At 68.6% G+C, this 109,622-nt stretch carries 108 protein-coding genes and 2 pseudogenes (2 of these 110 only partly in view); 54 read left to right on the top strand and 56 right to left on the bottom strand.

Features of this window, described 5'->3' with window-relative positions:
* The 8 genes from hslU to dapF all read right to left on the bottom strand — a co-directional run.
* Positions 1-3, bottom strand: the 5' portion of a protein-coding gene (gene hslU, locus AC0KUR_RS17290; RefSeq protein ID WP_034190252.1) for an ATP-dependent protease ATPase subunit HslU. 1,341 nt of this gene lie to the left of the window's left edge; the window shows 3 of its 1,344 coding nt (coding positions 1-3); the start codon lies at positions 1-3; the stop codon falls past the left edge of the window.
* A gap of 10 nt (positions 4-13) precedes the next feature.
* Positions 14-550, bottom strand: a complete 537-nt coding sequence (gene hslV / locus AC0KUR_RS17285; protein ID WP_006477497.1) for an ATP-dependent protease subunit HslV — start codon at positions 548-550, stop codon at positions 14-16.
* 235 nt (positions 551-785) lie between these two features.
* Positions 786-1,202 (bottom strand): RNA polymerase-binding protein DksA, encoded by a 417-nt coding sequence (dksA, locus tag AC0KUR_RS17280; RefSeq protein WP_006477498.1) that lies wholly within the window; start codon positions 1,200-1,202, stop codon positions 786-788.
* A gap of 496 nt (positions 1,203-1,698) precedes the next feature.
* On the bottom strand, positions 1,699-2,772 hold the full coding sequence (locus tag AC0KUR_RS17275) for a CobW family GTP-binding protein (protein ID WP_473376215.1): 1,074 nt from the start codon (positions 2,770-2,772) through the stop codon (positions 1,699-1,701).
* A 197-nt stretch (positions 2,773-2,969) separates the two neighbouring features.
* On the bottom strand, positions 2,970-4,184 hold the full coding sequence (locus tag AC0KUR_RS17270; RefSeq protein ID WP_049035196.1) for a class I SAM-dependent rRNA methyltransferase: 1,215 nt from the start codon (positions 4,182-4,184) through the stop codon (positions 2,970-2,972).
* Positions 4,185-4,260: 76 nt separating this feature from the next.
* On the bottom strand, positions 4,261-5,181 hold the full coding sequence (gene xerC / locus AC0KUR_RS17265) for a tyrosine recombinase XerC (RefSeq protein WP_034190254.1): 921 nt from the start codon (positions 5,179-5,181) through the stop codon (positions 4,261-4,263).
* A 13-nt stretch (positions 5,182-5,194) separates the two neighbouring features.
* Entirely contained in the window at positions 5,195-5,920 is a 726-nt protein-coding gene (locus AC0KUR_RS17260) for a DUF484 family protein (RefSeq protein WP_034190255.1), read from the bottom strand.
* Between the two features lie 37 nt (positions 5,921-5,957).
* A complete protein-coding gene (gene dapF, locus AC0KUR_RS17255; protein ID WP_034190256.1) occupies positions 5,958-6,827 on the bottom strand; it encodes a diaminopimelate epimerase in 870 nt (289 codons plus the stop codon).
* A gap of 265 nt (positions 6,828-7,092) precedes the next feature.
* Here dapF and AC0KUR_RS17250 point away from each other — a divergent pair, with 265 nt between their 5' ends.
* On the top strand, positions 7,093-7,254 hold the full coding sequence (locus tag AC0KUR_RS17250; RefSeq protein ID WP_473376214.1) for a hypothetical protein: 162 nt from the start codon (positions 7,093-7,095) through the stop codon (positions 7,252-7,254).
* Positions 7,255-7,267: 13 nt separating this feature from the next.
* Positions 7,268-7,568, top strand: a pseudogene (locus AC0KUR_RS17245) (HigA family addiction module antitoxin).
* A gap of 30 nt (positions 7,569-7,598) precedes the next feature.
* Here the strand turns inward: AC0KUR_RS17245 and lpxL are convergent.
* The gene (gene lpxL / locus AC0KUR_RS17240) at positions 7,599-8,483 is read right to left on the bottom strand and encodes a lauroyl acyltransferase LpxL (RefSeq protein ID WP_034190258.1); all 885 of its coding nucleotides are present in this window, start codon (positions 8,481-8,483) and stop codon (positions 7,599-7,601) included.
* 265 nt (positions 8,484-8,748) lie between these two features.
* Here lpxL and metK point away from each other — a divergent pair, with 265 nt between their 5' ends.
* Entirely contained in the window at positions 8,749-9,936 is a 1,188-nt protein-coding gene (gene metK / locus AC0KUR_RS17235) for a methionine adenosyltransferase (protein ID WP_011546455.1), read from the top strand.
* Between the two features lie 113 nt (positions 9,937-10,049).
* Here the strand turns inward: metK and AC0KUR_RS17230 are convergent, their stop codons facing one another.
* Positions 10,050-10,391 (bottom strand): hypothetical protein, encoded by a 342-nt coding sequence (locus AC0KUR_RS17230; protein ID WP_034190259.1) that lies wholly within the window; start codon positions 10,389-10,391, stop codon positions 10,050-10,052.
* Positions 10,392-10,743: 352 nt separating this feature from the next.
* Between AC0KUR_RS17230 and AC0KUR_RS17225 the strand changes: the two genes are divergently transcribed.
* Entirely contained in the window at positions 10,744-11,517 is a 774-nt protein-coding gene (locus AC0KUR_RS17225) for a phytanoyl-CoA dioxygenase family protein (protein ID WP_049028738.1), read from the top strand.
* Positions 11,518-11,668: 151 nt separating this feature from the next.
* Here the strand turns inward: AC0KUR_RS17225 and AC0KUR_RS17220 are convergent, their stop codons facing one another.
* Complete coding sequence (locus AC0KUR_RS17220; RefSeq protein WP_034190261.1) at positions 11,669-11,875, bottom strand: DUF3185 family protein; 207 nt, start codon at positions 11,873-11,875, stop codon at positions 11,669-11,671.
* A gap of 191 nt (positions 11,876-12,066) precedes the next feature.
* Here AC0KUR_RS17220 and mgrA point away from each other — a divergent pair, with 191 nt between their 5' ends.
* A complete protein-coding gene (gene mgrA, locus AC0KUR_RS17215) occupies positions 12,067-13,110 on the top strand; it encodes an L-glyceraldehyde 3-phosphate reductase (protein ID WP_034190262.1) in 1,044 nt (347 codons plus the stop codon).
* Between the two features lie 112 nt (positions 13,111-13,222).
* On the opposite strand, the gene AC0KUR_RS17210 is transcribed toward mgrA, so the two are convergent.
* Both AC0KUR_RS17210 and AC0KUR_RS17205 read right to left on the bottom strand, forming a co-directional pair.
* A complete protein-coding gene (locus AC0KUR_RS17210; protein ID WP_011353526.1) occupies positions 13,223-13,408 on the bottom strand; it encodes a hypothetical protein in 186 nt (61 codons plus the stop codon).
* A gap of 305 nt (positions 13,409-13,713) precedes the next feature.
* Positions 13,714-14,601: a DMT family transporter gene (locus tag AC0KUR_RS17205; RefSeq protein WP_034190263.1), complete on the bottom strand. Its 888-nt coding sequence runs from the start codon at positions 14,599-14,601 to the stop codon at positions 13,714-13,716.
* A gap of 655 nt (positions 14,602-15,256) precedes the next feature.
* Here AC0KUR_RS17205 and AC0KUR_RS17200 point away from each other — a divergent pair.
* Both AC0KUR_RS17200 and AC0KUR_RS17195 read left to right on the top strand, forming a co-directional pair.
* Positions 15,257-15,469, top strand: a complete 213-nt coding sequence (locus AC0KUR_RS17200) for a hypothetical protein (RefSeq protein ID WP_006477514.1) — start codon at positions 15,257-15,259, stop codon at positions 15,467-15,469.
* A 56-nt stretch (positions 15,470-15,525) separates the two neighbouring features.
* On the top strand, positions 15,526-16,542 hold the full coding sequence (locus AC0KUR_RS17195) for a serine/threonine protein kinase (RefSeq protein ID WP_473376213.1): 1,017 nt from the start codon (positions 15,526-15,528) through the stop codon (positions 16,540-16,542).
* Positions 16,543-16,623: 81 nt separating this feature from the next.
* On the opposite strand, the gene AC0KUR_RS17190 is transcribed toward AC0KUR_RS17195, so the two are convergent.
* Complete coding sequence (locus tag AC0KUR_RS17190) at positions 16,624-18,066, bottom strand: coniferyl aldehyde dehydrogenase (RefSeq protein WP_473376212.1); 1,443 nt, start codon at positions 18,064-18,066, stop codon at positions 16,624-16,626.
* A 722-nt stretch (positions 18,067-18,788) separates the two neighbouring features.
* Between AC0KUR_RS17190 and AC0KUR_RS17185 the strand changes: the two genes are divergently transcribed.
* Positions 18,789-20,429, top strand: a complete 1,641-nt coding sequence (locus AC0KUR_RS17185; protein WP_473376211.1) for a GMC family oxidoreductase — start codon at positions 18,789-18,791, stop codon at positions 20,427-20,429.
* Between the two features lie 29 nt (positions 20,430-20,458).
* Here the strand turns inward: AC0KUR_RS17185 and AC0KUR_RS17180 are convergent, their stop codons facing one another.
* From AC0KUR_RS17180 to fliF, 6 genes are read right to left on the bottom strand one after another with little or no spacing between them, the layout of a single operon-like run.
* Complete coding sequence (locus tag AC0KUR_RS17180; RefSeq protein ID WP_473376210.1) at positions 20,459-21,829, bottom strand: flagellar hook-length control protein FliK; 1,371 nt, start codon at positions 21,827-21,829, stop codon at positions 20,459-20,461.
* Positions 21,830-21,860: 31 nt separating this feature from the next.
* Complete coding sequence (gene fliJ / locus AC0KUR_RS17175; protein ID WP_034190269.1) at positions 21,861-22,319, bottom strand: flagellar export protein FliJ; 459 nt, start codon at positions 22,317-22,319, stop codon at positions 21,861-21,863.
* Positions 22,320-22,324: 5 nt separating this feature from the next.
* A complete protein-coding gene (gene fliI, locus AC0KUR_RS17170; protein ID WP_473376225.1) occupies positions 22,325-23,830 on the bottom strand; it encodes a flagellar protein export ATPase FliI in 1,506 nt (501 codons plus the stop codon).
* A gap of 32 nt (positions 23,831-23,862) precedes the next feature.
* A complete protein-coding gene (gene fliH, locus AC0KUR_RS17165) occupies positions 23,863-24,546 on the bottom strand; it encodes a flagellar assembly protein FliH (protein WP_034190271.1) in 684 nt (227 codons plus the stop codon).
* Positions 24,539-25,534, bottom strand: a complete 996-nt coding sequence (gene fliG / locus AC0KUR_RS17160; protein ID WP_049029801.1) for a flagellar motor switch protein FliG — start codon at positions 25,532-25,534, stop codon at positions 24,539-24,541. The genes fliH and fliG overlap by 8 nt, the downstream gene beginning before the upstream one ends.
* Positions 25,524-27,287 (bottom strand): flagellar basal-body MS-ring/collar protein FliF, encoded by a 1,764-nt coding sequence (gene fliF, locus AC0KUR_RS17155; protein WP_124609225.1) that lies wholly within the window; start codon positions 27,285-27,287, stop codon positions 25,524-25,526. The genes fliG and fliF overlap by 11 nt, the downstream gene beginning before the upstream one ends.
* Before the next feature lie 248 nt (positions 27,288-27,535).
* Between fliF and fliE the strand changes: the two genes are divergently transcribed.
* The 6 genes from fliE (at position 27,536) to AC0KUR_RS17125 (ending at position 31,592) form a co-directional block, all read left to right on the top strand.
* On the top strand, positions 27,536-27,880 hold the full coding sequence (gene fliE / locus AC0KUR_RS17150) for a flagellar hook-basal body complex protein FliE (protein ID WP_034190274.1): 345 nt from the start codon (positions 27,536-27,538) through the stop codon (positions 27,878-27,880).
* A gap of 160 nt (positions 27,881-28,040) precedes the next feature.
* Positions 28,041-28,475: a flagellar export chaperone FliS gene (gene fliS / locus AC0KUR_RS17145; RefSeq protein ID WP_034190275.1), complete on the top strand. Its 435-nt coding sequence runs from the start codon at positions 28,041-28,043 to the stop codon at positions 28,473-28,475.
* The gene (locus AC0KUR_RS17140; protein ID WP_006486993.1) at positions 28,472-28,804 is read left to right on the top strand and encodes a flagellar protein FliT; all 333 of its coding nucleotides are present in this window, start codon (positions 28,472-28,474) and stop codon (positions 28,802-28,804) included. The genes fliS and AC0KUR_RS17140 overlap by 4 nt, the downstream gene beginning before the upstream one ends.
* A gap of 101 nt (positions 28,805-28,905) precedes the next feature.
* Complete coding sequence (gene fliK / locus AC0KUR_RS17135) at positions 28,906-30,273, top strand: flagellar hook-length control protein FliK (protein WP_473376209.1); 1,368 nt, start codon at positions 28,906-28,908, stop codon at positions 30,271-30,273.
* Entirely contained in the window at positions 30,270-30,587 is a 318-nt protein-coding gene (locus AC0KUR_RS17130) for an EscU/YscU/HrcU family type III secretion system export apparatus switch protein (protein ID WP_200086571.1), read from the top strand. The genes fliK and AC0KUR_RS17130 overlap by 4 nt, the downstream gene beginning before the upstream one ends.
* Before the next feature lie 270 nt (positions 30,588-30,857).
* Positions 30,858-31,592: a PepSY-associated TM helix domain-containing protein gene (locus AC0KUR_RS17125; RefSeq protein ID WP_034190278.1), complete on the top strand. Its 735-nt coding sequence runs from the start codon at positions 30,858-30,860 to the stop codon at positions 31,590-31,592.
* Positions 31,593-31,647: 55 nt separating this feature from the next.
* On the opposite strand, the gene AC0KUR_RS17120 is transcribed toward AC0KUR_RS17125, so the two are convergent.
* From AC0KUR_RS17120 to AC0KUR_RS17080, 9 genes are all read right to left on the bottom strand, one after another.
* Complete coding sequence (locus tag AC0KUR_RS17120; protein WP_059561519.1) at positions 31,648-32,673, bottom strand: XdhC family protein; 1,026 nt, start codon at positions 32,671-32,673, stop codon at positions 31,648-31,650.
* 264 nt (positions 32,674-32,937) lie between these two features.
* Complete coding sequence (locus tag AC0KUR_RS17115) at positions 32,938-34,344, bottom strand: amino acid permease (protein WP_059561522.1); 1,407 nt, start codon at positions 34,342-34,344, stop codon at positions 32,938-32,940.
* A gap of 245 nt (positions 34,345-34,589) precedes the next feature.
* Entirely contained in the window at positions 34,590-35,246 is a 657-nt protein-coding gene (rqpR, locus tag AC0KUR_RS17110) for a response regulator transcription factor RqpR (RefSeq protein ID WP_049036699.1), read from the bottom strand.
* A 7-nt stretch (positions 35,247-35,253) separates the two neighbouring features.
* On the bottom strand, positions 35,254-36,069 hold the full coding sequence (rqpS, locus tag AC0KUR_RS17105) for a quorum system sensor histidine kinase RqpS (RefSeq protein ID WP_473376208.1): 816 nt from the start codon (positions 36,067-36,069) through the stop codon (positions 35,254-35,256).
* A 415-nt stretch (positions 36,070-36,484) separates the two neighbouring features.
* Positions 36,485-37,255, bottom strand: coding sequence for a ferredoxin--NADP reductase (locus AC0KUR_RS17100; RefSeq protein WP_034190283.1), 771 nt, complete (start codon positions 37,253-37,255; stop codon positions 36,485-36,487).
* A gap of 227 nt (positions 37,256-37,482) precedes the next feature.
* Positions 37,483-38,130, bottom strand: a complete 648-nt coding sequence (locus AC0KUR_RS17095) for a LysE family translocator (RefSeq protein WP_473376207.1) — start codon at positions 38,128-38,130, stop codon at positions 37,483-37,485.
* Between the two features lie 97 nt (positions 38,131-38,227).
* The gene (locus tag AC0KUR_RS17090) at positions 38,228-39,043 is read right to left on the bottom strand and encodes an endonuclease/exonuclease/phosphatase family protein (protein WP_034190285.1); all 816 of its coding nucleotides are present in this window, start codon (positions 39,041-39,043) and stop codon (positions 38,228-38,230) included.
* 5 nt (positions 39,044-39,048) lie between these two features.
* Positions 39,049-39,537 (bottom strand): hypothetical protein, encoded by a 489-nt coding sequence (locus AC0KUR_RS17085; protein ID WP_059561530.1) that lies wholly within the window; start codon positions 39,535-39,537, stop codon positions 39,049-39,051.
* Positions 39,538-39,683: 146 nt separating this feature from the next.
* Complete coding sequence (locus tag AC0KUR_RS17080) at positions 39,684-40,403, bottom strand: nitroreductase (RefSeq protein ID WP_473376206.1); 720 nt, start codon at positions 40,401-40,403, stop codon at positions 39,684-39,686.
* Positions 40,404-40,632: 229 nt separating this feature from the next.
* Here AC0KUR_RS17080 and AC0KUR_RS17075 point away from each other — a divergent pair, with 229 nt between their 5' ends.
* The 11 genes from AC0KUR_RS17075 (at position 40,633) to AC0KUR_RS17025 (ending at position 51,982) form a co-directional block, all read left to right on the top strand.
* Positions 40,633-41,613, top strand: coding sequence for an AAA family ATPase (locus AC0KUR_RS17075; RefSeq protein ID WP_034190287.1), 981 nt, complete (start codon positions 40,633-40,635; stop codon positions 41,611-41,613).
* 168 nt (positions 41,614-41,781) lie between these two features.
* Complete coding sequence (locus AC0KUR_RS17070; RefSeq protein WP_034190288.1) at positions 41,782-42,891, top strand: NAD(P)/FAD-dependent oxidoreductase; 1,110 nt, start codon at positions 41,782-41,784, stop codon at positions 42,889-42,891.
* A gap of 137 nt (positions 42,892-43,028) precedes the next feature.
* Positions 43,029-43,340 (top strand): high-potential iron-sulfur protein, encoded by a 312-nt coding sequence (locus AC0KUR_RS17065; protein ID WP_021163765.1) that lies wholly within the window; start codon positions 43,029-43,031, stop codon positions 43,338-43,340.
* Between the two features lie 191 nt (positions 43,341-43,531).
* On the top strand, positions 43,532-44,839 hold the full coding sequence (locus tag AC0KUR_RS17060; protein WP_034190289.1) for an MFS transporter: 1,308 nt from the start codon (positions 43,532-43,534) through the stop codon (positions 44,837-44,839).
* A gap of 69 nt (positions 44,840-44,908) precedes the next feature.
* Entirely contained in the window at positions 44,909-45,097 is a 189-nt protein-coding gene (locus AC0KUR_RS17055) for a hypothetical protein (RefSeq protein ID WP_124670510.1), read from the top strand.
* A gap of 67 nt (positions 45,098-45,164) precedes the next feature.
* Positions 45,165-46,793: an ABC transporter substrate-binding protein gene (locus tag AC0KUR_RS17050; protein ID WP_034190290.1), complete on the top strand. Its 1,629-nt coding sequence runs from the start codon at positions 45,165-45,167 to the stop codon at positions 46,791-46,793.
* A 110-nt stretch (positions 46,794-46,903) separates the two neighbouring features.
* Positions 46,904-47,914 (top strand): ABC transporter permease subunit, encoded by a 1,011-nt coding sequence (locus AC0KUR_RS17045; protein WP_034190291.1) that lies wholly within the window; start codon positions 46,904-46,906, stop codon positions 47,912-47,914.
* Between the two features lie 4 nt (positions 47,915-47,918).
* Complete coding sequence (locus AC0KUR_RS17040) at positions 47,919-48,836, top strand: ABC transporter permease subunit (RefSeq protein ID WP_034190292.1); 918 nt, start codon at positions 47,919-47,921, stop codon at positions 48,834-48,836.
* Positions 48,837-48,838: 2 nt separating this feature from the next.
* On the top strand, positions 48,839-49,834 hold the full coding sequence (locus tag AC0KUR_RS17035; protein WP_175029089.1) for an ABC transporter ATP-binding protein: 996 nt from the start codon (positions 48,839-48,841) through the stop codon (positions 49,832-49,834).
* Positions 49,831-50,844 carry a peptide ABC transporter ATP-binding protein gene (locus AC0KUR_RS17030; protein WP_034190294.1) on the top strand — a complete coding sequence of 338 codons (1,014 nt, stop codon included), beginning with the start codon at positions 49,831-49,833 and terminating at the stop codon, positions 50,842-50,844. Before AC0KUR_RS17035 ends, AC0KUR_RS17030 begins: the two co-directional genes overlap by 4 nt.
* Entirely contained in the window at positions 50,837-51,982 is a 1,146-nt protein-coding gene (locus tag AC0KUR_RS17025) for a TraB/GumN family protein (RefSeq protein WP_034190295.1), read from the top strand. The genes AC0KUR_RS17030 and AC0KUR_RS17025 overlap by 8 nt, the downstream gene beginning before the upstream one ends.
* A gap of 545 nt (positions 51,983-52,527) precedes the next feature.
* On the opposite strand, the gene pxpA is transcribed toward AC0KUR_RS17025, so the two are convergent.
* From pxpA to pxpB, 3 genes are read right to left on the bottom strand one after another with little or no spacing between them, the layout of a single operon-like run.
* Positions 52,528-53,292 carry a 5-oxoprolinase subunit PxpA gene (gene pxpA, locus AC0KUR_RS17020; protein ID WP_034190296.1) on the bottom strand — a complete coding sequence of 255 codons (765 nt, stop codon included), beginning with the start codon at positions 53,290-53,292 and terminating at the stop codon, positions 52,528-52,530.
* Between the two features lie 56 nt (positions 53,293-53,348).
* On the bottom strand, positions 53,349-54,416 hold the full coding sequence (locus AC0KUR_RS17015; protein WP_069707089.1) for a 5-oxoprolinase subunit C family protein: 1,068 nt from the start codon (positions 54,414-54,416) through the stop codon (positions 53,349-53,351).
* Positions 54,413-55,069 (bottom strand): 5-oxoprolinase subunit PxpB, encoded by a 657-nt coding sequence (pxpB, locus tag AC0KUR_RS17010; protein WP_059561538.1) that lies wholly within the window; start codon positions 55,067-55,069, stop codon positions 54,413-54,415. The genes AC0KUR_RS17015 and pxpB overlap by 4 nt, the downstream gene beginning before the upstream one ends.
* A 148-nt stretch (positions 55,070-55,217) precedes the next feature.
* Here pxpB and AC0KUR_RS17005 point away from each other — a divergent pair, with 148 nt between their 5' ends.
* Positions 55,218-55,730, top strand: coding sequence for a winged helix DNA-binding protein (locus tag AC0KUR_RS17005; protein ID WP_034190299.1), 513 nt, complete (start codon positions 55,218-55,220; stop codon positions 55,728-55,730).
* A 74-nt stretch (positions 55,731-55,804) separates the two neighbouring features.
* On the opposite strand, the gene AC0KUR_RS17000 is transcribed toward AC0KUR_RS17005, so the two are convergent.
* Positions 55,805-56,413, bottom strand: coding sequence for a 5-formyltetrahydrofolate cyclo-ligase (locus tag AC0KUR_RS17000; RefSeq protein WP_473376205.1), 609 nt, complete (start codon positions 56,411-56,413; stop codon positions 55,805-55,807).
* A gap of 8 nt (positions 56,414-56,421) precedes the next feature.
* Between AC0KUR_RS17000 and AC0KUR_RS16995 the strand changes: the two genes are divergently transcribed.
* From AC0KUR_RS16995 to AC0KUR_RS16980, 4 genes are all read left to right on the top strand, one after another.
* Entirely contained in the window at positions 56,422-58,374 is a 1,953-nt protein-coding gene (locus AC0KUR_RS16995; protein WP_034190300.1) for a lytic transglycosylase domain-containing protein, read from the top strand.
* A gap of 57 nt (positions 58,375-58,431) precedes the next feature.
* Positions 58,432-59,391, top strand: coding sequence for a complex I NDUFA9 subunit family protein (locus AC0KUR_RS16990; protein WP_034190301.1), 960 nt, complete (start codon positions 58,432-58,434; stop codon positions 59,389-59,391).
* A gap of 67 nt (positions 59,392-59,458) precedes the next feature.
* Positions 59,459-60,106: a glutathione S-transferase family protein gene (locus AC0KUR_RS16985; protein ID WP_034190302.1), complete on the top strand. Its 648-nt coding sequence runs from the start codon at positions 59,459-59,461 to the stop codon at positions 60,104-60,106.
* On the top strand, positions 60,103-61,344 hold the full coding sequence (locus AC0KUR_RS16980; RefSeq protein ID WP_034190303.1) for a multifunctional CCA addition/repair protein: 1,242 nt from the start codon (positions 60,103-60,105) through the stop codon (positions 61,342-61,344). Before AC0KUR_RS16985 ends, AC0KUR_RS16980 begins: the two co-directional genes overlap by 4 nt.
* Before the next feature lie 34 nt (positions 61,345-61,378).
* Here AC0KUR_RS16980 and AC0KUR_RS16975 read toward each other — a convergent pair whose 3' ends face one another.
* Complete coding sequence (locus tag AC0KUR_RS16975; RefSeq protein WP_049034916.1) at positions 61,379-62,140, bottom strand: helix-turn-helix domain-containing protein; 762 nt, start codon at positions 62,138-62,140, stop codon at positions 61,379-61,381.
* 414 nt (positions 62,141-62,554) lie between these two features.
* On the opposite strand from AC0KUR_RS16975, the gene AC0KUR_RS16970 reads away from it, so the two are divergent.
* Positions 62,555-64,405, top strand: a complete 1,851-nt coding sequence (locus tag AC0KUR_RS16970; protein ID WP_059561587.1) for a M24 family metallopeptidase — start codon at positions 62,555-62,557, stop codon at positions 64,403-64,405.
* 19 nt (positions 64,406-64,424) lie between these two features.
* Here AC0KUR_RS16970 and AC0KUR_RS16965 read toward each other — a convergent pair whose 3' ends face one another.
* The 4 genes from AC0KUR_RS16965 to flgA form a co-directional block, all read right to left on the bottom strand.
* Complete coding sequence (locus AC0KUR_RS16965) at positions 64,425-65,780, bottom strand: SGNH/GDSL hydrolase family protein (protein WP_124670515.1); 1,356 nt, start codon at positions 65,778-65,780, stop codon at positions 64,425-64,427.
* A gap of 154 nt (positions 65,781-65,934) precedes the next feature.
* Positions 65,935-66,375: a flagella synthesis protein FlgN gene (locus AC0KUR_RS16960; protein ID WP_034190345.1), complete on the bottom strand. Its 441-nt coding sequence runs from the start codon at positions 66,373-66,375 to the stop codon at positions 65,935-65,937.
* A gap of 73 nt (positions 66,376-66,448) precedes the next feature.
* Positions 66,449-66,778, bottom strand: a complete 330-nt coding sequence (gene flgM, locus AC0KUR_RS16955; RefSeq protein WP_473376204.1) for a flagellar biosynthesis anti-sigma factor FlgM — start codon at positions 66,776-66,778, stop codon at positions 66,449-66,451.
* A 118-nt stretch (positions 66,779-66,896) separates the two neighbouring features.
* Positions 66,897-68,111: a flagellar basal body P-ring formation chaperone FlgA gene (gene flgA, locus AC0KUR_RS16950; RefSeq protein WP_473376203.1), complete on the bottom strand. Its 1,215-nt coding sequence runs from the start codon at positions 68,109-68,111 to the stop codon at positions 66,897-66,899.
* Between the two features lie 204 nt (positions 68,112-68,315).
* Between flgA and flgB the strand changes: the two genes are divergently transcribed.
* The 13 genes from flgB to AC0KUR_RS16885 all read left to right on the top strand — a co-directional run bounded on the left by flgB (position 68,316) and on the right by AC0KUR_RS16885 (position 81,837).
* Positions 68,316-68,804 (top strand): flagellar basal body rod protein FlgB, encoded by a 489-nt coding sequence (gene flgB / locus AC0KUR_RS16945; protein ID WP_473376202.1) that lies wholly within the window; start codon positions 68,316-68,318, stop codon positions 68,802-68,804.
* Between the two features lie 37 nt (positions 68,805-68,841).
* Entirely contained in the window at positions 68,842-69,267 is a 426-nt protein-coding gene (flgC, locus tag AC0KUR_RS16940; RefSeq protein WP_034190310.1) for a flagellar basal body rod protein FlgC, read from the top strand.
* Between the two features lie 46 nt (positions 69,268-69,313).
* Positions 69,314-70,063 (top strand): flagellar hook assembly protein FlgD, encoded by a 750-nt coding sequence (locus AC0KUR_RS16935; protein ID WP_473376201.1) that lies wholly within the window; start codon positions 69,314-69,316, stop codon positions 70,061-70,063.
* A 27-nt stretch (positions 70,064-70,090) separates the two neighbouring features.
* The gene (gene flgE / locus AC0KUR_RS16930; protein ID WP_034190312.1) at positions 70,091-71,335 is read left to right on the top strand and encodes a flagellar hook protein FlgE; all 1,245 of its coding nucleotides are present in this window, start codon (positions 70,091-70,093) and stop codon (positions 71,333-71,335) included.
* Positions 71,336-71,354: 19 nt separating this feature from the next.
* Complete coding sequence (flgF, locus tag AC0KUR_RS16925; protein ID WP_034190313.1) at positions 71,355-72,113, top strand: flagellar basal-body rod protein FlgF; 759 nt, start codon at positions 71,355-71,357, stop codon at positions 72,111-72,113.
* A 34-nt stretch (positions 72,114-72,147) separates the two neighbouring features.
* Positions 72,148-72,936 (top strand): flagellar basal-body rod protein FlgG, encoded by a 789-nt coding sequence (gene flgG / locus AC0KUR_RS16920; RefSeq protein WP_006477564.1) that lies wholly within the window; start codon positions 72,148-72,150, stop codon positions 72,934-72,936.
* A gap of 21 nt (positions 72,937-72,957) precedes the next feature.
* Complete coding sequence (gene flgH / locus AC0KUR_RS16915; protein ID WP_034190314.1) at positions 72,958-73,647, top strand: flagellar basal body L-ring protein FlgH; 690 nt, start codon at positions 72,958-72,960, stop codon at positions 73,645-73,647.
* Positions 73,648-73,652: 5 nt separating this feature from the next.
* Complete coding sequence (locus tag AC0KUR_RS16910) at positions 73,653-74,837, top strand: flagellar basal body P-ring protein FlgI (RefSeq protein WP_034190346.1); 1,185 nt, start codon at positions 73,653-73,655, stop codon at positions 74,835-74,837.
* Positions 74,838-75,827, top strand: a complete 990-nt coding sequence (gene flgJ, locus AC0KUR_RS16905) for a flagellar assembly peptidoglycan hydrolase FlgJ (protein ID WP_034190315.1) — start codon at positions 74,838-74,840, stop codon at positions 75,825-75,827.
* A 244-nt stretch (positions 75,828-76,071) separates the two neighbouring features.
* Positions 76,072-76,827 carry a flagellar brake protein gene (locus AC0KUR_RS16900; RefSeq protein WP_034190316.1) on the top strand — a complete coding sequence of 252 codons (756 nt, stop codon included), beginning with the start codon at positions 76,072-76,074 and terminating at the stop codon, positions 76,825-76,827.
* A gap of 195 nt (positions 76,828-77,022) precedes the next feature.
* Entirely contained in the window at positions 77,023-79,005 is a 1,983-nt protein-coding gene (flgK, locus tag AC0KUR_RS16895; protein ID WP_473376200.1) for a flagellar hook-associated protein FlgK, read from the top strand.
* 22 nt (positions 79,006-79,027) lie between these two features.
* Positions 79,028-80,269 carry a flagellar hook-associated protein FlgL gene (gene flgL / locus AC0KUR_RS16890; RefSeq protein ID WP_034190318.1) on the top strand — a complete coding sequence of 414 codons (1,242 nt, stop codon included), beginning with the start codon at positions 79,028-79,030 and terminating at the stop codon, positions 80,267-80,269.
* Positions 80,270-80,529: 260 nt separating this feature from the next.
* Positions 80,530-81,837 carry a solute carrier family 23 protein gene (locus AC0KUR_RS16885; RefSeq protein ID WP_049031340.1) on the top strand — a complete coding sequence of 436 codons (1,308 nt, stop codon included), beginning with the start codon at positions 80,530-80,532 and terminating at the stop codon, positions 81,835-81,837.
* Positions 81,838-81,876: 39 nt separating this feature from the next.
* Here the strand turns inward: AC0KUR_RS16885 and AC0KUR_RS16880 are convergent, their stop codons facing one another.
* Positions 81,877-82,761 (bottom strand): transcriptional regulator GcvA, encoded by an 885-nt coding sequence (locus tag AC0KUR_RS16880; RefSeq protein WP_034190320.1) that lies wholly within the window; start codon positions 82,759-82,761, stop codon positions 81,877-81,879.
* A 96-nt stretch (positions 82,762-82,857) separates the two neighbouring features.
* On the opposite strand from AC0KUR_RS16880, the gene AC0KUR_RS16875 reads away from it, so the two are divergent.
* Both AC0KUR_RS16875 and AC0KUR_RS16870 read left to right on the top strand, forming a co-directional pair.
* Positions 82,858-83,514 (top strand): chromate transporter, encoded by a 657-nt coding sequence (locus AC0KUR_RS16875; RefSeq protein ID WP_124670516.1) that lies wholly within the window; start codon positions 82,858-82,860, stop codon positions 83,512-83,514.
* The gene (locus tag AC0KUR_RS16870; protein WP_034190322.1) at positions 83,511-84,038 is read left to right on the top strand and encodes a chromate transporter; all 528 of its coding nucleotides are present in this window, start codon (positions 83,511-83,513) and stop codon (positions 84,036-84,038) included. The genes AC0KUR_RS16875 and AC0KUR_RS16870 overlap by 4 nt, the downstream gene beginning before the upstream one ends.
* A 19-nt stretch (positions 84,039-84,057) precedes the next feature.
* On the opposite strand, the gene AC0KUR_RS16865 is transcribed toward AC0KUR_RS16870, so the two are convergent.
* On the bottom strand, positions 84,058-84,396 hold the full coding sequence (locus AC0KUR_RS16865; protein ID WP_343727667.1) for a hypothetical protein: 339 nt from the start codon (positions 84,394-84,396) through the stop codon (positions 84,058-84,060).
* A gap of 299 nt (positions 84,397-84,695) precedes the next feature.
* Here AC0KUR_RS16865 and AC0KUR_RS16860 point away from each other — a divergent pair, with 299 nt between their 5' ends.
* The 4 genes from AC0KUR_RS16860 to gor all read left to right on the top strand — a co-directional run bounded on the left by AC0KUR_RS16860 (position 84,696) and on the right by gor (position 89,027).
* A complete protein-coding gene (locus tag AC0KUR_RS16860) occupies positions 84,696-85,394 on the top strand; it encodes a YoaK family protein (RefSeq protein WP_059561563.1) in 699 nt (232 codons plus the stop codon).
* Between the two features lie 315 nt (positions 85,395-85,709).
* Entirely contained in the window at positions 85,710-86,831 is a 1,122-nt protein-coding gene (locus AC0KUR_RS16855; RefSeq protein WP_034190325.1) for a porin, read from the top strand.
* A gap of 374 nt (positions 86,832-87,205) precedes the next feature.
* Positions 87,206-87,430, top strand: a complete 225-nt coding sequence (locus tag AC0KUR_RS16850; RefSeq protein WP_027788932.1) for a hypothetical protein — start codon at positions 87,206-87,208, stop codon at positions 87,428-87,430.
* Positions 87,431-87,671: 241 nt separating this feature from the next.
* On the top strand, positions 87,672-89,027 hold the full coding sequence (gene gor, locus AC0KUR_RS16845) for a glutathione-disulfide reductase (RefSeq protein ID WP_473376199.1): 1,356 nt from the start codon (positions 87,672-87,674) through the stop codon (positions 89,025-89,027).
* 81 nt (positions 89,028-89,108) lie between these two features.
* Here the strand turns inward: gor and AC0KUR_RS16840 are convergent, their stop codons facing one another.
* The 11 genes from AC0KUR_RS16840 to AC0KUR_RS16790 form a co-directional block, all read right to left on the bottom strand.
* Positions 89,109-90,410 carry an NAD(P)/FAD-dependent oxidoreductase gene (locus AC0KUR_RS16840; protein WP_473376198.1) on the bottom strand — a complete coding sequence of 434 codons (1,302 nt, stop codon included), beginning with the start codon at positions 90,408-90,410 and terminating at the stop codon, positions 89,109-89,111.
* Between the two features lie 25 nt (positions 90,411-90,435).
* The gene (locus tag AC0KUR_RS16835) at positions 90,436-91,740 is read right to left on the bottom strand and encodes an NAD(P)/FAD-dependent oxidoreductase (protein ID WP_473376197.1); all 1,305 of its coding nucleotides are present in this window, start codon (positions 91,738-91,740) and stop codon (positions 90,436-90,438) included.
* Between the two features lie 99 nt (positions 91,741-91,839).
* Positions 91,840-93,432, bottom strand: a complete 1,593-nt coding sequence (locus AC0KUR_RS16830; RefSeq protein WP_034190329.1) for a DUF3138 family protein — start codon at positions 93,430-93,432, stop codon at positions 91,840-91,842.
* A gap of 113 nt (positions 93,433-93,545) precedes the next feature.
* On the bottom strand, positions 93,546-94,385 hold the full coding sequence (locus tag AC0KUR_RS16825; RefSeq protein WP_034190330.1) for an ABC transporter permease subunit: 840 nt from the start codon (positions 94,383-94,385) through the stop codon (positions 93,546-93,548).
* Complete coding sequence (locus AC0KUR_RS16820; protein ID WP_034190331.1) at positions 94,382-95,368, bottom strand: ABC transporter permease subunit; 987 nt, start codon at positions 95,366-95,368, stop codon at positions 94,382-94,384. Before AC0KUR_RS16820 ends, AC0KUR_RS16825 begins: the two co-directional genes overlap by 4 nt.
* 10 nt (positions 95,369-95,378) lie before the next feature.
* Entirely contained in the window at positions 95,379-96,533 is a 1,155-nt protein-coding gene (locus AC0KUR_RS16815; RefSeq protein WP_034190332.1) for an ABC transporter ATP-binding protein, read from the bottom strand.
* A 188-nt stretch (positions 96,534-96,721) separates the two neighbouring features.
* Positions 96,722-97,837 (bottom strand): polyamine ABC transporter substrate-binding protein, encoded by a 1,116-nt coding sequence (locus AC0KUR_RS16810; protein ID WP_034190333.1) that lies wholly within the window; start codon positions 97,835-97,837, stop codon positions 96,722-96,724.
* A gap of 61 nt (positions 97,838-97,898) precedes the next feature.
* On the bottom strand, positions 97,899-99,332 hold the full coding sequence (locus tag AC0KUR_RS16805; RefSeq protein WP_069245719.1) for an aspartate aminotransferase family protein: 1,434 nt from the start codon (positions 99,330-99,332) through the stop codon (positions 97,899-97,901).
* Between the two features lie 37 nt (positions 99,333-99,369).
* Complete coding sequence (locus tag AC0KUR_RS16800) at positions 99,370-100,707, bottom strand: glutamine synthetase family protein (protein WP_034189111.1); 1,338 nt, start codon at positions 100,705-100,707, stop codon at positions 99,370-99,372.
* 30 nt (positions 100,708-100,737) lie between these two features.
* Positions 100,738-101,523, bottom strand: coding sequence for a gamma-glutamyl-gamma-aminobutyrate hydrolase family protein (locus AC0KUR_RS16795; protein WP_034189112.1), 786 nt, complete (start codon positions 101,521-101,523; stop codon positions 100,738-100,740).
* Positions 101,524-101,806: 283 nt separating this feature from the next.
* A complete protein-coding gene (locus AC0KUR_RS16790; protein WP_072437498.1) occupies positions 101,807-102,031 on the bottom strand; it encodes a hypothetical protein in 225 nt (74 codons plus the stop codon).
* Positions 102,032-102,444: 413 nt separating this feature from the next.
* Here AC0KUR_RS16790 and AC0KUR_RS16785 point away from each other — a divergent pair, with 413 nt between their 5' ends.
* Positions 102,445-102,996 carry a cupin domain-containing protein gene (locus AC0KUR_RS16785; protein ID WP_034189292.1) on the top strand — a complete coding sequence of 184 codons (552 nt, stop codon included), beginning with the start codon at positions 102,445-102,447 and terminating at the stop codon, positions 102,994-102,996.
* Between the two features lie 83 nt (positions 102,997-103,079).
* A pseudogene (locus AC0KUR_RS16780) lies at positions 103,080-104,571 on the top strand (aldehyde dehydrogenase).
* A gap of 60 nt (positions 104,572-104,631) precedes the next feature.
* Here the strand turns inward: AC0KUR_RS16780 and AC0KUR_RS16775 are convergent.
* Positions 104,632-104,832 carry a heavy-metal-associated domain-containing protein gene (locus tag AC0KUR_RS16775; protein ID WP_011353438.1) on the bottom strand — a complete coding sequence of 67 codons (201 nt, stop codon included), beginning with the start codon at positions 104,830-104,832 and terminating at the stop codon, positions 104,632-104,634.
* A gap of 334 nt (positions 104,833-105,166) precedes the next feature.
* Here AC0KUR_RS16775 and AC0KUR_RS16770 point away from each other — a divergent pair, with 334 nt between their 5' ends.
* Positions 105,167-105,499: a cupredoxin domain-containing protein gene (locus AC0KUR_RS16770; protein ID WP_011353437.1), complete on the top strand. Its 333-nt coding sequence runs from the start codon at positions 105,167-105,169 to the stop codon at positions 105,497-105,499.
* A gap of 12 nt (positions 105,500-105,511) precedes the next feature.
* Positions 105,512-106,348, top strand: coding sequence for an FTR1 family iron permease (locus AC0KUR_RS16765; RefSeq protein WP_124609006.1), 837 nt, complete (start codon positions 105,512-105,514; stop codon positions 106,346-106,348).
* A gap of 106 nt (positions 106,349-106,454) precedes the next feature.
* Here AC0KUR_RS16765 and AC0KUR_RS16760 read toward each other — a convergent pair whose 3' ends face one another.
* The 4 genes from AC0KUR_RS16760 to glmU form a co-directional block, all read right to left on the bottom strand.
* Complete coding sequence (locus AC0KUR_RS16760; RefSeq protein WP_034189115.1) at positions 106,455-106,673, bottom strand: hypothetical protein; 219 nt, start codon at positions 106,671-106,673, stop codon at positions 106,455-106,457.
* The gene (locus AC0KUR_RS16755) at positions 106,673-107,125 is read right to left on the bottom strand and encodes a hypothetical protein (RefSeq protein WP_034189116.1); all 453 of its coding nucleotides are present in this window, start codon (positions 107,123-107,125) and stop codon (positions 106,673-106,675) included. Before AC0KUR_RS16755 ends, AC0KUR_RS16760 begins: the two co-directional genes overlap by 1 nt.
* 91 nt (positions 107,126-107,216) lie before the next feature.
* Positions 107,217-109,034: a glutamine--fructose-6-phosphate transaminase (isomerizing) gene (gene glmS / locus AC0KUR_RS16750; protein WP_473376196.1), complete on the bottom strand. Its 1,818-nt coding sequence runs from the start codon at positions 109,032-109,034 to the stop codon at positions 107,217-107,219.
* Between the two features lie 54 nt (positions 109,035-109,088).
* Positions 109,089-109,622, bottom strand: partial view of a bifunctional UDP-N-acetylglucosamine diphosphorylase/glucosamine-1-phosphate N-acetyltransferase GlmU gene (gene glmU, locus AC0KUR_RS16745; RefSeq protein WP_124609004.1) — the end only. 828 nt of this gene lie beyond the right edge of the window; 534 of the gene's 1,362 nt are visible here — the last part of the coding sequence; its start codon lies off the right edge, out of view; its stop codon occupies positions 109,089-109,091.

Genomic DNA, 109,622 nt, shown 5'->3' with positions numbered 1-109,622 from the left:
CATGGTGCGGTCCTTACTCGATCGTTTCGATGATGCGGTTGTGGTTCGTGTAGATGCACATGTCGCCGGCGATCCCGAGCGACTTCTCGACGATCTCGCGCGGCGACAGCTCGGTGTTCTCGACGAGCGCACGGGCCGCGGCCTGCGCGTAGGCACCGCCCGAGCCGATCGCGCAGATGCCGCCTTCGGGGTCGAGCACGTCGCCGTTGCCGGTGATCACGAGCGTGGTGGTGGCGTCTGCCGTGATCAGCATCGCCTCGAGGCGGCGCAGCATCCGGTCGGTGCGCCAGTCCTTCGCGAGTTCGACGGCCGCACGGGTCAGGTTGCCCTGGTGCTTCTCGAGCTTCGCCTCGAAGCGGTCGAGCAGCGAGAACGCATCGGCGGTGCCGCCCGCGAATCCGACCAGAACCTGGTTGTTGTAGATCCGCCGCACTTTCCGCGCGCCACCCTTCATGACGATGTTGCCGAGGGTTACCTGGCCGTCGCCGCCGAGCGCGACCTTGTCGCCGCGCCGGACCGAAACGATGGTCGTGCCGTGAAATTGCTCCATCTGCGTTCCTTGAGAAAAACGGGGAAGAGTCGGGCGGCGCGACGCGCCGCCGCGTGAATCCGCAGTGCGCCGGGGAGCGGCCCGGCGCGCGTCCGTTTCATTTTAGGGCGGGCACCGGGATATCAAGAGGCGGGGGGCAAATCGGCACACCGGGAAGCGGTGCCGGAAAAACAAAAAGCGCGCGGCAGGCCGCGCGCTTTCGGGAAGCAGCGTGTCTGAGCGGAACGCCGCTCGATCAGTCGCCGAACAGCTTCTGGCGCAACTCGCGGCGCTCCTGCGCCTCGAGCGACAGCGTGGCGGTCGGACGGGCGAGCAGCCGCGGAATGCCGATCGGCTCGCCGGTCTCCTCGCACCAGCCGTAATCGCCGGAATCGATGCGGGCGAGCGACTGCTGAACCTTCTTGAGGAGCTTGCGTTCGCGATCGCGCGTACGCAGCTCGAGCGCGTGCTCTTCCTCGATCGTCGCGCGATCGGCGGGATCGGGGACGATCACCGTTTCGCGCAGGTTCTCGGTCGTCTGGCCTGCATTCTTGAGGATGTCCGCCTGCAACTGTTCGAGCCGATTTTTGAAGAAGGCGAGCTGATCCTCATTCATGTAATCCTTGTCGCTCATCTTCAGGATTTCGGCTTCGGTCAAGAGTTTCTTCGTCATCTGCTTGCTTCTTCAATGTGCGGCAAATCAAGAGATATTGCCTGCACTTTGGGATTACCCGCAACCGCGTTTGCATTCATTTGCGATTTGCCGCCGCGGGGCCGAAAGCCTCTGGAAAACCGGTTCTCAAATACCAGGATAGGCCTGGCGCGGAGTTGCGCGCGCTGCGAACCGGTGTGCTGCGCGGCACATCGCATCGGCCGCGGCCGGGAGGCGGATTGGCGATCCGGCGCGGTTGCGATGCCCGGAAAACTGGTTCAGCAAGAACCGGGCCTGTTTGTTGCCGTACTCCAGCGGGCACGTATTGTAACTGAATCGCAAGCGGGCGCCGTATCGGGTCGATCCCCGTCGGCTGCGCCAATATCTAGAAAATATAACGCGCAAATCGCGAAAAAGCGATGACGGCGAAACCCTGCCCGGAAAGTGCGCCGCGCGGGCGCCTCGGCCACCGGGAAAGGCGGCCGGGCGACACCGTGCGCGGCGGTGCCCGCGCGCGTCAGGCGAGGCAGGCGTCGAGGCCGTCGGTGATCAGGTCCTGCGGCAGGTCGACGCCGATGAACACCATCTTGTTGGTCTTCTTCTCGACCGGCAGCCACTTCGCGGCGAGGTCGCTGCCCATCATCTGGTGCACGCCCTGGAACACGACCTTGCGGTCGACGCCCTTCATGTACAGCACGCCCTTGTAGCGCAGCATCCGCTCGCCGTAGATCTGCAGGATGCCGCCGAGGAAGTCTTCCAGCTTGTTCGGATCGAACGGGCGGTCGTTGCGGTACACGAACGACTTGATCTTGTCGTCGTGGTGCGCGTGGTGGTGATGGTGGTGGCCGTGATCGTGCGCGCATTGGCCGTGATCGTGATCGCAACCGGCGTGATCGTGCTCATGGTCGTGATCGTGGTGGTGATGCGCGTGGTCGTCTTCGGCGAGGAAGTCGGGGTCGATCTCGAGTTTCGCGTTCAGGTTGAAGCCGCGCAGGTCGAAGATCTCCTTGATGTCGGCTTCGCCGAAATTCACGACCTTGATCGCGGCCTTCGGGTTCATGTGCATCAGGCGGTGCTTGAGGCCGGCGACGGTCTGATCGTCGACGAGGTCCGACTTCGTGATGAACAGGCGGTCGGCGAAACCGACCTGGCGCTGCACCACTTCGTGCTCGTCGAGCTGCGCGTTCGCGTGCTTCGCGTCGACGAGCGTGATGACCGCGTCGAGCAGGAAGTCGTCGGCGATTTCGCTGTCGATGAAGAAGGTTTGCGCGACGGGGCCCGGGTTCGCGAGGCCGGTCGTCTCGATCACGATGCGGTCGAAGTCGAGCTTGCCTTCGCGCTTCTTCGCGGCGAGATCACCGAGCGCGCGGGCGAGGTCGCCGCGGATCGTGCAGCAGATGCAGCCGTTGCTCATCTGGATGATCTGCTCGTTCGAATCCTGCACGAGGATTTCGTTGTCGATGTTCTCTTCGCCGAATTCGTTCTCGATCACGGCGATCTTCATGCCGTGCTGTTCGTTCAGGATGCGCTTGAGCAGGGTCGTCTTGCCGCTGCCGAGGAAGCCGGTGAGGATGGTGACGGGAGTGGCCATGTCGGTCGCCTGTGGTTCGTGAATCGGGGTCAAAACCAGGATGTGCGTCGCGCCCTCGCGCTGCGAGCCGGGGCGCACAACCATCCATTGAAACATACCTGTCAAGCCCGCGCCCGTCGTCCGAACGACAGGGGCGAGCGCTGGTCCGCCAGGCGCGGAGGGCCGGCGGACGCGGGTGTGCGTCTAGATCGGGGCGATCAGACGATTTGCAACAGCAGGCCCTTCAGATATTCGCCTTCCGGGAACGCGGCGAGCAGCGGGTGGTCGACGCCCGCGCCGAGCCGCTTCAGGATGCGCGCGTCGACCTTCGCGTCGGCGGCCGCGCCCGCGACGATCTTCTGGAACAGGTCCATGTCGATCGCGCCCGAGCACGAGTACGTGAACAGCAGGCCGCCCGGACGCAGCAGCTTGAAGCCGCTCAGGTTGATGTCCTTGTACGCGCGCGCCGCGCGATCGACGCTGTCGCGGGTCGGCGCGAACTTCGGCGGATCGAGCACGATCAGGTCGAAACGCTCGCCTTCGTCGACGAGGCGGCGCAACGTCTTGAACGCGTCGGCGTCGAGCCAGGTCGCGCGTTCGGCGTCGAAGCCGTTGGCGACGACGTTCTGCTGCGCGAGCGCGAGCGCATCGCCCGACGAGTCGATCGACACGACGCGCGTCGCGCCGCCCTTGAGCGCCGCGAGCGAGAACCCGCCGGTGTAGCAGAAGCAGTTCAGCACGTCGCGGCCGGCCGCGTACTGCGCGACGAGCGCGCGGTTGTCGCGCTGGTCGACGTAGAAGCCCGTCTTGTGGCCGTTCGGCACGTCGACGTGATAGCGCACGCCGTTTTCGTTCGAGATCAGCGTCGCGGGCGGCGCATCGCCGGCCAGCACGCCGGTCGTCTGCTCGAGCCCTTCCTTGTCGCGGATCGACACGTCCGAGCGCTCGTACACGTTCGGGCAACCCGTCGCGCCGGTGAGCGCCGCGACGATCGCGTCCTTCCACGCTTCGACGCCGGCCGCCATGAACTGGCAGACGAGCTGGCCGCGCGGCGCGGCGCCGGCTTCGGCGGTGTCCGCGACGTAGTAGTCGACGATCAGCCCCGGCAGCCCGTCGGCCTCGCCGAACACGAGCCGCACCGCGCCGGTGCCCGACACCATCGTCGTGCGGTGCGCGACCGCGCGCTGCACGCGGCGCTTGAAGAAGGCGTGGTCGATCGGCTCGTGCTCGTCGAAGCTCCACACGCGCACGCGGATCTGCGACTGCGGGCTGTACGCGCCGCGCGCGAGGAAGCGGCCGTCGTGCGCGCGCACGAGCACGGTCGCGCCGGGCGCGGGCTTGCCGTCGACGCGGTCGATCGCATTCGCATAGATCCACGGATGGCGGCGCAGCAGCGATTTTTCCTTGGACGGCTTGAGGGTGACGGTTTGCATGATGAGATCGAAATGGGCCGCGACGGAAGCCGACCGTTATCGGTCGCCGTGCGCGGCGGGTAGCACGGGAAGGGCGTCAGTCGCGCTTCTTCGCGCGCGGATGCGCGCTGTCGTAAATCTTCGCGAGATGCTGGAAGTCGAGCGACGTATAGACCTGCGTCGCGGCGACGCTCGCGTGGCCGAGCAGTTCCTGCACCGCGCGCAGGTCGCCGCTCGACTGCAGCACGTGCGTCGCGAACGAGTGGCGCAGCACGTGCGGATGGACGTTGGCGGGGATGCCTGCGGCGAGCGCCGCGCGCTTCACGCGCTCGCGCACGACGCCCGGCGACATCCGGTTGCCGCGCACGGACACGAACAGCGGGTGCGGGTCGTGCCTGACGAATTCGCCGCGCACCGCGAGCCACGCGTTCAGCGCGTCGATCGCCTTGCGGCCGACCGGCACCTTGCGTTCCTTGTTGCCCTTGCCGCGCACGGTGACTTCGGCTTCGGCGAGATCGAGCCATCCCGTCGAACGATAGCCGTCGGCCTGTGTATACATCACGTCGAGCCCGATCAGTTCGGCGAGGCGCAGCCCCGACGAATAGAACAGCTCGAGGATCGCGTGATCGCGGATGCCTTCGGTCGTGCCGGCGAGCGGCGCGTCCATCAGCGCGGACGCGTCGTCGACCGACAGCGCCTTCGGCAAGGTCTTCGGGCGTTTCGGCGCGCGTACCGCGGCAACCGGATTCGCGGGCATCTCGACGCGCTGCGCGAGCCAGCGGTAGAACGCGCGCCAGGCGGACAGCCGGTGCGAGATCGACCGCGCGGACAGCCCGCCCGCATGCGCGCGCGCGACCGCGCCGCGCATGTCGGCGGCCGTCAGCGCGTCGAGCGGCCGGCCGGCCGCGAGCTTCTTCAGTTCGTCGAGTTCGTGCGTGTACGCGCGCAGCGTGTGTTCCGACAGCTGCCTGACGTGTTTCAGGTTCGACAGGTAGGCGGCGATCGGGTCGTCGGTCATCGCGGGCGGCGGATCAGTGCGGCAGCAGGCGCGTGAGCGCGGCGCTCGCGAGCGTCGCGATCTGCGCGAGGAAGTCGGTGGCCATCCCGTCGTGGAAGCGGCGCGGATCGGGCGAGCCGAGCACGAGCAGGCCGAACGCGGGCGCATCGGTGCCGGCGAGCGGCGTGCGCAGCGCGAGCAGCGCGACCGAGGTGGCCGCGCCGTCACCGGCCGGCGCGGCTTCGGCGCCTTCCGCTGCATGCGCGGCCGGCGCGGCGACCGCGGGCGCGAGCCACTGCGCCGCTTCGAAGCCCGTGTTCGCGCCGCAGTACGGCGTCGACAGCCCGTTCGTGAACAGGCGCACTTCCTCGCCGACCTGGCGGGCGAAGTCGGCCTGCGCGTAGGTGTCGGCGACGTCCCACACGCGCAGCGCCGTCTGCGGCACGTCGAACACGTCGGCGATGCCGTCGGCGATCGTGCGCGGCAGCGCGTACGGATCGCGTTCCGCGATCACGCGCGCGGTCCAGCGGCTGAACTTCGCGGACAGGCTGTCGTTCTCGTGGCCGTAGCGCACGAGTTCGGCCAGCCGGCGCTCAAGATGCTTGTTCTTGTCGCGCAGCATCTCCATCTGCCGCTCCTGCAGCGAGATCGCGGCCTTGCCGTGCGGGTTCGCGAGACGGATCGTCGCGAGCAGTTCGGCGTGCTGCGCGAAGAATTCGGGATTGGCGAGCAGGTAGTCGGCGACTTCGCGATCGTTCATGTGGCTGGCGCGTTCAGTTATCAAGGACGTTGCAGGGTCAGGCGTTCAGGTCGATTTCGCCTTCGAACACGGTCGCGGCGGGGCCGGCCATCATCAGCGCGGCGGCTTCGTCGCGCGCGCCGTCCCAGCCGATCGTCAGCGTGCCGCCGTGCGTGTGCACGGTCACGGGCGAATCGAGCAGGCCGCGCCGGATGCCGGCCGCGACCGCCGCGCATGCGCCGGTGCCGCACGCGAGCGTCTCGCCCGCGCCGCGTTCGTACACGCGCAGCTTCACTTCGTTGCGCGACACGATCTGCATGAAGCCGGCGTTCACGCGCTGCGGGAAACGGGCATGGCGTTCGATCAGCGGGCCTTCTTCCAGCACCGGATACGCGTCGGTATCGTCGACGACCTGCACCGCGTGCGGATTGCCCATCGACACCGTCGAGATCCAGCGCGTCGCACCGCCGACGTCGAGCGGCCACAGCGTGTCGCGGCCTTCGCGGCGGCCGTCGAGGCCCGCTGCATCGAACGGCACCTGCGCCGGCGCGAACACGGGCGCACCCATGTCGACGACGACTTCGCCGTTGTCCTGCAGCGTCAGCGTGATCAGGCCCTTCATGACCTGCACGCGCACGCTGCGCTTGTCGGTCAGGCCGCGGTCGCTGACGAACTTCACGAAGCAGCGCGCGCCGTTGCCGCAGTGTTCGACTTCGCCGCCGTCGCAATTGAAGATCCGGTACTTGAAATCCGCGCCGTCGACGGTCGGTTTCTCGACCAGCAGCAACTGGTCGGCGCCGATGCCGAAATGACGGTTGGCGAGTGCGCGCACCTGCGCGTCGGTGAGCGGCGGCAACGCGCGCGAATAGCCGTCGAGCACGACGAAGTCGTTGCCCGCGCCGTGCATCTTGGTGAACGAGAGTTTCACTGGGTCCGGAATTCCATGACGAACAAGGCGGTCGGCACGGCATGAACGGCCGGCGGCCGGGCCGGGCGGTGTCGTTCGTCGTGCAGATCTCAACCGCAAATGATACATGCAGCCGACTGGGGCGTCCCGCGCGGGGGCGGCGCTTCGCGTCGCGCCGGCGGGCGGTATCGGTCGATCGGTCGACTGGTCGACTGGTCGGGCAGGTGACGGGCAGGCAAATTGTCGGGATACGGCGGGCGCCGTCGCGGCGAAAGCGGCGCTGGCGATGCGTGCCCGCCGCGCGGCGAAGGTACGGCGCGATCAGGACGCGCGTTTTCGTACCGGTCAAATCGGATATTCCGCGGTCAGCGTCAACGGCAGCTGGCGGCTGACGTTCCGGTTCGAAGGCGCCGATGCCGTGCTGGTCAACGACCAGAACCATCACTGAGGTGATTCAAGCCATGACCCGCATCTTCAATCCGCCCCATCCGGGCGAAACGCTGCGTGACGACGTGCTGCCGGCGCTGGGCCTGAGCGTCACCGAGGCCGCGTCGCAGCTGGGTGTGACGCGAGCCGCACTGTCGCGCATCCTGCACGGCCATGCGGGCATCTCGCCGAGCCACGCTGCGTCTCGAAGCGTGGCTCGGTGAGGACGGCGAGGGGCGGGCCGATCTGTGGCTCGCGCAGCAGTCGGCCTACGATCCGTGGCGGGCGCGCGCGAAGGGCGCGCCGAAGGTGGCGAGAGCGCAGGCGCGCACGTGACGGCGCGCCCGCGGGTTTCGCGCGGCAAGGTCAGTACAGGCTCGGCTCGCCGGGCGGGCGCGTCTTGAAGCGCTTGTGGACCCAGTAATACTGCTCCGGCATCAGCGGGATCTGCTCCTCGAGGAATGCGTTCATCCGCCGCGCGTCGAGATCGTCGTCGCCGGTCGGGTAGTGATCCCACGGCTTGAATACCTTCAGACGGTAGCCCTTGTAGTTCGGCAGCACCTCGCCGATGAACGGCACGACCTGCGCGCGGCCCGTCTTCGCGAGCCGGCCGACGGCCGTCAGCGTGCAGGCCGGCACGCCGAAGAACGGCACGAACGTCGAGTTGCGCAGCCCGTAGTCCATGTCGGCGCCGAGCATCACGGGCTTGCGGTCGCGCAGCCAGCGCAGCACGACGCGCGCGCTGTCCGCGCGGCCGACCATCTCGGCGTCGAAGCGCCCGCGCGCCTTCTTCGCCGCTTCCTCGAGCACCGCATTCGAGAACGGCTGGTACAGCGACCCGCAGCGGCGGTGCAGCGAACGATTCAGCCAGATCGAACCGGCCTCGATGCCGACGAAGTGCAGGCCGAGGAACAGCGTCGGCGGCAGGTCGGGATCGTCGAGATCGACCGCGCTGTCGACCTGGATCAGCTTCGCGAGCTTTTTCTCCGAGCCGAACCACTGCACGCTGCGCTCGACGTAGCTGCGGATCGCATGGCGGAAATGCTGGCCCGCCACTTCCTCGCGCCGCGCGTCGCTCCAGTCCGGGAAGCAGAGTTTCAGATTGGTGTGTACGATGCGCTTTCGCCGGCTGGGGATCTGGTACAGCAGCCAGCCGAGACCATCGCCGAACCGTGCGGTCAGGCCGTACGGCAGCAGGGCGAGCAGTTTCAGCAAGCCGATGGCGAGGTGCGTGGCTAGACGACCTAGCATGCGAAACCTCCGAGGGACCGGCTGGCCGGCATGTCGAGAACAGGGTGGTAAGACAGCGGAAGATGCAGCACGGGCGGCGCTCTGTGACAATTCAGGAAAGCCGCTATAATACGGGCTTCGCCGAGTTAACTGACAACTTGCGGGGCGAAGCCGGCTGGTGCCACACGCACTGCCCGGTCCTGGTAATCCGCTAAAGCGTCGCCGCTTCAGGCCCAACGAAGCTGGCTACGTGAAACCAACCGTAACCACACAGGAGCCTGAAAAAGTGGCAAACGATTATCTCTTCACGTCCGAATCCGTCTCCGAAGGCCATCCGGACAAAGTCGCGGACCAGATCTCGGACGCGATTCTCGACGCCATCCTCGAGCAGGACAAATATTCCCGCGTAGCGGCCGAAACGCTGTGCAACACGGGTCTCGTCGTTCTGGCCGGTGAAATCACCACGACGGCCAACATCGACTACATCCAGATCGCGCGCGACACCATCAAGCGCATCGGCTACGACAACACCGACTACGGCATCGACTACAAGGGTTGCGCGGTGCTCGTCGCGTACGACAAGCAGTCGCCGGACATCGCGCAGGGCGTCGATCGTGCTCACGACGACAACCTCGACCAAGGCGCGGGCGACCAGGGCCTGATGTTCGGCTATGCGTGCGACGAAACCCCGGAACTGATGCCGCTGCCGATCTACCTGTCGCACCGCCTCGTCGAGCGCCAGGCCAGCCTGCGCCGCGACGGCCGCCTGCAATGGCTGCGTCCGGACGCGAAGTCGCAGGTGACGGTCCGCTACGTCGACGGCAAGCCCGATTCGATCGACACCGTCGTGCTGTCGACGCAGCACGCACCGGACATCGAACTGCCGGCGCTGCGCGAAGCCGTGATCGAGGAAATCATCAAGCCGACGCTGCCGGCCGAGCTGATCAAGGGCGACATCAAGTTCCTCGTGAACCCGACCGGCCGGTTCGTGATCGGCGGCCCGCAGGGCGATTGCGGCCTGACCGGCCGCAAGATCATCGTCGACACGTACGGCGGTGCCGCACCGCACGGCGGCGGCGCGTTCTCGGGCAAGGATCCGTCGAAGGTCGACCGTTCGGCCGCGTATGCAGGCCGCTACGTCGCGAAGAACATCGTCGCCGCCGGCCTCGCGTCGCGCGCGCTGATCCAGGTGTCGTACGCGATCGGCGTGGCCGAGCCGACCTCGGTGATGGTCAACACGTTCGGCACGGGCCGCGTGTCGGATGCGGTGATCACGAAGCTCGTGCGCGAGCATTTCGACCTGCGTCCGAAGGGCATCATCAAGATGCTCGACCTGCTGCGCCCGATCTACGAGAAGACCGCTGCCTACGGCCACTTCGGCCGCGAAGAGCCGGAATTCTCGTGGGAAGCGACCGACAAGGCGCTCGCCCTGGCCGAAGCGGCTGGCGTCGAGCCGACGGCACGCGTCGCGTAAGCGTCGTTCGCCCGCAAAGAAAAACCCCGGCTTGCCGGGGTTTTTTTATGGGTGCCGATCGCCGGCGCAACGGCGGCGATCGTGGCGGGGCGGGTGTGCCCGCCGGCGCGCGTTCAGCGTGCGCCGAACCCGAACCAGCCGTTGCTGGCCGCGAGGCGGCGCGGGCGGTTGATGCGGCGCTGCGGGCCGAGCGCGCGGCGCAACGCGAGCGCGCGCAGCGACGACGGCTTCTGCAGCAGCGAGCGCAGGCCGGCACGGCGTGTGAATGCCTGCGCGCTCATCATCGAGAAAAATGCGTGGAACCACGCACGGATACCGTCCAGCCGGCTGTGCGCGGGCGTACGCTCGGCCAGCGCCTGCGTGCGGGCGCGGTGATGGCGCAGCGAGCGGGCAGGAGCGGGCGGCACGACGCGCTTCGCAGCGCGGTTGAAACGGGAAGTCAGACGGAATGGCATGTGAACGATGCTTCGCTTGTATGGGTGGCGCCCTGGAGAGCGCACTGGTATGAACGGCCTCGGATGGCGCAACGGATCTTACCGAAACTCGCTGCGCGCCGCGCCCGCCAGAATTGACAGGCCGCGACAGGCTACAGGGGATTCATGACGGGCAAAAGTCGCGATAAACCCTTGAGCCGCAAGGCGTGTGCCGCATACCGCCTGTCGGTGAGGCAGGTGTCGCGACGAACAGTTCCCTTGAGCCGGATCAAATCCGCGATTGGCATGCCCCTGCGCACGACAATGGCGCTGTTCGCGGCATCCGGCGCCGATTTACAATCGTCACATTCACACAATAAACGTCTGGCATCCCATGTCGTCTTCATTGCAGTCGGAATCGATCCGCGCGCAAGTCGCGGAATTGCGCGAGCGCGGCTTCGTCGTCGCGCGCGGCCTCGTCGGCGAGCAGCAGTGCGCGACGCTCAGGCAGATCGCGGAGCGCCAGTTGCGCGAGGCCGCCGAGCCGATCGAATTCGAAGCCGATCTGCGCTACCCGGGCGCGCCCGAGTCGAAGCATGCGCCGGGCGGGCACACGGTGCGGCGGCTGCTCGATGCGTACTCGCGCGATCCGGCGTTCGCCGAACGGGCGATCGCCCCCGAAATCGGCGCGTGGATGCGCGAGTATTTCGGTGAAGAGCCCGTGCTGTCGCGCGCGCATCACAACTGCATGATGACGAAGCATCCCGCGTACGGCAGCCTGACGGGGTGGCACCGCGATTTCCGTTACTGGTCGTTCGCGCGTCCCGACATGGTGTCGGTGTGGCTCGCGCTGGGGCCGGAAACGAACGAGAACGGCGCGCTGTGGCTCGTGCCGGGCTCGCATACGGCGGAATTCGGGCCGGAAGCGTTCGACGACGCGAAGTTTTTCCGCGGCGACCTGCCCGAGAACCGCAAGCTGATCGACGCGGCCACCTGCCCGCCGCTGCAGACGGGCGATGTCGTGTTCTTCCACTGCAACACGTTGCATTCGGCCGGACAGAACCGCTCCGACCAGGTGAAATTCTCGCTCGTGTACACGTACCACGGCGCGAGCAACCGGCCGGTGCCCGGCACGCGCTCGGCGTCGAAGCCGGAAGTGCAGTTCTAGGTGCGAATCGGGCGGCGCGCAGATGCCGCGACGTATCGGGCGATGCGGCGCATCGCCGGCGCATGAAGCAACGGGCGGCCTGGCCGCCCGTTTCGTTTGGCGCGGCCCGATCGCAGGACGCGGGCCGTGCGTGCGCGGTGCGGCCGCGCGATCAGCGCTTGGCGCCCGGCATCGCGAGGCCGATCAGGCCGACGAGCGATGCGACGGCCCCGCCGACGATCAGCAGGATCGTCTTCGTCGCGGGCGAACCGGTGAAGAAGCGCGACACGTTGTCGTTGATCGAATGGAACGACTGGCCGCCGAAGTACAGCAGCACGACGCCGCCGACGAGCAATGCAACCGAGATGACCCGGGACATACCAACCTCGCTGAAACGGTGATTCGAGACGCCGCAGTGTAGGCGACGACCGCGGTCGCGTCCATCGCGACGCGGCCGTGCGCGTTCCGGCCGCTTTCGCTAACATAGTCGTCGTACGACTCCTTCGCCGCCGCCGCGCCGTGCGCGGCCGGCGCGCGTCCTTCTGTCCGATGTCCTGACGGGAATTATTCATGGCCTACGAAGCAGCTTCCGAACGTTATGCCGGCATGCAATACCGCACCTGCGGCAAATCCGGGCTCAAACTGCCCGCCCTGTCGCTTGGCCTGTGGCACAACTTCGGCGACTCGACGCCGATCTCGACGCAGCGCGAGATCCTGCGCACCGCGTTCGATCTCGGCATCAACCATTTCGATCTCGCGAACAACTACGGGCCGCCGTACGGCAGCGCCGAAACCAACTTCGGCCGGCTGCTGAAGGAGGATTTCCGGCCGTATCGCGACGAGCTGCTGATCTCGACGAAGGCCGGCTGGGACATGTGGCCGGGGCCGTACGGCAGCGGCGGCGGGTCGCGCAAGTACGTGCTCGCGAGTCTCGACCAGAGCCTGCAGCGCATGGGGCTCGACTACGTCGACATCTTCTACTCGCACCGCTTCGATGCGCACACGCCGCTCGAGGAAACGGCGGGCGCGCTCGCGTCGGCCGTGCAGCAAGGCAAGGCGCTCTACATCGGCATCTCGTCGTATTCGGCCGCGAAGACGCGCGAGATGGCCGAACTGCTCGCGCAGTACCGCGTGCCGCTGCTGATCCATCAGCCGTCGTACAACATGCTGAACCGCTGGATCGAGGGCGACCTGCTCGGCGCGCTCGACGACGTCGGCGCGGGCAGCATCGCGTTCACGCCGCTCGCGCAGGGCCTGCTCACGTCGAAATACCTGAACGGCGTGCCGGCCGACGCGCGCGTGAACAAGCCGGGCGGCGGCTCGCTGAAGCAGGATCACCTGAGCGCGGACAACCTCGAGCACGTGCGCAAGCTCAACGCGATCGCCGAGCGGCGCGGGCAGAGCCTCGCGCAGATGGCGCTGGCGTGGGTGCTGCGCAATGGCCGCGTGACGTCCGCGCTGATCGGCGCGAGCCGTGCGGAGCAGGTGCGCGAAAACGTCGGCGCGTTGAAGAACCTCGAATTCTCGGCGGAGGAACTGGCGGAGATCGATCGTTACGCGACCGAAGGCGGCATCAATCTGTGGGAAAAGCCGTCCACCGATCAGGCGATCTGACCGGCAGTCGATACGGCATGCGAAACGATCTCGCGTGCCGTATCGCGGGCGTGCGGGCAACCCCTCGCATCGCCGCGGCGCAGCGATGCGTGCGATAACGCCGGGTGCCGCGCTAGATCAGCGCAGGCAGGCCTTCGACGAGCAACACCGCGACGCCGACGCCGAGGATGACGCCGAGCACGCGCAGCAGGTTGTGACGGAATTCGGTGGCGCACGGTACCGCGCCGAGAAACAGCGCTCCGGCCAGCGCCATCGGAATCAACAGGATGAAGTCGCCGATCGTGAAATAGGTCGTCATGCGTGTCTCCAGTGCCGGCCGGAGTCAGCGCGTTGGCGCTTGATTCGGCCCCATGCCGGGTGTTTCTAGTGTTGGCCCGACCCGTTTGCGAGCGGGGCGGTCAATTCGAGTATAGGCAACCGGCGGCGCTTTTCGCTATCCGAACCATTAAAAATCAGCGGAAAGCCCGCGGAAACACGCATTTTTTCCGCAAGCCAGACGAACGCCTTGCGCGTATCTTTCCCGTTCCTTTCGTTTTTCGCGCGCTGGGCGCATGTGTCCGATGCGGGCCGCCGCACCGCAGCGCGGCGCGGCGGCCCGCACGCTTACGCGCGCTCGGGTTGCGCGCGGGCGGCCGATGCGCGGAACACGAGCGCGAGCCCCGCGACGATCGCCCCCATGCCGGCGAGCGCGAGCGGCTCCGGCCGGTTGCCGAGCCACACGGCATCCATCAGCGTGGTGACGACGGGCACGAGATAGAACAGGCTCGTCACGTTCACGAGATCGCCGCGCTGCATCAACCGGTAGAACAGCAGTTGCGCGATCACCGAAATCACGACGCCGAGCCACAGCAGCGGGACGACGAACGCCCAGCTCGTCTCGAACGACACCGGCCGGAACGGCACGATCGCGACGCACAGCGCAAGGCCGATCGCATTCTGCAGCGGCAGCACGTCGGCGGGCGCCGCGCGTACGCGCTTTTGCAGCAGCGAGCCGGCGGTCAGCGCGACGAGCGAGGTGAGCGCGCACGCGATGCCTGCCGCCGACAGGCCGCCCGCACCGCCGCTCGCGCCCCGGCACACGACGAGCGCGAGCCCGGCCAGCGACAGCGCGAGACCCGCGACGCGCACGGGCTGCCAGCGTCGCTCGACGATCGCGAGCGTGAGGATCGGCTGTACGCCGAGAATCGTTGCGAGCACACCGGGCGCGATCCCGCGCTCGAGTGCGAGCAGGTAGAAGATCGAATAACCGCCCATCATCAGCACGCCGGTCAGCGCGGCCATGCGCCGCTCGCCGCGCGGCGGCAGCCAGCGCTTGCGCATGACGGCCAGCGCGAGCAGCACGAGCGACGCGAGCGCGAAGCGCGCGGTGAGAAAGGCGAATGCGGACGCGTGACGCAGACCGAGTTCGGAGAAGATCGCGCCGCTGCTCCACAGCAGCACGAAGAGCGATGTCGCGCCATGCGCGGCGAGCGCGCGTTTGAACGAAACCATGTGAATCCACCTGTCGAACGGATCGGAACGTTCCATCCGCGCGCGGCAACAGGCGGTACGTGACGACGCACGCACTGCGGCCAGCGGGGGCGAATGGAAGACGAAACGGCAGCCGGCTGGTCAGCCGGCGCGCGCTGCCGGAGGGGGCGGCGCGGCGCCGACGAGCGGCGGTGCGACAGGAGGAGGCAGGACCGACGGATGCGCGCACGCCTGCGGCCGCGAGTCGAACTGCGGCCGGGATTGGGCGAGGGCGGACGTGAGCGGATGCATCGTGTCGGAAGGCGATTGAACGCGGATGAAGGCCAAAGGTACCGCAAGGCAAGGATCGAGCGCAACCTTTGTCGGCGGCGTCGCATCACGAACGACGCGATGCGTCGATCACGTGCGTGCCGGCGTGCCGGGCGGTTTCGGCGGGCAGTCACATTCGACAGGGTATGATGGGGGTAACCGGGCGGGCAAGTACGTGCCCGGCGCAGTGGTTGATTGGAGACATTCGACGAATTCGCGGCACTTCGCCTGCTTCTTCTTCTTTTCGTGCTTCGATAAACCGTGAACAATGGGATGACGCGCAACGCTTCGTCGAGAGCGGCGCGGATCGTGCATTTGCCGGCCCGCCAGCGGGCCGGGTTTCAAGAGTCAAGAGTGGGGAACCATCATGCATATCGGGTCGATTGTCTGCACTACCCATATCGCGGTGCCGAAGGGCGCGCGCGGCATCGTCCAGCGCATCCTGGGCGACATGGCCATGGTGACCTGGTACGCGGGCGTGCCGGGTGAGTCGAAAGAACTCAACACCGAGCCGTTCTTTCTCGAGGACCTGATCGACACCGGCGAATCCGTGCTGCCGGCCGGCGCGGCGCTTCACTAAGCGGGCGCAGCACCGGACGCTCGTCTTTCGGTCCGGCTGGCGGCACAATGCGGGGCATGACAGACGCCACTTCCGCTTCTCCCGCCAGCCCGCCGTTCGCCGGCCTCACGCCCGAGTGCGTGCTCGACGCGCTCGACAGCGTGCTGATACCGGCCGGCCTGCGCACCGACGGGCGCCTGCTCGCCCTCAACAGCTACGAAAACCGCGTCTACCAGGTCGGCATCGAAGACGGTCCGCCGGTCGTCGCGAAGTTCTATCGCCCGGCACGCTGGTCGGACGACGCGATTCTCGAAGAGCATGCGTTCGTCGCCGAACTCGCCGCGCGCGAGATTCCGGCGGTGCCCGCGCGTACATTCGACGGCCGTACGCTGCACGCGTTCGACGGCTTCCGCTTCTCGATTTTCGAGCGGCGCGGCGGGCGCGCCCCCGATCTCGACCGCAGCGACACGCTGGAATGGCTCGGCCGCTTCATCGGCCGGATTCACGCGGTCGGCGCGACCGAGCCGTATGTCGCGCGTCCCGTGCTCGACATCCATACGTTCGGCTACGAGCCGCGCGACTACCTGCTCGCGCACGATTTCATTCCGGATGACGTACGACCGGCCTACGAGACGGCCGTCGCGCTCGCGCTCGAGGGCGTCGAGGCCGCGTTCGAACGCGCGGGCGACATCCGCCTGCTGCGCACGCACGGCGACTGCCATCCGAGCAACGTGTTGTGGACCGATGCCGGCCCGCATTTCGTCGACTTCGACGACAGCCGGATGGCGCCGGCGGTCCAGGATCTGTGGCTGCTGCTGCCGGGCGATCGCGAAGGCGCGTCGCGCGCGCTCGCGGACCTGCTCGCCGGTTACGAGGATTTCTGCGAATTCGAGCCGCGCGAGCTGCATCTGGTCGAAGCGCTGCGCACGCTGCGGCTGATCCACTACGCGGCATGGCTTGCGCGGCGCTGGGACGATCCCGCGTTTCCGGCCGCCTTCCCGTGGTTCAACACGCACCGTTACTGGGAAGCGCGCGTGCTCGAGTTGCGCGAGCAGATCGGCGCGATGCAGGAAGGGCCGCTCTGGCCCGTGTGACGGCACGCGCGGCATCCCCGCCGCGCGGCAGGCTGGCGAGGGCCGCGGCGCGATGCGCGCGGCCCGTCCGATACGGCTGCCTCAGAGCTTCAGCATCAGCTTGATCAGCGCGGCGAAGCGCTTGCCGTACGGCGGCGCAAGCAGGTTGCGCGTGTTCAGGCGCGCTTGCGTGAGCACGGGCTTCATCTTCGAGAACGTCACGAAACCGTCGTAGCCGTGGTAAGCGCCCATGCCGCTCGCGCCGACACCGCCGAACGGCAAGCTGCCGCACGCGATGTGCATCAGCGCTTCGTTGATCGTCACGCCGCCCGAGATCGTTTCGCGCATCACGCGGTCGATCGTGCCGCCATCCTCGTCGAACAGGTAGAGCGCGAGCGGACGCGGGCGGGCATTCACGTACGCGATCGCCTCGTCGAGCCGCTCGTACGGCACGAGCGGCAGCAGCGGTCCGAAGATTTCCTCCTGCATCAACTGCGACGCGGCCGGCACCTGCGTGACCGCGCACGGCACGAAGCGGCGCGACGCGGGATCGGAGGGTGCGTCGGACAGCGGATGCAGCTGCGCGCCGGCGGCCTGCGCGTCGCTCGCGAGTTGCTGCAGGCGCGCGTAGTGACGCGGCGACACGATCGTCGTGTAGTCGCCGTTCGTCGCCAGGTTCGGATACAGCTTCGCGAAGCGTGCCCGTGCGCGCTCGATGAACGCGGCTTCCAGCCCGCGCGGCAGCAGCACGTAGTCGGGCGCGATGCAGGTCTGGCCCGCATTCAGCGACTTGCCGGCGACGATCGCGTCGACGGCCGCGTCGAAGCGCGCGTTCGGGCCGACGATGGCCGGCGACTTGCCGCCGAGCTCGAGCGTGACGGGCGTCAGGTTGTCGGCGGCCGCACGCATCACGTGGCGGCCGACATGCGTCGAACCGGTAAACAGCAGGTGATCGAACGGCAGCGCGCTGAACGCGGCGCCGACCTCCGCGTCGCCGTTCACGACCGCGACGTGGTCGCGCGTGAAGGTCTTGCCGATGAGTTGCTCGAACAGGGCCGACGTGCGCGGCGTCAGTTCCGACATCTTGATGATTGCGCGGTTGCCGGCCGCGAGCGCGCAGATCAGCGGCCCGGCCGCGAGCAGCACCGGATAGTTCCACGGCACGACGATGCCGACCACGCCGAGCGGCTGCGGAATCACCTTCGCGCGCGCCGGCCGCAACCACTTGTTCATCGGCTTGCGGATCGGCTTCATCCAGCGCTTGCCGTGCTTCAGCGCGTCGTCGATCTCTTCCTTCGCCATCCAGATTTCCGACAGCAGCACTTCCTGCTTCGCGCGATGGCCGAAATCGGCGCTGATCGCCTCGGCGAGTGCGTCCGCATGGTCGATCAGCATCGTGCGCAGCGCGCGCAGGTGCTGCATGCGCGTCTCCCATGCCGGATACGGTGCGCGCAGGTACGCCGCGCGCTGGTCGCGCAGCAGCGCCGTCAGCGCGTCGACCGACGGCAGTGCTTGCGGGGCCAGTTCGGGCAGGTCGTTCTTCATGTCGTCTCCTCCAGTTGGACCGGGCGGGCCGGCCGGCCGTCACGCCGCACGCTCGGCGAGCGCGGCGGCGCGGATCGGGTGATGCGTGTCGCGCGGCGCGGGGCCGGATGCGACGTGTACTCGAAAACCGGTTGCATCCCGCGGCGGGCGTCGCATCCGCGCGACGGTGTCCGCCGTCGACACGCGTGTCGCACGGCACGCGTGCGCGCCCCGAGGCGGTGACGAGCGGGCGTGCGATGCTGCCGCGCGATCGCATGCCGGCGCACCGAAGCGGCGCCGGGCGACGTGTCTGCCGATCCGTATCGCGATGCATCGTGCGGCTGCGGCGATACGTTATCCAAACGGTCGGCGACGACCCGTGCCGTTCGATTTCGATCGACCGCGCGCATGATGCCGAGCGTCGCCGCGGGGGCGGCCGTTTGAAATGAAATGCGGGCCGCGCGCGTGACATCCGGACCACCCGGTCGGCACACGGCCTGCAGAATCCGGCGCTGCATCGTCGTCCCTCCCGTTTCGCGACGGACCGGCTTCTCGTGGCCGGCGTATCGCGCGAAGCGAATCGATACATCTTAAATTTAGTTCACGCGGGCGTTTAGAGGAATCGCTCTTGAATCCGCGCGCCGTGCATTCGACGGCCGTTCCTACAATGCCCGAACATTACAAGAGGAGACGCGGTCGCGCGGCGGTGCCGGGCGCCCTCCATGACACGACGGAGACGTGACATGCAATACGACTACATCATCGTCGGCGGCGGTTCGGGCGGGTCGAGCCTGGCCGGCCGTCTCGCCGATGCCTGCCCCGATGCGACGATCGCGCTGATCGAGGCCGGCTCGCATACGGAGCGCAACCTGCTCGTCAACATGCCGGTCGGCATCGCGGCGCTGGTGCCGTTCAAGCTCGGCACGAACTACGGCTACGAGACGGTGCCGCAGCCGGGCCTCGGCGGGCGGCGCGGCTACCAGCCGCGCGGGCGCGGGATGGGCGGCTCGAGCGCGATCAACGCGATGATCTACACGCGCGGCCATCCGGGCGACTACGACGAGTGGGCGCAGCTCGGCGCGACGGGCTGGGGCTGGCGGGACGTGCTGCCGTATTTCCGCCGCGCGGAAGGCAACGAACGCGGCGCCGATGCATGGCACGGCGCGGACGGCCCGCTGACGGTGTCGGATCTGCGCTTTCGCAATGCGTTCTCCGAACGATTCATCCAGGCCGCGCACGCGGCCGGCTATCCGCTGAACGACGACTTCAACGGCGCGACGCAGGAAGGCGTCGGCTTCTACCAGGTCACGCACCGCGACGGCTCGCGCTGCAGCGTGGCGCGCGCGTACATCTACGGCCGCAACCGGCCGAACCTGCACGTGATCACCGATGCGACGGTGCTGCGCGTCGGCTTCGACGGCAAGCGCGCGGTCGGTGTCGCGGTATCGCGCAACGGCCGCGTCGAGACGCTCGGCGCGCGCGCGGAGGTGATCCTGTCGGCCGGCGCGTTCAATTCGCCGCAGCTGCTGATGTGTTCGGGGATCGGCCCGGCCGAGCAACTGCGCCGGCACGGGATCGCGGTCGTGCAGGATGCGCCGGACGTCGGCACGAACCTGATCGACCACATCGACTTCATCATCAACACGCGCGTGAATTCGTCGGAGCTGGTCGGCGTGTGCGTGCGCGGGATCGCGAAGATGACGCCCGCGCTCGCGCGCTATTTCTCGAGCCGCACGGGGATGATGACGAGCAACGTCGCGGAGGCCGGCGGTTTCATCAAGAGCGATCCGTCGCTCGAGCGTCCCGACCTGCAGCTGCATTTCTGCACGGCGCTCGTCGACGACCACAACCGCAAGATGCACTGGGGGTTCGGCTATTCGCTGCACGTGTGTGCGCTGCGGCCGTTCAGCCGCGGCACGGTCGCGCTCGCGAGCGGCGATGCGCGCGACGCGCCGCTGATCGATCCGCGCTTCTTCAGCGATTCACGCGATCTCGACCTGCTCGTGCGCGGCACGCAGGCGATGCGCCGCATCCTGTCGCAGGCGCCGCTCGCGTCGCAGGGCGGCCGCGAGCTGTACACGCGGGCGGACCAGAGCGAAGCCGAGCTGCGCGCGACGATCGTCGCGCATGCCGACACGATCTACCACCCGGTCGGCACGTGCCGGATGGGCTCGGACCCGCGTGCGGTCGTCGATCCGCAGTTGCGCGTGCGCGGCGTCGAAGGGCTGCGGGTGGTCGATGCGTCGGTGATGCCGACACTGGTCGGCGGGAACACGAATGCGCCGTCGGTGATGATCGGCGAGCGCGCGGCGGACTTCATCGTCGCGGCGCGCAAGGGCGGGGTACCGCGCGGCGAGGCGGCTGCCGCGGTGCACGGCCGCTGAGCGCGGCGCGCGCACGGCAGCGGCCATGCTCAGGCAAACGTATCGACGAGGCCGGCGCGGCTCACGCTCGCGGCGGCCGGTGCGGATTGCGCAACGTCGGCCGGTGCATCGACGGCTGACGGTTCGCCGTTTCCGCGCCGCGACGACTGGCCGCCGGAGAAGGTCTGTTGCGGGTTCTGCTGCGGGGAAGCGAAGCCGCCGTCGCTGACGGTCGTGCTGCCGAGCCCGAGCCCGCCCGCTTCCATCGCCTCGCGCAGCTTCGGCAGCGCGGCTTCGACGGCTTCGCGCACCTGTGCGTGCTGCGACACGAACAGCGCGTGCGCATGGTTGTCCGCGACGCGCAGCACGACCTGCAGCGGCCCGAGATCGGGCGGGTTGAGCGTCAGCTCGGCGCTCTGCTGGTGCGCATTCGACAGGAACACGACCTTCTGGCTCAGGGCGTCCGTCCAGTCGGCGCTGCCGACGTGCGGCGCGAGCACGTGCGCGTTGGCGGAGGCGATCGCACCGGCGGCCGGCGACAGCTGCAGGTTCGCCTGCGCGGCGGCCGCGGCCGTTGCGCCGGCCGCGAGCGTCGCGCTGGCGGCCGGATCGGTCGCGTCGCCGGCGGCCGCGAGGGCATGCTGCGCGCCGGACTGCGCGTTCGCGTCGGCCTGCAGCGCCTGCGGCGTGGCCTGGGCCGGCGCCTGCTGGGTGGCGAGCGCGCCTTTCGCATCGGCGAGCGTACGGTCGAACGTCGGCACCTTCGGCGTCAGCGGCGCGGCGGCGCTCGACGCGGTAGCCGCCGGCGCCGAGGTCGTTGCCGCTGCGGACGTGCCGGTTGCCGGCAGCGCGATCGCGCCCGCACCGCCCGTCAGCTTGGCGAGCGCGGCTTGCAGCGCGTCGCGGCTCGACGCCGGTTCGAGCGGCAGGGCAGCCGTATCCCGGGTTGCATGATCGGCCAGCGTCGCCGTGGCGTCGGGCTGGCCGGACACGGCCGTTTTTTGCGTCGTGTCGGCGACAGCGGCAGCGGCGGCGGTGCCAGCCGCATCGGCCGGCGTCGCCGCGTTGTCCGTGCGCGCCTGCAGTTGCGCCTGCACGGCCGCGGCGGCCGCGAGCGCGGCGGCGTCCGGACTGGTCGTCGCGTTCGCGGCGTCGGTCGACTTGTCGTCGTCGTCCGTGCCCGACGGCTTCGTGCCGGCGGCCGGCTTCGACGCGGCCTGCGTCGTCGACGCATCGGGCGCGGCGGTACTCGACGCGTCGCGACGCGTGACGACGCTTTGCTTCAGCGTCTGCGCGAACGGCACGGCGGTCGCGGTCGCCGATGCATCGTTGCCGGCGGCGGATGAACCCGCGCCGCGGGCGGCCTTGAGTGCGGCGCCGGCGGTATCGAGCAGCGCGCCGAGCAGGGGCAGGGGAGGCATGTCGGTTCTCTCGTTCGAATGCGGTGGTCGGTTACGACGAGCGGGCCGCGTCGGCCCGCATGCGCAGGATCTTCGCGGCGTGTTCGTCGGCGTCGCGCTGTTCGCGCCGGGCCTCGCGCGTCGCTGCCTGCGCGACGCCGCGCGCCTGCAGGATTTCATACGAGCCGACGGTGCGTTTCTTTTGCTGCCAGTTCGGGCGCGCTTCGTCGATGCGGACTTCGGCGGCGGCCAGCACGTTGCGCTGCTGCGCGATCGCCGCGTCGAGCGTGTCGATGAACGCCTGGAAATTGCGCCAGTTGCCGGCCGGCATCCCGTGTTGCGCGGACTGCGCGAAGCGTGCGTGATATTCGTCGCGGTAGCGCAGCAGCGCGTCGAGCTGTTCGGCGGCCGCGGTGCGGTCGCGCTGCGCGGTGCCGAGCTGCTTCGCGGCCGAGTCGAGGTCGTCCTGCGCACGGTCGAGCAGCAGTTGAAGGGGAAAGCCGTGAGCCATCGGGATCAGCCTCCGTAAGCGTCGAACAGCGCATCGAGCGCGGCGAGGCTCGGTGCGAACGGCGCGCATTCGCGAAAGCCCTGCTGCAGGAATGCCTCGATGCGCGGATAGAGCGCGATCGCGCGGTCGAGCTGCGCGTCGCGGCCGGGTGCGTAAGCGCCGACCGCGATCAGGTCGCGATTGCGCTGATAGCGCGACAGCATCTGCTTGAACTGCCGTACATGATCGAGATGGCCTTCGTCGATCAGCGCCGTCATCGCGCGGCTGATCGACGCCTCGATGTCGATCGCCGGATAGTGGCCGGCCTCGGCGAGCGCGCGCGACAGCACGATGTGGCCGTCGAGGATCGCGCGCGCCGAATCGGCGATCGGATCCTGCTGGTCGTCGCCTTCGGTCAGCACCGTGTAGAACGCGGTGATCGAGCCGCCGCCCTCGGGCCCGTTGCCGGTGCGCTCGACGAGCGCGGGCAGCTTCGCGAACACCGACGGCGGATAACCCTTGGTCGCGGGCGGCTCGCCGATCGCCAGCGCGATCTCGCGCTGCGCCATCGCGTAGCGCGTCAGCGAATCCATCAGCAGCAGCACGTGCTTGCCCTGGTCGCGGAAATACTCGGCGAGCGAGGTCGCGTACGCGGCGCCCTGCATCCGCAGCAGCGGCGACACGTCGGCCGGCGCGGCGACGACGACCGAGCGCGCGAGCCCGTCCTCGCCGAGGATCTGTTCGATGAATTCCTTCACTTCGCGGCCGCGTTCGCCGATCAGCCCGATCACGATCACTTCGGCGCTCGTGTAGCGCGCCATCGTGCCGAGCAGTACCGACTTGCCGACGCCCGAGCCCGCGAACAGGCCCATCCGCTGGCCGCGGCCGACGGTGAGCAGCGCGTTGATCGCGCGCACGCCGACGTCGAGCACGTGGTGGATCGGCTCCCGATCGAGCGGATTGATCGACGGCGCCGACAGCGGCGCATCGACTTTCGCGGTGAGCGGGCCGAGGCCGTCGAGCGGGCGGCCCGACGCGTCGACGACGCGCCCGAGCATCTCCCAGCCGACCGGCAGCCGCTTCGCGCCCGCGAGCGGGTCGGCGACGGGCGCGGCCTCCCGCGGCCACACGCGCGCGCCGGGCAGGACGCCGGCGACGTCGGTGGTCGGCATCAGGAACAGGCGGTCGCCGGCGAAGCCGACGACTTCGGCTTCCGCATGCGGCAGCGTGCTGCCGGGCGGCAGTTCGATCGTGCATTCGGCGCCGACCGACAGGCGCAGCCCGATCGCCTCGAGCACGAGGCCGGCCGCGCGCGTGAGGCGCCCGCAGGGCCGCAGCGGCAGCGCGCGGTGGCTGCGCGCGGCGAGCCCGTTCAGGTGCGTGCGCCAGTGCGCGAGATGCGGATTGTGCGGCGCGCGCGGGGCGGCGGCAGCGGCGTCGGCGCCCGCGTGCGGCGCGGCGGAGTGAGCGGTATCGTGCGCGGCGGCCGGCCCGAACGACGCGAGCGCGAGCTCGCGCTCGAGCGGCGTCATGCCGTCGTGCGCGAGGGCCTCGGGCGGCCGCGTTACCACGTGCTCACCTTGCCGATCGCGGCGGCGACGCGCTGCCAGCGGGTGGGCAGCGTCGCGTCGACCTCGCCGGTCGCGGCGTGCGCGCGGCAGCCGCCGCGCTCGATCGACGCGTCGGTGCGCACGGTCCAGCCGAGCGTATCGAGATCGTCCTGCAGATAGGCTTCGACGACGGGCAGGTCGGCCGGATTCACCGCGAGATGCGGCGCGCCGGACAGCGCGGGTTCGGCCGCGAGCACGTCGCGCACGGCCGCGACCAGCGCGGCCGGGTCATGCTTCACGTGCTGGCGCACGACCTGCTGCGCGATGTCGAGCGCGAGCTGCGCGATGTCGGACGCGAGATCGTGCTCGATGTTCGACACGGCCTCGCGGAACGATGCGGCAAGCGCCGCCAGCTGCGCGGCCTGTTCGCGCGCGTCGGCCTGGCCGGCCTCGAAACCCTGTTCGCGGCCCTGCTCGAAACCGGCCTGATAGCCGAGCGCCTGGCCTTCGACGTGGCCGGCGGCATGGCCTTCGGCGTGCGCGGCGTCGCGCACGCGCTGCAGGTCCTTGGCGAGCGCGGCGGCGGCGGCCGCCGCGTCGTCGGGCGGCGGCGGGGGCGGCGGCGGGTCGAACGACGCCATCTCCCACCGCTGGTACGCGGTGAGGGTGCCCACGCGATCGCTCGCCGAATCAGACATACGCGTCTTCCGCCTTGCCGCCGATCACGATCTGGCCGCTCTCGGCGAGATTGCGCACGATCTGCAGGATGCGGCGCTGCTGTGTCTCGACTTCGGACACGCGCACCGGGCCGCGCGCGTCGAGATCCTCGGCGAGCAGTTCGGCCGCGCGCTGCGACATGTTCGCGAGGAACTTCTGGCGCAGGGCGGGCGGCGCGCCCTTCAGCGCGATGATCAGCGTTTCCGACTCGACTTCCTTGAGCACCATCTGGATCGCGCGATCCTCGAGGTCGAGCAGGTTCTCGAACACGAACATCTGGTCGACGATCTTCTGCGCGAGATCGGCGTCGTACTGGCGCACGCTTTCGAGCACGCCTTCCTCGTGCACGCTCGTCATGAAGTTCAGGATCTCGGCCGCGGTGCGGATGCCGCCCATCGGGCTGCGCTTCAGGTTGTCGCTGCCGGACAGCAGGCCCGTCAGCACGTCGTCGAGTTCGCGTAGCGCGGCCGGCTGGATGCCGTCGAGCGTCGCGATCCGCAGCATCACGTCGTTACGCAGCCGCTCGGTGAAGCACGATGCGATCTCCGATGCCTGGTCGCGGTCGAGGTGCACGAGGATCGTCGCGATGATCTGCGGATGCTCGTTCTTGATCAGTTCGGCCACGGCGCCCGAGTCCATCCACTTCAGGCCCTCGATGCCGCTCGTGTCGCTGCCCTGCAGGATGCGGTCGATCAGTACGCCGGCCTTGTCCTCGCCGAGCGCCTTCGTCAGCACCGAGCGGATGTAGTCGCTCGAATCGAGCGACAGCGCGGTGTGCTGCTCGGCTTCCTTCGCGAACTCCTGCAGCACGTCCTCGACCTGCTCGCGCGTGACGTTCTTCAGCGCGGCCATCGCGGCGCCGATCTTCTGGACCTCGCGCGGCGCGAGGAACTTGAATACCTGCGCGGCCTCTTCCTCGCCGATCGACATCAGCAGCAGCGCGCTCTTGGTCAAGCCTTCAGCGTTCATCGGACACCCAGTTCTTCACGACGGTGGCGACGATCTTCGGATCCTGGCGGGCGATCGTGCGCGCGTAGTCGAGGTTGCGTTCGTAGCGGTTCTTCTCGGTTTCGAAGCCGAGCAGCATCGTGTCGGGCTCCTCCGTCTTGGCCGGCGCGGGCAGGCCGTCGAGCGCGACCGGATCCTCCGGCGCCGCGAGCGCCGGCGCGGCCGGCTCGGGCGGCGGGAACGCGCGGCGCATCGCCGGGCGCACGAACATGAAGTAGAGCGCCGCCGCGGCCACCGCGATGCCGAGCCACTTCGCGGCTTCCTTCGCCATCGCGATCATGTCGGGCTGGCGCCACCACGGCAGGTCGGCGTACGGGTCGCTCGCGGTCGAGAACGCGCTGTTCACGACGTTCACCGAGTCGCCGCGCTTCTCGTCGTAGCCCATCGCGTCCTTCACGAGCTGCTCGACCTGCGCGAGCTTCGCGGGCGGCAGCGGCTGCATCGTCACGTGGCCCTTCGCGTCGGCGACCGGCTGGTAGTTGACGACGACCGCGACCGACAGCCGCTTCACGCTGCCCATCGGCTGCTCGAGGTGACGGATCGTCTTGTCGAGTTCGTAGTTGGTCGTCTGGTCCTTGCGGTCGCTGACCGGCGTCGTCTGCGGCGCGTTCTGGCCGTTGCCGGCGACCACCGGCGCGGACGCCGGCTGCGGCGGCGTGTTCGACAGCGCGCCCGGCACGCCGGAGGCGCCGCCCTGCGCGAGTTCGGTCGAGCTGCTGGTCTGCTGGCTGCGGATCGCCGATTGCTGCGGATTGCCGTTCGGGCCGTAGCTTTCGGACGTCTGCTCGACCTTCGAGAAATCGAGGTCCGCGCTGACCTGCGAGCGCGCGTTGCCGGCGCCGAAGATCGGCGCGAGGATCGCGTCGATGCGCTTCTGCGTGTTGCGCTCGACCTGCTGCACGTACTTGAGCTGGCTCGCGTCGAGGCCGGAGGCGGACGCGGTCTGGGTCAGCAGGTTGCCGTCCTGGTCGACGATCGTCACGTTCTTCGCGGGCATGTCGGGCACGCCGGACGACACCATCCGCGTGATCGCCTGGACCTGTCCCTCGTCGAGCACGCGGCCCGGGTAGAGGTCGACGAACACGGACGCGCTCGGCGCTTCCTTGTCGCGCACGAAGACCGACGGCTTCGGGATCGCGAGATGCACGCGCGCGCTGCGCACGGCGTTGATCGATTCGATGGTGCGCTGCAGCTCGCCTTCGAGCGCGCGCTGGTAATTGATCTGCTCGGCGAACTGGCTGATGCCGAATTTCTGGTTGTCCATCAGCTCGAAGCCGACCGAGCCGCCCTTCGGCAGGCCCATCGCGGCGAGCTTCAGGCGCGTTTCGTGCACCTGGTTCGACGGCACGAGGATCGCGCCGCCGGCGTCGGCGAACTTGTAGGGAACGTTTGCCTGCTGGAGCGCGGCAATGATCGCGCCGCCGTCGCGGTCCGACAGGTTGCTGTACAGCACGCGGTAGTCGGGCGCGCGGCTCCACAGCACGAGCGCGGTGATCGCGGCGATCGCGAACGCGACGGCGATCAGGAACGGCAGCTTCGGGTTGCCCTTCATCCGCGAGATGCCGGGAATGCGTTCCGCGAAGCCGCCCAGCCCGAAGTCAGCGCCGGCGACGCCCGCGCCCGGCAGCGCGGCGGCCGCGGCGGCGCCGGGCGCCGGGCTGGCGAGGCCCGCGCGGGCGTCGGGGTTGATCAGCGAGTTGGCCTGCGAATCCATGCGTCGAGTTTCTCCGGAGCGGGACCACTGAGCCCGCTCGGACGAGCGGGCGGACAATGACACGATGCGATTATCGGGATCCGACGCGCACTCCGATCGACCGAAAAGAGCGGGGTTTCCCCCGTACTTTCTCGGCTTTGACAGGCGGCGCGCTGCTATCCTTTTTTGCGATCCGGCATGGTGCGCGTGGTGCGGCGCCGGCGGAACGCCCGGTGCGTCCGGGTCTCTTCTCTAAGTCTGGGGACAGCATGACTGCGAACGTCAGCGGAATCGGTTCGGTGTTGCAACAGATGCAGTCGATGGCCGCGCAGGCGTCCGGCGGCGTCGCGAGCCCGACGGCGGCGCTTGCCGGCTCGGGCGCGGCGACGGCCAGCACGTTCGCGAGCGCGATGAAGGCGTCGCTCGACAAGATCAGCGGCGACCAGCAGCACGCGCTCGGCGAGGCGAAGGCGTTCGAGGTCGGCGCGCCGAACGTATCGCTGAACGACGTGATGGTCGACATGCAGAAAGCCAACATCGGCTTCCAGTTCGGGCTCCAGGTCCGCAACAAGCTCGTGAGCGCCTACAACGACATCATGCAGATGTCGGTGTGACGGGCGTGCCGGGCGGGGCCGGCGGGCCGGCTTCCCGAGCCGGCGGCCGCCGCTTGCGCCTAAAGGTTTTCAAATCCCTTCCGATAACTCCGGAGAAGGCCGCGCCGTGCGATGCACGGCGGCGGCGACCGTATAGCCAAGGCAAGACAAGGAGAAGCGCATGTTTTCCCCAGGGCACGCTGGAGCCAGTGCATACGCGCGTGTCGGCGTCGAGACGGGGGTGATGGGCGCCTCCCCGCACCGGCTGATCGCGATGCTGTACCAGGGCGCGCGGCAAGCGATCGCGCTGGCGCGCATGCATTTGCAGCAGGGCAACGTGCCCGCGCGCGGCGACGCGATCGGCAAGGCGATCCGGATCGTCGAGAGCGGCCTGCAGGCATCGTTGAACCACGACGCGGGCGGCGAGATCGCGGACCGGCTGGGCGCGCTGTATGCGTATATCGGCCGGCGCCTGCTCGACGCGAACGCGCAGGCGAGCGACGCGATGCTGGTCGAGGTCGACGGGCTGCTCGCGACGCTCGAGGAAGCTTGGACGGGCATCGCCCCGGAAGTCGCGCGGATGGCCGCGCAACAGGCAGCGGAAGCATCACGATGAATCACAAGGCCGAATACTTCGCACGTTACGAGGCGCTCGCCGCCGTGTCGGGGCGCATGCTGTGCGCCGCCCGCGGCGCCGACTGGAGCGCGCTGCCGGGGTTGCAGGCCGAATTCATGCAGCTTGTCGACGGGCTGAAGGAAGCCGATCCGGGCGTCGCGCTCGACGAATCGGATCTCGGCCGCAAGCTTGACCTGATCCGCCGCATCCTGGCCGACGACGCGGCGATCCGCGATCTCGCGAGCCCGGACGTCGCGCGGCTGTCCGCGCTGTTCGAGGCGCGGCGCTCGACCCAGGTATTGACCGATCTCTATCGCGCGCGCGGCTAGGGCCCGTCGACGGGAGAGGCCGGCGCGCCGTACCCGCGGATGGCACCGGCGTGCCGTGCCCGGATTCGCAACGAAGTGGCTGAGGTGAGCAGGCTCCGATCATGACCGGTATCGACTCCGTTGCGGCCGCGCTGCTGGCAAGCCGCCTCGACAGCCTGCTGACCGACACCGTATCGGCACCCGCCGGCGGCGGCGCGACCGCGCAGGTCGGCACGCCGGGCAGCGGTGCGCCGTCGTCGTCGCCGGCCGGCAGCCCGCCGGCCGCGCCGCCGGCCTCCACGCAGACCGCGCTGTCCGATGTCGGGCGCGTGCTCGACGCGATTTCACGCGCGGGCGGCGATGCGACGCCCGCGATTGCCGGCCGCACGCCGCTGCTGGCCGATCCCGCCGTGCTGCTGACCGATCCGGCCGTGCCGGCGCCCGTTGCCGCCGCCCCCGCGTCGGCTTCATCCGCGCCGGCTGCGCCGTCCCCGCCGGCCTCCGCGGCGGCATCGTCCGCCGCGGCCGCCCGTGAAGCGGCCGCGCCGCTGCCGGTCGCCGCGCTGCGCGCGGCGCTCGCGCAGGCCGTGAGCGAGAGCGGCCTCTTCTACGAATCCCATCTGGCGCAGTGGCTGGCCGGCCAGCGTCCGCTCGCGGCGCTGATGCGCGAGCCGCAGGCGCGCCTGACGGCCGCACTCGCGCCGGCCGATCCCGATGCGTTGCCGCCCGGCTCGACCGATGTGCTCGACGAGCTGCTGGCGCAGCGTCCGCCGCCGCCTGCGACCGCGCGGGCGGCCGCGCAGCCGGGTACGCCGGCGCAGGGCGGGGGCGCGGCCCGCGATCCCGCGCAGGCCCTGCCGACGGCCGCCCGGCAGGGCGCATCGTTGCCGCCCGATCCCGCCGATCCGCTGGGCACGCATGCCGACACGCGCTGGACACCGGCGCGGGCTGACCTCGCTGCCGCATCGTCCGATCCGCAGGCGCAGACGCTTGCGACCGTCCATCCGGCCACCGTGCCGATCGTCCGGCAGCAGCTCGATGCGCTCGCGACCGACCAGTTTCGCTGGACCGGCGAGGCCTGGCCGGGCGCGCGGCTCGACTGGACGATCGAGCCCGACGCGCCGGACAACCGCGGGCAGCGCGGCGGAGGGGACGACGCGGGCGACGGCATCGCCTGGCGCACGCGCCTCACGCTGACGCTGCCGTCGCTCGGCACGGTCGATGCGGAACTGGTGCTGAACGGCGCGCAGCTCGTCGCGCGGCTGCGCGCGAACCAGACGGGCGCCGAGCGTCTCACGCGAAACGAGGCCGCGCTGCGGCAGCGGCTCGAGGGGTCGGGGCTCAAGGTCGGCGGACTGTCGATCCGCGCGGTCGACGACGGGCCGGACGGCTTCGACCTGTTCGCGGCCCAGGCGGCCGCCGCCGCGTATGCGCGGGGAGCGGCCGGCGCCCCGCCGACGCAGGTGGCCGACGACGAGGCGCCGCGATGAGCATGACGTCCCGCAAGCGCGCGGCCGCGCTCGTCTACGACCCGAAAGGCGGCGACACGGCGCCGCGTGTGGTTGCGAAGGGTTATGGCCTGCTCGCCGAGATGATCGTCGCACGCGCGCGCGACGCGGGGCTGTACGTGCATACGGCGCCGGAGATGGTGTCGCTGCTGATGCAGGTCGATCTCGACGACCGGATTCCGCCGCAGCTCTACCAGGCCGTCGCCGATCTGCTGGCGTGGCTGTACGCGCTCGATCGCACCGAGGCCGCGCCGGACGACACCGCGCCGCGCTTTCCGCTGCCGCCGCTGCGCTGACGCGCCTGGCGTCGCGCGACTTTCTTACGAAATTCTGTCTGGTCGTGTCGCGCCAGTCCGACGGCATTTGCCGCATATCGATCGGCATTTCCGTGCAACGCGCACTCATCAGCCGAATCTCTCCAGGCATGATGGGCCGCCGCCGGCGACCGTGACGGATTGAGCCGGCGATCGATTTATGTAATGATATCCATTCTCATTTTCATGTTGCCCGGCCGACGCGCACGCACTGCGCGCCGGCCGTTGTTTTGAACGAATGGAACCTTTCGCGTGAACGCGCCCGAAACGATCGACCCGCCCAAGACGGGCATGCCGCGCGCCGGCGTCACCGTGCTGCACCCGGCGGGCCGCCCGCTCAGCGACGACGAACTGGCCGCGCGCCGCCAGCGCTCGCGGCGCGCCACCTTCATCAAGTGGCTGCGCAAGGTGCACGGCTGGGTCGGGCTGTGGGGCGCGGTGCTGGGGCTGCTGTTCGGCGTGACGGGCGTGCTGCTCAATCACCGCGCGCCGCCGCTGAAGATCCCGACCGGCGAGCCGCAGGTCGAGGAGATGCAGATCGCGCTGCCGGATCCGGTGCCGAAGACGCCCGCCGCGATGACGAAGTGGCTGCAGCAGGAGCTGCATTTCGACGGCAAGCCGGGCCGCATGCGCAAGGAGCCCGCGCAGGCCGTCGCGTGGGGCGACAAACGCGTGATGCAGCCCGAGCACTGGCAGTTCGGCGTGTTCGGCCCGCACCAGAACCTGCAGGCCGAATACTGGGTCGGCAACGGCTACGTATCGGTGAAGCGTACCGGCAATACGTTCCTGACGACGCTGAACAACCTGCATCGCGGCGTCGGGATGAACCTCGGCTGGGTGCTGCTGATGGATACGATCGCGGGCTCGCTGATCCTGCTGTCGCTGACCGGCGTGCTGTTGTGGACCGAGCTGAACAAGCGCCGCACGGTCGGCGTCGTGTTGGTGGTCGGTTCGGTCGCCGCGGCGCTGGCCGCCGGCCTGGCCTGATCGGGGTTCGCGCCGGGCGGTCGCCGGCGCGATCGTCGTTGGCCGCCGCGGCGGCTCAGAGCCCGCAGGCCGCGCCGCTGTTCGCCGCGATCTCGCGGGCGGCTTTCGCGCCTTCGACCTGCAGGATCGTCGGCAGCGACACGTGATTCTTCGCGGCCGTGACCTCGGCGAGGATCGAGATCGCGATTTCCGGCGGCGTCCTGCTGCCGATGTAGATGCCGGCCGGCCCGTGCAGCCGGCCCAGTTCCGCTTCGTTCAGGTCGAATTCGCGCAGCCGTTCGCGCCGCGCCGCATTGTTGCGCCGCGAGCCGAGCGCGCCCACGTAGAACGCGGGCGTCTTCAGCGCTTCCATCAGCGCGAGATCGTCGAGCTTCGGGTCGTGCGTCAGCGCGATCACGGCCGAACGCGCATCGAGCTTCATCTCGAGCACCGTATCGTCGGGCATCGTGCGCACGACGCGCGTGCCCGGCACGTCCCACGCATCCGTGTATTCCTCGCGCGGATCGCACACCGTTACCTGGTAGTCGAGCCCGACCGCGATCTGGCACAGATAGCGCGACAACTGGCCGGCGCCGATCACGAGCATCCGGTAGCGCGGCCCGTGGATCGTCACGAGCCGCTCGCCGTCGAACGCGAGCCCGTCGGTGGCCTGGGCAGGCGACAGCGACGCGCGGCCGGTCGCGAGCGTCATCGTGCGCGTGACGAGGCGGCCGGCCTCGACTTCCGCGCACAGCGCGGCAATCCCGCTGTCGCGCGTGAGCGGCTCGAGCACGAGCTGGATCGTGCCGCCGCACGGCAGCCCGAAGCGGTGCGCCTCCTCGGCCGTCACGCCGTACTTCAGCGCTTCCGGGCGCGCGTCGGCCGCGATGCCGCTCGCGTGCACGCGGGCGATCAGGTCGTCCTCGATGCAGCCGCCGGACACGGAGCCGACCACCAGGCCGTCCTCGCGCACCGCGAGCATCGCGCCTTCGGGGCGCGGCGACGAGCCCCACGTCTTCACGACCGTCACGAGCAGCACGCGGCGCCCTTCTTCGAGCCAGCGCGCGCTGGATTTCAGTACATCGAGATCGACACTTTCCATCGTGTTTTCCTGTTGCCGGACGGCCCTTTTCCCGGGACCGTCGTTCGATGGCGGGATTATGAACCGCGCGGCGCACGCGTGCAGGCGGCGTGGCGGCCCGTGCGGGCAAATCCGGAGAATCGGGCAAGAGATCGCGACGATCGGACAGCGATCGCGCGCGGGAACGGCGCCTGGCCGGTTCGGGGGAGGGGGCGCGCAGGGCCGGTGGCGGCCCCGCGGATGTCGCGTTCGTCGTCGCGCGGCATGGGCGCGCGACGACGGCGCTCAGTGCGCGTCGTGGTGGCCGTGCGCGAGCTTCGAGTGGTGCCGCGAGTACAGGAAGTAGATCGCGAGACCGATCACGAGCCAGATGCCGAATGCGGCCCACGTGACGGGCTGCAGGTTCAGCATCAGGAACAGGCAGGCCGCGACCGCGAGGATCGGCACCACGGGCACGCCCGGGCAGCGGAACGCGCGCGGCAGGTCGGGGTGCGTGCGACGCAGCACGAGCACCGCGATCGACACCATCGAGAATGCCGCGAGCGTGCCGATGTTGATCAGTTCGGCGAGCACGTTGAGCGGCACGAGCGCGGCGATCAGCCCGAAGAACAGGCCGACGAGCCAGGTCGTCAGGAACGGCGTCGCGTAGCGCGGGTGCACGCGCGACAGCATCGCCGGCAGCAGCCCGTCGCGCGACATCGCGAAGATCACGCGCGTCTGGCCGTAGCTCATCACGAGAATCACGGTCAGCATGCCGAGCACCGCGCCGAGATCGATGAAGCCCGCGACCCACGTCTCGCCGGCAACCTGCAGCGCGTACGAGATCGGGTGCGAGATGTTCGCGTACCGGGCCGCCGGCACGATGCCGGTCGCGACCGCGGCGACCGTCACGTACAGCACCGCGCACACCGCGAGCGACGCGATGATGCCGATCGGCAGGTCGCGTTTCGGGTTCTTCACCTCCTCGGCCGCCGACGACACCGCGTCGAAGCCGATGAACGCGAAGAACATCACGGCCGCGGCGCCGAACACGCCGTTCCAGCCGTGCGGCATGAACGGCTTCCAGTTCGCGGGCGTCACGTGGAACAGGCCGACCGCGATCACGAGCAGCACGACCGACACCTTGATGAACACCATGATGTTGTTGATGCGGGTCGACTCGCGGATGCCGATCGACAGCAGCGTCGTGATCACGATCATCACGAGGAACGCGGGCAGGTTGAACCACGTGACGACGCCCGGCACGGCGCCGGGCGCGGCCGTCAGCACGGTCGGCAGCGACAGTCCGAAGCCCTGCAGCAGCGACTGCAGGTAGCCCGACCAGCCGACCGACACGGCCGACGACGCGAGGCCGTATTCGAGCATCAGGTCCCAGCCGATGATCCACGCGACGAGCTCGCCGAGCGTCGCGTACGAATACGTGTAGATCGAGCCGGCGACGGGGATCGTCGACGCGAATTCCGCGTACGACAGCGCCGCGAGGCCGCACGCGATCGCGGCGATCACGAACGACAGCATCAGCGCGGGGCCGGCCTGCACGGCGCCGGTGCCGGTCAGCACGAAGATGCCGGTGCCGATGATCGCGCCGATGCCGAGGAAGGTGAGGTCGATCGCGCCGAGCGCTTTCTTGAGCCCAGCGGCGTGCGCGCCGGCGATCATGCGATCGACGTTTTTCTTGCGGAAGAGAGACATTGCGGATGAATCGCCGGCGCGCGCAGGGGCGGCGCGCTGACTGAGTGAAAACCCGTAATTTTAGCCGATTTGACGAACAAGACCCGCTGCGGCGCAGCGGCGTGTCGCGGAATCGTCCGGAAAAACAAGCGCTTGCGCGCGAAACGGGGGGGCGGTTTGAGGGCGACGCGGCACGTGCCGCGTCGTGGAATCGGACGAATCCGAGGTAGCGGGCGAATCGGGCCGGCCCAACGCCGGCGGGCCGGTCAGGCGCCGGTCGCGGGCGCCATGTCGACCAGCCGGTTGCTCATCACGTAGAACGTGAGCTCCGCGTTGTTCGACAGCCGCATCTTCTCGAGCAGCCGCGACCGGTACACGCTCACCGTCTTCACGGACAGCGACAGCGTGTTCGCGATGTCGGTGAGCCGCTTGCCCGACGCGAGCATGCAGAGCGTCTGGTATTCGCGGTCGGACAGCTTCTCGTGCGGCAGCGGCTCGTTCTCGAACGACACGTATTCGGCGAGCGCCTCGGCCATCGCGGGGCTCACGTACTTGCGGCCGGCCGCGACCTGCTGGATCGCGCCGATCATCTGCGCGGCGTTGACCGTCTTCGACAGGTAGCCGGCCGCGCCGGCCTTCAGCGCGCGTACCGCGTACTGGTCCTCGCGGTACATCGAGAACATCAGCACCGGCGTGCGCGGCAGCTTGCGCTTGAGGCGCTTGAGCACCTCGATGCCGTTGGTGTCCGGAAGCGAGATGTCGAGCAGGATCACGTCGAATTCCTGCTTGTCGACGGCCGCCATCGCGTCGCCGCCGGTCTCGGCCTCGGTGACGTCGCGCGCGATGCCGCGGTCGATCAGCAGCTGGCGAATCCCTTGCCGGACGATCGCGTGATCGTCCACGAGCAGGATGTTCAGGCTCATGACGACCTCACGAAAGCGACGCGCGGCGGGCCGCGACGGGCACCGCGAGCAGCGAATCCCACGCGAAACGGGCGGCGACGCGCGTGCCGCGGCCGGTTTCCGGCGTGGCCGTCTCGAAGCCGCCGCCGAAGGCCTCGCAGCGGGCGCGCATGCCGGCGAGGCCGTAGCCGGTGCGGCGGCTGCGCGCGAAACCGGTCCCATCGTCGGCGACAATCAGTGACAGATGCGTGCCGTCGGTGACGATCCGTACGTCGACCGACGTCGCGCGGGCGTGCTTCGCGACGTTCGACAGCGCTTCCTGCGCGACGCGGAATATCGCGAGTGCGCTGGCGCCGGCGATCTGCGTGAGGCGCGCGTCGGCCGCACACACGAAGCTCGTGCGCAGGCCGGTGCGCGCCGCGTGCGTGTCGATCCACGACGACAGCGCGCCGATCATGCCCGCGTCGAGCGCCGGCGTGTCGCGTTCGTCGATCAGCCGGCGATTCGCGTCGGTGGCGGCGTCGAGCGCCTGCTGCGCCAGCTCCAGCGCGCGCAGGCAGCCGTCCGGCGCATCGGCCGGCAGCCACGTTTGAACGTTTGCGAGAGCGAAACGGGCAGCGGTCAATTCGGCGCCGAGCCCGTCGTGCAGCTCGCCGGCCAGATGGCGGCGGGCGGCTTCGTCGGCGGCGAGCAATTGGGCGGACAGGGCCGCGATCCGTGCGGCGGAGGCGTCGCGTCCGGACGCGGTGTCGGGAACGGGCGGAGTCGCGGCGCGGTTGGGCACGCGCTGCTGCGACGGGAACGGGGCGTGGGCGCCCGCGGGCGCGTTAAGCGACGTATCCATGACTCTCCCTGCTGTCAGAAAGCGGTTCAGACACCGGCTGGCTGCGTGAATCGGCTGCCGTTTCGATGACGGTCGCCGCCAGAGAATCGCTCCATGCCGAGGTAACAAAAGTTACACCTTGTAACACTTGCATCCGACCCTTCCACTCTCATTCGAACGACAACCACGCGCGCCGAATAATATCTCAAAATTTCCGAAAAGGTCATGTCGGGCGGACATTTAAGGGTAAATGTGAATAATCGGAATGAACCTGTTGTAGGAAAAACACTGACACCCGACGACCCGGCGATGACGTATCCAAATGTAACTATTTGAGATGAGATGGTCCCAGTTTGTTACGAATTCGCCAAGTGCGGACGAAAAAAAACCGGAGCTTTTGCTCCGGTTCTTGACGATGCGCAAATCTGGGGACCGATCAGTCCACGAACGCGCGCTCGATCACGTAGTGGCCCGGTGCGCTGTTCTTGCCTTCGACGAGGCCGGCCTGCTTCAGCAGGTCGGTCGTGTCCTTCAGCATCGCGGTGCTGCCGCACAGCATCACGCGGTCGTTTTCCGGCGAGAACGGCGGGACGTCGAGATCCGTGAACAGCTTGCCCGTCGCGATCAGGTCGGTGATCCGGCCCTCGTTGTCGAACGCTTCGCGCGTGACCGTCGGGTAGTAGACGAGCTTTTCCTTGATGATGTCGCCGAGGTACTCGTGGCCCGGCAGGTCGTGCTTGATGTAGTCCATGTACGCGAGCTCGCCCTTCAGGCGGCACGTGTGCGTCAGGATCACCTTGTCGAAGCGCTCGTAGATCTCCGGATCGCGGATGATCGACATGAACGGCGCGAGGCCCGTGCCCGTCGACAGCATCCACAGCGTCTTGCCCGGCAGCAGGTTGTCGGCGACCAGCGTGCCCGTCGGCTTCTTGCCGATCAGCACGGTGTCGCCCACCTTCAGGTGCTGCAGGCGCGACGTCAGCGGGCCGTTCTGCACCTTGATGCTGAAGAATTCAAGATGCTCTTCGTAGTTCGGGCTGACGATCGAGTAGGCGCGCGCGAGCGGCTTGCCGTCGACCTCGAGGCCGACCATCGTGAATTCGCCGTTGTTGAAGCGCAGGCTCGCCTCACGGGTGCAGGTGAAGCTGAACAGCGTGTCGGTCCAGTGATGGACGGATTGGACGGTGGCGGTGTCGTATTTGCTCATGGCTTTGAAAACGGACGCGCGTGGCGAACGCGTGTAACGGGCCCAAAAACGGGCAAAAAAACCGAGTGCGACGGCCCGATCCTGGATCGGCCGGCCGGCGCGTCGGACACGCGCCTTCTCGATGACAGACGTTTGAGGAACTCGTTATTTTACCCTGTTGACGCCGATCGCGGGCTTGACCCCCGCGGCTGCGCGGATTTGGCGCAACAAATGCTTGCAACGAGCTTTCAGCGATCGGCCGCGAGTTTTGCGCCGAGGCCGACGAGCGCGACGCCGCACAGCGCGTCGAGCGGGCGCCGCACGCGCCGGTAGCCGCGCTGCGCGCGCGGGCTCGCGAACAGGTACGCGACGCACGAATACCAGCCGGCCGACAGCACGCCGATCGTCACCAGCACCGCGCCGTCGAACCACAGCGGCACGTGCGCGGGCAGCATCGCCGCGAACACGCTGGTCCAGAACGCGCACGACTTCGGGTTCGTCAGGCACGTGAACAGGCCGCTGTGGTACGCGCGCAGGTAGTCGCGCGCCTGCGGCGCGGCCAGCGGCGCGGCGGCGTCCGGCGCGTCGACCGGCGCCGCGTCGCGGCGCACGCCCGCGCGCAGCAGTTTCAAGCCGAAATACACGAGATACACGGCGCCGCCGATCCGGATCGCCTCGTACAGCCATTCGACCTGGTGCAGCACGGCCGCGAGACCGAGCATCGCGAGCGTCGCCCACGCGACCGACGCGGTGCCGACGCCGAGCGCCGACGCGGCGCCCAGGCTGCGCCGGCCGGCGAGCGACAGTTGCGAAATCATGAAGAAATTCGGGCCGGGCGTGATCGCCGCGACGAGGTAGACGACGGCGATCTGCAGCAGGATCGGCAGGTAGGTCATGGCGGCGCGGCCCGGCGGCGGGGCGAGGGCGGAATGGGCAAGCCGTTACTGTAGCGCGCGCGGCGCGGCCGCGCTTCGGCGGCGCGCGAGCGGGCCGCTATTGCGGATCGAGCCGCAGGCGCGCGATGTACGGCAGGTGGTCGGACAGCCACGCGGCCTCGCCGGACGGCGCGCGCCATTCGAGCGGCGTCAGGCCGCGCACGAACATCTTGTCGAGCGCGAGCGCCGGCGAGAACGCGGGGAACGTGCGGCCCGATTCGCCGAGCAGCGTCGCGACCTCGGACATCCCGATCTCGCCGAACAGCGCGACCGAGTCGTTGCGCCAGTCGTTGAAGTCGCCGGCGAGCATCAGCGGGCCGTCGCCCGCGTTGCGCACGATCCAGTGCGCGATCCAGTGCATCTGGCGCAGCCGCGCGGCGCGCGTGAGCGCGAGGTGCGCGCACAGCAGCGTGACCGGGCGCGCGCCCGCGAGCGTCGCGCGCGCGACGAGCAGCCCACGCCGCTCGAAGCGGTGCGCGGAGATGTCCCAGCGGCCGCCGAGGTCGAGCGGGTGCGGCGACAGGATCGCGTTGCCGTGCCGCCACGACGGCTTGAAGACGTTCGGCCCGAGCGCGATCTGCCAGTCGAGCGCATGCGCGATCTCGGTGGCCTGGCAATGCCACACGTCGTCGACCGCGTCGTCCATCTGCGCACCGAAGCCGGGCGCGAGCACGGGGCGCGGCATGCGGCGCGCCATCGCTTCCTGCAGGAAATACACGTCGGCGTGCGTCGACTGCATCCAGTTGCGCATCGCGTTCCACGCGGTGAAGCCGAGCGGCGAGCGGCCCTTGTGCAGGTTCCAGCTGACCGCGGTGATTTCGTCGGGCGCGGCGTGCGGTTCGGCGAACGGCAAGGACAGGGCGTCGGCGGACATGACGCTCAGTCCTTCGCGACGTGCGCACGCACGCGGTACACGAGGTGCGGATGCTGCTCGACGAGCGTCCAGTCGGTCCACGCATCGCCGCCGACCGACAGGCCGGGATGGCTCGCGACGATCTGCCGCGGCGACGCCGGTATGCACGGATCGCTGCGCGTCGCGTTTTCGTCGTCGAGTGTTTCCTGCACGTCGAGCGCGAGCGACACCGTGTTCGCACCGGCATCGACGGCGAGCGGCGCGACGGTGACCGAACGCGTGCGCTCGGCCGGCACGACGCGCGCGGCATTGCCGCAGCCGACCGGCACGGCGGACGGATAACGGTGGGTATCCGTGCGGCTCTGACCGACGGTGGTGCGCTGCTGGAACGTGTCGATCGTCTGACCGTCGCGCACCACCTGGATCTCCCACGCGACGGAGGCCGGCGCGGGGCTTTGCGCATGGGCGGCGAGCGCGACGCTCGCAAGCAGGACGGCCAGGCCGTGTTTCAGCATGAAACGTCTCCGGAAACGCGCGATAACGGGGAACGGACGCACATCTTACGCCCGATCGATTTCGCTCGTGATGTGACAGGACAGGCGGCGACAGGTTCGCCGCACGATGCGGTCCTGCCGGAAAGGTAGGGCCGCCGCACGCGTTTTCAAGCGAAGAAGCGCGCGAACTCGGCGACGGGCGCGCGTTCGGTGACGAGGCGGTTCTCGATCGCGTCGGGGTCCGCGTGGCCGAGCGACATCCCGCAGACGAACTGTTCGTTGGCGGGAATGCCGAGGTGGCCGGCGATGATCCGGTGAAACGGCACGAACGCGGCCTGCGGGCAGGTGTCGAGCCCGCGTGCGTGCGCGGCCGTCATCACGCCCTGCAGGAACATCCCGCAATCGAGCCACGCGCCGTGCGTCATCACGCGGTCGAGCGTGAAGAACAGCGCGACCGGCGCATCGAAGAAACGGAAGTTGCGCGCATGCTGCGCATGCATGCGCGCCTTCTCGTCGCGGCCGATGTTCAACAGGCCGTACAGGTCCCAGCCGACCTTGCGGCGCCGGTCGACATACGGCGACACCCATTCGCGCGGGTAGTAGTCGTATTCGGCGACGTATTTCTCGTCGCGCGCGGGATCGTCGTGCGCCGCGGTCAGCGCGGCAGCGAGCGCATCGCGCGTGGCGCCCGTCGCGACGTACACGCGCCACGGCTGGATGTTGGTGCCCGACGGCGCGCGGCTCGCGGCTTCGAGGATCGCCTCGAGCGTGTCGCGCGGCACGGGCGTCGGCAGGAAGGCGCGGATCGCGCGGCGCGACGTGAGCGCCGCGTCGACGGCGTCGATCGCATCGGCATGAACGCGCGGGGAAGCAGTGGGGACGGACATCGGCATACCTTCGGGCCATCGGGCGACGCGCCGCGCGGGCGCCGTCGGCAACACCGGCGCGGCGGGTGGGTGAACCGACGATCATACGCCGCGGCGCGCGGCCGTGCAGCGCGCGCGAGGTGTTAGCAGCAGACTCGCCCGGCTGCTTGCTTGCGCGGTGATGCGGGATCGCTACACTGAAATCGTAAGGGTCTGATGATCATGTGATGGCAAGTGCAGCGAGGTTGGTATGACGACGGCGATGGTGAAACATGAACTGGCGGTGGCCTCCTTCAGCACGGTGTACGACCTCGAGCAGGTCGAGACGGCGCTGAGCGACCTGAACGAGAGCGCGAGCGACGCACTGCGCGCCACTTACGAGCGGATGCTCAAGACGGGGAATCTGCGCTTCTGCGTGAAGCCGAACCGGATGCCGTCGTTCGATGAGCTCGGCGAAGCATTGCCGAATTTCGGCGAGCCGCTCGACGACGTGCGCAAGCAGGTCGCGCTGTGCCTCGAAACGGACGACCGGCTCGAACTGATGCCGATCCTGCTGCTCGGGCCGCCCGGGATCGGCAAGACGCATTTCGCGAAGGCGCTCGCGCACCTGCTCGGCACCGCGTACCACTACGTGCCGATGAGTTCGCTGACGGCCGGCTGGATCCTGTCGGGCGCGTCGTCGCAATGGAAGAACGCGAAGCCCGGCAAGGTGTTCGAGGCGCTCGTGAACGGCAGCTACGCGAACCCGGTGATCGCGGTCGACGAGATCGACAAGGCCGGCAGCGATGCGCAATACGATCCGCTCGGCGCGCTGTACGCGTTGCTCGAGCACGACACGGCGCGCGCGTTCGTCGACGAATTCGCGGAAGTGCCGATCAATGCGGGCAACGTGATCTGGATCGCGACCGCGAACGACGCGCAGGCGATTCCGGAGCCGCTGCTCAACCGGATGAACGTGTACGAGATCGCGCCGCCCGATGCGGCCGGCGCGCGCCGGATCGCGCAGACGATCTACGACGAGATCCGCACGTCGCATGCGTGGGGGCAGCGCTTCCCCGACACGCTCGGCGACGACGCGCTCGACGTGCTGGCCGCGACGCCGCCGCGCACGATGCGCCGCGCGCTGCTGCACGCCTTCGGCGCCGCGCGGCTCGACGGCCGCGATGCGATCGGGCCGCACGACATCCGCGCGGACGAAGGCGCCCAGAAGCGCCGGCCGATCGGCTTCTGACACGCTGGCGCGTGCACGGCCGCGGGGTGGGCGGGGTGGGCGCGCTGCACGCGCCGCCGCCCCGCCGGCGGCCCCGTCGCGACGCGATGCAACCGGGTTCGGCAAGCGAATGAACCGGGACGTACAATTCTCTTCTCCCCCTTCGACGCGTTAGCGGCGCGAAATGTCATGGAGCAGATGGATTGTGTCGTGATCGGCGCGGGCGTCGTCGGTCTGGCGATCGCGCGGGAACTGGCCGCGCGCGGGCGTGAAACGATCGTACTCGAGGCGGCCGACGCGATCGGCACGGGCACGAGTTCGCGCAACAGCGAAGTGATCCACGCGGGGCTCTATTACGCGCGCGGGTCGCTGAAGGCGACGTCGTGCGTGCATGGCCGCGACATGCTGTACGAATTCTGCGAAACGCATCACGTGCCGCACCGGCGTGCGGGCAAGCTGCTCGTCGCGACGAGCGCCGCGCAGGTGAAGCAGCTGAAGGCGATCGCCGCGCGCGCGGTCGAAAACGGCGTGCTCGACCTGCTGCCGCTCACGCGTGCCGAGGCGCAGACGCTCGAGCCCGCGCTCGAATGCGTGGAGGCGCTGTTCTCGCCGTCGACGGGCATCGTCGACAGCCACCAGCTGATGCTCGCGCTGCTCGGCGACGCGCAGCGCGACGGCGCGATGTGCGCGTTGAAATCCCCGGTCGAATCGATCGACGTGCTGCGCGGCGGGCGCTTCGTCGTGCGCACGGGCGGCGACGCGCCGACCGAGATCGAGGCCGCATGCGTGATCAACAGCGCGGGGCTCGGCGCGCAGGCGCTCGCGCGCCGCACGCACGGGCTCGACCCGCGCTGGGTGCCGCCGCTCTATCTCGCGCGCGGCAATTACTTCAGCCTGTCGGGCCGCGCGCCGTTTTCGCACCTGATCTACCCGATGCCCGATCGCGCGGGGCTCGGCGTGCACCTGACGCTCGATCTCGGCGGGCAGGCGCGCTTCGGCCCGGACGTCGAGTGGTGCGATTCGCTGCGCTACGAAGTCGATCCGGCGCGCGCGGGCGCGTTCTACGCGTCGATCCGCGCGTTCTGGCCGGGCCTGCCCGACGGCGCGCTGCAGCCGGCGTACGCGGGCATCCGGCCGAAGCTCGCGGGGCCCGGCGAGCCGCCGGCCGATTTCATCGTGCAGGGTGCCGCGCAGCATGGCGTGCGCGGGCTCGTGAACCTGTTCGGCATCGAGTCGCCGGGGCTCACCGCGTCGCTCGCGCTCGCGCAGCGTGTGGGAGAGATGACCGCCCGCCGTTGACGCGGCGCGCGTGACGGCAGTGCGAAATCCCTTATCTCCGGAATTTCGGCGCGCACATTTATTCGCTTGAGCGTTATTCTGTCGAACGGCTGTCGCCAGAACAGCTTTCAAATCGATAACGTTGGAGCGAGTCCCCCATGAAAACATCCCGTCGGAGTTTCCTGATTACGAGCATTGGTGCCGTGTCCGCGCTGGCGCTGTCGCGCGAAGCGCTGGCCGATGCGCCGATGCTGTCGGAGACGGATCCGACCGCCGTGGCGCTCGGCTACAAGGCCGATGCCACCAAGGTCGACAAGACGAAGTACCCGAAATACGCCGCGGGCCAGGATTGCGCGGCCTGCATGCTGTACCAGGGCAAGAAGGGCTCGGCTTCGGGCCCGTGCGGTGCCTTCCCCGGCAAGCAGGTGTCGGCGAAGGGCTGGTGCAGCGCCTTCTCGAAGATGGGTTGAGGCCCGTGCGGCATCGTGCGATGCCGCATTGTGGCGAAAACCGCACAACGCCCGCCGTCGAACGATGGCGGGCGTTTTTTATTGCTTGAAAACGGTTCCGTCGCTTTCTACACTCGCTGCAAACCTGCGCGCCGCGGCCCACCCGCGCGACGCGCCGCCCGATACGGTGAATTCACGAGGACGACACACGCATGGCGACGATTGCGAATTCAACCAAAACGGTGCGGCCCGAGCGTGCGCTGAACCGCCGCGCGGTGGCCGCCGCCGTGATCGGCAACGCGCTCGAGTGGTACGACTTCACGGTGTTCGGCTTCATGACCGTCGTGATCGCCGAGCTGTTCTTCCCGACCTCCAGCGAATACTCGTCGCTGCTCCTCACCACCGCGACGTTCGGCGTCGCGTTCTTCATGCGCCCGATCGGCGGCATCGTGTTCGGGCTGTACGCGGATCGCGCGGGCCGCAAGGCCGCGCTGTCGCTCGTGATCCTGCTGATGACCGCCGGCATCTTCCTGCTCGCGATCGCGCCGCCCTATGCGGCGATCGGCATCGGCGGCCCGATCCTGATCGTGCTCGGCCGGCTGCTGCAGGGCTTTTCCGCGGGCGGCGAATTCGGCAGCGCGACGGCGCTGCTGATCGAAGCCGCGCCGTTCTCGAAACGCGGCTTCTACGGCAGCTGGCAGATGGCGAGCCAGGCGGCCGCGCTGCTGATCGGCGCGCTCGTCGGCGCGGCCGTCACGCGCGGGCTGTCGCACGACGCGCTGCGCAGCTGGGGCTGGCGCGTGCCGTTCGTTCTCGGGCTCCTGATCGGCCCGATCGGCTTCTACATCCGCCGCCATCTCGCCGATTCCGAGGCGTTCCTGCATGCGCAGCAGAGCGCGCGCCGCGCGACGCTCGGCGAAGTGTTCACGCGCCACCCGCGCGAGGTGCTGTGCGGGCTCGGCTCGGTGATCGCGCTGACGGTGACGATCTACGTGCTGATCAGTTATCTGCCGACCTTCGCGGTGAAGCAGCTGAAGCTGCCGTACGCGGAATCGTTCTACGCGGTGATCGTCGGCAACCTGCTGCTGATGGTGTTGTCGCCGGTCGCGGGCGCATGGTCCGACCGCATCGGCCGCAAGGGGCTGTCGCTGTGGTCGCTGGTGCTGACGCTCGCGCTGATGTATCCGCTGTTCGCGTGGCTCGACGCGGCGCCGAGCATCGGGCGGCTGATCGCGGTGCAGGCCGTGCTGTCGGTGACGCTCGCGGGCTACTACGGGCCGTTCGGCGCGATGATCGCCGAGCTGTTCCCGGCCAACGTGCGCTCGACCGGGCTGTCGATCGCATACAACGTCGCGGTGATGCTGTTCGGCGGCTTCGGGCAGTTCATCGTCACGTGGCTGATCAAGGTCACGGGCACGCCGCTCGCGCCGACCTACTACGTGATGGCCGGCATCGCGCTGTCGATCGTCGCGGTCGCGTTCGTGCCCGCGCGCAGCGCCGACCTCGATGCGCCGGCGTGATCGCATGACGGATCGAGGACGGTCATCGGATCGTTTCGCAAAACGCAATGATGGACGGGTGGCAAAACGATGAAAACAGCCGCCGCGCCCCATGCGTTCGCGCCCGAATTGTTTAGTTGTCGAACGAAACTTGCGCCGGATGAACGGAACTGCCGTTCGCGCGCGTTCTCGCATTTCCCGCGGGGGCGAAACATCGGCAAAAACCCGCGCAAGGGCGTCGAGAAGAGTTTTTTCTCCAGCTTGTTGCAGCATCGCTAGCTCAAGTAATATCCGCGTACGCCGGACCCTGGCGGGAACGGTTCCGATCTGGAGACCTGGAGGAAACATGGAATACAACCGTCTGTTGCACACCCTGCGTGTTACAGCCATTGCAGGCGTGGCAGCGGCATCGCTCGGCGTCGCGGGCTCTGCATTCGCACAGATCCCGAACAAAACGCTCGTCTACTGCTCAGAAGGCAGCCCGGCGGGTTTCGATTCCGCGCAATTCACGACCGGCGTCGATTTCACCGCCGCCACGTTCACCGTCTACAACCGTCTCGTCGAATTCGAGCGCGGCGGCACGAAGGTCGAGCCGGGCCTTGCCGAGAAGTGGGACGTGTCGTCCGACGGCAAGGTGTATACGTTCCATCTGCGCCACGGCGTGAAGTTCCACACGACCGACTTCTTCAAGCCGACGCGCGAATTCAACGCGGACGACGTGCTGTTCACGTTCGAGCGCATGCTCGATCCGAACCAGGCGTTCCGCAAGGCGTACCCGGTGTCGTTCCCGTACTTCACCGACATGGGCCTCGACAAGCTGATCACGAAGGTCGAGAAGGTCGATCCGTACACCGTGAAGTTCACGCTGGCCGAGCCGAATGCGCCGTTCATCCAGAACATGGCGATGGAATTCGCGTCGATCCTGTCGGCCGAATACGGCGACCAGCTGATGAAGGCCGGCAAGGCCGCCGACATCAACCAGAAGCCGATCGGCACGGGCCCGTTCATCTTCCGCAGCTACACGAAGGACGCGACGATCCGTTTCGACGGCAATCCTGATTACTGGAAGAAGGGCGAAGTGAAGCTGTCGAAGCTGATCTTCTCGATCACGCCGGATCCGGGCGTGCGCGTGCAGAAGATCAAGCGCAACGAATGCCAGGTGATGAGCTATCCGCGTCCGGCCGACATCGCGACGCTGAAGGCCGACGCGAACGTCGACATGCCGTCGCAGGCCGGCTTCAACCTCGGCTACCTCGCGTACAACGTCGAGCACAAGCCGGTCGACAAGCTCGAAGTGCGTCAGGCGCTCGACATGGCGATCAACAAGAAGGCGATCCTCGAGTCCGTCTACCAGGGCGCCGGCCAGGCCGCGACCGCGCCGATGCCGCCGACCCAATGGTCGTACGACAAGAACCTGAAGATGGCCGCCTACGACACCGCGAAGGCGAAGGCGCTGCTCGCGAAGGCAGGTTTCCCGAACGGTTTCGAGATCACGCTGTGGGCGATGCCCGTGCAGCGCGCGTACAACCCGAACGCCCGCCTGATGGCCGAGATGATCCAGGCCGACTGGGCGAAGATCGGCGTGAAGGCGAAGATCGTCACGTACGAGTGGGGCGAGTACATCAAGCGCGCGCACACGGGCGAGCAGGATACGATGCTGATCGGCTGGACGGGCGACAACGGCGATCCGGACAACTGGCTCGGCACGCTGCTCGGCTGCGAGGCGATCAAGGGCAACAACTTCTCGCACTGGTGCTACAAGCCGTTCGACGAGCTGGTCCAGAAGGGCCGCACGACGACGGGTCAGGACGCCCGGACGAAGCTCTACACGCAGGCCCAGCAGATCTTCGCGCAACAGCTGCCGTTCTCGCCGATCGCGAACTCGACGGTCTACCAGCCGGTGCGCAAGAACGTGGTCGACATGCGTATCGAACCGCTCGGCTATGCCCGCTTCGACGGTGTTAGCGTGAAGTAACGCGCCTGTCGTAAGCTGTCGCGAAGACCGGCTAACTCATCCGGCGGCGGGAGGCCAAAAGCTTCCCGTCGCCGGTCGCACATTTCCCACAAGAAAATACGAGACGCATCATGTTCAGATTCGTGTTGCGCCGCGTGGGCATGGTGATCCCGACCTTCATCGGCATCACCATCCTGGCGTTTGCGCTGATTCACCTGATACCGGGCGACCCCATCGAAGTGATGATGGGCGAGCGTGGCGTCGATCCCGCGATGCATGCGGAGGCGATGAAACGCCTCGGGCTCGACCAGCCGCTGCCCATGCAGTACATCCACTACATCGGCCGGGCGCTGCATGGCGACCTCGGCACGTCGATCATCACCAACACGAGCGTCGCGGGCGAATTCTTCGCGCGCTTCCCGGCGACCGTCGAGCTGTCGCTGTGCGCGCTCGTGTTCGCGCTCGCGGTCGGGCTGCCGGCCGGCGTGATCGCCGCGCTGCGGCGCGGCTCGGTGATCGACCACGGCGTGATGGGGACCGCGCTCACCGGTTACTCGATGCCGATCTTCTGGTGGGGGCTGATCCTCATCATGGTCTTTTCGTCGTACCTCGGCTGGACGCCCGTGTCGGGGCGCATCGCCGTCGAATACGATTTCCCGCATCCGACGGGCTTCATGCTGATCGACGCGCTGCTCGCGCCGGACGAAGGCTCGTTCAAGTCGGCGGTCAGCCACCTGATCCTGCCCGCGATCGTGCTCGGCACGATCCCGCTCGCGGTGATCGCGCGGATGACGCGCTCGTCGATGCTCGAAGTGCTGCGCGAGGATTACATCCGCACCGCACGCGCGAAGGGGCTGTCGCCCGTGCGCGTGGTCGTCGTGCATGCGCTGCGCAACGCGCTGATCCCGGTCGTCACCGTGATCGGCCTGCAGATCGGCACGCTGCTCGCGGGCGCGGTGCTGACCGAGACACTCTTTTCGTGGCCCGGTGTCGGCAAGTGGCTGATCGATGCGATCGGCCGCCGCGACTATCCGGTCGTCCAGGGCGGCATCCTGTTGATCGCGACGCTCGTGATCGTCGTGAACCTGGTCGTCGACCTGCTGTACGGCGTGCTGAATCCGCGCATCCGCCACACGAGGTAATTCCATGAGCAATCTGCAAAATACCCTGCCGACCGAATCCGCGCCGGCCGGCGGCCGTGCGCTCGCGCTGCGCGAGTTCTGGGCCAACTTCTCGCGCAACCGCGGCGCCGTCGGCGCCGGCATCGTCGTGATCGTGCTGATCCTCGTCGCGCTGCTCGCGCCGCTGATCGCGCCGCACAGCCCGGTCGAACAATACCGCGACTACGTGAAGATCCCGCCCGCGTGGCTCGCCGGCGGCAACTGGCAATTCATCCTCGGCACCGACGAAGCGGGCCGCGACATCCTTTCGCGGCTGATGTTCGGCGCGCGGATGTCGTTCTGGATCGGCTTCGTGTCGGTCGTGCTCGCACTGATCCCGGGCATCGTGCTCGGGCTCGTCGCCGCGTTCTTCCAGAAGTGGGCCGACACGCCCGTGATGCGCATCATGGACGTGCTGCTCGCGCTGCCGTCGCTGCTGCTCGCGGTCGCGGTCGTCGCGATCATCGGCCCGGGCCTCACCAACACGATGTTCGCGATCGCGATCGTCGCGCTGCCGGCCTACGTGCGCCTCACGCGCGCATCGGCGCTCGGCGAGCTGCAGAAGGAATACGTGACGGCGTCGCGCGTGGCCGGTGCCGGCACGCTGCGCCTGATGTTCTCGCAGGTGCTGCCCAACTGCACGGCGCCGCTGATCGTGCAGGCGACGCTCGGCTTCTCGTCGGCGATTCTCGACGCGGCCGCGCTCGGCTTCCTCGGCCTCGGCGTGCAGCCGCCGACCGCCGAGTGGGGCGCGATGCTGGCCTCCGCGCGCGACTACATCGACAACGCGTGGTGGATCGTGACGATGCCGGGCCTGTCGATCCTGATTTCGGTGCTCGCGATCAACCTGCTCGGCGACGGGCTGCGCGACGCGCTCGATCCCAAACTGAAACGGATGGCATGACCATGAGCACTCTTCTGACCATCCGCAATCTCGCGGTGAATTTCAACGGCCTGCCTGCCGTCGACCGGATCAACCTGTCGATCGCGCCGGGCGAGGTGGTGGGCGTCGTCGGCGAATCGGGCTCGGGCAAGAGCGTGACGATGATGGCGCTGATGGGCCTGATCGACGCGCCGGGCAAGGTGACGGCCGACGAGGTCACGTTCAACGGCGTCGACCTGCTGAAGGCGTCGCCGAAGGCGCGCCGCAAGATCGTCGGCAAGGACATCGCGATGGTGTTCCAGGACGCGCTGACGAGCCTGAACCCGAGCTACACGGTCGGCTACCAGATCAAGGAGGTGCTGAAGCTGCACGAAGGGCTGCGCGGCGACGCGCTGAACCGGCGCGCGCTCGAACTGCTCGACCAGGTCGGCATTCCCGACGCGAAGAACCGCATCGCGTCGTTCCCGCACCAGATGTCGGGCGGGATGAACCAGCGCGTGATGATCGCGATGGCCGTCGCATGCAACCCGAAGCTCTTGATCGCCGACGAGCCGACCACCGCGCTCGACGTGACGATCCAGGCGCAGATCATGGATCTGCTCGTGAAGCTGCAGAAGGAGCGCGGGATGGCGCTCGTGCTGATCTCGCACGACCTGGCCGTGGTGTCGGAGGTCGCGCAGCGCGTCGCGGTGATGTACGCGGGCGAGATCATCGAGACCAACAGCGTGCCCGACATCTTCCGTGCGCCGCATCATCCGTACACCGAAGCGCTGCTCGCCGCGATTCCCGAGCACAATCAGGGGGCGCGTCGCCTTGCCGCATTGCCGGGCATGGTGCCGGGCCGCGATGATCGCCCGTCCGGGTGCCTGTTCGCGCCGCGCTGCAAGTACGTCGTCGACGATTGCCGCAAGGCGCGGCCGGCGCTCGACACGCTGGTGCCGGGCAACGATGCGATGCGCGCGCGCTGCATCAAGCCGCTCAATGTTTCCAACCTCGACCTGACGGGAGGCGCACGATGAATGCAGTCCAAGATACGCGCCACGCGTCGCCCGACGAGGACGTCCTGGTGGCCGACGGCCTCGCGAAGCACTATTCGGTGAAGCGCGGGATGTTCGGGCAGGGCACGGTGAAGGCGCTGAACGGCGTGTCGTTCTCGCTGAAACGCGGCAAGACGCTCGCCGTCGTCGGCGAGTCGGGCTGCGGGAAGTCGACGCTCGCGCGCCAGCTCACGATGATCGAGACGCCCACGTCGGGCAGCCTGACGATCGACGGCAAGAATGTCGCCGGCGCGAGCCGCGACACGATCGCCGAGCTGCGCCGCCGCGTGCAGATGGTGTTCCAGAACCCGTTCGCATCGCTGAATCCGCGCAAGACCGTCGAGCAGACGCTGTCCGAGCCGCTCGAGATCAACGCGAACCTGACGGCTGCCGAGCGTGCCGCACGCATCGCGCAGATCATGCGCACGGTCGGCCTGCGGCCCGAACACGCGAAGCGCTATCCGCACATGTTCTCGGGCGGCCAGCGCCAGCGTGTCGCGATCGCGCGCGCGATGATCCTCGATCCGCGCATCGTCGTCGCCGACGAGCCGGTGTCCGCGCTCGACGTGTCGATCCAGGCGCAGATCCTGAACCTGTTCATGGACCTGCAGGAGCAGTTCAAGACGAGCTACGTGTTCATCTCGCACAACCTGTCGGTGGTCGAGCACGTCGCGGACGACGTGATGGTGATGTACTTCGGCAGCGTCGCCGAGCTCGGCGACAAGGCGACGATCTACGCGCGGCCGCGCCACCCGTACACGCGGGCGCTGATGTCGGCGACGCCGGCGATCTTCGAGGAAGACCGCCGCGTGCAGATCAAGCTGCAGGGCGAACTGCCGTCGCCGCTCAATCCGCCGTCGGGCTGCGCGTTCCACCAGCGCTGCCCGTATGCGGTCGAGCGGTGCCGCGCGGAGGAGCCGAAGCTGCGCGAGGTCGACGGCCGGCAGGTGGCCTGCCATCGCGCCGAGGAGGTAGGGGAGGCGAATGCCTGAAGCGTTGGCGGCGCGCGTGTCCGGCGTGCGCCGTGCGGGGGCAAGCGGGGCGCGCGTGATGCGCGCGTACCGCGACGCGCGGCGCTGGAGCGTGCGTACCGTCACGGGCGCGGCGCTGGCCGGCGCGTGCGTGGCGGCCAGCCTCGTGGTTCCCGTCGAATCCGCGCGCGCCGAAGGGCGCGCGCCGGCCACGTCACCGATCCATCCGTCGCAAGTCCCGCCGCCCGGCATGAGCCTGCCGGGCTTCCACGCGCCGTCCGTATCGGACGGCACGGTGTCGCGCGGCACCGTGCGCGTGCAGCCCGCGCGCATGCCGTTCTACGTCGCGACCAAGGGTAACGTCACGCTGTACGTGCTCGGCACGCTGCATACCGGCGACCCGTCCGATTACCCGAGCGCGCAGCCGTTCCGGCCGCGCATCCTGGCGGCGCTCGCCGCGTCGCCGACGCTTGCGCTCGAACTGTCGCCCGACGATCTGCTCGAATCGCAGGACGACGTGTCGAAGTACGGCGTGTGCCGCTACCCGTGCCTGCAACGCCTGCTGCCCGAGCCGTTGTGGCAGCGGCTCGCGGCACGCCTGCGCGGCAACCCGGCCGCGCTCGCCGAGATCCGCAAGATGCGGCCGTGGCTCGCGGCGCTCGTCGTCGAGACCTACGATTCGCTGTCGGCCGGCCTGCAGACCGAATACGGCACCGAGGCCCAGCTGCAGAACGTGTTCCTGAAGAAGAAGGGCGGCCGCGTGATCGGGCTCGAGACGCTCGCCGAACAGATGCGCGCGTTCACCGGGCTGACGCTGGCCGAGCAGCGCGAGATGCTCGCGCAGGACATGGTGCAGACACCCGCGCAGAACGCCGACGACATCAAGGCGCTGCACCGGCTGTGGCGAATTGGAGACGCCGACGCGATCTCCGCGTGGGCCGTCGCGAAGAGCGAGCGGCTCGCGCGTTCGAAGGTGCTGTCGGCGTCGATCGACAACAAGATCGTGTACGAGCGCAACCGGCGCTTCGTTGCACGGATGACTGCAATCGCCGCGCCGAACCGGCCGCTGTTCGTCGCGATCGGCGCGCTGCATCTGGGCGGCCCGCGCGGCGTGCTCGAATTGTTGCGTCAACAAGGTTACAGGGTCGACGCGAACTGATCGCCGCCGTCGCGCCCGAACCGATCCTCCCCTGTTTGATCGACGTCGTTCGGGCCACGTCAAACGCTTGTTTGTACACGCGATTCGATAAGGAAAACCCTCGATTCGTCGGAAAATAGCGTTTCAAACGATTGACATCCCGTTCCGCCAATATCTATTCTTCGATCCACAAGTTGAAAAATTGAAAAGAATAGAAAAAGTTCTACGGGGTAGCAGAAAACAAAGCGCGGGGTGAGCGCGTTGCCGGCACGTGGTGCACACGTGTCGGCCGCGGAAGTGTCTGCATGTACGGCGGGGCCAATCATCGTCGGACAACAACAATACATGCAGGCCGACTTGCGGATAAGCGACGCTCCGTCGTCTGACCGGGGAAGGCAGTGATCGGGCGGCGGCGGACGTTTTTTAATCCGGAATATTTTTCCGGTCCCGTCGAAAGACGGTTTCGGGGGGCGAATCGACAGACGGCGAAGCCGCAGCGATTGCGCCAACGGAAAAGCGCCACGAGGGCGCTTTTTTCTTTTGGGCGGCCGAGATGACGATGCGCGTTACGCGCCTTCGTCGGCCTGCAGCGCGCCGGGGGCCACCACGTCGACGCCGGCAGCCTCCAGCGCCGCGCGAATCCGTTTCGCGAACGCCAGCGCATGCGGCCCGTCGCCGTGCAGGCAGACGGTCTGCGCGTTGAGCGGCACCCATTCGCCGCTCAAGGCACGCACCTGCCGGTTGCGCACCATGTCGAGCGTGCGCGCGAGCACCGCGTCCTCATCGTCGATCAACGCGCCGGGCTGGCTGCGCGGCACGAGCGAGCCGTCCGCGCGGTAGCCGCGGTCGGCGAACACTTCTTCCACCGCGGCGAGCCCCGCATGCCGCGCGGCCGCGACGAACACGCTGTTCGCGAGCCCGAACACCGCGAGCGACGGATCGAAGTCGTGGATCGCGGACACCACCGCATCGGCGATCATCGGGTCGCGCGCGGCCTGGTTGTACAGCGCGCCGTGCGGTTTCACGTGCGCGATGCGCCCGCCTTCGGCCTGCGCGATCGCCGACAGCGCGCCGAGCTGGTACAGCACGCCCGCGTAGATGTCGCCGGCCGGCAGCTGCATTTCCTTGCGGCCGAAATTCTCCGGATCGTGAAAGCTCGGGTGCGCGCCGATCGACACGCCTTTCTGCACGGCCCAGCGCACGCAGTCGCGCATCGCGTTCGCGCCGCCCGCATGCCAGCCGCATGCGATGTTCGCCGACGTGACGAGGTCGAGCAGCGCCTCGTCGGATCCGCATCCTTCGCCGAGATCGGCATTCAGATCGATTTCCATGATGTTCCTCGTCCACTGATGGCGTGGCGCGTCTTTCGTTACTGCTTCCGCCAGGGTCACGCTGCGCGCGATTGGGCGCGGCGGCGCGCTTCTTCTCGCATGTCGATCGCCACGTCGATCTGCCGCAGATAGGCACGTTCCGCGGCGAGGGCGGCGCGCGCGGCGTCGGGGGTCGTGCGCACGAAGCGGATCGGCAGGTTGAGCCGCGCCTGTGCGAGTTTCCACAGATCGGCGCGGATCACCGTGCCGATCTTCGGGTAGCCGCCGGTGGTCTGCGCGTCGTGCATCAGCACGATCGGCTGGCCGTTCGGCGGCACCTGGATCGTACCGGGCAGCACCGCGTGCGACAGCAGCTCGACCGGCTGCTCGCGCACGAGCTCGGCGCCCGCGAGGCGATAGCCCATCCGGTTGCTGTTCGCGGTGACGAGCCATTCCTCGTCCCAGAACGCCTGCTGCGAATCGGCCGCGAACGAGGCGTAGTCGGGGCCCGGCAGCACGCGCACGGGCATCGCCCACGGCGCATGCGCGGGGCGGTGGCGGCGCGGCGGCTCGTCGACGCGCACGAAGGCGCACCACGCGGGCGCCTTCACGCCGAATTCGGGCGCATCGGCCGCGAGGCAGCCCGCGCCGGCCGGCGGCACGCCGACCGGGAGCCGGTCGCCGTCGCGCAGCGTGCGGCCGCCGAGGCCGCCGAAGCGCGACGCGAGATCGGTGCTGCGCGAGCCGAGCATCGGCAGCACGTCGATGCCGCCCGCGATGCACAGATAGCCGCGCATCCCGCGTTTCGCGGCCGGCAGCACGAGCGTCTGGCCGGCCTCGACCGGCAGGCTCCACCACGAATACACGCGCCGGCCGTCGAGCGTCGCGCCGAATTCGGTGCCGGTGATCGCGATGCGCGTCGCGCGCGGGAAGCGGAACGCGGCGGGGCCGATCGTGATCTCGACGGCCGCCGCGTCGGGGCGGTTGCCGACGAGCCGGTTGCCGACCTCGAGCGCGAGGCCGTCGAGCGCGCCGCCCTGCGCGACGCCGAGGTGGCGTGCGCCGCGGCGCCCGAGGTCCTGCACGGTCGACAGCGGGCCGGCGCGCAACACCTCGATGGTGCCCGGTGCGTTGCTCTGGGTCATGACGCGTCGACTCCCGCAATGGTGAAGCGCACGCGATCGCCGGGCAGCAGCAGCGTCGGCTGCGGCCGCGCCGGATCGAACAGCACCTGCGACGTGCGGCCGATCAGCTGCCAGCCGCCGGGCGACGTGGCCGGGTAGATGCCCGTCTGCGCGCCGCCGATGCCGACCGAGCCGGCCGGCACCTCGAGGCGCGGCGCCGCGCGGCGCGGCGTGTGCAGCGATGCGTCGAGGCCGCCGAGATACGCGAAGCCCGGCTGGAAACCGACGAAGAACACGACGTATTCGCCGGCCGCGTGGCGGGCGACGACCTCGTCGGCCGGCAGGCCCGTGTGCGCGGCGACGGCCGCCAGGTCAGGGCCGGCGGCCCCGCCGTACTCGACCGGGATCTCGACCTCGCGGCCGTCCGCGTGCTCGACGTCGGCCGTCTCCCACGCGTCGCGCAGCGCGGGCGTGAGCGATTCGGCCGTCGCGGCGAGCGCGTCGAACACGATGGTCAGGTTGTTCATGCCGGGCACGACGTCGATCACGTCGGGCCACGCGCGCGCGGCCTCGGCAACGGCCCAGACGCGGCGCTGGCAATCGAGCGTGGCGGGCGGCGGCACCTCGCAGACGAGGGCGGCATCGCCGAGCGGATAAATGCGGGGTTGCGTCATCGGGCTGGCACGGTTCGGACGGCAATGTTAGCGCACATTGTCAATAAGATATCGATAAGTTACCAATAAGCGTTTTCGCCTAGCCCGTATACAGCGGCTTCTGGCGTACACTCGGCACACCCTGACATCCTGCTTGCGCCGCCTTTCCATGAAGCGTCATCCGACCAAGATCGTGTCATCCGAACACCTCGTTTCCGATTCGAGCGCGGAGCTGTCGGAGCTCGAATACGGGCTCATCATGGCCGGCAACGCATTCAACCGCTGGATGGTGCGCTGCATGTCGGCGGCCGGCGCGAAGGACATGACGGCGGTCGAGGTGTCGCTGCTGCATCACGTCAGCCATCGCGAACGCAAGAAGAAGCTCGCCGACATCTGCTTCGTGCTCAATATCGAGGATACGCACGTCGCGACCTATGCGCTGAAAAAACTGATCGCGCGCGGCTATGTGAAGAGCGAGAAGAGCGGCAAGGAAGCCTTTTTCTTCGCGACCGACGCGGGCCGCGAGCTGTGCCTGAAATACCGCGAGGTGCGCGAGCACTGCCTGATCGAGACGCTGAAGGACAGCGGGCTCACCAACGAGCAGATCGGCGACGCGGCGCAGTTGCTGCGCCACGCGTCGGGCCTCTACGACACGGCCGCGCGCGCGGCGGCGTCGCTGTAAACGATTGCCCGGGCGGTTGCGCGCGGCGTTGCGCTGACGGGCCGGCGACGACGATCGCGGCGCCGCGCGCCGCGTCATCCGGCGGCCGGGTAGAGCGCGCCGTCGGTCACGATCCAGCGCAGCGCGAGATCGTGCGCTTCGGCCGGCAGCGTGTCGACGCGGCACGCTTCATAGGCGATGCCGACCGTCACGGGCGGCGCGTCGCCCGGCCACGCGGCGAGCGTGCGGTCGTAGTAGCCGCCGCCGTAGCCGAGCCGGTAGCGCTCCGGATCGAATCCCACACAGGGAATCAGCAACAGGTCGGGCACGACGACGATTCCCGACGCCGGTTCCGGAATCCGGTGATGACCTTCGCGCATCGGCGTGTGCGCATCCCATGCATGGAACGCGAGCGGCGCATGACGCGCGCCGATCACCGGCAACGCGGCGCGCCGGCCGGCGCCCGCCGCGCACCAGGCGAGCACCGCGTCGCGCGCATCGAATTCCCCGGGCAGCGGCCAGTAGAAGCCGACCGTGCGCGGCGCCAGACGGTCGAGCAGCAAACGCAGGCGGGCGTCGAGCGCGGCGTTCGCGGCGGGCTGCGACGCGGCGTCGCGACGCGCGCCGGACAGCGTTTTGCGCAGCGCAACCTTCGGGTTCGGCACAGGGTTGCGTGCTATGCTTTCGCTCACTTCGTGCTCCATTCAAATCGATGTCGAACAGCCTTTTCCGAGTATATCGCGCGGTCGCGCTGACGCTTTCGGCCGCCGCGCTCGTCGCCGGTACGGCCGCGTGCGCCGCACCGAACGACGACACGGTCGCCGGGGATGACCAGATCTTCGTACAGCTTCGCGAAGCCGCACGCCGCAACGACGCCGCGAAAGCCGCGCAGCTCGCGTCGATGATCCCGAACTATCCGGTCCCGTCCTACGTCGAGTATTTCCAGATCAAGCCGCAGCTGTTCGATTCGACGGGACGCGCGCGCGTCGATGCGCCGGACGCGCCCGTGCAGTCGTTCCTGCAGCGCTACGACGGCCAGGCGATCGCCGACCGCCTGCGCAACGATTACCTGCTCGTGCTCGGCGCGCGCCACGACTGGCGCAACTTCGACGACCAGTACAAGCGCTTCGTGCTCGACGACGACACGCAGGTCAAGTGCTACGCGCTCGAATCGCGCGCGGCGCGCGGCGAGAACGTCGCCGACGCGGCGCGGGCGCTGCTCGTCGAGCCGAAGAACTACGGCGATGCGTGCGTCGACCTGATCACCGCGCTCACCGTCAACCAGCAGTTCACGAGCGACGACGTGTGGCAGCAGGCGCGCCTCGCCTACGAGCAGAACTACACGACGCTCGGCGGCAAGATCGTCGACGCGCTCGGCCCGCGCCCGGTCGGTTTCGACCAGGCGACGAGCGCGCCGCCGCTGTACCTCGCGCGCGGCGTCGGCGCCGACGCGACGTCGCACCAGCTCGCGCTGATCGCACTCGGCCGCATGGCGCGCAACGATCCGGACGCCGCCGCGGGGATGCTGACGACGGTCGCGCCGTCGCTGACCAAGCAGGAACAGGCGATCGCGTGGGGCGCGATCGGCTACCAGGGCGCGATCAAGCGTTCGCCGCTCGCGTCGGTCTGGTACGCGAAGTCCGCGAACGCGCCGCTGTCGAATCCGGGCTACGAATGGCGCACGCGCGCCGCGCTGCTCGCCGGCAACTGGCCGATGGTGCGCTGGTCGATCGAGCAGATGCCGCCGTCGCTGCGCAACGATCCGGCGTGGATCTACTGGCATGCGCGCGCGCTCAAGCAGAGCGGCGACACGCTGCAGGCGAACCAGGAATTCGAGCAGGTCGCCGGGCAGTTCAACTTCTACGGGCAGCTCGCCGGCGAAGAGCTCGGCCAGCGCACGTCGATCCCGCCGCGCACCAAGGTGAGCGACGCCGAGATCGACGCGATGGGCAAGATTCCGGGCTTCGCGCTCGCGCAGCGCTTCTACGCGCTGAACCTGCGCCTCGAAGGCAATCGCGAATGGAACTGGCCGCTGCGCGGGATGACCGATCGCCAGCTGCTCGCGGCCGCCGAATACGGCAAGCGCGTCGAGCTGCTCGACCGCACGGTCAACACGGCCGACCGCACGAAGGCCGAGCACGACTTCACGCTGCGCTACCCGTCGCCGTACCGCAACATCGTCGAGCGCTATGCGCAATCGACGGGCCTCGACGTCGAATGGGCGTACGGGCTGATCCGTCAGGAATCGCGCTTCATCATCAGCGCGCGTTCGTCGGTGGGCGCGGGCGGCCTGATGCAGCTGATGCCCGCGACGGCCCAGATGGTCGCGAAGAAGCTCGGCATGGGCACGATCACGCGTGCGCAGATGCACGACATCGATACCAATATCCAGCTCGGCACCTGGTATCTGGCGGACATCTACAACAACTTCGACAGCTCGCCGGTGCTCGCCACCGCCGGCTACAACGCGGGCCCGGGCCGGCCGCGCCAGTGGCGCCAGGTGTTGACGCAGCCGGTCGAAGGCGCGATCTTCGCGGAGACGATTCCGTTCAACGAGACGCGCGACTACGTGAAGAACGTGCTGTCGAATACCGTCTACTACGCGGCGCTCTTCGAGGGCAAACCGCAGTCGTTGAAGAAACGTCTAGGCATGATCTCGCCCTGATACGCAATCTTCACACTGCCGCGCGAGACGCGGCAGTGCTCTTTTGAGGTTCCGAACATGGATCGCCAGACCGTCGCGCTGCTGGGCGGCACCGGCTTCATCGGCAGCCGGCTCGTCAATGCGCTGATCGACGCCGGCAAGCAGGTACGGATCGGCACGCGCCGGCGCGACCACGCGCGCCACCTCCAGATGCTGCCGGTCGAGATCGTCGAGCTCGACGCCCTCGACACGCGCACGCTCGCGCGCTTCGTCGCCGGCGCGCACGCGGCGATCAACCTGGTCGGCGTGCTGCACGGCGGCCGCGGCACGCCGTACGGGCCCGGTTTCGAGCGCGCGCACGTCGCGCTGCCGGCCGCGCTCGCGAGCGCCTGCACCGAGGTCGGCGTGCGGCGCCTGCTGCACATGAGCGCGCTCGGCGCCGATTCGCGCGGCCCGAGCATGTACCAGCGCTCGAAGGGCGACGGCGAAGCCGCGCTGCATGCGGTCGCGGCGACCGATTCGCTCGCGCTGACGATCTTCCGCCCGTCGGTCGTGTTCGGCCCCGGCGACGCGTTCCTCAACACGTTCGCGAACCTGCAGCGCACGGTGCCCGTGCTGCCGCTCGCGATGCCCGATGCGCGCTTCCAGCCGGTGTTCGTCGGCGACGTCGTGCGCGCGTTCGTCAACACCCTCGATCTCGCGGCCGCGCACGGCAAGACCTACGAACTCGGCGGGCCGACCGTCTATACGCTCGAGCAGCTGGTGCGCTATTGCGGCACGCTGGTCGGCCGGCAGGCACGCATCGTGCGGCTGCCCGACGCGCTCGCGCGGCTGCAGGCGCGCGTGTTCGAATGCCTGCCCGGCGAGCCGGTGATCACACGCGACAACCTCGCGTCGATGTCGGTGCCGAACGTGCTGTCCGGCCCGCTCGCGCCGGAACTCGGGATCTCGCCCGCGAGTCTCGAAAGCATCGCGCCCGCGTATCTCGGCGAAGCGACGAAGCGCTCGCGCTTCGACTGGTTCCGCTCGCGCCGCTAGCGCGCCGCGCGGGGCGCGGACGTTCAGCCCCTTTCCGTTTCCTTTTTGCGTTGTCCGGAAAACCGTCATGAAACTCGTCATTGGTGACAAGAACTACTCGTCGTGGTCGATGCGCCCGTGGGTGCTGCTTACGCATTTCGGCATCCCGTTCGACGAGATCGCGGTCGAGTTGCGCCGCGACGACACCGCCGCGCGCATCCTCGAGTATTCGCCGTCCGGCAAGGTGCCGTGCCTCGTCGACGATCACGGCGTCGCGATCTGGGATTCGCTCGCGATCGCCGAGACGCTCGCCGAGCGCTATCCGCAGTTGCCGATGTGGCCGGCCGACCCGCTCGAGCGGGCGCATGCGCGCTGCGTGTCGGCCGAGATGCACGCGGGCTTCGCGGCGCTGCGCACGCAGATGGGCATGAACGTGCGCGCGTCGATGCCGGGGCGCGGCGCGACGCCGGATGCGCTCGCCGACGTCGCGCGCATCGATGCGCTGTGGAGCGCGTGCCTCGAGGCGTCGGGCGGGCCGTTCCTGTTCGGCGAATTCGGGATCGCCGATGCGATGTACGCGCCGGTGGTGATGCGCTTCAACACGTATGCGCCGGGCCTGTCGCCGGAAGCGGCCGGCTACGCGGCACGCGTGACGGCGCTGCCGGCCGTGCAGCGCTGGATCGACGCCGCGCGCCGCGAAACGACCGTGATCGCCGAATACGAGCCGACGCCATGAATATCTACGCAGTAGGCGGAGCGATCCGCGACGAATTGCTCGGCGTGCCCGTGCAGGACCGCGACTACGTGGTGGTGGGCGCGACGCCCGAGCAGATGGCCGCGCAGGGGTTCCGGCCGGTCGGCAAGGATTTCCCGGTGTTCCTGCATCCGCAGACGCAGGAGGAGTACGCGCTGGCGCGCACCGAGCGCAAGACGGCGGCCGGCTATCATGGCTTCCAGTTCCACTACGCGCCGGACGTGACGCTCGACGAGGATCTCGCGCGGCGCGACCTGACGATCAACGCGATGGCGCGCGAGGTGAGCCCGGAAGGCGGGCTGGTCGGGCCCGTGATCGATCCGTTCGACGGGCAGGCCGACCTGCGGGCGCGCGTGTTCCGGCACGTGAGCGACGCATTCGTCGAGGATCCGGTGCGGATCCTGCGCATTGCGCGCTTTGCCGCACGGTTCGCGGATTTCACGGTGGCGGACGAAACGCTCGCGCTGATGCGCCGGATGGTCGACGCGGGGGAGGTCGACGCACTCGTGCCCGAACGCGTATGGCAGGAAATCGCGCGCGGGCTGATGGAAGCGAAGCCGTCGCGGATGTTCGCGGTGCTGCGCGAGTGCGGCGCGCTCGTGCGCATCCTGCCCGAGGTCGACGCGCTGTGGGGCGTGCCGCAGCGCGCCGACTACCACCCGGAAGTCGATACCGGCGTGCACGTGATGATGGTGGTCGACTATGCGGCGAAGCAGCGCTATTCGCTGCCGGTGCGCTTCGCGGCGCTCACGCACGATCTCGGCAAGGCGACGACGCCCGCCGACGTGCTGCCGCGCCACGTCGGCCACGAAGGCCGCAGCGTCGACCTGCTCAAGCCGTTGTGCGAGCGGCTGCGCGTGCCGAACGAGTGCCGCGATCTCGCGCTGGTGGTCGCGCGCGAGCACGGCAACCTGCATCGCGTGATGGAGATGGGCGCGGCCGCGCTGGTGCGGCTGTTCGAGCGCAGCGATGCGCTGCGCAAGCCCGCGCGTTTCGCCGAGATGCTGCAGGCGTGCGAATCGGATGCGCGCGGGCGGCTCGGGCTCGAGACGCAGCCGTATCCGCAGGCCGAGCGGTTGCGTGTCGCGCTCGCGGCGGCGCGCAGCGTCGATGCCGGCGCGATCGCGCGCGGCATCGGCAACGACGCGGAGAAGATCAAGGATGCCGTGCATCGCGCGCGGATCCAGGCCGTCGCGCAAGCGCTCGAGATCGGCGAATAAGGGCGGCGAACCGGGCGGCGCGCGCCCGCGGCCGCTACGACTTCTTCTTGCGCGCCGGGGTGGCGGCCGCCGCGCGTTTGCCGGGGGCCGCGCGCGGCTTCGCCGAAGCCTGCGGGTCTGCCGTACCGGCCTTGGCCGGCCGTGCCGCATCGGCGCCGCGATCGCCGCGTCGGGTCACGCGCGGCTTACCCGCCGCCGGCTGCCTGATGTCCATCGTCGCCGACACCAGTTCGGCACACCGGTCGTCGAACAGCGGGAGCGTGCCGACCGCGATCAGCTCGGCCGGCCCGTCGCCGACGTTCGCGACCCGATGCCGCTTGCGCGCATCGAAGTGCAGCGAATCGCCGGGCGCCAGCGGGTAAACCTTCTTGCCGATCGTGTAGCAGATGCGGCCGGCCAGCACGTACACGAACTCGTCGCCGCCGTGCGACACCCATTCCGAGCGGTAGCCTTCCATCATCCGCACCTTGAGCGCGTTGACCTGGCTGCCGTCGAAGGTGGTGGAGAGCCGCTCGTACCACTGCGACGTGGCGTCGAGCGCGTACGGCTGGCGGCTGCCTTCGTGCGAATCGGGCTGCGCCTGGCGCGGCTGGTCGATCAGCGCGCCGAGCGGGACGTCGAGCGCCTTGGCGACGTTGACGAGCGAAGACAGCGAGATGCCGGTGAGATGCCGCTCGACCTGCGACAGGAACCCGACCGACAGCTTCGCCTCGGTCGCGACCTCCAGCAGCGTCTTCTTCGCTTCCCGGCGCAGGCGGCGAATGCGCAGGCCGATACGCATGATGTCTGAATCCATGAATCTCTTTCGTGGCAACGAGTCGGCAGGCGAGCGGAGAGGCGGTGCAGTCGCCGGGACTTGCTTTCCGCGCATCGCACGAAGCACGGCCGCCGGGACGGCGATGCCGGCGCATTGTACCGCGCGGTGTCGCCGGGCGATCTGGCGCTGTGCCGGGATCCGCAGCCGTCGTGCCGATTTTAGTCCTACGAAAATTTTAGCTTGACCTCAATTTCAGCGTGCTCTAGATTCTGTCGCGCATCAAACAAAGTTAAGTGAGACAAAAATTCCCCGAGGGTCTGCTGCCGGAACGGCACCGCGGCCCGGCTGCGCGCCGGGCCGTGCGTGATCCGCGTCAGGGCGGCGTGTCGCTTCAGGCATCACCATGCCGCGTCACGCCGCCGGCCGCCGACAACAATGAATAACGGGCACACGATGATCGATCGACTGAAATACAGCTTCTCCGGCCTGCCTCCGTACGACGCGTCCGTCGCCGACACGCAGGCCGGCCTGTCGCGCCTGCTCGACGCCGCGCGCCTCGACGCGGTGGTCGTCACGTCGCAGGACGAATACGTGACCGAATACCTGCCGCGCAGCAACAATCCGCGCTACGCGCTGTCGGGCTTCGACGGGTCGGCCGGCTGCGGGATCTTCCTGAGCGCGGCCACCGCGCAGGCGCTCGGCGTGCCGCCGTTCGTGCTGTTCGTCGATGGCCGGTATCACCTGCAGGCCGAGCAGCAGTGCGATCCGGCGCGCGTGCATATCGAGAAGCTCGGGATGAACGTGACGATCTGGCAGGCGATGGCCGACTGGCTGGTCGCGCATGCGAGCCGGCTCGCGCGGGTCGGCTACGACGCGCTGCGGATCAGCGTCGCGCAGCGCGACCGGCTGCTCGCGCAGACGCAGGCCGCGTCGCTCGACTGGACGGGCCTCGCCGATCGCGAGATCGACCGCGCGATCGCGCTGCCGGGCTGGATCGTCGAGCGGCCGATCTTCGAGGTGCCGGAATCGATGACGGGCCTGAGCGTCGCGCAGAACCTCGACACGCTGAACCGCCGGCTCGCCGCGCACACCGGCGCGGCCGACGGCAAGACCGCGTTCTTCTCGTGCGCGTCGGACGATCTCGCGTATCTGCTGAACAGCCGCGGTTATCACATCCCGAATGCGTCGTCGCACCTCGGTTTCCTGTTCGCGGTCGGCGGCCAGGTCGTGCTGTTCCTGCCGGAAGGCTGCGATCGCTGCCCGGTCGCGCTCGATTCGTATCCGGCGCTGCACGTGATCCGCCGCGATGTCGCGGCGCTCGAGCGCTTTCTCGCGCGGTTCGCGGTCGAGCACGTGTGCTACGGCTTCGAATCGGTGAATTGCGCGCTCGTCGACGCGGTGAGCCGCGTGTGGCCGCACGCGCGGCATGCCGATTTCAACCCGGTCGAGGCGATGCGGGCGAGCAAGACGCCGGCGGTGCTCGAGCGCTTCCGCGACGCATTCGCGCGCAGCTCCGCGGCGATCGCCGAGACGATGCGCTGGGCGAAGACCGGCGAGCCGGGCGCCCGCCACACCGAATACGACCTGGCGCGCACGATCAACGACGCGTACGGCGCGCGTTCGGCCGTCGCGCTGACGTTTCCGTCGATCGCGGCGAACGGCGCGAACAGCGCGTTCGCGCACTACACGGCGGCGAGCGCCGGCGTCGAGCTGACGGAAGGCGAGCTCGTGCTGCTCGACAGCGGCGCTTACTACGAAGCTGGCTTCGCGACGGACTGCACGCGCGTCGTGCTGCGCCGCACGCGTCCGGATACGGTGGCGCAGCCGTGGCAGCGCGAGATCTACACCGTCGCGCTGAAGGCCTGCATCAAGGGGCTCGTCGCGCGCTTCCCGAGCACGGCGACGGGCGCCGACGTCGATGCGCTCGTGCGGCAGGTGTGCCGCGACCACGGCCACGATTTCGGCCACGGCACCGGGCATGGCGTCGGGATTCACGTGCACGAGGGCGGCGTGCGGTTCGCGCCCGGCGCGAAGTACGGGCTGGTGCCGAATGCGGTGATTTCGGTCGAGCCGGGCATCTACCTGGCGGGCAAGGGCGGCGTGCGGATCGAGAACATCGTGATCATCCGGCCCGACGACACGCAGCCGGATACCGTGACGTTCGAGAACATCGTGACGGTCGGCTACGACTGGGACCTGATCGATCTCGACCTGCTCGACGACGGCGAGCGCGCGTACCTGCGCGACTACGAGCGGCTGTGCGTGGAGCGCGGCACGCAGGTCACCGCGTGTCCGCTGCTGTAGGCACCGCCGCCCGCGGCGGTCAGTTCAGCAGGCGCGCGCGCACGAACGGCGCGATCCGCTCGGCGAGCCACGCATGCGTGCGCGTCGTCGGGTGCAGCGTGTCCCAGAACACGAAGCGCGCCGGGTCGCGGCAGTCCGCCCGCGGCGTCTGCGCGCCCAGGTAGGTGAGCGACGACGGTTTCGGGATGTCGAGGCACGCGCGCGTCGCGTCGTCGAAGCCGTACCGGGCCGGGTGGCTCAGCAGGTCGTCGAACGGCGCATAGGCGTCGAACACCTCGAGCCGCAGCGCCGCGCCGTAGCGATCGCGCAGCGCGGCGGCCGCGTCGACGAGCCGCCGGTTGTAGTCCCTGACCTGCGCGGCGACGCTCGCCGTGTCGGCGCGGGTCGCGAACACCGGCGCGCGCGACACGTCCGGCAGCGTGACGAGCATGATCCGCGTCGCGCCGGCCGCGGCGAGCCGCTCGAGGCTGTCGCGCACCGCATTCGCCGCCTGCTCGGGCGAGCGCCCGTAGTTCACGAGATCGTTGCCGCCCGCGAACACCGCGAACAGCGTGTTGGCGGGCCGGTAGTCCGGCGCGCGATCCATGTATTCGCGCCACGAGTCGATCTGCTGCACGAGGCCCGGCACGACGAGGTGCTGGTCGGTCGCCGCGCCGCCGATCGCCCAGTTGTAGAACGGCAGCCGCAGCGCGTTGGCGAGATATTCGGCCCACACCGGGCCGTTGCTGAAGCGCCCCGCATGCCAGCTCGTGCCGTTCGGCAGCTTCCACTGGCTCGCGTTGAACATGTTCTGGGTGTCGGACAGGCTGTCGCCGAACACGATCAGCTTGTTGACGCGCGCATCCTGCCGCGCGTCGTCGAGGGTCCACACCGTGTAGTTGAACGACAGCGCGTTGTTGGCCGCGACCGCCTGCGTGAGGCCGGCCTGGATGCCTTTCGCGGCCAGCGTCTTGCGGCACACGTCGGCGAGCGTGTCCTGCGGCGTCGTGCTGTAGAACATGTTCTTCCACTGCGTGACGCCGTCGGCCCACCAGTAGCCGGGCACGCGATACCAGTCGCCGCCGGCCGGGTCGCGCGCCCATTCGTAGGTCGCGGCCGGCTTCAGCGGATCCGCGTCGATCCGGTACCAGCAGCGCAGGTACGTGTAGGTGTCGGACCCGCGGCGCGCGGCGCGCGCCGTCGCGCCGGGCGTGCCCGACGCGGCCGGCGGCGCGACGTCGGGGCCGGCCGGCGACAACGACATGTCGCCCGTCGGCGTGGGCAGCGGCGCGGGGCCGGCGGCGCGCGCGGCGGGGAGCGTCAGCGCGGCGCCCAGCGCCGCGGCAGCGGAAACGGCGACGATACGGGAAAACAACGGAATACGGAAATACGGCATGCGGCCCTCTTCTGATTGTTGTGACGGGACGGCGGCGCGGTTGCGCGGCCGTGTATCGGAAGGGACCGTGGGTGCCGGGCTCGGGCCCGGTCTGTCGAATCGTGAGTGGCCGCGAACGGCGGCGAGAGGCGGTGAGTGCGGCGGCGGCGGCCGGTCAGCGGGCCAGCGCCGAGACGCGCCCGTCCGGGCCGTAGACGCCGGTGGGTGCGGGCGCCGAGCGCAGCACCGCGAGCGCGCGCTCGTTGTAGTCCATCCGGATGCGGATCAGCATTCCGTTGTTCGCATTGGCCTGGCGCGCGCGTTCGGCGGCCTGCTGCAGCAACTGCCAGCGGCCCGCGAGGCGCGCATCGCGCTCGGCGGCCTGGTCCATGCCCTTCTTGCCGGCCGGAAAACCGAGCGCGGAAAGCTGCGTGTCGCGCGTGCGTTCGAGCTGCGCGAGCCGGTCGATCAGCGCGCTTTTCCTTTCGACGATGCCGGGCAGCATCTCGAGCGGCTCGGCCGTCGTCAGCGCCTTTTCCTCGTAGACGAGCAGGGACGCGAACGCTTCGACCGTCGCGTGTTCGTCGTTGACCGTGGCCAGCAGCTCTTCTCTCATCGCGTCATGCTCGTCGCGCCGGTGCGCGCGGTGGGCGCGCGCCGGCAAACCGGTGGAACCGGCCTGGGCCGGCTTAGTTACTCTGCGGGCGCTGCTGCTGCAGCAGCTCGCGGGCGGTGTTCAATACGCCGTCGGCAATCTTGCTCGCGTCGATCGTCAACGTGCCGTTGTTCAGCGCGTCCTTGATCGACTGGACCAAGCCCGTGTCGATATCGGCGTCGCCCGACGCGGATACCGAGCGCAGCTGGCCGGACAGACCCGACAGGTTCACGCTCGTGTCGCCGCCGGTCGATCCGGCGTCGGCCGCCGGCGCGGACGACTGGGCCGTGCCGGATTGCGCACGGGACGCGCCGTTGCCGGTCGGCGCCAGGGGGCTCGGGTTCGGAGTGGAATCGATCTTCACGATGGGTTTCCTGTACGGTTTGACCCAGATAACGGCCGGGTCGGCCCGAACTTTAGCATCGCGAGCCCGAAATGCTCCGAATAAACAATTCTTTACACTCTTGCCGTTCGATCCGTCCCTATAGCGGAATTTCCACGGTGCCGGCGTCCTTGACGATCGCCGTGACGATCTGGCCCGCCGCCATCCGCACCCGCACCGACTGGCCCGGCGCCGCGTTCGCGAGCACGCTGCCTTCGGCCGAAATCGTGAAGCCGGGCCCGGCCGCGACGACCCGCACCGTCTGGCCGGCGGATACCGACGCCGCGCTCTTCAGCATGTCCTGCCGCAGCGGCAGGCCGGCCGAGATGCGCGCGAGCGCGGTCGCGCCGATCGCCTGCGCGGGATCGGTGATCACCGCGAGCGGCATGACCGTCAGGTCGCCGTCGCGGGCGACCAGGTCGGCCGCGGAGAGCGGCTCGCCGGGCGCGATCTGGCGCGCGGCGACGTAATAGGTGGCCTGCACGGCGACCTTCGCCTGCAGGTAGACGGTCCACGGCCGCTCGCCCGCGCAGCGCACGCCGACCGTCGTGCGGCCCCACAGGCGCGCGCCGGTCGGCAGGAACGGCTCGAGCGTCGTGCACGCGGCGAGCCCGCGCGGAAACGCGGTCGTGACCGTCGCGGTGGTCTTGCCGGGCAGGCCGGCGATCTGCTGCTGCAGGAACGCGAGGGCCGCGCGGCGGATCGTCTCGGGATCCTGCTGGCCGGGCGGCGTCGCGGGCTGCGTCGCGGCGGCGGCCGGGGCCGGAGGCGCGGAAGCCGCTGCCGCGCGCGGCGCCGGTGCGGCTGACGCGGCGCGGGCCGCTGCGAAACGGGCGACGGCTGCCGGCGCGGGCGCCGGCCGCACGGGATTCGACGCGGATTCGGCCGTGCCGGCGACGACCGTCGCGATCGCGGTCGGGTCGGCGGCGCGCGGCTGCGCGCCGTAGCCGGCGTTCGCATGGGCGGCTGCACGAACGGGCGCGGGCGCCGGCGGCGGGACGGTCGTCACGACCATCGCGCCGGCCGGTTGCGCCGCGTAGCCGGCCGCGGCACCCGCACCCGAAACCGCGCGGCCCGCTTCCGGCGCGATGCCCGCACCCGAGGCCATTCCCGTTGGCCCGCCGAACTGGCCGCCGTTCGCCGCGTTGGCGTGCGCGAGCGCGGCTTCCGCCGTCTCGCCGCGGCCGGGAATCACGATCATCCCGTCTTCCGCGTGCACGGCCGGTGCGGCGATCCACAGCGCCGCGGCGAGCACGCACGCACGCCGGACGCGCGTGAGCCGCCCGTTCCTGCCGCGAAGTGCGCTGTCCGTCATCGCCGTGTCCTCGATCCGTTGATCCGAGTTGCATTCTAGGGAGCCGGGCCGTCGCGCAAACGATGAATAGAGGGGGCCTTTGCCGCGTTATTCGCCCGATTGCCGGTTGCGTCCGACGCCTACCATCGCTGTCATGGAAAAAAGCCTCTCGGGTCGCCATCCGGCGCGAGGGGCGTGCAGCGCTTCATACGGAGAGACGCACACATGCTGGACAAACTCGATGCGGAATTCGCGTTCGGCCGACAGGCGCTCGACGTGCGCGCCTACCGGCAGGAACTGCTGTCGTCGAACATCGCGAACGCCGACACGCCGGGCTACCAGGCCCGCGACGTCGATTTCGCGTCGACGCTCGCGCGCTCGCTGAAGCTGACGAGCGGCGGCCTGGCGCCGAGCAACGCCGCGCAGTTGCCGATGACGCAGCCGGCCGGCGTGACGAGCGGCATGTCGATGGTGTCGACGGCGGCCGGCCACATGGCCGGCACCGCGAAGCTGATCCCGACCGGCGGCCCGTCGGACGACTACGGCCGCGCGCAATACCGGATGCCGCTGCAGCCGTCGCTCGACGGCAACACGGTCGATCTCGACGTCGAACGCGTGCAGTTCGCGAACAACGCGCTGCACTACGAGACCGGGATGACCGTGATGACCCAGCAGATCAAGGCGATGATCGCCGCGATCTCGACGAACTCGTAAGCGCAACCGTACCCGAGCACACGCACCAGGAGCCACCATGCCTTCGTTGATGAACATCTTCGGCGTCGCCGGTTCGGCGCTGTCCGCGCAATCGCAGCGCCTGAACGTCACCGCGTCGAACCTCGCGAACGCCGACAGCGCCACCGGCCCCGACGGCAAGCCGTACAAGGCCAAGCAGGTCGTGTTCGCGACCGACCCGATCGGCGGCGCGCGCACCGCGTCCGGCCAGGGCGTGGGCGGCGTGCGCGTGACGAAGGTGATGGACGACCCGTCGCCGATGAAGTCGACCTACGACCCGGCGAACCCGGCCGCCGACGCGAACGGTTACGTGCAGATGCCGAACGTCGATCCGGTGCAGGAGATGGTGAACATGATCTCGGCGTCGCGCTCGTACCAGGCCAACGTCGAGACGCTGAACACCGCGAAGACGCTGATGCTCAAGACGCTGACGATCGGCTCGTAAGCCGTTCGCCCGCCGACCTCACAGACCCGACAGAAGGCCAACCAGGATGACTTCCTCCAGCACGACGATCGGCAGCAACGGCACGAACGTGTCGAACCTGCCGACCGACACGATGAACACCAACAACGTGTCGTCGACCAACGGCACGTCGGCGAGCGACCTGCAGGCGACGTTCCTGAAGCTGCTCGTCACGCAGCTGCAGAACCAGGATCCGACGAGCCCGGTCGACAGCTCGCAGATGACGTCGCAGCTCGCGCAGATCAACACGGTGAGCGGCATCGCGCAGCTGAACACGTCGCTGACGTCGCTGTCGACGCAGCTCACGGCCGGCCAGCAGACGCAGGCCGCGCTGCTGATCGGCACGAACGTGCTCGCGCCGGGCAATTCGGTCGCGGTGAAGAGCGGCGCGGCGTCGCCGTTCGGCGTGTCGCTCACGAGCGACGTGTCGAACCTGACGATCACCGTGAAGAACAGCGCGGGCGTCGTCGTCAACACGATCAACGCGGGCAAGCAGTCGGCCGGCACCGTGCCGTTCAACTGGACGCCGACCGACGCGGCCGGCAACGCGCTGCCGGACGGCGCGTACACGGTCAGCGCGCAGTACACGGGCACCGACGGCAAGAACTACGCGCCGACCGTGCTGGCGGCCGCCACGGTGCAGAGCGTGATCAAGCAGGCGGACGGCACCGCGGGGCTGGTGCTGTCGAACGGTACGACGGTCGGGCTCACCCAGGTCGCGTCGATCTTCCCGAACGTCAAGACGTCGACCACGGCCGGCGACACCACCACCAACTGATCGAGCTTTCACGAAACGGAGATCGAAATGGGTTATCAACAGGGTCTGAGCGGCCTCGCCGGTGCCTCGAACGCACTCGACGTGATCGGCAACAACATCGCGAACGCGAACACGGTCGGCTTCAAGTCGAGCACCGCGCAGTTCGCCGACATGTACGCGAACTCGGTCGCGACGTCGGTCAACACGCAGATCGGCATCGGCACGTCGCTGAATGCCGTGCAGCAGCAGTTCGGCCAGGGCACGATCAATACGACGAACTCGTCGCTCGACGTCGCGATCAACGGCAACGGCTTCTTCCAGATGTCGAACAACGGCGTGACGACGTACTCGCGCGACGGCACGTTCCAGCGCGACAAGAACGGCTTCATCGTCGACTCGCAGGGCCGCAACCTGATGGGCTACGCGGCCAACGCGGGCGGCGTGATCAACACCGCGCAGACCGTGGCGCTGCAGGCGCCGACGACCAACATCGCACCGACCGCGACGACCAAGATCACCGGCCAGTTCAACCTGAACTCGCAGGACAAGACGCCGACCAAGACGCCGTTCGACCCGACCGACAACACGACGTACAACTACTCGACGTCGATCCAGGTGTACGACTCGCTCGGCGGTTCGCAGGCGGTCAACATGTACTTCGTGAAGTCGTCGGCCGGTACGTGGGAAGCGTACGCGGGCGTGCAGGGCGCCGCGACGGCGACCGACCTCGGCACGGTCACGTTCGATACGTCGGGCGCGATCAAGAGCACGACGACGGGCACGCCGCCGACGCCGACCACGTCGCTCGGCCAGTTCCAGTTCACCGTGCCGAACACCGACGGCTCGGCGACGCCGCAAAGCCTCACGCTCGACCTGACCGGCACCACGCAGTACGGCGGCAAGGACGGCGTGAACAACCTCGCGCAGAACGGCTATGCGAGCGGCACGCTGACGACCTACTCGATCGGCGCCGACGGCAAGCTGACCGGCAACTACTCGAACGGCCAGACCGCCGTGCTCGGCCAGATCGCGCTCGCGAACTTCAACAACCCGAACGGGCTGGTGAACCTCGGCGGCAACCAGTACGCGGAAACCTCCGCATCGGGCGTGCCGCAGATCTCCGCGCCGGGCAGCACGAACCACGGCACGCTGCAGGGCAGCGCGCTCGAAAACTCGAACGTCGACCTCACGTCGCAGCTCGTCAACCTGATCACCGCGCAGCGCAACTACCAGGCCAACGCGCAGACGATCAAGACGCAGCAGACCGTCGACCAGACGCTCATCAACCTGTAAGCGCGGATAACCGGCAGCCATGGACCGACTGATCTACACGGCGATGACGGGCGCGTCGCAGTCGCTCGACCAGCAGGCGATCGTCGCGAACAACCTCGCGAACGCGTCGACGACGGGCTTTCGCGCGCAGCTCGCGACGTATCGCGCGGTGCCGATGAATTTCGGCGACGGCAGCAACGTCGACCCGACGACGACGCGCACCTACGTGCTCGCATCGACGCCCGGCGCGGATTACGCACCGGGCCCGATCACGCGCACCGGCAACCCGCTCGACGTCGCCGTGCAGGGCGCCGGCTGGCTGTCGGTGCAGGTGGCCGACGGCAGCGAGGCGTACACGCGCGCCGGCAACCTGCACGTCGACGAGAACGGCCAGCTCGTCAACGCGAGCAACCTGCCGGTGATCGGCAACGGCGGCCCGATCTCGGTGCCGCCGAACGCGGAAGTGACGATCGGCAAGGACGGCACGGTGTCCGCGCTGATGCCGGGCGATCCGCCGACGGCCGTCGCGATCGTCGACCAGATGAAGCTCGTCAATCCCGATCCGGCCACGCTCACGCGCGGCAACGACGGGCTGTTCCGCACCGCCGACGGCAATCCGGCCGACGCCGACCCGAACGTGGTCGTCACGCCGAATTCGCTCGAAGGCAGCAACGTCAACCCGGTGACCGCGATGGTCGCGATGATCGACAACGCGCGCGCGTTCCAGCTTCAGTCGAAGCTGATCCAGACGGCCGACCAGAACGAGCAGTCGGCGAACCAGCTGCTCAACTTCAGCTGAGCGCCCGCGCCAGCCCACGCAGGAGAATCGACAAGTGAACCGTTCGCTCTACATCGCCGCCACCGGCATGAATGCGCAGCAGGCGCAGATGGACGTGATTTCGAACAACCTCGCGAACACCAGCACGAACGGCTTCAAGGCGTCGCGCGCGGTATTCGAGGATCTGCTGTACCAGACCATTCGCCAGCCCGGCGCGAATTCGACGCAGCAGACCGAGCTGCCGTCGGGCCTGCAACTCGGCACCGGCGTGCAGCAGGTCGCGACCGAGCGCCTGTACACGCAGGGCGGCCTCACGCAGACCGGCAACTCGAAGGACGTCGCGATCAACGGCGCGGGCTTCTTCCAGGTGCTGATGCCGGACGGCACCAACGCGTATACGCGCGACGGCTCGTTCCAGACCAACGCGCAGGGCCAGCTCGTCACGTCGAGCGGCTACCAGGTGCTGCCGGCGATCACCGTGCCGCAGAACGCGCAGTCGCTGACGATCGGCAAGGACGGTGTCGTGTCGGTCACGCAGCCGGGCTCGAGCAACGCGGTACAGATCGGCTCGCTGCAGATCGCGACCTTCATCAACCCGACCGGCCTCGAGGCGAAGGGCGAGAACCTGTTCGCGGAAACGACGTCGTCGGGCGCGCCGAACGTGTCGCAGCCGGGGCTGAATGGCGCGGGCGTGCTCAACCAGGGCTACGTCGAGGCGTCGAACGTGAACGTCGTGCAGGAACTCGTCAACATGATCCAGACGCAGCGTGCCTACGAGATCAACAGCAAGGCCGTGACGACGTCCGACCAGATGCTGCAGACCGTCACGCAGATGAAGAGCTAACCGGAAAGTCCCGCCGTCGCCATGAAGCAGGTCCGCCTCCTCCCGTCAGCCCCCGTCCGCGCAGCCTGCGCGGTCGCGGTGGCGGCGCTCGCCGGTTGCGCGCAGATTCCGCGCGATCCGATCATCCAGCAGCCGATGACGGCGCAGCCGCCGATGCCGATGTCGATGCAGGCGCCCGGCTCGATCTACAACCCGGGCTACGCGGGGCGGCCGCTCTTCGAGGATCAGCGGCCGCGCAACGTCGGCGACATCCTGACGATCATGATCGCGGAGAACATCAACGCGACCAAGTCGTCGGGCGCGAACACGAACCGGCAGGGCAACACCGACTTCAACGTGCCGACGGCCGGCTTCCTCGGCGGGCTGTTCGCGAAGGCGAACCTGTCGGCCACCGGCGCCAACAAGTTCGCGGCGACCGGCGGCGCGAGCGCGGCGAACACGTTCAACGGCACGATCACGGTGACCGTCACCAACGTGCTGCCGAACGGCAACCTCGTGGTCAGCGGCGAGAAGCAGATGCTGATCAACCAGGGTAACGAATTCGTGCGCTTCTCGGGCGTCGTCAACCCGAACACGATCTCGGGCGCCAACTCCGTCTACTCGACGCAGGTCGCCGACGCGAAGATCGAATACTCGTCGAAGGGCTACATCAACGAAGCCGAGACGATGGGCTGGCTGCAGCGCTTCTTCCTCAACATCGCGCCGTGGTGATGACGATGCAGACGACCCCGATCCGCCGCCTGTCGGCCCGCGTGCAAGCCGCCGCGCGGCTCGCCGTCGCGTTCGCGGCCGTGGCCGCGGCCTGCGTGTTCGGCGCGGCGCCCGCGCAGGCGGAACGCCTGAAGGACCTCGCGCAGATCCAGGGCGTGCGCGACAACCCGCTGATCGGCTATGGCCTCGTCGTCGGCCTCGACGGCACGGGCGACCAGACGATGCAGACGCCGTTCACGACGCAGACGCTCGCGAACATGCTCGCGAACCTCGGCATCTCGATCAACAACGGTTCGGCGAACGGCGGCCCGTCGTCGCTGAACAACATGCAGCTGAAGAACGTCGCGGCCGTGATGGTGACGGCCACGCTGCCGCCGTTCGCGCGGCCGGGCGAGGCGCTCGACGTGACGGTATCGTCGCTCGGCAACGCGAAGAGCCTGCGCGGCGGCACGCTGCTGCTCACGCCGCTGAAGGGCGCGGACGGGCAGGTGTACGCGCTCGCGCAGGGCAACATGGCGGTCGGCGGCGCGGGCGCCAGCGCGAACGGCAGCCGCGTGCAGGTGAATCAGCTCGCGGCCGGCCGGATCGTCGGCGGCGCGATCGTCGAACGCGCGGTGCCGAACGCGATCGCGCAGATGAACGGCGTGCTGCAGCTGCAGCTGAACGACATGGACTACGGCACCGCGCAGCGGATCGTGTCCGCGGTCAACTCGAGCTTCGGCCCGGGCACCGCGACGGCGCTCGACGGCCGCACGATCCAGCTCGCGGCGCCGGCCGATTCGGCGCAGCAGGTCGCGTTCATGGCGCGGCTGCAGAACCTCGACGTGAGTCCGGACAAGGCCGCGGCGAAGGTGATCCTGAACGCGCGCACCGGTTCGATCGTGATGAACCAGATGGTCACGCTGCAGAGCTGCGCGGTCGCGCACGGCAACCTGTCGGTCGTCGTCAATACGCAGCCGGTCGTGTCGCAGCCGGGGCCGTTCTCGAACGGGCAGACCGTGGTGGCGCAGCAGTCGCAGATCCAGCTGAAGCAGGACAACGGCGCGCTGAAGATGGTGACGGCCGGCGCGAACCTCGCCGACGTCGTGAAGGCGCTGAACACGCTCGGCGCGACGCCGGCGGACCTGATGTCGATCCTGCAGGCGATGAAGGCGGCCGGCGCGTTGCGCGCCGACCTGGAGGTCATCTAAATGGCAGCGAACCTTCCGAACGCGAACGACCTCACGCAGCGCTTCGCGCTCGACGTGCAGGGTTTCGATGCACTGCGCGCGCAGGCGAGGCAGTCGCCGCAGGCCGGCGCGAAGGCGGTCGCGGGCCAGTTCGACGCGATGTTCACGCAGATGATGCTCAAGAGCATGCGCGACGCGTCGCCGGACGGCGGCCTGTTCGATTCGCATACGTCGAAGATGTACACGTCGATGCTCGACCAGCAGCTCGCGCAGCAGATGTCGACGCGCGGGATGGGCGTCGCCGACGCGCTGATGAAGCAGCTGCTGCGCAACGCCGGCGCCGGTGCCGGCAGCGACACGGCGGCCGACGTGGGCGCCGGCGCGGGCGGCCTGGGGGCGGCCGGCTTCGGCACGGCCGGCAACGAAGGCAGCCTCGCCGCGATGAACGCGATGGCGAAGGCTTATGCGAACGCGGCGAACAACGGCGGGCTCGCCGGCGCGCGCGGCTATTCGGCCGGCAGCGCGCTGACGCCGCCGCTGAAGGGCGCGAGCGGCGTGCAGGACGCCGACGCGTTCGTCGACCGGCTCGCCGGCCCCGCGCAGGCGGCCAGCGCGACGACCGGCATCCCGGCGCGCTTCATCGTCGGCCAGGCCGCGCTCGAGTCGGGCTGGGGCAAGCGCGAGATCCGCGCGGCCGACGGCTCGACCAGCTACAACGTGTTCGGCATCAAGGCGAACAAGAGCTGGACGGGCCGCACGGTGTCGGCGCTGACGACCGAATACGTGAACGGCACGCCGCGCCGCGTGGTCGCGAAGTTCCGGGCGTACGACTCGTACGAGCACGCGATGACCGACTACGCGAACCTGCTGAAGAACAACCCGCGCTACTCGGGCGTGCTCAGCGCGAGTCGCAGCGTCGAAGGCTTCGCGCACGGGATGCAGAAGGCCGGTTACGCGACCGACCCGAACTACGCGAAAAAGCTGATCTCGATCATGCAGCAGATCGGCTGACGGCCCGCGCCCGGTTGCGCCGGAAACGGGCGCCCGCCGCCCTCCGCTCGCCCCTTTCGGACCGCGCCCGGCAACTCGCCGCGCGCGGTTTCAACGTTTGCGCGAAAAAATTCGCCAATTCGATCTAAACTTTCGGTCAGCACTGCCGCTAAGTGTGAGAGACCTGTGACCGGGCTCGTGATCTGGCCCGGTTTTACTGCGCACCGGTTGTCCGGGCGCTCATGACAAGAAAGACCGGCTAGCCATGAATATCGAAACGTCGACGGACCCCAGCCTGGATGCAGGCCACTCCGGGCCCGACTATGCCCGCCGCAATCCGCTGGAAATCGGCGTGCAGCTGCGCAACCTCGTGAACCGCGGCGATTTCCTGACCGTCCAGTACCCGGGCGGCCAGCTCGTCACGCGCCTGCTCGAGGTCGATGTCGGTGCGCGGACGTTCACGTTCGACTGGGGTGCGCTGTCCGAGCAGAACGCCGGCATCCTCGGCGCGTCGCATTGCACGTTCGCGGCTTCGCCGGAGGGCGTGCGCGTCGAATTCACCACGGGCACGCCGCGCGAGACGCGCTTCGAGGGGCTGCCCGCGTTCGTCGCCGATTTCCCCGACGTGCTGGTCTGCATCCAGCGCCGCGAATATTTCCGCGTCGACGCGCCGATCGTCGATCCGTTCCTGTGCCGCGGCAAGCTGCCGGACGGCGAGAGCTTCCTGTTCGAGGTGCATAACCTGTCGCTCGGCGGCGTGGGGCTGCGCACGGCCGACGAACGCGTCGAGGCGCTCGAGGTCGGCACGCTGCTGCCGGACGTCGAGCTCGAGCTGACCGGCCACGGCAAGCTGTCGCTCGACCTGCAGCTGGTGTCGCAGCGCTCGACGCAGATGCCGAACGGGTCGCGGCGCTACCAGCTCGGCTTTCGCTACATGTCGCTGCCGGGTAGCGCGGAAAACACGCTGCAGCGGCTGATCACGCAGCTCGAAATGAAGCGCCGCTCGCTCGCGCGGGCCTGACGCGCCCGCGGCCGCCGGCCTTGCCCGGCGCGCCCCGCGACCCGCCGCCGGCCCTGCCCGCCGGACGCTTCGACCGGCGACGCGCACGCGCGCGTCGCGCGTGCATTTTTTCCTCAATTTTTTCGATCGGCGGCCGTTATACCGGGAGTCACGCAACCCGGCGGCCGCAGCGCGGCCGGCTCATCAGGATCGCGCATGTCCAACACACTCATGAACCTCGGCGTCAGCGGCCTGAATGCCGCGCTCTGGGGCCTCACGACGACCGGCAACAACATCAGCAACGCCGCGACGCCCGGCTATTCGGTCGAGCGGCCGGTCTATGCCGAAACGAGCGGCCAGTACACGGGCAGCGGCTACATGCCGCAAGGCGTGAGCACCGTCACCGTGCAGCGCCAGTACAGCCAGTACCTGAGCGACCAGCTGAACACCGCGCAGACGCAGGGCGGCGCGCTGTCGACGTGGTACACGCTCGTCGCGCAGCTGAACAACTACATCGGCAGCCCGACGGCGGGGATCTCGACCGGGATCACGAGCTACTTCACCGGGCTGCAGAACGTCGCGAACAACGCGTCCGACCCGTCGGTGCGCCAGACCGCGATCAGCAACGCGCAGACGCTGGCCAACCAGATCAACGCGGCCGGCCAGCAGTACGACGCGCTGCGCCAGAGCGTGAACACGCAGCTCACCAGCACCGTGTCGCAGATCAACTCGTACACCGCGCAGATCGCGCAGCTGAACCAGCAGATCGCGGCGGCGAGCAGCCAGGGGCAGCCGCCGAACCAGCTGATGGACCAGCGCGACCTCGCGGTGTCGAACCTGTCGGGCCTCGCCGGCATCCAGGTCGTGCGCAACGACAGCGGCTACAGCGTGTTCCTGGCGGGCGGCCAGCCGCTCGTCGTCGCCGACAAGAGCTACCAGCTCGCGGCCGTCACGTCGTCGTCCGATCCGAGCGAGCTGACCGTCGTGTCGCAGGGGATCGCCGGCGCGAACCCGCAGGGGCCGAACCAGGCGCTGCCCGATTCGTCGCTGTCGGGCGGCACGCTCGGCGGCCTGCTCGCGTTCCGCAGCCAGACGCTCGATCCCGCGCAGGCCCAGCTCGGCGCGATCGCGACCAGCTTCGCCGCGCAGGTCAACGCGCAGAACGCGCTCGGCATCGACCTGTCGGGCAACCCGGGCGGCAACCTGTTCACGATGCCGTCGCCGACCGTGTACTCGAACCAGGGCAATACCGGCAACGCGTCGTTGTCCGTGTCGTTCGCGAACGCGTCGCAGCCGACGACGAGCGACTACACGCTCTCGTTCGACGGTACGAACTACACGCTGACCGACCGCGCGAGCGGCGCGGTGGTCGACCAGAAGGCGGGGCCGATGCCGGTCTCGCTCGGCGGGCTGAATTTCTCGACCCCGTCCGGCGCGATGAACGCCGGCGACAAGTTCACCGTGCTGCCGACGCGCGGCGCGTTGAACGGCTTCGGCCTCGCGACGACGAGCGCGTCGGCGATCGCGGCCGCGTCGCCGGCCGTCACGTCGGCGGCGAGCACCAACACCGGCACCGGCAAGATCACGCTCGGCGGCGTGACCGCGGGCTACCAGGTGCCGACGACCAAGCTGACCTACGACGCGACGGCGAAGACGCTGACGGGCTTCCCGGTCGGCACCACGGTGACGATCGGCACCACGCCGCCGACGTCGGTCACGATCAACAACCCGACGGACACCGTCCCGTACGACCCGGCGGCCGGCGCGACGCTGACGATGTCGGGGACGGCCGCGGGCGCGCTCAACGGCGTGAGCGTCACGCTGTCCGGCGCACCGGCGACCGGCGACTCGTTCACGATCGGGCCGTACGCGGGCGGCACCAGCGACGGCTCCAACGCGCTCGCGCTGTCGAAGCTGGTCAACGCGAAGGCGCTCGGCAACGGCACGACGACACTCACGGGCGCGTATGCGAGCTACGTGAACGGCATTGGCAACACGACGACCCAGCTGAAATCGTCGAGCGCCGCGCAGACCGGGCTGATCGGCCAGATCACCGAGGCGCAGCAGTCGGTGTCGGGCGTGAACCAGAACGAGGAAGCGGCCAACCTGATGCAGTATCAGCAGCTCTACCAGGCGAACGCGAAGGTGATCCAGACGGCGGCGACGCTGTTCCAGACCGTGCTCGGCCTGTTCAACTGACCGGATTCGAGGAATAGAAGCGATGCGGATTTCCAGCGCCCAGTTCTTCCAGCTGAACGTTTCCCAAATGAACGACCAGCAGGCCCAGCTCGCGCAGCTGTATCAGCAGATCTCGAGCGGCGTGAGCCTGCAGACGGCGGCCGACAACCCGGCCGGCGCGGCGCAGGCCGTGCAGCTGTCGATGACGTCGGCGACGCTGTCGCAGTACGCGACCAACCAGAACACCGCGCTCGCGTCGCTGCAGGCCGAGGACCAGACGCTGCAGAGCGTGAGCAGCGTGCTGACGAGCGCGCAGACGCTGCTCGTGCGCGCCGGCGACGGTTCGTTGTCCGACAGCGACCGCTCGGCGCTCGCGACGCAGCTGCAGGGTTACCGCGACCAGTTGATGACGCTCGCGAACACCAACGACGGCGCGGGCAACTACCTGTTCGCCGGTACGAAGAATTCGGCGGCGCCGTTTTCGACGACGCCGAGCGGCAGCGTCACCTATGTCGGCGACACGGGGACGCGCCAGGTACAGATCGCCGATTCGAGCACCGTGGCGCAGGGCGACACGGGCGCGGCCGTCTTCATGTCGGTGCCGGCGATCGGCAGCTCGCCGGTGCCGTCGGCCGGCGCGGGCAACACGGGCACCGGCACGATCGGCGCGGTCACGGTGACGAATCCGTCGATCGCGACGAACGGCCATCAGTTCTCGATCACGTTCGGCGGCACGGCCGCCGCGCCGACCTACACGGTGACCGACAATTCGGCCAGCCCGCCGACCACCACGCCGGCGCAGGCCTATTCGGCGGGCTCGGCGATCTCGCTCGGCGGCGGGATGACGGTGGCCGTATCGGGCACGCCGGCCGCCGGCGACACGTTCGCGGTCTCGCCCGCGCCGCAGGCGAGCGGCGGCTCCGACGTGTTCTCGACGCTCGACGCGATGATCTCGGCGCTGAAGACGCCCGTGACGGCGAATGCGGTGGCGGGCGCGGCGCTGAAGAATGCGCTGATGACCGGCTCGACCAAGCTCGGCAACACGATGCGCAACGTCACGACGATCCAGGCATCGGTCGGCGGCCGCGAGCAGGAAGTCAAGGCGATGCAGGCCGTCAACCAGACGGCGTCGCTGCAGACGACCAGCAACCTGTCGGACCTGACCAGCACCAACATGGTCACGACGATCAGCCAGTACCTGCAGGTGCAGAACGCGCTGACCGGCGCGCAGAAGGCCTACGTGCAACTGCAGAACATGTCGCTGTTCCAGTACATCAACCCCTGATGCACCGCGCGCCGGCGGCGATGTGAGCGCACGCTTACGTCCGCGCCGGCGCCCTCCGCCGCCCGCGTGCCCCGCGCGGGCGGCCGCTTCGCCGGGCCGCGCGGCCGCGCACCGGTCCGCGCGGGCGGGACACTACGTCACACGCCCATCAGCCGCGCGTGCCGGCGCGCTTGCCAGCCCCATCTCCGCTCCGTAAACTCGCGCCAGATTCCAGACCGGCGCATCCCAGGCAGCCGGCGACCGACAGGAGCCCTTTCCCCATGTCCGATTCCTACTTCCCGCGCTGGCGGGTCCAATCGACCGGCGCGGCATCGCGCGTGGTCGGCCCCGACGAACGCCTGGCGTGGCCGCAGATGATCGCGATGGGCGTGCAGCACGTGGTCGCGATGTTCGGCTCGACCGTGCTCGCGCCGCTGCTGATGGGCTTCGACCCGAATCTGTGCATCTTCATGTCGGGCATCGGCACGCTGCTGTTCTTCGTGCTGGTCGGCGGCCGCGTGCCGAGCTACCTCGGCTCGAGCTTCGCGTTCATCGGCCTCGTGATCGCGGTGACGGGCTACGGCGGCAGCGGCCCGAACCCGAACATTCCGGTCGCGCTCGGCGGGATCGTCGCGTGCGGCGTCGTCTACGTCGCGCTTGGCGCGCTGGTGCAGGCGATCGGCACGCGCTGGATCGAGACGCTGATGCCGCCGGTCGTGACCGGCGCGGTGGTCGCGGTGATCGGGCTGAACCTCGCGCCGATCGCGGTCAAGGGCGTCTCGGCGTCGACCTTCGATTCGGTGATGGCGCTCGTCACGGTGCTGTGCGTCGGCGGCGTCGCGGTGTTCGCGCGCGGGATGATGCAGCGCCTGCTGATCCTCGTCGGGCTCGCGATTGCCTACGCGATCCATGCGATCGCGACCAACGGGATGGGCCTCGGCAAGCCGATCGACTTCTCGATCGTCGGGCAGGCCGCGTGGTTCGGCGTGCCGGCCTTCCGCGCCCCGGTGTTCGACCCGCACGCGATGCTGATGCTCGCGCCGATCGCGGTGATCCTCGTCGCCGAGAACCTCGGCCACATCAAGGCCGTCAGCGCGATGACGGGGCACAACCTCGACCGCTACGTCGGCCGCGCGTTCATCGGCGACGGCCTCGCGACGATCGTGTCGGGCAGCGTCGGCGGCACGGGCGTCACGACGTACGCGGAGAACATCGGCGTGATGGCCGTCACGCGGATCTACTCGACGCTGGTGTTCGCGCTCGCCGCCCTGATCGCGATCGGGCTCGGCTTCTCGCCGAAATTCGGCGCGGTGATCCAGACGATCCCGGGCCCCGTGCTCGGCGGCGTGTCGATCGTCGTGTTCGGGCTGATCGCGGTGACGGGCGCGCGGATCTGGGTCGTCAACAAGGTCGACTTTTCCGACAACCGCAACCTGATCGTCGCGGCCGTCACGCTCGTGCTCGGCGCCGGCGACTTCTCGCTGAAGTTCGGCGGCTTCGGCCTCGGCGGGATCGGCACCGCGACGTTCGGCGCGATCATCCTGTATGCGATCCTGCGCAAGGAAAAGGAACCGGGCCCGGTGGTCTGACCGGGGACGGGCGGCGCGCTGCCGCCCGCCGGCGCGCCTTCACGCGCCGGTATTCGACTGCGCCTGCAGCCACGCGCAGAACTGCGCGACGAGCGGATCGTCGGCCGGCGCGTGCGGCGTGATCCACCAGTAGCTGCGCGTCGCGATGCGCGGCCCGGCCAGCGGCATCACGAGCCGTCCGCTCGCGAGCTCGTCGTCGATCAGCGGCAGCGGGCCGAGCGCGACGCCGAGCCCGTCGACGGCGGCCTGCAGCGCCAGGTAGAAGTGGTCGAACGACTGCCGCTTGCGCCCCTTCATCGTCACGCCGGCCGCCGCGAACCAGTCGCGCCAGCCTTCCGGCCGCGTATCCGAATGCAGCAGCACGTGCCGCGCGAGATCGTCCGCGCGGGTAATCGGCGCGCGCCTGAGCAGCGCCGGGCTGCAGACCGGGATCACGCTTTCGTCGAGGAAGTGGCCGCTCGTGCAGGTCGGCCAGTGGCCGGGGCCGCGGCGGATCGCGACATCGAAGCCGTTCAGCGTGTCGAGCGGCGCATTCGACGTCGACAGCTTCAGCTCGACGTTCGGCACGTCGCGCTGGAACCGCGACAGGCGCGGCAGCAGCCATTTCATCGCGAAGGTCGGCAGCGCGTTGATGCGCAGCACGCGCGCCGCGCCGGTATGGCGCAACTGCTCGGTCGCGTGCGCGATGCTGTCGAACGCCGCCCGCACGGTGTCCAGGTAGCGGCGGCCTTCGTCGGTGAGCTTCACGCGCTTGCCGTGGCGGTGGAACACCGGCTTGCCGAGCCACGCCTCGAATCCGGCGATCTGCCGGCTGATGGCACCATGGGTCACATGCAGCTCGTCGCCGGCGGCGCTGAAGCTTTCATGTCGTGCCGCGGCTTCAAAGGCCCGAAGCGCGGAAAAGGGCGGGAGATCGCGTGCCATGCTTGTGATTCTAGATCACAAGGGCGCACCGATAAAATCGTTTTGCCATCCTCCGGAACGGCGGTAACCTCGGTTCACCGTTTAGTGAGGAGCACCATGCAATCCGTTTCCCCGCCGTCCGCCGCGACGCCCCGCCGCGTCGGCCTCGCCGAGCTGTTCACCGGTTTCCTGTCGCTCGGCCTGATGTCGTTCGGCGGCGCGTTGCCGTTCGCGCGGCGCACCATCGTCGACGAGCGCAAGTGGCTCTCCGCCGACGAATTCACCGATCTGCTCGGCCTGTGCCAGTTCCTGCCGGGCGGCAACGTGATCAACCTGTCGGTCGCGGTCGGCATGCGCTTTCGCGGCGTTGCCGGCGCGTTCGCCGGCATTCTCGGGCTGATCGCGGGCCCGACGCTCGTCGTCGTCGCGCTCGGCGTGCTGTACGCGAAGACGCAGAACGATCCGCACGTGCAGCACCTGTTCGCGGGGCTCGCGGCCGCGGCCGCCGGGCTGCTCGTCGCGATGGCCGTGAAGGTCGCGAAGCCGCTGCTGCGGGCGCCGCGCACGGCGGCCGCGATCGCGGCGCTGGCGTTCGTCGCGATCGCGGTGGTGCGCCTGCCGCTGCTGACCACGATGCTCGTGCTGACGCCCGTCAGCGTGTGGCTCGCGTCGCGCCGCCGCGACGCGGGCACGCCGCAGCCGGCGCCGGCCGCCGCGAGGGGCACGCACGATTCGCAGGGCACGCCCGACTCGCAACCGGAGCGCCGGCCATGAACGACACGCTGATCGCCATCGCGACGATCTTCAGCCAACTGTCGCTGCTCGCATTCGGCGGCGGCAACACGATCCTGCCGGAGATGCAGCGGCAGGTCGTCGACGTGCATCACTGGATGAGCGCGCACGAGTTCACCGCGCTGTTCGCGCTGGCCCAGGCGGCGCCCGGGCCGAACATGATGATCGTGTCGCTGGTCGGCTGGCACGTGGCCGGCTGGGCGGGGCTGCTGGTCGCGTCGCTCGCGAAGTTCGGGCCGTCGTCGATCGTCACCGTGCTCGCGCTGCATGCGTGGGAGCGCTTTCGCGACCGGCCGTGGCGCCGCTACGTGCAGCAGGGGATGATGCCCGTCACGGCCGGGCTCGTCGCGGCGAGCGCGCTGCTGATCTCCGAGGCGTCGAACCGCACGGCGATCCAGTGGGGCATCACGGCCGCGTGCGCGGTGCTGGCGTGGCGCACGCGCATCCATCCGCTGTGGCTGCTCGCCGGCGGCGCGCTGATCGGCCTCACGGGCATCGGGCAGTGAGCGGCCCGCGGCCGGCCGGCTAGCGCGACGCCGGCAGGTCGCCGTTCACGAGGCCGAGCAGCCGGCCGCGCGCGCTGCCGACGTCGTCCGTCACCGCCGGCCAGTCGGCCACGAAACCCGCGTCGAGCGCGTCGCGCATGATCGCGCCGTAATCGGCCTTGCCGACCTTGCCGCCGCGCAACGCGTCGGCCACCTCGTGCTTCAGCTTCGGTGTGAACGACGGATAGGCGGCCACCCGCGCCGCGTACTGGCGCGCATCGATCTCGCCCGATTCGCGGTGGAGCGCCCAGACGGCCACCAGCACGATCGCGGCGAACGGGATCACGGTATGGCGCAGGAAGAACTTCGCGAGTGTCATTCGAAGGCTCGGTGAAGCGGCGCGGGGCGGCGCTCGGGGTGCAGTCGTGGCGCGATCGGAGCCGGTCGGCCCGGTATACTCGGCCGGTCTTCCGGCGACGCAACCCGCCCGGTCGCGAGGCTCCGGCGCGCGGCGATGCGCGCCGGGAATCGGCCCCCCGACGGCCAGCATCATATTGGCGCGCGGCACGCGGGCGAGGCCCGGCCGCTCGGCGCCGGCGGCGTTCGCGCCGGCCGGCAGGACTGAATTTCGCACCGCCCGCCGCGCGTGGCCGGGCGGCGCGCACCACGGGAGGATCGATGGATCTCGACGGCGCCAGCCGCAATCTCACCGTCGCCGCATTGCTCACGCTGTCCGGCGGCTACCTCGACGCGTACACGTACGTCGGCCACGGCCACGTGTTCGCGAACACGATGACCGGCAACGTCGCGCTGCTCGGCATCAACCTGTCGGCCGGCGAATGGGCCGCCGCGCTGCATCACGTGCCGCCGCTCGTCGGCTTCGTGATCGCGGTGTTCGTCGCGCACCTGCTCGGCCTTGCCGCGCAGCGCGGCTGGATGCGGCACACGGCGTTCACGAGCCTGCTCGTCGAGATCGCGTTTCTCGGCATCGCCGCGAGCGGGCTCGTCGGCGCGTCGAGCGCGTGGCTGATTCCGGGCATCTCGTTCGTCGCGACGCTGCAGACGCTGTCGTTCACCCATCTCGAGGAACTGTCGTACACGTCGGTGATGACGACCGGCAACCTGCGGCGCGCCGCGCAGAAGCTGTTCGTCGGGCTGATCCCGCGCTACGACGCGGGCGCGCTGCACGACTCGGCGCTGCTCGCGACGATCAGCTTCTGCTTCCTGGCCGGCGCGGTGGCCGGCGGCCTCGTGACGCGGCTCATGCCGGACCTCGCGCTGTGGGGCGCGGTGCTGCTGCTCGTCGGCGCGTTCGCGGAAATCGTGCGGCGCGCGTGGCGCCGGCATACGGCCGACGGCGGGCCGGCGGCGGCGTGACCCCGTACACGGCGCACGCCTGCGTGCGCCGATCCGTTCCGGGGCGCCTGTCGCGCGATCCTGACAAACCCGACGCACCGTAAACTCGCGGCCGGTTGCCGCCGCGCGGCGCTCGCCGCCCGCCGGGCAGGCGTCACGCCCGTAACGTTGTGCGCGGGCGACAGTTCCGCGATTACCGCGCATTTCAATTTCTTTCAGCGATTGCACTCGTCATATGATTCAGGCCACATCGCGCGCGCCAAAAACGCGAGCGATCGCCACCCGGCTGCGCACGCGGCCGGCCATGAATGGAGACACCTACAAACAGGAAAGCTCATGAAGCAGACCACCCGACTCGCAGCCATCGCAGGGGGCGCCGCGCTCGCATTTGCCAGCCAGTACGCGGCCGCGCAAAGCTCGGTCACGCTCTGGGGCGTCGCCGACGCCAGCATCCGTTACCTGACCAACGCCAACGCCAAGAACGACGGCCTGCTGTCGATGACCAACGGCGCGATCACGAACAGCCGCTTCGGCATCTACGGCACGGAAGACCTCGGCGGCGGCCTGAAGGCCGTGTTCAACCTCGAAAGCGGCGTGAACCTGCAGAACGGCGCATTCGCCGACAGCGGCCGCCTGTTCAACCGCGCAGCGTACGTCGGCCTGCAGAGCCCGTACGGCACGGTGACCCTCGGCCGCCAGAAGACGCCGCTGTTCGACCTGCTGTCGGACACCTACGATCCGCTCACGGTCGGCAACTACCTCGAAAACGCATGGCTGCCGGTGGCACTCGGCGGCGGCCTGTATGCGGACAACCAGATCAAGTACACCGGCAAGTTCGACGGCCTGACCGCGAAGGCGATGTACTCGACGGGCACCAACTACGAATCGACCGGCGCCGGCGGCTTCTCGGGCCAGATTCCGGGCTCGCTCGGCAAGGGCAATGCGTGGGGCGTGTCGCTGTCGTACGTGATGGGGCCGCTCAGCATCGCGGCCGGCGCGCAGCAGAACAGCGACAACTCGGCACGCAAGCAGACGATCTACCACGCGAACGTCGTGTATGCGTTCAGCAAGGCGAAGATCTACGCGGGCTACCTGCGTTCGAAGGACGACACCGGCTTCGTCGACAGCCTGCTCGCGCAGCAGACGATTCCGGTCGCGAAGGGCACGGGCCGGATCGACGACGGTCCGTTCGCGGGCGTGAGCTGGCAGGTCAGCGCACCGCTGACGCTGACGGGCGCGTTCTACTACGACCACATGCGCAACGCGATGACCACGAACGGCACGCTCGCGAGCGGCAACCGCTATGCGATCGTCGGCATCGCCGAGTACGCGCTGAGCAAGCGCACCGAAGTCTACGGCACCGTCGACTTCAACAAGACGAACGGCGCGGCGAACGTCGAGCTGCCGGGGCGCAGCAACCAGACGGGCATCGCGATCGGCCTGCGCAATATCTTCTGACGAACGTCGGAACGCATGCGCCGGCATTCGCCCGGCGCGCATCGAAGAGGCGCCGCGAGGCGCCTCTTTTTTTTCGATCCGCGACCTTCATACGCGCGCACGACTATTCGGTAATCGCTCCATTGCCGAAGTCCCGCGCCGTAAGCGATCCGTCGGCATTCCAGAACATACTTTTACAGTACGCGCGCAGGCTTTCCGCTACGCTGCGTGCATCGCCCGTTGCGTGCCGTCAGGCCCGCGCGTGCGTCGTTCCGGTGGCGCGCGTCGAGCGCGGCCGGCCAGGTGCGTAACTTGTGTATCCGGCGATGACAATCGCGGTCTGCCGGTTTTTTTCGTGGGACGATGCGCTCACGATTTTCTTGAAGGGGATGACGATGGGTATCCTGAACACCGTGGGTGAAATCGCCGGCGCAATCGCAGCCGTGGAAGGCGCGGAGAAGCTTGATCCGGATGCGGGCCTGCTGACCAAGGCGGCCGCGGCCGTGGCCGGCTTCAAGGGCGCCGAAGCGATCGAAGGCATGCTCGAGAAGAAGGAAGAGCAGCCGCAGCAGGCAGACGACACGCAGGCGACGGACGGCAGCGACACGTCGCAGGCATGAGCATGGCGGCCGGTCCGGCCGCGGGCGCGCCCTTCGCGCGCCCGGGCGGACCGGTGCCGCGCGGCCGGCGGGTCGGGCATGCGGTCGATCGGTGACGCATGGCACACCCGGCAGCCGGTTTGATCGGCGAGAGGCCACGTCTCTCGCCGTTTTTTATTGGGCGCGCGCCCGGCGCCGCGCGCCGCACGCATCCCCGAATCTTGCTATCGTCCGTTCATCCGAACTGCGATGAGGCAATGCGATGGATTTCGACTACGACCTGTTCGTCATCGGCGCCGGCTCCGGCGGCGTGAGGCTCGCGCGGATGTCCGCGTCATACGGCGCACGCGTCGGCATAGCGGAAGAAGAGCAGATCGGCGGCACCTGCGTGCTGCGCGGCTGCATCCCGAAGAAGCTGCTCGTCTACGCATCGCACTATCCGCATGAAGTCGAGGACGCGAAGGGCTTCGGCTGGACCTTCGGCGCCGGCATGCTCGACTGGCCCGCGCTGATCGCCGCGAAGGATCGCGAGATCAACCGGCTCAGCGGCATCTACATCAATCTGCTGACGCAGTCGGGGGTCGACATGCACGCGGGGCGCGCGACGCTCGTCGATGCGCATACCGTCGCGATCGGCGGCCGCACGCTCCGCGCGCGCCACATCGCGATCGCGACCGGCTCGCGTCCGTCGTTGCCGCCGCGTCCCGGCATCGAGCACGCGATCACGTCGCGCGAGGCGCTGTCGCTCCCGGCGCTGCCCGCGCGCATCGCGGTGGTCGGCGGCGGGTATATCGCGGTCGAGTTCGCGGGCATCTTCAACGGCTTCGGCAGCCAGGTCGACCTGTTCTATCGCGGCGAGAAGATCCTGCGCGGCTTCGACGACGACGTGCGCCAGTTCCTGACCGACGAGATGACGAAGCAGGGCGTCGCGATCCACGCGCGCGCGGTGGTCGAGTCGATCGAGCGCGCGGACGACGGCACGTTGAGCGTGCGCGTCGGCGATGCATGGCACGGGCCGTACGACCAGGTGCTCTATGCGACCGGCCGCGTGCCGAACGTCGACGGGCTCGGGCTCGAGCAGGCGGGCGTGATGCTCGACGCGCGCGGCGCGATCGCCGTCGATGCGTATTCGGCGACATCGGTGCCGTCGATCCATGCGATCGGCGACGTCACGTCGCGGCCGCAGCTCACGCCGGTCGCGACGCGCGACGGCGGGCTGCTCGCGCGCACGCTGTTCGGCGGGTCTCGCGTCGCGGCCGATCATGCCTGCGTGCCGTCGGCCGTCTTCAGTCAGCCCGAGGTCGCGACGGTCGGTCTGACCGAGGCCGATGCGCGTCACGCGCACGGCGAGGTCGACGTCTACCGCACGTCGTTCAAGGCGCTGCGCCATACGCTGTCGGGGCGCGACGAGCGCACGATGATGAAGCTCGTCGTCGCGCGCGACAGCCAGCGCGTGGTCGGCGCACACATGGTCGGCCGCGACGCGGGCGAGATCATCCAGGGCATCGCGATCGCGATTCGCGCGGGCGCGACGAAGGCGCAGTTCGACGACACGATCGGCATTCACCCGACCGCGGCGGAGGAATTCGTGACGATGCGGCAGAAGGTGGCCGAGTAGCGGGCCCGGCGCGCATTCATACCGGCGCGTGGGCACCGGCGGCGTTCGCGCGCAGCCGTTCGTCGCCGGCGCGCATGCCGCTCAATGCACGCCGAACGCGTCGAGCAGCCGATACCAGCTCATCGCGAGCACCAGCGCCGGCGTGCGCAGCGCTTCGCCGCCGGGGAAGTCGCGATGCCGGATCTTGTCGAACAGGTCGAAGCGGCTCGCCTGTCCGTCGATCGCTTCGGCGATCAGCTTGCCCGCGAGCGCGGTCGTGTTGACGCCGTGCCCCGAAAACCCCTGCGCGAAGTACATCGTCGGCGCGATGCGGCCGAAGTGCGGCGCGCGGTTCATCGTGATGTCGACGAAGCCGCCCCACGCGTAGTCGACCTTCACGTCCGCGAGCTGCGGGAACGTCTTCAGCATGTCCGCACGCATCGCCGTGGCGAGGTCGCGCGGTTCCCGCGTCGAATAGCTGACCTTGCCGCCCCACACGAGCCGCGTGTCGGGCGCCGGCCGGAAATAGTCGAGCACGAAGCGGCTGTCGCAGATCGCCGCGCGGGCAGGCATCAGCGCGGCGGCGCGCGCGTCGCCGAGCGGCTCGGTCGCGATCACGTAGGTGCCGACCGGCATGATCTTCCTCGCCAGCGCGGGCGCGAGCGTGCCGACGTAGGTGTTGCACGCGAGCACGACGAAGCGCGCGCGCACGTTGCCGCCGCGCGTCTCGACGACGTGGCCCCCCGCTACGTCGCGCACGCGCGTCACGCAGCTGTCCTCGTGGATGCGCACGCCCGCGCCGATCGCCGCCCGCGCGAGGCCGAGCGTGTAGTTGAGCGGATGCAGGTGGCCGCTGTCGGGGTCGTACAGCCCGCCGCAATAGCGGGCCGACTGCACGTAGTCGCCGAGTTCGTCGGCTTCGACGAAGTGGAAGCGGTCGTAGCCGAAGCGTTTCGCGGCGTCGTCGCGCCAGCGCTTGAGCGAATCGGCGTCGCGCTCGGTGTTCGCGGCGGTCAGGTAGCCGGGCACCAGCGCGCAGTCGATGTCGTGCTGCGCGATACGCGACTTCACGAGCGACAGCGTTTCGAGCCCCATGTCCCAGATGCGCTTCACGTCGCTTTCCGGCATGAACTGGCCGAACGTGTCGATGTCGCACGCAAAGCCGCCAATCAGCTGGCCGCCGTTGCGGCCGCTCGCCGCCCATCCGACCCGCGACGCTTCGAGCACGGCCACCGAATGGCCGCGCTCGGCGAGGTTGAGCGCGGCGGAGAGGCCCGTGAGGCCCGCGCCGATCACGCACACGTCGGCGTCGATCGTGCCGGCGAGCGGCGGGTGGCGGGTCGTATCGTTGGCGGTCGCCGCGTAGTACGACGCGACGTGCGGCTGGTTGGCGAAGGTCTGCATGATCGGGAGTACGGAGAAAAGGAGTTCAGAACAGCTCGCGCACGCGGTGGTACAGCATCCCGAGTTCGAGCGCGGGTTGCCGCCATGCGTCGCCGCCGGGAAAGCGCCGGTGACGCAAGCGTGCGAACAGGTCGAACGCGTGCGTGTCGCCCGCGATCGCGCCGGCGATCGCGCGTCCGGCGATGCCGGTGAGCGCGACGCCGTGGCCGCTGAAGCCCTGGACGTAGAAGAAGTTCGGATCGAGTGCGCCGAAGTCCGGCGCGCGGTTGCGCGTGACGTCGACGAAGCCGCCCCACGCGTGGTCGACGCGTACGTCGCCGAGCTGCGGGAACACGCCGACCATGCGCTGCCGGATCGCTTCGGCGAGCGCGGCGGGCGATGCGCCGGCCGAGTTCGCGCGGCCGCCGAACAGCATCCGGTGGTCGGCCGACAGCCGGAAGTAGTCGAGGAAGAAGTTGTTGTCGCACACGGCTTCGCGGCGGGCGATCAGCGCGTCGGCGCGCGTCTGCCCGAGCGGCTCGGTCGCGATGATGTACGACGCGATCGGCGCGATGCGGGCGGCGGTCGCGGCCGGGAGAATGCCGCCGGGCCCCGCGTTGCAGCACGCCACGACGAAGCGGCAGCGCACCTCGCCCGACGGCGTGCGCACGACGGGCCGCGCACCGCGCACGATGTCGAGCGCCGGCGTGTGCGTATGCAGCGCGATGCCTTCGCGGCGCGCCGCGTCGGCGAGGCCGAGGCAGTACTTGAGCGGATGCAGGTGGCCCGACAGCGGATCGTGCACGCCGGCCAGGTAGCGTGTCGATGCGATGCGTGCGCGGATCTCGCCGGTATCGAGCCATGCGAGCGACGGATGGCCCCATCGCGACGTCGCGGCTTCCATCCACGCGCGCAGGTCGTCGATACGGCGCGGTTTCGTCGCGACCGTCAGGTAGCCGCGCGTGAAGTCGCAGTCGATCCCGTAGCGCGCGATCCGTTCGGCGATCAGCGCGACGCCGTCGAGCGACAGCGACCACGCGGCACGCGCGCCGTCGGCGCCGAGCTGCCGCTCGATCACCTCGTCCTTCGCGAAGCCCGTGATCGCCTGGCCGCCGTTGCGGCCCGACGCGCCCCAGCCGGGCTGGTGCGCATCGATCACGGCGACGGACAGCCCGCGCGCGCGGCAATCGAGCGCCGTGGACAGGCCCGCGAAGCCGGCGCCGATCACGCACACGTCGACGTCGATCGCGTCCTCGAGCACCGGATCGTCCGCCACCGGGCGTGCGACCGTTGCTTCGTAGTACGAGTCGCGCGCGAGCGCATCCGCGCGGCGGGTGAAAGACTGCGTCATCAAAACGTCTCCTTCGAAAAGGCGGCAAGCGGCGCGCAGCCACCCCTGAAAACGGCACGGGACGCCGTGCGCGCGGCACGGCGTCCCGCGTGTGCTGCGTCAGAATGAATAGATGAACTGCGTGGCGAGCAGGTCGTTGGACTTGCCGTACGAACCGTCGTTGCGCAGGAACACCTTGTTGTTCGCCCAGTCGTGCCGGTATTCGACCTTCACGGTGATCTGCTGGGTCGGATAGAACAGCAGGTCGAGCGCGACGTCCTGGCGTACCGCCCCCTTGCACTCGAAGCCGAGGCCGCCGCCGGCCTTCGACTGCGCGAGGCAGTCCGCGTCGACGCCGAAGCCGTTGCTCGGATCCATCCCGTTGCCGTTCAGCGCGATGCCGCCGCCGCCGCCGCCGTTCTTCGAGTTGGCGAGCAGGTCGTAGCGCAGCGTCACGCCCATGCGGCCGACCACCGGCGCGTTGAACTTGCGGTGCGCGAGCAGCGACAGGCCGTACCACTGCGCGAGCCCGCCGTTGAACGCCGCGTGCTGCTGCCGGCCGTAGTCGACTTCCGCGTTGTACTGAATATCGGCGAGCGTGTAGGTCGCGTCGAGTTCGCCGAAGAAGAACGAACCGTATGCGCTCGGTGCCGCCCCGCCCGGGCCGTAGTGGACGACGCCGTTGTCATCGATCGCGCTCGACAGCGTCTGCCGGCCGATGTTGAACGAACCGCCGATATCGAGCGCGCTCGACCACGTGTAGTCCGCGCGCGCGGTGAAGGTCGGCACCTTGTTGCTGGTGGTGATCGGATCGCCGAGCGCATTGGTGCCCGTCTGCGTGACCGAACCGTACGTGCGGTACTGCTCGTTGCCGAGGAAGAACTTCCACGCCCAGTTGCCCTTCGTGTAGTTCGCGCCGACACCGACGTAGCTGCCCGGATCGGAGAAATCGTACAGCAGGTTGTGCGTGAGCGTGAGCATCTGGTTCGACTGCTGCACCTCGTAGCCGCCGAAGCTCGGGATCAGGCCGGCGACCAGTGTCGTCGTGGCGGTGATCGGCACGTTGACGACCGCCGTGTTCAGCAGGTTGTCGGTGATCGAGCCGCGCGAGTTCTGCAGCAGCGTGATGCCGTTGCCGCGGTTCGGCATCAGCGTGATCTCGGCCGACGGCGCCATCGGGCCGACGCCGAACGTCTTCTTGATGTCGAGGTAGAGATCGCCGAACGTGCTGTTGAAGTAGTTGTACGCGTTCTCGTGGTTCGCGAACAGGAACGACGACGTGCCGGCCGCGCGGTTGTAGATGTAGGTCGGGTCGATGTAGCCCGTGACCGACAGGCCGGCCAGCGGGCCCGTGTTGGCCGCGTCGGTCAGCGAATCGACCTTCAGCTGCTGGTTCGCGATCTGCTGCTTCATTTCGCTGACCTCGTCGTTGGTCAGCGTGGCCTGTGCCTTGCCGTAATCCGGCGAGCCCGGATCGGCGGCCACCGCGACGACCTTGCCGCCGCCGCCCGTGCCGGCGCCTGCACCCGCGCCGGCAGTCGCGACCGCCGTGCCGCCCGGCTTCGCGGCGAGCTGCGCCTGCATCGCCTTCATCTGTTTCTGCAGTGCCGCGACCTGCGCCTGCAGCGCCTTGATCTCGGCGGATGTGGAACCGGCCAGCGCGATGCCCGGCAACGCGCCGGCCACCAGCAGGCAGATCAGTTTCTTCTTCATTGCGGATTCTCCTTGTCGTGCGCCTGTCAAATCGGGATCGAATCGCGCGCCCCCCCTGGGGCAGCGCGTCTTGCTTGTCTGCCGTGCTTGTTATCCTCGAAGCGGGTGGGCCGTCATGCCGCCGCGAACGCCGCCTTCAGGTCGGCCATGCGGCGCCGCTCGCGGGCGATCATCATCCGGTTCACGACGATCACGCCGATCGTCACGGCCGTGATGAACAGCGTCGCCAGCGCATTCATCTCCGGGTTCAGCCCCAGCCGCACGCGCGAGAACACCACCAGCGGCAGCGTCGTCGAGCCCGGCCCGGACAGGAACGCCGACAGCACCAGGTCGTCGATCGACAGCGTGAACGACAGCAGCCAGCCCGACAGCAGCGCCTGCGAGATCAGCGGCAGCGTCACCACGAAGAACACCTTCAGCGGCGTTGCCCCGAGATCGAGCGCCGCTTCTTCCAGCGACTTGTTCATCTCCTTCACGCGCGACTGCACGATGATCGCCACGTACGACACGCACAGCATCACGTGACCGATCCAGATCGTCAGCATCCCGCGGCCCTTCGGCCAGCCGAACATCTGCTCCAGCGCCACGAACAGCAGCAGCAGCGAGATGCCCTGGATCACTTCCGGAATCACCAGCGGCGCGTTGATCATCCCCGTGTACAGCGTGAAGCCCTTGAAGCGGCCGAAGCGCGCGAGCACGAAGCCCGCCCACGTGCCGATCACGACCGACGCGGTCGCCGTCAGGAGGCCGATCTTCAGCGACAGCCACGCGGCCGTCAGCAGCTCGTCGTCCTCCAGCAGCGCCGCGTACCACTTCAGCGAGAAGCCCGACCACACCGTCACCAGCTTCGACTCGTTGAACGAGTACACGATCAGGCTGATGATCGGGATGTACAGGAACAGGAAGCCGAAGGCGAGGACGCCCGTCGACAGCGGTTTGCTCGGCTTGATCATTTCGCTTCCTCCAGTTCCTTGACCTGGTAGTACTGGAACAGCGCCATCGGCACCAGCAACAGCAGCACCATCGCGACCGTCACCGCGGACGCCATCGGCCAGTCCATGTTGTTGAAGAATTCATCCCACATCACGCGGCCGATCATCAGCGTGTCGGCGCCGCCGAGCAGCTCCGGAATCACGTACTCGCCCACCGCCGGGATGAACACCAGCAGGCTGCCGGCGATGATCCCGTTCTTCGACAGCGGCAGCGTGATCCGCGTGAACGCGACCCACGGCTTCGCGCCCAGGTCGTATGCGGCTTCGAGCAGCGTCAGGTCCATCTTCACGAGGTGCGCGTACAGCGGCATCACCATGAACGGCAGGTACGAATAGACCATCCCGATGTAGACGCCCGCGTCGCTGTGGTACAGCCGCAGCGGCGTGTGGATGATGCCGAGCGCGATCAGCGTGTGGTTCAGGAGGCCGTCGTCCTTCAGGATCCCGATCCACGCGTACACGCGGATCAGGAACGACGTCCAGAACGGCAGCATCACGGCCATCATCAGCACGTTGCGGCGGTTCGGCTCCGAGCGCGCGATGTAGTACGCCATCGGGTACCCGATCAGCAGACACAGCACCGTCGACACGGCGGCCATCTTCAGCGAGCTGAGGTAGGTCGCGATATACAGGTCGTCCTGCAGCAGGAACGCGTAGTGCGACAGCTGCAGCGCGAAGTGCACGACGCCGTCCTTGATTTCGACGAGCGACGTGTACGGCGGAATGCCCATCACCTGGTCGGCGAAGCTGATCTTCAGCACCAGCACGAACGGCAGCGCGAAGAACACCGCGAGCCACAGGAACGGCACGCCGATCGCGACGCTGCGGCCCGACGGCAGGAAGCGCGACAGCGCGGCGAAGCGGCCCGGGCGCGAGCGGCCGGCGGCCATGCTCGAGGCGCCGGCCGACACCGGCGTGGAAGGCGTGGAAGCAGAGGTTCTCATCGCGTCGCCCTCATTGCGTCAGCACGACGCCGCTGGCCGGCGACCACGACACGAACACGTCGTCGTTCCACGCCGGCGCGTTGTCGTTCATCAGGTGCGAGCTCGACAGGTTCGACACGACCGTCTTGCCGCTCGGCAAGCGCACGTGGTACAGCGAGTAGCTGCCCATGTACGCGATGTCGGTCACGACGCCGCGCGCCCAGTTGTGCTTCGAGCCCGGCTTCTCGCGCGACACGTGGATGCGCTCCGGGCGCACCGAGATGCCGACCGGCATGCCGAGCGGGCCCGTGACGCCGTGGCTCACGTACATGCGCGCCTCGAGATCGTCGCTCTCGACGAAGATGTGATCGGGTTCGTCCTCGACGACGCGGCCCTCGAACAGGTTGGTCGAGCCGATGAATTCGGCCGAGAAGCGGCTGTTCGGGAATTCGTACACCTCGCCCGGCGCGCCGATCTGCACGATCTTGCCTTCGCTCATCACCGCGAGGCGGCTGGCCATCGTCATCGCCTCTTCCTGGTCGTGCGTGACCATCACGCAGGTCACGTCGACCTTCTCGATGATGTTCACGAGTTCGAGCTGGGTCTTCTGGCGGATCTTCTTGTCGAGCGCGGACATCGGCTCGTCGAGCAGCAGCAGCTTCGGGCGCTTGACCAGCGAACGGGCCAGCGCGACGCGCTGCTGCTGGCCGCCGGAGAGCTGGTGCGGCTTGCGCTGCGCGTACTTGCCCATCTGCACGAGCGCGAGCGCATCGGCCACGCGCTCCTTGATCTCGTTTTTCGGCGTGCCTTCCTGCTTCAGGCCGAACGCGACGTTCGATTCGACCGTCATGTGCGGAAACAGCGCGTACGACTGGAACATCATGTTGACCGGGCGGCGGTACGGCGGCAGCGACGCGAGGTCCTCGCCGTCGACGAAGATCTTGCCGGAGGTCGCCGTTTCCAGCCCGGCGAGCATGCGCAGCAGCGTCGACTTGCCGCAGCCCGAGCTGCCGAGCAGTGCGAATAATTCGTTCTTCGCGATCGTCAGGTTCACGTTGTCGACGGCCGTGCTGTCGCCGAACTTCTTCACGACGTTTTCGATGCGCACGAACGCGTCGTTTTGCGGACGGGCCGCGGCGGCCGGTTGGGTCTGTCGTGCAGCAGCGGAAGAGGGTATCGATTGCATGGGAGTCACCATTCGTTCTTCACGGATTGCGGGCGTGAGCGTCCCCGCACGAGGCGCGCAACGCGACTCGCGGACAACGGCTCGTGCCGGATGGAACAGTGCGCGCGGCGCGCGCGGGCGGACGGAGGTCCGCGAATCTCAGGCGGGCAGGCGTGATGCGATGCCTGCGCCGCCGTAATGCATGACGATCAGTGGCCCGTCTTCAGCTGGGCCCACAGACGGTTCTCGAGGCGCAGGATGTCGGCCGGCATCGGCTTCATCAGCACCATCTTCTTCAGCACGTCTTCCGGCGGGTAGACGGTCGGGTCCTGCGCGACGGCCGGCGTGACGAACTGGTGCGCCGCCTTGTTCGCGGTCGGGTAGAACACCGTGTTGGTGATCGCCGCGTTGACCTTCGGATCGGACACGTAGTTGATCCACTTCAGTGCGGCCTCGGGGTGCGGCGCATCCTTCGGGATCACCATCACGTCGAACCACAGCAGGCCGCCTTCCTTCGGGTTCGAGAACTTGATGTCGTACGAACGCTTCGCTTCCGCCGAACGGCGGTGCGCGATGCCGACGTCGCCCGACCAGCCGAGCACGACGCACACGTCGTTGTTCGCGAGGTCGTTGATGTAGCCGGACGAGTTGAACTGGGTGATGTACGGGCGGACTTTCTTCAGGACTTCGAATGCGGCCTGGTAGTCGCCGGGGTTCGTGCTGTTCGGGTTCTTGCCCATGTATTGCAGCGTGGCGGCGAACACGTCGACGGCCTGGTCGAGGAACGACACGCCGCAGCTCTTCAGCTTTTCCATGTTGGCCGGGTCGAACACCAGCGCCCAGCTGTCGACCGGCGCCTTGTCGCCGAGCGCCTTCTTCACCGCCTGCGCGTTGTAGCCGATGCCGTCCGTGCCGTAGGCCCAGGGCACGCCGTACTGGTTGCCCGGATCGGCGTCGGCAATCATCTTCATCAGCAGCGGGTCGAGGTTCGCGAGGTTCGGAATCTTCGACTTGTCGAGCTTCTGGTACACGCCGGCCTGGATCTGCTTGGCCATGTAGTTCGACGTCGGCACGACGATGTCGTAGCCCGAGCTGCCGGCCAGCAGCTTCGCCTGAAGCGTGTCGTCGCTGTCGTAGTTGTCGTACTTGACGTGGATGCCCGTCTGCTTCTGGAAGTTCGGGATCGTGTCCGGTGCGATGTAGTCGGACCAGTTGTAGACATTCAGCTCGTCGGCACGCGCCGTCGGGCTGGCGACCGACGTGAACGCGGCCGCGGCGGCAAGGGCGGCAACAGAACAGGCTTGGCGAAGAAAGCTGGCACGCATGGTGGAATTCCCCTGGTTATGGCGGCGTGCGGCGCCCGCCGCACGCCTGTAGGCAAAGCCGTTACGAAATACCCAGTTGCTGGGCGGTTGCATCGACGGCTTTCTTCGCCTTCGACACGAGTTCATCGATTTCCTGGCGCGTGATCACGAGCGGCGGCGACAGCAGCATCCGGTCGCCGGTCGCGCGCATGATCAGGTTGCCGTTGAAGCAGAAGTCGCGGCAGATCGTGCCGACGTCGCCGCCGTTCGCGAAGCGGCGGCGATCGGCCGGCGATTCGGCGAGCTGGAGGCTCGCGACGAGGCCGTGACCATGCACCTCGCCGACGATCGGGTGACGCGCGAAGGTCTCGCGCATCAGCGCCTGGAAGTACGGGCCCGTGTCGGTCTTCACGCGCTCGACGATGCCTTCGTCGCGCAGCAGCTTCAGGTTCGCGACCGCGACGGCCGCCGCCACCGGGTGGCCCGAGTACGTGAGGCCGTGATTGAATTCGCCGTTGTCGATGATCGGCCGCGCCACGCGCTCGTGAATGCCGACCGCCCCCATCGGCACATAACCCGACGTGAGGCCCTTGGCCATCGTGATCAGGTCCGGCTCGAAACCGAAGTGCTGATGCGCGAACCATTCGCCGGTGCGCCCGAAGCCGCCGATCACCTCGTCGGCGACGAGCAGGATGTCGTACTTGCGACAGATCCGCTGGATTTCCGGCCAGTACGTCGACGGCGGGAAGATCACGCCGCCCGCGCCCTGGAACGGCTCGCCGATGAACGCGGCAACGTTCTCCGCGCCGAGCTCGAGGATCTTCGCCTCGAGCTGCTGCGCGCGCGCGAGGCCGAACGCTTCCGGCGTCTCGCCCGGCTGCGCTTCGCCGAAGAAATACGGCTGGTCGATATGCACGATGTGCTCGACCTTCGACGGCATCTGCTCGTGCATGTAGCCCATCCCTCCGAGCGTGCCGCCCGCGATGGTCGAGCCGTGGTAGCCGTTCTTGCGCGAGATCACGAACTTCTTCTGCGGCTTGCCCTGCACGCGCCAGTACTGGTGCACGAGGCGCAGCACCGTGTCGTTGCCTTCCGAGCCGCTGTTGCAGTAGAAGAAGTGGTTGAAGCCGGCCGGCGTCAGTTCCGCGAGCAGCGCGGACAGCTCGATCACCGGCGGGTGCGTGGTCTTGAAGAACGTGTTGTAGAACGGCAGTTCCTGCAGCTGGCGATACGCGGCGTCGGCGAGTTCCTTGCGGCCGTAGCCGACGTTCACGCACCACAGGCCGGCCATCCCGTCGATCACCTTGTTGCCGTCCGAATCCCACAGGTAGACGCCGTCGGCCTTCACGATCACGCGGCTGCCGGCGCGGTTCAGCGCGCCCATGTCCGAGAACGGGTGGATGTGGTGCGCGGCGTCGAGCGCGCGGTATTCGGCGGTCGAGCGTGCCTGCGTCGCGCGCGGCGCGGCGGCCGGCGCGGCCGGCTGGATCCAGGCAGATTCGTTGCGGTAAGTCATGTTTCCTCCGTGATTCCGTATTCGGTTGTGCGCACGTTCAGACGTGCAGCAGCAGATGGCGGCGTTCCCACGAGCTGATCACGCGGAAGAACGCTTCGTATTCGGTTTCCTTCAACGCGAAATACGCCTTCAGGAACTTGTGGCCGAGGATCTCGCCGAGCGGTTCGCACGCGGCCATCAGCGTCAGCCCTTCCTCGAGGTTGCGCGGCAGCTGGTACGGCAGGTCGTAGCCGTCGCTGACGAGCGGCTCGGTCGGCTCCAGGCGCTGCGTCATGCCGAGATAGCCGGCCGCGAGCGTCGCGGCGAGCGCGAGGTACGGGTTGCAGTCGACGCCCGGGATGCGGTTCTCGATGCGCCGTGCCGACGGGCCCGAGTGCGGGATGCGGAAGCCGACCGTGCGGTTGTCGTAGCCCCACTGCACGTTGATCGGCGCGGCCATGAAGCGCGACAGGCGGCGGTACGAGTTGATGTACGGCGCGAAGATCGGCATCAGCGCCGGCGTGTACTTCTGCAGGCCCGCGAGGTAGTTGTAGAACATCGACGTCGCGCCGCCGGTTTCCGGCGACGTGAACAGGTTCTGGCCCGTTTCCTCGTCGACGATGCTCTGGTGCACGTGCATCGCCGAACCCGGTTCGTCCTCCATCGGCTTGGCCATGAAGGTCGCGTACATGTTGTGACGCAGCGCGGCCTCGCGCACCGTGCGCTTGAACAGGAACACCTGGTCGGCCAGCGACAGCGCGTCGCCGTGCATGAAGTTGATCTCCATCTGCGCGGCGCCGACTTCGTGGATCAGCGTGTCGATGTCGAGGTTCTGCGATTCGCAGTACTCGTAGATGTCCTCGAACAGCGGATCGAACTCGTTGACGGCCTCGATCGAATACGACTGGCGGCCCGTTTCGGGGCGGCCCGTGCGGCCGACCGGCGGACGCAGCGGCAGGTCCGGGTCCTTGTTCATGTCGACGAGATAGAACTCGAGCTCCGGCGCGACGACGGGTTTCCAGCCCTTCGCCTTGTACAGGTCGAGCACGCGGCGCAGCACGTAGCGCGGCGAGATCTCGACCGGCGAGCCGTCGAAGTGCACGCAGTCGTGGATCACCTGCGCGGTCGGGTCGACGGCCCACGGGATCAGGCGGATCGTCGACGTGTCGGGCACGCACACCATGTCGGGGTCGGTCACGCCGGTCAGCGAGCCGTCTTCCGGATATTCGCCGGTGACGGTCTGCACCATCACGGCCTGCGGCAGGCGCATCGATTCGCCGGACGTGAACTTGTTGCGCGGCGTGATCTTGCCGCGCGCGATGCCGGCCATGTCGGGGATGATCGCTTCGATCTCGGTGATCCGGTGCTGCTTCAGGAAATCTTCGATGTCTTGCATGTCTGTTCTCGTGGGTTTGGGGCGGCGCGCTCAGGCGAGCGCGGCGGCGGCCATGGCGCGCGTGCGGGCAGTGCGGCGGGCGCGGCAGGCATCGCCGAAGGCGCGGAAGATCGCGCTTGACAGCGGGTCCTGCGCATGGCGCCATTCGGGGTGCCATTGCACGGCGAGGGCGAAAGCCGGTGCGTCGACGACGCTGACGGCCTCGATCAGGCCGTCCGGCGCGACGGCTTCGACGGCGAGGCCGGAGCCGAGCTGCGCGATGCCCTGCTTGTGCAGCGAGTTCACGTGCACTTCGTCGCGGCCGCCGGCAAGTGCATGCAACCGGCCGCCGGGCGTCAGGCGCACGACGTGCGCGGGGCCGTATTGCGTGTCCATCGGCGCGTCGTCGTCCTCGCGGTGATCGGCGAGGCCCGGCACTTCATGCACGCGCTGGTGCAGCGTGCCACCGCAGACGACGTTCAGCTCCTGGAAGCCGCGGCAGACGGCGAGCACGGGTACGCCCGCGGCGATCGCCGCGCGCAGCAGCGGCAGCGTCGTCGCGTCGCGTGCCGGGTCGTGCTTCGTGCCGGGCGCGCTCGGTTCGCCGCCGTACCGGTGCGGCTCGACGTTCGAATAGCTGCCGGTAAACAGCAGCCCGTCGACCGTGGCGAGCACGTCGTCGACCGACTGGCGCTCGCCGAGTGCAGGCAGCACCATCGCGAACGCGTGCGCGCCGTCGACGATCGCGGCGACGTATTTGTCGCCGACCGTGTGCGACGCGTGTGCGCCGATTTGCGTGAGGTCGGCGGTGATGCCGACGAGGGGTTTCCTTTCCATGACGTCTATCAGCTATCCAGAGGGTTGTTGCGTGCGGCTCGCCGGACGGCGCGAAACGCGGGCGTGCAACAGCCCCGCAGCCTGGCGCAAGGCGCAAGGCCGCTGGTGAATGGGCGCAACGGGATGGCGTGGCGATCCGCGCTGCGCGCGACGATCAGGCCGTCGTTCGTTTCATTGCGACACGCGACGCGGCAACGAATGCGCGAACGCGTTCCGTCACCGCACGGACCATGCGGTTGGCGAATCAGCGGATGAAACGAACGGCGTAAAGAAAGGAGAGGCGCTACGGCAGCAGCGACGCCACTTCGTCGGTATCGACGGCGACGAATGCGCGTGCGGATACGGCGTTGTGGCGCCGAACGGAACGACGAGACAGGATGGTGTAGATCGACAGATGCTGCAGGCGAGGACTATGCCAGCCGCAACTGCCATCGGAAGGGGATGCCGCGCTGCGCGAACTTCGCGCCACGCTACGATCCCACCTCACCAGAGGGCCACGGACTCTCACGATTACACTCGACTGGGTTGTTGAAAGTATTGAACACCCGATCTTTTCAACGCGCTGGGCGTTTAAAATAATCAAGGCGCCGGTTATGCGTCATTTACATTGATGGGCATCAATTTTTGCGTTGCAATAACGCTTTTTGCTGCCTGTGAAAACAAAATGACGCTGACCTGAGAGCCAGCATATACGAGCCAAAAACGGCGTCAAATGTTTTTTAACGGTCCTGCATCAGGGCTTTCCCGAGCAGTGCGAACAAAAGATTCGCAAACGGAATAGTCGGCGAGGTGTTCATTATTTCGAACGCCTTTCAGGGTTTTCCCCGCTGATCTGCGGCATAAAGTGATTAGAATATTCAACGGCTGTCCACTGCGTCGTTTCACTTTGTCATCGCACCTATCGTGTCCGAAACCGAATCGATGTCCACCGAAGTCGCCGAGCGCCTGCGCTTCGTGCGCAACAAGCATGGCCTGTCGCAGCGCGAACTCGCGAAGCGGGCCGGCGTGACCAACGGCACGATCTCGCTGATCGAACAGGGGCGCGTGAGCCCGTCGGTCGGATCGCTGAAGAAGTTGCTCGAATGCATACCGATGAGTCTGGCGGAGTTCTTCACGTTCGAGCTCGTCGAGTCGCGCTCGGTCGTGTCGCGTCGTGACGAGATGCCGAACCTCGGCAACGACACGCTCGCGTTTCATCTGGTCGGCGCGAGCGTGAAGGACCGCAACATGTGCATCCTGCGCGAGATCTATCAGCCGCACGCCGACACGGGCCCCGAGATGCTCGTGCATGCGGGGCACGAGGGCGGTGTCGTCGTGTCGGGCCGGCTCGAGCTGACCGTCGACGGCGCGACGTGGCTGCTCGACCCCGGAGACGGCTACTACTTCGAAAGCCGTTTGCCGCACCGTTTTCGCAATCCCAGCGCGGAACTGATCTGCGAGGTCGTCTCGGCCAATTCGCCGGCGACCTTCTGACCGCGCGTCATCGCATTCGCTGCAGGCCGGCCGCGCGTCAGGTGCGCGGCGCACCGCGAATGTCACAACATTGAGGCATCCTGATGAACAAGTTGACTTTGGCTGACTGGCAGGACAAGGCGGCGTCGCTCCGGATCGAAGGGCGCGCATTCATCGACGGCGCGTCGGCGCGACGCGCACGGCGGCAAGACGTTCGACTGCGTGAGCCCGATCGACGGCCGCGTGCTCGCGAAGGTCGCCGACTGCGGCGAAGCCGACGTGAACGCAGCCGTCGCGGCGGCACGCCGGGCGTTCGACGCAGGCGTATGGGCCGGCCTGAACCCGCGCGCACGCAAGGCCGTGCTGCTGCGCTGGGCCGCGCTGATGCGCGAGCATCTCGACGAACTGTCGCTGCTCGAGACGCTCGACGCGGGCAAGCCGATCGGCGACACGACGACGGTCGACGTGCCGGGCGCCGCGTACTGCGTCGAATGGTTCGCGGAAGCGATCGACAAGGTCGGCGGCGAGGTCGCGCCGGCCGATCATCATCTGGTCGGTCTCGTCACGCGCGAGCCGGTCGGCGTGGTGGCGGCCGTCGTGCCGTGGAATTTCCCGATCCTGATGGCCGCGTGGAAATTCGGCCCCGCGCTCGCGGCCGGCAACAGCGTCGTGCTGAAGCCGTCGGAGAAATCGCCGCTGACCGCGATCCGCGTCGCGCAGCTCGCGTTCGAAGCCGGCATCCCGGCCGGCGTGTTCAACGTCGTGCCGGGCGCTGGCGAACCGGGCAAGCTGCTCGCGCTGCATCGCGACGTCGACTGCATCGCGTTCACGGGCTCGACGGCCGTCGGCAAGCTGATCATGCAGTACGCGGCGCAGTCGAACCTGAAGCGCGCATGGCTCGAGCTCGGCGGCAAGTCGCCGAACATCGTGCTGCCCGATTGCCCCGATCTCGACCGTGCCGCGCAAACGGCGGCCGGCGCGATCTTCTACAACATGGGCGAGATGTGTACGGCCGGGTCGCGGCTGCTCGTGCATCGCGACATCAAGGACGCCTTCATCGAGAAGCTCGTCGCGGCCGCCCGCGCGTACGTGCCGGGCAACCCGCTCGACCCGTCGGTGTCGATGGGGGCGATCGTCGACGGCATCCAGCTCGAACGCGTGCTCGGATACATCGAGGCGGGGCGCGGCGAAGGCCGGCTCGTCACGGGCGGGGCGCGCGTGAAGGAGGAGACGGGCGGCTTTTACGTCGAGCCGACGGTGTTCGAGGTGACGCCCGATGCGAGGATCGCGCGCGAGGAAATCTTCGGGCCCGTGCTGTCGGTGATCGTGTTCGACGACGTCGACGAGGCCGTGCGGATCGCGAACGACACCGAATACGGGCTGGCCGCGGCCGTGTGGACGTCGAACCTGACGACCGCGCACGACGTGTCGCGCCGGCTGCGTGCGGGTACCGTGTGGGTGAACTGCTACGACGAGGGCGGCGACATGAACTTCCCGTTCGGCGGCTACAAGCAGTCGGGCAACGGCCGCGACAAGTCGCTGCACGCGCTCGAGAAATACACCGAGCTGAAGTCGACGCTGATCCGGCTGCGCTGACGCGCTGCCGTGTGCGGGCGCATCGCCGTGCGGCGGTGCGCCCGCCTTTCCGAGGGCGCGTCAGGCGGCGCGCAGCGCGGGATGGAAGCCGGCGGCCTCGATGATCGACTGCACGCGCTCGGCGCCTTGCGCCGATTCGACCTTGACGATTTTCGCCGCGACGTCGATGTCGAGCTTCGCGGCGGGATCGGCGGCCGTCACCGCACGCGTGATCGCATTGGCGCAGCCGCCGCAGGTCATGTCCTGCACTTCGAATTCCATCGTGTTCTCCTGAGTGGACGATTGACGAACACCGTCAGCATGAAGTTTGCCATGGTGGGAAGGTCAAGCACTGTGTGAAGGATACCGCGCGGCCGATGGATGACGCGTCGGGCGGTGGTCGGACGAATCGGCGCGGCGCCGCGCATGCCGGTCGGTGTTTGGCCCGATTGACCGTGGCCGCGCGGCGTCGCGCGTCGGGAAAAGCCTTTCCGGACAACATGCCGTGAAACGATACGGAGCATTATTTCCATATTGAAAACGTGGGCATTCATTGTGGAAATGCGAATCGCTCTTAGTATCGATTCCCCTCAAGATCCGTTCTCCGTTTCCGACCATGAATCGTTTTGCTTTCGGCTTCGCGCTGGCCCTGCTGGGCGCATCGGCAACGTCCGCATTCGCTGCCGACGACGTCGTCAACCTGACCCTGAAGGACCACAAGTTTTCACCCGATGGCGTGACGATCCCCGCCGGCAAGAAGGTGAAATTCGTCGTGAAGAACCTCGACGCGACGCCCGCGGAATTCGAGAGCGACGACTTCAAGGCGGAGAAGGTCGTGCCGGCCGGCAAGTCGGTCGAGATCCTCGTCGGGCCGCTGAAGGCGGGCACCTACGAGTTCCACGACGAGTATCACGAAGCGCAGTCGAAGACGCACCTGACCGTCAAGTAAGCGGAAACCGACATGCTGTCGACTGCCCTGATCGTCTTTCGTGAAGTGCTCGAGGCCGCGCTGGTGGTCTCGATCGTGATGGCCGCCACGAAGGGCGTGCCGCGGCGCGGCTGGTGGGTGAGCGGCGGGCTGGCCGGCGGCGTGATCGGCGCCGGCCTGATCGCGGCGTTCGCCGACGTGATCTCGCAATGGGCGTCCGGCATGGGGCAGGAAGTCTTCAACGCGGGCGTGATGTTCGTCGCGACGCTGATGCTGGCGTGGCACTGCATCTGGATGAGCCGGCACGGCCGCGAGATGGCGCTGCATATGGGCGAAGTCGGCCGGGCCGTCGCGGCCGGCCGCCGGCCGCTGACGGGTCTTGCCATCGTGGTCGGCGTCGCGGTGCTGCGCGAAGGCTCCGAGGCCGTGCTGTTCCTCTACGGGATCGCGGCGGGCGATCCGGGACAGACGCCGCAGATGATCGTCGGCGGGCTGCTCGGCGTGCTCGGTGGCGCCGGGCTCGGCTATGCGATGTATGCGGGCCTGCTGCAGATTCCGCTGAAGCGCCTGTTCTCCGTCACCAATGCGCTGATCGTGCTGCTCGCGGCGGGGATGGCGAGCCAGTGCGTCGGCTTCCTGCTGGCCGCGGGGCTCGTGCCGTCGTGGGGCGACGCGATCTGGGACACGTCGTGGCTGCTCAAGGAGTCGAGCATCGTCGGCAAGGCGCTCCATACGCTGATCGGCTATACCGCGCGTCCGGCGGGCATCCAGATCGCCGCGTACGTCGCGACGCTGGCGGCGATCCTCGTGCTGGCCCGGCTCGTCGGCCGGCCGCGGCAGGTGGCGAGGCCGCCGCGCGCGACCGCCTGAGCGTTGCGGGTTCGAATGAAAGAAGGGGCGTCGTCGACGCCCCTTCTTTCATGTGCGATGCGTGATCGCCGCGACCGTCACGGCACGCGTACGGTGGCGCGGCCGGTCAGCGGTGGCTGTCGATCCAGGCGCGGGCCCATTCGAGCCCCGCTTCGCGCGCCTCGTCCTCGGTATCGAAGACGCCGAGCACGCCGGATGCCTCGACCAGCTTGTTGTTCTGCGTGATCGTGCCGCTCGCCGCGAATCGGTCGGGCTGCATGATCTCCTCCTGCTGCAGGATCGCATGGCCCCAGATCTGGTAGCCGTGGTAGGTTTGCGCTTCCATTATCGAGTCACCTCCGCGGCGCGGCCCTGCGTGCCGACCTGCAGCACGTTGCCGTCCGGCGTGTATTGACGCGGGATGTTGGAGAAGCCCAGCGCGTGCGTCTCGTCGGAGCCGGCCGGGTGCATCACCGTGAGGCGGCCCGGCGCGGGTTGTGCGACAGGGCGCGGCGCGGCTGGCGTTTCGGTCGCGGTGGCGGCCGGGTGATGCGGGCCGGCTTTCACGGCTTGCGCGACACGGCGCTTGTGCGGCTTCGCGGGGGCTTTCGGCGTGACGCTCGCGTGCTTCTCCGCGCTCTTGCCGGTACGCGCGTCGGCGCCCGTGCGCGCGGCCGGCGTACGGGCCGCCGGATGTCGTGCCTCGGGCGGGTTCCAGACCTCGACATAATGCTCGGCGGCCCAGCCCGTCGACGCGAACGTCAGCGCCAGCAATCCGCATCCAATCAGTCTTACCATTGTCTCTCCGTCTTCGACCTGGCCGAATGGCCTGCTTCGCACCGCGGCGCGATGGGGGTGGCCCGGCGCGGGCCATCCCGGTCGTCCTGCGTTACTCCACCGTCACCGATTTCGCGAGGTTCCGCGGTTTGTCGACGTCGGTGCCGCGCGCGCACGCGGTGTGATATGCGAGCAGCTGCAGCGGCACGACGTGCAGGATCGGCGACAGCTGCCCGTAGTGTTCCGGCATCCGGATCACGTGCAGGCCGTCGTCGTTGACGATCTGCGTATCGGCATCGGCGAACACGTACAGCTCGCCGCCGCGCGCGCGCACTTCCTGCATGTTCGACTTCAGTTTCTCGAGCAGCGTGTCGTTCGGCGCGACCGTGACGACCGGCATCGCTTCCGTGACGAGTGCGAGCGGCCCGTGCTTCAGTTCGCCGGCCGGATAGGCCTCGGCGTGGATGTACGAGATTTCCTTCAGCTTCAGCGCGCCTTCCAGCGCGATCGGGTAGTGCAGCCCGCGGCCGAGGAACAGCGCGTTTTCCTTGCGCGCGAACTCCTCCGACCACGCGATGATCTGCGGCTCGAGCGCGAGCACGCTGTTCAGCGCGGCCGGCAGGTGGCGCAGCTCCTTCAGGAATTGCGCTTCCTGCGCGGCGTCGACGTGCCCGCGCAGCTTGCCGAGCGTCGCGGCCAGCACGAACAGCGCGACGAGCTGCGTCGTGAACGCCTTCGTCGATGCGACGCCGATCTCGGTGCCCGCATGCGTGAGGAACTGCATTTCCGTCAGGCGCACCATCGCGCTCGTCGCGACGTTGCACACCGCGAGCGTGTGCGTGTGGCCGAGCGACTGCGCGTGCTTGAGCGCCGCGAGCGTGTCGGCCGTCTCGCCCGACTGCGAGATCACGAGCACGAGCTGGCGCGGGTTCGGCACCGATTCGCGGTAGCGGTATTCGCTCGCGATCTCGACCTGCGTCGGGATCTTCGCGATCGATTCGAGCCAGTACTTCGCGGTGAGGCCCGAGTAGTAGCTCGTGCCGCAGGCGAGGATCAGCAGGCTGTCGATCTCCGCGAACGCGGCGGGCGCGGCGTCGCCGAACAGCGTCGCGCCGAAGGCTTCCGTCTGCGGCACGGTATCGCTGATCGCGCGCGGCTGCTCGAAGATTTCCTTCTGCATGAAGTGGCGATAGGGGCCGAGCTCGACCGCGCCGCCGTACGCGCTGACCACGCGGATCTCGCGCTGCACGGTGGCGCCGTGACGATCGACGATCGTCACGCCGTCGAGCGACAGCTCGCACACGTCGCCTTCCTCGAGGAACGTGAAGCGGTCGGTGCTGCCCGCGAGCGCGAGCGCATCGGACGCGAGGAAGTTCTCGCCGTCGCCGTGGCCGACGACGAGCGGCGAACCCTGGCGCGCGCCGACGACGGTATGCGGCTGGTCCTTGTGGATCACGGCGATCGCATACGCGCCGTGCAGCTGCTGCACGGCTTCGCGCACGGCGTCGAACAGGTTGCCGCGATACAGGCTGTGCACGAGGTGCGCGATCACCTCGGTGTCGGTCTGCGACACGAATTCGTAGCCCTTCGCGCGCAGCGCCTCGCGCAGCGGCTCGAAGTTCTCGATGATGCCGTTGTGCACGAGCGCCAGCGCGTTCGACGAGAAGATCGGGTGCGCGTTGTGCGTGACGGGCGCGCCGTGCGTCGCCCAGCGCGTGTGCGCGACGCCCGTCGTGCCTTCGAGATGCGACTCGCGCACCTGCGTGTCGAGATCGGCGACGCGCGCGACGCTGCGCGCGCGCTTCGGCGCGCCCGGCTCGAGCACGGCGACGCCGCACGAGTCGTAGCCACGGTATTCGAGGCGCCGCAATCCTTCGATCAGCACCGGAACGATATTACGCTGCGCAACTGCGCCGACAATGCCGCACATGAATGGTCAATCCTGTAAGTCGACGCGGGCGCCGCCGGGGCGCCCGCAAAAGGTTCAGCTCTTCTTCTTGACCGGGCGGACGTAGCCGCTCTTCGCGGTCTGGGTCTTCTCGTTCAACGCGAGCAGGCCGTCGGCCACGTCCTTCCAGATCGTCGTGCCGGCGGCGATCGTCACGCCGCGGCCGACGCGCACGGGCGCGACGAGCTGCGTGTCGGAGCCGACGAACACGTCGTCCTCGATCACGGTGCGGAACTTGTTCGCACCGTCGTAGTTGCAGGTGATCGTGCCCGCGCCGATGTTCACGCGCGCGCCGATGTCGGCGTCGCCGATGTAGGTGAGGTGGTTCGCCTTCGAGCCGTGGCCGATCACCGCGTTCTTCACCTCGACGAAGTTGCCGACGTGCGCTTCGTCCGCGAGCTGCGCGCCGGGGCGCAGCCGCGCGTACGGGCCGATCACGGTGTGCGCGCCGAGCTCGGCGCCGTCGATGTGCGTGAACGCATCGATGCGCGTGCCGGTGCCGACCGACGCGTTGCGGATCACGCAGTTCGCGCCGATCGTCACGTTGTCGGCGAGGGTCACGTTGCCTTC

The organism is Burkholderia sp. YHN3-13 (assembly GCF_055810675.1).
The sequence above is the reverse complement of the archived record's forward strand: the minus strand, read 5'-3'. Positions and strand labels throughout refer to the sequence as shown.

What these genes read in the sequence shown, in the direction of transcription:
- AC0KUR_RS16795 (WP_034189112.1), bottom strand. Translation starts at nt 101,523, where the DNA reads ATGGAAAGGAAACCCCTCGTCGGCATCACCGCCGACCTCACGCAAATC.
- flgC (WP_034190310.1), top strand. Translation starts at nt 68,842, where the DNA reads ATGCCTTCGTTGATGAACATCTTCGGCGTCGCCGGTTCGGCGCTGTCC.
- fliK (WP_473376209.1), top strand. Translation starts at nt 28,906, where the DNA reads ATGACCGGTATCGACTCCGTTGCGGCCGCGCTGCTGGCAAGCCGCCTC.
- AC0KUR_RS17095 (WP_473376207.1), bottom strand. Translation starts at nt 38,130, where the DNA reads ATGACCTACCTGCCGATCCTGCTGCAGATCGCCGTCGTCTACCTCGTC.
- AC0KUR_RS17270 (WP_049035196.1), bottom strand. Translation starts at nt 4,184, where the DNA reads ATGCAAACCGTCACCCTCAAGCCGTCCAAGGAAAAATCGCTGCTGCGC.
- AC0KUR_RS16805 (WP_069245719.1), bottom strand. Translation starts at nt 99,332, where the DNA reads ATGACTTACCGCAACGAATCTGCCTGGATCCAGCCGGCCGCGCCGGCC.
- AC0KUR_RS16825 (WP_034190330.1), bottom strand. Translation starts at nt 94,385, where the DNA reads ATGATCAAGCCGAGCAAACCGCTGTCGACGGGCGTCCTCGCCTTCGGC.
- AC0KUR_RS17130 (WP_200086571.1), top strand. Translation starts at nt 30,270, where the DNA reads ATGAGCATGACGTCCCGCAAGCGCGCGGCCGCGCTCGTCTACGACCCG.
- pxpB (WP_059561538.1), bottom strand. Translation starts at nt 55,069, where the DNA reads ATGACGCAACCCCGCATTTATCCGCTCGGCGATGCCGCCCTCGTCTGC.
- glmS (WP_473376196.1), bottom strand. Translation starts at nt 109,034, where the DNA reads ATGTGCGGCATTGTCGGCGCAGTTGCGCAGCGTAATATCGTTCCGGTG.
- AC0KUR_RS16965 (WP_124670515.1), bottom strand. Translation starts at nt 65,780, where the DNA reads ATGCCGTATTTCCGTATTCCGTTGTTTTCCCGTATCGTCGCCGTTTCC.
- AC0KUR_RS17205 (WP_034190263.1), bottom strand. Translation starts at nt 14,601, where the DNA reads ATGGTTTCGTTCAAACGCGCGCTCGCCGCGCATGGCGCGACATCGCTC.
- AC0KUR_RS16880 (WP_034190320.1), bottom strand. Translation starts at nt 82,761, where the DNA reads ATGGCACGCGATCTCCCGCCCTTTTCCGCGCTTCGGGCCTTTGAAGCC.
- AC0KUR_RS17100 (WP_034190283.1), bottom strand. Translation starts at nt 37,255, where the DNA reads ATGAGCAAATACGACACCGCCACCGTCCAATCCGTCCATCACTGGACC.
- flgF (WP_034190313.1), top strand. Translation starts at nt 71,355, where the DNA reads ATGGACCGACTGATCTACACGGCGATGACGGGCGCGTCGCAGTCGCTC.
- AC0KUR_RS17115 (WP_059561522.1), bottom strand. Translation starts at nt 34,344, where the DNA reads ATGTCTCTCTTCCGCAAGAAAAACGTCGATCGCATGATCGCCGGCGCG.
- AC0KUR_RS17075 (WP_034190287.1), top strand. Translation starts at nt 40,633, where the DNA reads ATGACGACGGCGATGGTGAAACATGAACTGGCGGTGGCCTCCTTCAGC.
- hslV (WP_006477497.1), bottom strand. Translation starts at nt 550, where the DNA reads ATGGAGCAATTTCACGGCACGACCATCGTTTCGGTCCGGCGCGGCGAC.
- AC0KUR_RS17030 (WP_034190294.1), top strand. Translation starts at nt 49,831, where the DNA reads ATGAATGCAGTCCAAGATACGCGCCACGCGTCGCCCGACGAGGACGTC.
- AC0KUR_RS17140 (WP_006486993.1), top strand. Translation starts at nt 28,472, where the DNA reads ATGAATCACAAGGCCGAATACTTCGCACGTTACGAGGCGCTCGCCGCC.
- AC0KUR_RS16995 (WP_034190300.1), top strand. Translation starts at nt 56,422, where the DNA reads ATGTCGAACAGCCTTTTCCGAGTATATCGCGCGGTCGCGCTGACGCTT.
- AC0KUR_RS17035 (WP_175029089.1), top strand. Translation starts at nt 48,839, where the DNA reads ATGAGCACTCTTCTGACCATCCGCAATCTCGCGGTGAATTTCAACGGC.
- AC0KUR_RS17040 (WP_034190292.1), top strand. Translation starts at nt 47,919, where the DNA reads ATGAGCAATCTGCAAAATACCCTGCCGACCGAATCCGCGCCGGCCGGC.
- AC0KUR_RS17065 (WP_021163765.1), top strand. Translation starts at nt 43,029, where the DNA reads ATGAAAACATCCCGTCGGAGTTTCCTGATTACGAGCATTGGTGCCGTG.
- fliH (WP_034190271.1), bottom strand. Translation starts at nt 24,546, where the DNA reads ATGTCTGATTCGGCGAGCGATCGCGTGGGCACCCTCACCGCGTACCAG.
- fliI (WP_473376225.1), bottom strand. Translation starts at nt 23,830, where the DNA reads ATGACGCCGCTCGAGCGCGAGCTCGCGCTCGCGTCGTTCGGGCCGGCC.
- flgL (WP_034190318.1), top strand. Translation starts at nt 79,028, where the DNA reads ATGCGGATTTCCAGCGCCCAGTTCTTCCAGCTGAACGTTTCCCAAATG.
- fliE (WP_034190274.1), top strand. Translation starts at nt 27,536, where the DNA reads ATGACTGCGAACGTCAGCGGAATCGGTTCGGTGTTGCAACAGATGCAG.
- AC0KUR_RS16960 (WP_034190345.1), bottom strand. Translation starts at nt 66,375, where the DNA reads ATGAGAGAAGAGCTGCTGGCCACGGTCAACGACGAACACGCGACGGTC.
- AC0KUR_RS16820 (WP_034190331.1), bottom strand. Translation starts at nt 95,368, where the DNA reads ATGAGAACCTCTGCTTCCACGCCTTCCACGCCGGTGTCGGCCGGCGCC.
- AC0KUR_RS16810 (WP_034190333.1), bottom strand. Translation starts at nt 97,837, where the DNA reads ATGCGTGCCAGCTTTCTTCGCCAAGCCTGTTCTGTTGCCGCCCTTGCC.
- AC0KUR_RS16765 (WP_124609006.1), top strand. Translation starts at nt 105,512, where the DNA reads ATGCTGTCGACTGCCCTGATCGTCTTTCGTGAAGTGCTCGAGGCCGCG.
- AC0KUR_RS16975 (WP_049034916.1), bottom strand. Translation starts at nt 62,140, where the DNA reads ATGGATTCAGACATCATGCGTATCGGCCTGCGCATTCGCCGCCTGCGC.
- AC0KUR_RS16760 (WP_034189115.1), bottom strand. Translation starts at nt 106,673, where the DNA reads ATGGAAGCGCAAACCTACCACGGCTACCAGATCTGGGGCCATGCGATC.
- flgH (WP_034190314.1), top strand. Translation starts at nt 72,958, where the DNA reads ATGAAGCAGGTCCGCCTCCTCCCGTCAGCCCCCGTCCGCGCAGCCTGC.
- AC0KUR_RS16830 (WP_034190329.1), bottom strand. Translation starts at nt 93,432, where the DNA reads ATGAAGAAGAAACTGATCTGCCTGCTGGTGGCCGGCGCGTTGCCGGGC.
- pxpA (WP_034190296.1), bottom strand. Translation starts at nt 53,292, where the DNA reads ATGGAAATCGATCTGAATGCCGATCTCGGCGAAGGATGCGGATCCGAC.
- AC0KUR_RS16885 (WP_049031340.1), top strand. Translation starts at nt 80,530, where the DNA reads ATGTCCGATTCCTACTTCCCGCGCTGGCGGGTCCAATCGACCGGCGCG.
- AC0KUR_RS16935 (WP_473376201.1), top strand. Translation starts at nt 69,314, where the DNA reads ATGACTTCCTCCAGCACGACGATCGGCAGCAACGGCACGAACGTGTCG.
- flgK (WP_473376200.1), top strand. Translation starts at nt 77,023, where the DNA reads ATGTCCAACACACTCATGAACCTCGGCGTCAGCGGCCTGAATGCCGCG.
- AC0KUR_RS17210 (WP_011353526.1), bottom strand. Translation starts at nt 13,408, where the DNA reads ATGACGACCTATTTCACGATCGGCGACTTCATCCTGTTGATTCCGATG.
- AC0KUR_RS16815 (WP_034190332.1), bottom strand. Translation starts at nt 96,533, where the DNA reads ATGCAATCGATACCCTCTTCCGCTGCTGCACGACAGACCCAACCGGCC.
- AC0KUR_RS17230 (WP_034190259.1), bottom strand. Translation starts at nt 10,391, where the DNA reads ATGCCATTCCGTCTGACTTCCCGTTTCAACCGCGCTGCGAAGCGCGTC.
- AC0KUR_RS16850 (WP_027788932.1), top strand. Translation starts at nt 87,206, where the DNA reads ATGGGTATCCTGAACACCGTGGGTGAAATCGCCGGCGCAATCGCAGCC.
- AC0KUR_RS17275 (WP_473376215.1), bottom strand. Translation starts at nt 2,772, where the DNA reads ATGGCCACTCCCGTCACCATCCTCACCGGCTTCCTCGGCAGCGGCAAG.
- AC0KUR_RS16985 (WP_034190302.1), top strand. Translation starts at nt 59,459, where the DNA reads ATGAAACTCGTCATTGGTGACAAGAACTACTCGTCGTGGTCGATGCGC.
- AC0KUR_RS17055 (WP_124670510.1), top strand. Translation starts at nt 44,909, where the DNA reads ATGAAAACAGCCGCCGCGCCCCATGCGTTCGCGCCCGAATTGTTTAGT.
- AC0KUR_RS16860 (WP_059561563.1), top strand. Translation starts at nt 84,696, where the DNA reads ATGGATCTCGACGGCGCCAGCCGCAATCTCACCGTCGCCGCATTGCTC.
- AC0KUR_RS17085 (WP_059561530.1), bottom strand. Translation starts at nt 39,537, where the DNA reads ATGCTGAAACACGGCCTGGCCGTCCTGCTTGCGAGCGTCGCGCTCGCC.
- AC0KUR_RS17185 (WP_473376211.1), top strand. Translation starts at nt 18,789, where the DNA reads ATGCAATACGACTACATCATCGTCGGCGGCGGTTCGGGCGGGTCGAGC.
- AC0KUR_RS17190 (WP_473376212.1), bottom strand. Translation starts at nt 18,066, where the DNA reads ATGAAGAACGACCTGCCCGAACTGGCCCCGCAAGCACTGCCGTCGGTC.
- fliF (WP_124609225.1), bottom strand. Translation starts at nt 27,287, where the DNA reads ATGGATTCGCAGGCCAACTCGCTGATCAACCCCGACGCCCGCGCGGGC.
- AC0KUR_RS17080 (WP_473376206.1), bottom strand. Translation starts at nt 40,403, where the DNA reads ATGTCCGTCCCCACTGCTTCCCCGCGCGTTCATGCCGATGCGATCGAC.
- AC0KUR_RS17025 (WP_034190295.1), top strand. Translation starts at nt 50,837, where the DNA reads ATGCCTGAAGCGTTGGCGGCGCGCGTGTCCGGCGTGCGCCGTGCGGGG.
- AC0KUR_RS17225 (WP_049028738.1), top strand. Translation starts at nt 10,744, where the DNA reads ATGTCGTCTTCATTGCAGTCGGAATCGATCCGCGCGCAAGTCGCGGAA.
- AC0KUR_RS17060 (WP_034190289.1), top strand. Translation starts at nt 43,532, where the DNA reads ATGGCGACGATTGCGAATTCAACCAAAACGGTGCGGCCCGAGCGTGCG.
- rqpR (WP_049036699.1), bottom strand. Translation starts at nt 35,246, where the DNA reads ATGAGCCTGAACATCCTGCTCGTGGACGATCACGCGATCGTCCGGCAA.
- AC0KUR_RS17070 (WP_034190288.1), top strand. Translation starts at nt 41,782, where the DNA reads ATGGAGCAGATGGATTGTGTCGTGATCGGCGCGGGCGTCGTCGGTCTG.
- flgA (WP_473376203.1), bottom strand. Translation starts at nt 68,111, where the DNA reads ATGACGGACAGCGCACTTCGCGGCAGGAACGGGCGGCTCACGCGCGTC.
- AC0KUR_RS16980 (WP_034190303.1), top strand. Translation starts at nt 60,103, where the DNA reads ATGAATATCTACGCAGTAGGCGGAGCGATCCGCGACGAATTGCTCGGC.
- AC0KUR_RS17195 (WP_473376213.1), top strand. Translation starts at nt 15,526, where the DNA reads ATGACAGACGCCACTTCCGCTTCTCCCGCCAGCCCGCCGTTCGCCGGC.
- xerC (WP_034190254.1), bottom strand. Translation starts at nt 5,181, where the DNA reads ATGACCGACGACCCGATCGCCGCCTACCTGTCGAACCTGAAACACGTC.
- gor (WP_473376199.1), top strand. Translation starts at nt 87,672, where the DNA reads ATGGATTTCGACTACGACCTGTTCGTCATCGGCGCCGGCTCCGGCGGC.
- rqpS (WP_473376208.1), bottom strand. Translation starts at nt 36,069, where the DNA reads ATGGATACGTCGCTTAACGCGCCCGCGGGCGCCCACGCCCCGTTCCCG.
- AC0KUR_RS17015 (WP_069707089.1), bottom strand. Translation starts at nt 54,416, where the DNA reads ATGACCCAGAGCAACGCACCGGGCACCATCGAGGTGTTGCGCGCCGGC.
- AC0KUR_RS16775 (WP_011353438.1), bottom strand. Translation starts at nt 104,832, where the DNA reads ATGGAATTCGAAGTGCAGGACATGACCTGCGGCGGCTGCGCCAATGCG.
- AC0KUR_RS16840 (WP_473376198.1), bottom strand. Translation starts at nt 90,410, where the DNA reads ATGCAGACCTTCGCCAACCAGCCGCACGTCGCGTCGTACTACGCGGCG.
- AC0KUR_RS17250 (WP_473376214.1), top strand. Translation starts at nt 7,093, where the DNA reads ATGCGTGCCCGCCGCGCGGCGAAGGTACGGCGCGATCAGGACGCGCGT.
- AC0KUR_RS17000 (WP_473376205.1), bottom strand. Translation starts at nt 56,413, where the DNA reads ATGGAGCACGAAGTGAGCGAAAGCATAGCACGCAACCCTGTGCCGAAC.
- fliS (WP_034190275.1), top strand. Translation starts at nt 28,041, where the DNA reads ATGTTTTCCCCAGGGCACGCTGGAGCCAGTGCATACGCGCGTGTCGGC.
- AC0KUR_RS16970 (WP_059561587.1), top strand. Translation starts at nt 62,555, where the DNA reads ATGATCGATCGACTGAAATACAGCTTCTCCGGCCTGCCTCCGTACGAC.
- AC0KUR_RS16785 (WP_034189292.1), top strand. Translation starts at nt 102,445, where the DNA reads ATGTCCACCGAAGTCGCCGAGCGCCTGCGCTTCGTGCGCAACAAGCAT.
- AC0KUR_RS17050 (WP_034190290.1), top strand. Translation starts at nt 45,165, where the DNA reads ATGGAATACAACCGTCTGTTGCACACCCTGCGTGTTACAGCCATTGCA.
- dksA (WP_006477498.1), bottom strand. Translation starts at nt 1,202, where the DNA reads ATGACGAAGAAACTCTTGACCGAAGCCGAAATCCTGAAGATGAGCGAC.
- AC0KUR_RS17120 (WP_059561519.1), bottom strand. Translation starts at nt 32,673, where the DNA reads ATGGAAAGTGTCGATCTCGATGTACTGAAATCCAGCGCGCGCTGGCTC.
- AC0KUR_RS17005 (WP_034190299.1), top strand. Translation starts at nt 55,218, where the DNA reads ATGAAGCGTCATCCGACCAAGATCGTGTCATCCGAACACCTCGTTTCC.
- AC0KUR_RS17260 (WP_034190255.1), bottom strand. Translation starts at nt 5,920, where the DNA reads ATGAACGATCGCGAAGTCGCCGACTACCTGCTCGCCAATCCCGAATTC.
- AC0KUR_RS16770 (WP_011353437.1), top strand. Translation starts at nt 105,167, where the DNA reads ATGAATCGTTTTGCTTTCGGCTTCGCGCTGGCCCTGCTGGGCGCATCG.
- AC0KUR_RS16865 (WP_343727667.1), bottom strand. Translation starts at nt 84,396, where the DNA reads ATGACACTCGCGAAGTTCTTCCTGCGCCATACCGTGATCCCGTTCGCC.
- AC0KUR_RS16755 (WP_034189116.1), bottom strand. Translation starts at nt 107,125, where the DNA reads ATGGTAAGACTGATTGGATGCGGATTGCTGGCGCTGACGTTCGCGTCG.
- AC0KUR_RS17200 (WP_006477514.1), top strand. Translation starts at nt 15,257, where the DNA reads ATGCATATCGGGTCGATTGTCTGCACTACCCATATCGCGGTGCCGAAG.
- AC0KUR_RS16855 (WP_034190325.1), top strand. Translation starts at nt 85,710, where the DNA reads ATGAAGCAGACCACCCGACTCGCAGCCATCGCAGGGGGCGCCGCGCTC.
- flgE (WP_034190312.1), top strand. Translation starts at nt 70,091, where the DNA reads ATGGGTTATCAACAGGGTCTGAGCGGCCTCGCCGGTGCCTCGAACGCA.
- AC0KUR_RS16900 (WP_034190316.1), top strand. Translation starts at nt 76,072, where the DNA reads ATGAATATCGAAACGTCGACGGACCCCAGCCTGGATGCAGGCCACTCC.
- AC0KUR_RS16875 (WP_124670516.1), top strand. Translation starts at nt 82,858, where the DNA reads ATGCAATCCGTTTCCCCGCCGTCCGCCGCGACGCCCCGCCGCGTCGGC.
- AC0KUR_RS16990 (WP_034190301.1), top strand. Translation starts at nt 58,432, where the DNA reads ATGGATCGCCAGACCGTCGCGCTGCTGGGCGGCACCGGCTTCATCGGC.
- AC0KUR_RS17180 (WP_473376210.1), bottom strand. Translation starts at nt 21,829, where the DNA reads ATGCCTCCCCTGCCCCTGCTCGGCGCGCTGCTCGATACCGCCGGCGCC.
- AC0KUR_RS17220 (WP_034190261.1), bottom strand. Translation starts at nt 11,875, where the DNA reads ATGTCCCGGGTCATCTCGGTTGCATTGCTCGTCGGCGGCGTCGTGCTG.
- flgJ (WP_034190315.1), top strand. Translation starts at nt 74,838, where the DNA reads ATGGCAGCGAACCTTCCGAACGCGAACGACCTCACGCAGCGCTTCGCG.
- AC0KUR_RS16800 (WP_034189111.1), bottom strand. Translation starts at nt 100,707, where the DNA reads ATGCAAGACATCGAAGATTTCCTGAAGCAGCACCGGATCACCGAGATC.
- mgrA (WP_034190262.1), top strand. Translation starts at nt 12,067, where the DNA reads ATGGCCTACGAAGCAGCTTCCGAACGTTATGCCGGCATGCAATACCGC.
- flgB (WP_473376202.1), top strand. Translation starts at nt 68,316, where the DNA reads ATGCTGGACAAACTCGATGCGGAATTCGCGTTCGGCCGACAGGCGCTC.
- AC0KUR_RS16870 (WP_034190322.1), top strand. Translation starts at nt 83,511, where the DNA reads ATGAACGACACGCTGATCGCCATCGCGACGATCTTCAGCCAACTGTCG.
- AC0KUR_RS16835 (WP_473376197.1), bottom strand. Translation starts at nt 91,740, where the DNA reads ATGACGCAGTCTTTCACCCGCCGCGCGGATGCGCTCGCGCGCGACTCG.
- AC0KUR_RS17090 (WP_034190285.1), bottom strand. Translation starts at nt 39,043, where the DNA reads ATGTCCGCCGACGCCCTGTCCTTGCCGTTCGCCGAACCGCACGCCGCG.
- fliJ (WP_034190269.1), bottom strand. Translation starts at nt 22,319, where the DNA reads ATGGCTCACGGCTTTCCCCTTCAACTGCTGCTCGACCGTGCGCAGGAC.
- AC0KUR_RS17045 (WP_034190291.1), top strand. Translation starts at nt 46,904, where the DNA reads ATGTTCAGATTCGTGTTGCGCCGCGTGGGCATGGTGATCCCGACCTTC.
- lpxL (WP_034190258.1), bottom strand. Translation starts at nt 8,483, where the DNA reads ATGCTAGGTCGTCTAGCCACGCACCTCGCCATCGGCTTGCTGAAACTG.
- fliG (WP_049029801.1), bottom strand. Translation starts at nt 25,534, where the DNA reads ATGAACGCTGAAGGCTTGACCAAGAGCGCGCTGCTGCTGATGTCGATC.
- AC0KUR_RS16910 (WP_034190346.1), top strand. Translation starts at nt 73,653, where the DNA reads ATGCAGACGACCCCGATCCGCCGCCTGTCGGCCCGCGTGCAAGCCGCC.